This window comes from Telluria sp. ZB4P36 (assembly GCF_059685865.1).
Window position 1 is genome coordinate 282,922 of record NZ_JCASIE010000004.1, and the last position, 102,273, is coordinate 385,194.

83 protein-coding genes and 1 pseudogene (1 of these 84 only partly in view) are annotated in these 102,273 nt (G+C 66.6%); 47 read left to right on the forward strand and 37 right to left on the reverse strand.

The genetic code is table 11. The features are described 5' to 3' along the window. The 3 genes from AC56LK_RS08915 to AC56LK_RS08925 all read left to right on the forward strand — a co-directional run. Window positions 1-2,291 carry the 3' portion of a M16 family metallopeptidase gene (locus tag AC56LK_RS08915; RefSeq protein ID WP_497184192.1) on the forward strand. The gene continues 514 nt to the left of window position 1, outside the view, so the window shows 2,291 of its 2,805 coding nt (coding positions 515-2,805); its start codon lies off the left edge, out of view; it ends in the stop codon at window positions 2,289-2,291. A gap of 80 nt (window positions 2,292-2,371) precedes the next feature. Then, window positions 2,372-2,698 (forward strand): ArsR/SmtB family transcription factor, encoded by a 327-nt coding sequence (locus AC56LK_RS08920; protein WP_497184193.1) that lies wholly within the window; start codon window positions 2,372-2,374, stop codon window positions 2,696-2,698. Then, entirely contained in the window at window positions 2,695-3,687 is a 993-nt protein-coding gene (locus AC56LK_RS08925) for a cation diffusion facilitator family transporter (protein WP_497184194.1), read from the forward strand. Before AC56LK_RS08920 ends, AC56LK_RS08925 begins: the two co-directional genes overlap by 4 nt. Before the next feature lie 50 nt (window positions 3,688-3,737). On the opposite strand, the gene cysK is transcribed toward AC56LK_RS08925, so the two are convergent. From cysK to tcdA, 3 genes are read right to left on the reverse strand one after another with little or no spacing between them, the layout of a single operon-like run. After that, window positions 3,738-4,670, reverse strand: a complete 933-nt coding sequence (gene cysK / locus AC56LK_RS08930; protein WP_497184195.1) for a cysteine synthase A — start codon at window positions 4,668-4,670, stop codon at window positions 3,738-3,740. Window positions 4,671-4,695: 25 nt separating this feature from the next. After that, entirely contained in the window at window positions 4,696-5,247 is a 552-nt protein-coding gene (locus tag AC56LK_RS08935) for an FKBP-type peptidyl-prolyl cis-trans isomerase (RefSeq protein ID WP_497184196.1), read from the reverse strand. A gap of 35 nt (window positions 5,248-5,282) precedes the next feature. Continuing rightward, window positions 5,283-6,173, reverse strand: a complete 891-nt coding sequence (gene tcdA / locus AC56LK_RS08940; protein WP_497184197.1) for a tRNA cyclic N6-threonylcarbamoyladenosine(37) synthase TcdA — start codon at window positions 6,171-6,173, stop codon at window positions 5,283-5,285. A gap of 88 nt (window positions 6,174-6,261) precedes the next feature. On the opposite strand from tcdA, the gene pdxH reads away from it, so the two are divergent. Both pdxH and AC56LK_RS08950 read left to right on the forward strand, forming a co-directional pair. Then, complete coding sequence (gene pdxH, locus AC56LK_RS08945) at window positions 6,262-7,458, forward strand: pyridoxamine 5'-phosphate oxidase (protein ID WP_497184198.1); 1,197 nt, start codon at window positions 6,262-6,264, stop codon at window positions 7,456-7,458. Between the two features lie 65 nt (window positions 7,459-7,523). Beyond that, window positions 7,524-8,738: a class I SAM-dependent methyltransferase gene (locus AC56LK_RS08950; protein ID WP_497184199.1), complete on the forward strand. Its 1,215-nt coding sequence runs from the start codon at window positions 7,524-7,526 to the stop codon at window positions 8,736-8,738. Here the strand turns inward: AC56LK_RS08950 and msrA are convergent. After that, window positions 8,731-9,270 carry a peptide-methionine (S)-S-oxide reductase MsrA gene (gene msrA, locus AC56LK_RS08955; RefSeq protein WP_497184200.1) on the reverse strand — a complete coding sequence of 180 codons (540 nt, stop codon included), beginning with the start codon at window positions 9,268-9,270 and terminating at the stop codon, window positions 8,731-8,733. The genes AC56LK_RS08950 and msrA overlap by 8 nt on opposite strands. 118 nt (window positions 9,271-9,388) lie before the next feature. Between msrA and AC56LK_RS08960 the strand changes: the two genes are divergently transcribed. The 5 genes from AC56LK_RS08960 (at window position 9,389) to AC56LK_RS08980 (ending at window position 15,485) form a co-directional block, all read left to right on the forward strand. Next, window positions 9,389-9,895 carry a flavin reductase family protein gene (locus AC56LK_RS08960; protein ID WP_436104131.1) on the forward strand — a complete coding sequence of 169 codons (507 nt, stop codon included), beginning with the start codon at window positions 9,389-9,391 and terminating at the stop codon, window positions 9,893-9,895. A 122-nt stretch (window positions 9,896-10,017) separates the two neighbouring features. Beyond that, window positions 10,018-10,854 carry an SDR family NAD(P)-dependent oxidoreductase gene (locus tag AC56LK_RS08965; RefSeq protein ID WP_497184201.1) on the forward strand — a complete coding sequence of 279 codons (837 nt, stop codon included), beginning with the start codon at window positions 10,018-10,020 and terminating at the stop codon, window positions 10,852-10,854. Between the two features lie 38 nt (window positions 10,855-10,892). After that, entirely contained in the window at window positions 10,893-11,855 is a 963-nt protein-coding gene (locus AC56LK_RS08970; protein ID WP_497184202.1) for an AraC family transcriptional regulator, read from the forward strand. A 158-nt stretch (window positions 11,856-12,013) separates the two neighbouring features. Next, complete coding sequence (locus tag AC56LK_RS08975) at window positions 12,014-13,207, forward strand: acyl-CoA dehydrogenase (RefSeq protein WP_497184203.1); 1,194 nt, start codon at window positions 12,014-12,016, stop codon at window positions 13,205-13,207. Window positions 13,208-13,385: 178 nt separating this feature from the next. Next, window positions 13,386-15,485, forward strand: coding sequence for a putative bifunctional diguanylate cyclase/phosphodiesterase (locus AC56LK_RS08980; protein WP_497184204.1), 2,100 nt, complete (start codon window positions 13,386-13,388; stop codon window positions 15,483-15,485). Here AC56LK_RS08980 and AC56LK_RS08985 read toward each other — a convergent pair. The 6 genes from AC56LK_RS08985 to AC56LK_RS09010 form a co-directional block, all read right to left on the reverse strand. After that, window positions 15,482-16,396, reverse strand: coding sequence for a cupin-like domain-containing protein (locus AC56LK_RS08985; RefSeq protein ID WP_497184205.1), 915 nt, complete (start codon window positions 16,394-16,396; stop codon window positions 15,482-15,484). The two genes, AC56LK_RS08980 and AC56LK_RS08985, sit on opposite strands and share 4 nt — an antisense overlap. Window positions 16,397-16,441: 45 nt before the next feature. Next, complete coding sequence (locus tag AC56LK_RS08990; RefSeq protein WP_497184206.1) at window positions 16,442-17,389, reverse strand: SMP-30/gluconolactonase/LRE family protein; 948 nt, start codon at window positions 17,387-17,389, stop codon at window positions 16,442-16,444. Then, window positions 17,389-18,795, reverse strand: coding sequence for an MFS transporter (locus AC56LK_RS08995; RefSeq protein ID WP_497184207.1), 1,407 nt, complete (start codon window positions 18,793-18,795; stop codon window positions 17,389-17,391). The genes AC56LK_RS08990 and AC56LK_RS08995 overlap by 1 nt, the downstream gene beginning before the upstream one ends. Window positions 18,796-18,900: 105 nt before the next feature. After that, the gene (locus AC56LK_RS09000; protein WP_497184208.1) at window positions 18,901-20,481 is read right to left on the reverse strand and encodes an aldehyde dehydrogenase (NADP(+)); all 1,581 of its coding nucleotides are present in this window, start codon (window positions 20,479-20,481) and stop codon (window positions 18,901-18,903) included. Between the two features lie 3 nt (window positions 20,482-20,484). After that, complete coding sequence (gene kdgD, locus AC56LK_RS09005) at window positions 20,485-21,402, reverse strand: 5-dehydro-4-deoxyglucarate dehydratase (protein WP_497184209.1); 918 nt, start codon at window positions 21,400-21,402, stop codon at window positions 20,485-20,487. A 100-nt stretch (window positions 21,403-21,502) separates the two neighbouring features. Beyond that, window positions 21,503-22,234 (reverse strand): FadR/GntR family transcriptional regulator, encoded by a 732-nt coding sequence (locus tag AC56LK_RS09010; RefSeq protein WP_497184210.1) that lies wholly within the window; start codon window positions 22,232-22,234, stop codon window positions 21,503-21,505. Window positions 22,235-22,402: 168 nt separating this feature from the next. On the opposite strand from AC56LK_RS09010, the gene AC56LK_RS09015 reads away from it, so the two are divergent. From AC56LK_RS09015 to katG, 8 genes are all read left to right on the forward strand, one after another. Beyond that, entirely contained in the window at window positions 22,403-23,122 is a 720-nt protein-coding gene (locus AC56LK_RS09015; RefSeq protein ID WP_497184211.1) for a rhamnogalacturonan acetylesterase, read from the forward strand. Then, entirely contained in the window at window positions 23,119-26,271 is a 3,153-nt protein-coding gene (locus AC56LK_RS09020) for a pectinesterase family protein (RefSeq protein ID WP_497184212.1), read from the forward strand. Before AC56LK_RS09015 ends, AC56LK_RS09020 begins: the two co-directional genes overlap by 4 nt. A gap of 11 nt (window positions 26,272-26,282) precedes the next feature. Further along, the gene (locus AC56LK_RS09025) at window positions 26,283-26,570 is read left to right on the forward strand and encodes a BlaI/MecI/CopY family transcriptional regulator (protein ID WP_497184213.1); all 288 of its coding nucleotides are present in this window, start codon (window positions 26,283-26,285) and stop codon (window positions 26,568-26,570) included. 119 nt (window positions 26,571-26,689) lie between these two features. Continuing rightward, complete coding sequence (locus AC56LK_RS09030; protein WP_497184214.1) at window positions 26,690-27,388, forward strand: FadR/GntR family transcriptional regulator; 699 nt, start codon at window positions 26,690-26,692, stop codon at window positions 27,386-27,388. A gap of 330 nt (window positions 27,389-27,718) precedes the next feature. Continuing rightward, complete coding sequence (locus AC56LK_RS09035) at window positions 27,719-30,541, forward strand: TonB-dependent receptor plug domain-containing protein (protein WP_497184215.1); 2,823 nt, start codon at window positions 27,719-27,721, stop codon at window positions 30,539-30,541. A 69-nt stretch (window positions 30,542-30,610) separates the two neighbouring features. Continuing rightward, a complete protein-coding gene (locus AC56LK_RS09040; RefSeq protein WP_497184216.1) occupies window positions 30,611-32,455 on the forward strand; it encodes a glycoside hydrolase family 28 protein in 1,845 nt (614 codons plus the stop codon). A 106-nt stretch (window positions 32,456-32,561) separates the two neighbouring features. Next, window positions 32,562-33,356, forward strand: a complete 795-nt coding sequence (locus AC56LK_RS09045) for a YdcF family protein (RefSeq protein ID WP_497184217.1) — start codon at window positions 32,562-32,564, stop codon at window positions 33,354-33,356. Window positions 33,357-33,490: 134 nt separating this feature from the next. After that, window positions 33,491-35,716, forward strand: coding sequence for a catalase/peroxidase HPI (katG, locus tag AC56LK_RS09050; RefSeq protein ID WP_497184218.1), 2,226 nt, complete (start codon window positions 33,491-33,493; stop codon window positions 35,714-35,716). A 12-nt stretch (window positions 35,717-35,728) separates the two neighbouring features. Here katG and AC56LK_RS09055 read toward each other — a convergent pair whose 3' ends face one another. From AC56LK_RS09055 to garD, 4 genes are read right to left on the reverse strand one after another with little or no spacing between them, the layout of a single operon-like run. Continuing rightward, the gene (locus AC56LK_RS09055; protein WP_497184219.1) at window positions 35,729-36,640 is read right to left on the reverse strand and encodes an alpha/beta fold hydrolase; all 912 of its coding nucleotides are present in this window, start codon (window positions 36,638-36,640) and stop codon (window positions 35,729-35,731) included. Then, a complete protein-coding gene (locus AC56LK_RS09060) occupies window positions 36,637-37,512 on the reverse strand; it encodes an aldose 1-epimerase (protein ID WP_497184220.1) in 876 nt (291 codons plus the stop codon). The genes AC56LK_RS09055 and AC56LK_RS09060 overlap by 4 nt, the downstream gene beginning before the upstream one ends. Before the next feature lie 3 nt (window positions 37,513-37,515). Continuing rightward, a complete protein-coding gene (locus AC56LK_RS09065) occupies window positions 37,516-38,334 on the reverse strand; it encodes an NAD-dependent epimerase/dehydratase family protein (protein WP_497184221.1) in 819 nt (272 codons plus the stop codon). A 19-nt stretch (window positions 38,335-38,353) separates the two neighbouring features. Continuing rightward, window positions 38,354-39,895 (reverse strand): galactarate dehydratase, encoded by a 1,542-nt coding sequence (gene garD / locus AC56LK_RS09070; protein ID WP_497184222.1) that lies wholly within the window; start codon window positions 39,893-39,895, stop codon window positions 38,354-38,356. A 180-nt stretch (window positions 39,896-40,075) separates the two neighbouring features. On the opposite strand from garD, the gene AC56LK_RS09075 reads away from it, so the two are divergent. The 5 genes from AC56LK_RS09075 (at window position 40,076) to AC56LK_RS09095 (ending at window position 48,663) form a co-directional block, all read left to right on the forward strand. Beyond that, entirely contained in the window at window positions 40,076-41,488 is a 1,413-nt protein-coding gene (locus tag AC56LK_RS09075) for a glycoside hydrolase family 88/105 protein (RefSeq protein WP_497184223.1), read from the forward strand. Between the two features lie 8 nt (window positions 41,489-41,496). Next, a complete protein-coding gene (locus tag AC56LK_RS09080) occupies window positions 41,497-42,711 on the forward strand; it encodes a BT3233 family polysaccharide utilization protein (protein ID WP_497184224.1) in 1,215 nt (404 codons plus the stop codon). 1 nt (window position 42,712) lies between these two features. Beyond that, window positions 42,713-44,533: a glycoside hydrolase family 28 protein gene (locus AC56LK_RS09085; protein WP_497184225.1), complete on the forward strand. Its 1,821-nt coding sequence runs from the start codon at window positions 42,713-42,715 to the stop codon at window positions 44,531-44,533. 121 nt (window positions 44,534-44,654) lie between these two features. Beyond that, window positions 44,655-47,597, forward strand: coding sequence for a TonB-dependent receptor (locus AC56LK_RS09090; protein ID WP_497184226.1), 2,943 nt, complete (start codon window positions 44,655-44,657; stop codon window positions 47,595-47,597). A gap of 130 nt (window positions 47,598-47,727) precedes the next feature. Next, window positions 47,728-48,663 (forward strand): LysR family transcriptional regulator, encoded by a 936-nt coding sequence (locus AC56LK_RS09095; RefSeq protein ID WP_497184227.1) that lies wholly within the window; start codon window positions 47,728-47,730, stop codon window positions 48,661-48,663. Between the two features lie 10 nt (window positions 48,664-48,673). Here the strand turns inward: AC56LK_RS09095 and AC56LK_RS09100 are convergent, their stop codons facing one another. From AC56LK_RS09100 to AC56LK_RS09155, 12 genes are all read right to left on the reverse strand, one after another. After that, the gene (locus tag AC56LK_RS09100; RefSeq protein WP_497184228.1) at window positions 48,674-49,885 is read right to left on the reverse strand and encodes an MFS transporter; all 1,212 of its coding nucleotides are present in this window, start codon (window positions 49,883-49,885) and stop codon (window positions 48,674-48,676) included. Window positions 49,886-50,031: 146 nt separating this feature from the next. Continuing rightward, entirely contained in the window at window positions 50,032-50,715 is a 684-nt protein-coding gene (locus tag AC56LK_RS09105) for an OmpW/AlkL family protein (protein WP_497184229.1), read from the reverse strand. Between the two features lie 57 nt (window positions 50,716-50,772). Beyond that, the gene (locus AC56LK_RS09110; protein WP_497184230.1) at window positions 50,773-52,143 is read right to left on the reverse strand and encodes an SGNH/GDSL hydrolase family protein; all 1,371 of its coding nucleotides are present in this window, start codon (window positions 52,141-52,143) and stop codon (window positions 50,773-50,775) included. A 239-nt stretch (window positions 52,144-52,382) separates the two neighbouring features. Next, complete coding sequence (locus AC56LK_RS09115) at window positions 52,383-53,429, reverse strand: L-threonylcarbamoyladenylate synthase (protein WP_497184231.1); 1,047 nt, start codon at window positions 53,427-53,429, stop codon at window positions 52,383-52,385. A gap of 2 nt (window positions 53,430-53,431) precedes the next feature. Next, entirely contained in the window at window positions 53,432-54,616 is a 1,185-nt protein-coding gene (locus AC56LK_RS09120) for a 5-(carboxyamino)imidazole ribonucleotide synthase (RefSeq protein ID WP_497184232.1), read from the reverse strand. 3 nt (window positions 54,617-54,619) lie between these two features. After that, window positions 54,620-55,117 carry a 5-(carboxyamino)imidazole ribonucleotide mutase gene (purE, locus tag AC56LK_RS09125; RefSeq protein ID WP_497184233.1) on the reverse strand — a complete coding sequence of 166 codons (498 nt, stop codon included), beginning with the start codon at window positions 55,115-55,117 and terminating at the stop codon, window positions 54,620-54,622. Window positions 55,118-55,121: 4 nt separating this feature from the next. After that, window positions 55,122-56,018, reverse strand: coding sequence for a phosphoribosylaminoimidazolesuccinocarboxamide synthase (locus AC56LK_RS09130; RefSeq protein ID WP_497184234.1), 897 nt, complete (start codon window positions 56,016-56,018; stop codon window positions 55,122-55,124). A gap of 147 nt (window positions 56,019-56,165) precedes the next feature. Beyond that, on the reverse strand, window positions 56,166-57,230 hold the full coding sequence (fba, locus tag AC56LK_RS09135; protein WP_497184235.1) for a class II fructose-bisphosphate aldolase: 1,065 nt from the start codon (window positions 57,228-57,230) through the stop codon (window positions 56,166-56,168). Window positions 57,231-57,249: 19 nt separating this feature from the next. Beyond that, on the reverse strand, window positions 57,250-58,710 hold the full coding sequence (pyk, locus tag AC56LK_RS09140; protein ID WP_497184277.1) for a pyruvate kinase: 1,461 nt from the start codon (window positions 58,708-58,710) through the stop codon (window positions 57,250-57,252). 77 nt (window positions 58,711-58,787) lie between these two features. Further along, on the reverse strand, window positions 58,788-59,993 hold the full coding sequence (locus AC56LK_RS09145; RefSeq protein ID WP_497184236.1) for a phosphoglycerate kinase: 1,206 nt from the start codon (window positions 59,991-59,993) through the stop codon (window positions 58,788-58,790). A 49-nt stretch (window positions 59,994-60,042) separates the two neighbouring features. Further along, window positions 60,043-60,378 carry an AzlD domain-containing protein gene (locus tag AC56LK_RS09150; RefSeq protein WP_497184237.1) on the reverse strand — a complete coding sequence of 112 codons (336 nt, stop codon included), beginning with the start codon at window positions 60,376-60,378 and terminating at the stop codon, window positions 60,043-60,045. Next, window positions 60,371-61,114 carry an AzlC family ABC transporter permease gene (locus AC56LK_RS09155; RefSeq protein WP_497184238.1) on the reverse strand — a complete coding sequence of 248 codons (744 nt, stop codon included), beginning with the start codon at window positions 61,112-61,114 and terminating at the stop codon, window positions 60,371-60,373. Before AC56LK_RS09155 ends, AC56LK_RS09150 begins: the two co-directional genes overlap by 8 nt. A gap of 214 nt (window positions 61,115-61,328) precedes the next feature. On the opposite strand from AC56LK_RS09155, the gene AC56LK_RS09160 reads away from it, so the two are divergent. From AC56LK_RS09160 to AC56LK_RS09170, 3 genes are read left to right on the forward strand one after another with little or no spacing between them, the layout of a single operon-like run. Next, window positions 61,329-61,523, forward strand: a complete 195-nt coding sequence (locus AC56LK_RS09160; protein ID WP_436104093.1) for a zinc-finger domain-containing protein — start codon at window positions 61,329-61,331, stop codon at window positions 61,521-61,523. 23 nt (window positions 61,524-61,546) lie between these two features. Then, window positions 61,547-62,533: a YheT family hydrolase gene (locus tag AC56LK_RS09165; protein ID WP_497184239.1), complete on the forward strand. Its 987-nt coding sequence runs from the start codon at window positions 61,547-61,549 to the stop codon at window positions 62,531-62,533. 4 nt (window positions 62,534-62,537) lie between these two features. Continuing rightward, window positions 62,538-63,125 (forward strand): DUF2946 family protein, encoded by a 588-nt coding sequence (locus AC56LK_RS09170; RefSeq protein WP_497184240.1) that lies wholly within the window; start codon window positions 62,538-62,540, stop codon window positions 63,123-63,125. Window positions 63,126-63,129: 4 nt separating this feature from the next. Here AC56LK_RS09170 and AC56LK_RS09175 read toward each other — a convergent pair whose 3' ends face one another. After that, a complete protein-coding gene (locus AC56LK_RS09175) occupies window positions 63,130-64,671 on the reverse strand; it encodes a M48 family metalloprotease (RefSeq protein ID WP_497184241.1) in 1,542 nt (513 codons plus the stop codon). 124 nt (window positions 64,672-64,795) lie between these two features. On the opposite strand from AC56LK_RS09175, the gene moaC reads away from it, so the two are divergent. The 3 genes from moaC (at window position 64,796) to AC56LK_RS09190 (ending at window position 68,296) form a co-directional block, all read left to right on the forward strand. Continuing rightward, a complete protein-coding gene (gene moaC, locus AC56LK_RS09180; RefSeq protein ID WP_497184242.1) occupies window positions 64,796-65,296 on the forward strand; it encodes a cyclic pyranopterin monophosphate synthase MoaC in 501 nt (166 codons plus the stop codon). Between the two features lie 120 nt (window positions 65,297-65,416). After that, a complete protein-coding gene (locus AC56LK_RS09185) occupies window positions 65,417-66,130 on the forward strand; it encodes a flagellar brake protein (RefSeq protein WP_497184243.1) in 714 nt (237 codons plus the stop codon). A gap of 84 nt (window positions 66,131-66,214) precedes the next feature. Next, entirely contained in the window at window positions 66,215-68,296 is a 2,082-nt protein-coding gene (locus tag AC56LK_RS09190; protein WP_497184244.1) for a S9 family peptidase, read from the forward strand. A 106-nt stretch (window positions 68,297-68,402) separates the two neighbouring features. On the opposite strand, the gene AC56LK_RS09195 is transcribed toward AC56LK_RS09190, so the two are convergent. The 6 genes from AC56LK_RS09195 to recA all read right to left on the reverse strand — a co-directional run bounded on the left by AC56LK_RS09195 (window position 68,403) and on the right by recA (window position 73,867). After that, the gene (locus AC56LK_RS09195) at window positions 68,403-68,843 is read right to left on the reverse strand and encodes a pilin (RefSeq protein ID WP_497184245.1); all 441 of its coding nucleotides are present in this window, start codon (window positions 68,841-68,843) and stop codon (window positions 68,403-68,405) included. Window positions 68,844-69,138: 295 nt separating this feature from the next. Continuing rightward, complete coding sequence (gene sucD, locus AC56LK_RS09200) at window positions 69,139-70,020, reverse strand: succinate--CoA ligase subunit alpha (protein ID WP_436104085.1); 882 nt, start codon at window positions 70,018-70,020, stop codon at window positions 69,139-69,141. A gap of 18 nt (window positions 70,021-70,038) precedes the next feature. Further along, entirely contained in the window at window positions 70,039-71,208 is a 1,170-nt protein-coding gene (gene sucC, locus AC56LK_RS09205; RefSeq protein WP_497184246.1) for an ADP-forming succinate--CoA ligase subunit beta, read from the reverse strand. 70 nt (window positions 71,209-71,278) lie between these two features. Beyond that, window positions 71,279-71,842, reverse strand: a complete 564-nt coding sequence (locus AC56LK_RS09210) for a DUF2889 domain-containing protein (RefSeq protein ID WP_497184247.1) — start codon at window positions 71,840-71,842, stop codon at window positions 71,279-71,281. Window positions 71,843-72,304: 462 nt separating this feature from the next. After that, window positions 72,305-72,763 (reverse strand): recombination regulator RecX, encoded by a 459-nt coding sequence (gene recX / locus AC56LK_RS09215; RefSeq protein WP_497184248.1) that lies wholly within the window; start codon window positions 72,761-72,763, stop codon window positions 72,305-72,307. Between the two features lie 21 nt (window positions 72,764-72,784). After that, entirely contained in the window at window positions 72,785-73,867 is a 1,083-nt protein-coding gene (recA, locus tag AC56LK_RS09220) for a recombinase RecA (protein WP_436104081.1), read from the reverse strand. A gap of 237 nt (window positions 73,868-74,104) precedes the next feature. Here recA and AC56LK_RS09225 point away from each other — a divergent pair, with 237 nt between their 5' ends. The 6 genes from AC56LK_RS09225 (at window position 74,105) to AC56LK_RS09250 (ending at window position 82,933) form a co-directional block, all read left to right on the forward strand. Beyond that, window positions 74,105-74,806 (forward strand): response regulator, encoded by a 702-nt coding sequence (locus AC56LK_RS09225; protein ID WP_436104080.1) that lies wholly within the window; start codon window positions 74,105-74,107, stop codon window positions 74,804-74,806. Beyond that, on the forward strand, window positions 74,803-76,380 hold the full coding sequence (locus AC56LK_RS09230) for a sensor histidine kinase (protein ID WP_497184249.1): 1,578 nt from the start codon (window positions 74,803-74,805) through the stop codon (window positions 76,378-76,380). The genes AC56LK_RS09225 and AC56LK_RS09230 overlap by 4 nt, the downstream gene beginning before the upstream one ends. Next, window positions 76,358-76,690 carry a DUF4212 domain-containing protein gene (locus AC56LK_RS09235; RefSeq protein WP_497184250.1) on the forward strand — a complete coding sequence of 111 codons (333 nt, stop codon included), beginning with the start codon at window positions 76,358-76,360 and terminating at the stop codon, window positions 76,688-76,690. The genes AC56LK_RS09230 and AC56LK_RS09235 overlap by 23 nt, the downstream gene beginning before the upstream one ends. Further along, the gene (locus tag AC56LK_RS09240) at window positions 76,687-78,759 is read left to right on the forward strand and encodes a sodium:solute symporter family protein (RefSeq protein WP_497184251.1); all 2,073 of its coding nucleotides are present in this window, start codon (window positions 76,687-76,689) and stop codon (window positions 78,757-78,759) included. The genes AC56LK_RS09235 and AC56LK_RS09240 overlap by 4 nt, the downstream gene beginning before the upstream one ends. A gap of 128 nt (window positions 78,760-78,887) precedes the next feature. Further along, the gene (locus tag AC56LK_RS09245; protein ID WP_497184252.1) at window positions 78,888-80,927 is read left to right on the forward strand and encodes an alpha/beta hydrolase family protein; all 2,040 of its coding nucleotides are present in this window, start codon (window positions 78,888-78,890) and stop codon (window positions 80,925-80,927) included. Then, the gene (locus AC56LK_RS09250) at window positions 80,924-82,933 is read left to right on the forward strand and encodes an alpha/beta hydrolase family protein (RefSeq protein WP_497184253.1); all 2,010 of its coding nucleotides are present in this window, start codon (window positions 80,924-80,926) and stop codon (window positions 82,931-82,933) included. The genes AC56LK_RS09245 and AC56LK_RS09250 overlap by 4 nt, the downstream gene beginning before the upstream one ends. A 64-nt stretch (window positions 82,934-82,997) precedes the next feature. On the opposite strand, the gene purM is transcribed toward AC56LK_RS09250, so the two are convergent. Next, complete coding sequence (purM, locus tag AC56LK_RS09255; protein WP_497184254.1) at window positions 82,998-84,041, reverse strand: phosphoribosylformylglycinamidine cyclo-ligase; 1,044 nt, start codon at window positions 84,039-84,041, stop codon at window positions 82,998-83,000. Between the two features lie 139 nt (window positions 84,042-84,180). On the opposite strand from purM, the gene AC56LK_RS09260 reads away from it, so the two are divergent. The 7 genes from AC56LK_RS09260 to AC56LK_RS09290 all read left to right on the forward strand — a co-directional run bounded on the left by AC56LK_RS09260 (window position 84,181) and on the right by AC56LK_RS09290 (window position 92,014). After that, the gene (locus AC56LK_RS09260; RefSeq protein ID WP_497184255.1) at window positions 84,181-85,263 is read left to right on the forward strand and encodes an AI-2E family transporter; all 1,083 of its coding nucleotides are present in this window, start codon (window positions 84,181-84,183) and stop codon (window positions 85,261-85,263) included. Between the two features lie 33 nt (window positions 85,264-85,296). Next, window positions 85,297-85,980, forward strand: a complete 684-nt coding sequence (gene hda, locus AC56LK_RS09265; RefSeq protein ID WP_497184256.1) for a DnaA regulatory inactivator Hda — start codon at window positions 85,297-85,299, stop codon at window positions 85,978-85,980. After that, entirely contained in the window at window positions 85,977-86,651 is a 675-nt protein-coding gene (locus AC56LK_RS09270; protein ID WP_497184257.1) for a histidinol-phosphatase, read from the forward strand. Before hda ends, AC56LK_RS09270 begins: the two co-directional genes overlap by 4 nt. Further along, complete coding sequence (gene pcnB, locus AC56LK_RS09275) at window positions 86,644-88,047, forward strand: polynucleotide adenylyltransferase PcnB (protein ID WP_497184258.1); 1,404 nt, start codon at window positions 86,644-86,646, stop codon at window positions 88,045-88,047. Before AC56LK_RS09270 ends, pcnB begins: the two co-directional genes overlap by 8 nt. Next, a complete protein-coding gene (folK, locus tag AC56LK_RS09280; RefSeq protein ID WP_497184259.1) occupies window positions 88,044-88,517 on the forward strand; it encodes a 2-amino-4-hydroxy-6-hydroxymethyldihydropteridine diphosphokinase in 474 nt (157 codons plus the stop codon). Before pcnB ends, folK begins: the two co-directional genes overlap by 4 nt. 10 nt (window positions 88,518-88,527) lie before the next feature. Then, window positions 88,528-88,863, forward strand: coding sequence for a DMT family protein (locus tag AC56LK_RS09285; RefSeq protein WP_497184260.1), 336 nt, complete (start codon window positions 88,528-88,530; stop codon window positions 88,861-88,863). 160 nt (window positions 88,864-89,023) lie between these two features. Continuing rightward, a complete protein-coding gene (locus tag AC56LK_RS09290) occupies window positions 89,024-92,014 on the forward strand; it encodes a TonB-dependent receptor (RefSeq protein ID WP_497184261.1) in 2,991 nt (996 codons plus the stop codon). A gap of 40 nt (window positions 92,015-92,054) precedes the next feature. Here AC56LK_RS09290 and AC56LK_RS09295 read toward each other — a convergent pair whose 3' ends face one another. Continuing rightward, window positions 92,055-95,006 carry a glycoside hydrolase family 2 TIM barrel-domain containing protein gene (locus tag AC56LK_RS09295; protein ID WP_497184262.1) on the reverse strand — a complete coding sequence of 984 codons (2,952 nt, stop codon included), beginning with the start codon at window positions 95,004-95,006 and terminating at the stop codon, window positions 92,055-92,057. A 154-nt stretch (window positions 95,007-95,160) separates the two neighbouring features. Here AC56LK_RS09295 and AC56LK_RS09300 point away from each other — a divergent pair, with 154 nt between their 5' ends. Then, complete coding sequence (locus AC56LK_RS09300; protein ID WP_497184263.1) at window positions 95,161-96,858, forward strand: PQQ-dependent sugar dehydrogenase; 1,698 nt, start codon at window positions 95,161-95,163, stop codon at window positions 96,856-96,858. 5 nt (window positions 96,859-96,863) lie between these two features. Here the strand turns inward: AC56LK_RS09300 and AC56LK_RS09305 are convergent, their stop codons facing one another. Continuing rightward, a complete protein-coding gene (locus tag AC56LK_RS09305) occupies window positions 96,864-97,343 on the reverse strand; it encodes a hypothetical protein (protein WP_497184264.1) in 480 nt (159 codons plus the stop codon). Between the two features lie 187 nt (window positions 97,344-97,530). Here AC56LK_RS09305 and panB point away from each other — a divergent pair, with 187 nt between their 5' ends. Both panB and thpR read left to right on the forward strand, forming a co-directional pair. Next, the gene (panB, locus tag AC56LK_RS09310; RefSeq protein WP_497184265.1) at window positions 97,531-98,379 is read left to right on the forward strand and encodes a 3-methyl-2-oxobutanoate hydroxymethyltransferase; all 849 of its coding nucleotides are present in this window, start codon (window positions 97,531-97,533) and stop codon (window positions 98,377-98,379) included. A gap of 7 nt (window positions 98,380-98,386) precedes the next feature. Next, window positions 98,387-98,881, forward strand: a complete 495-nt coding sequence (gene thpR / locus AC56LK_RS09315) for an RNA 2',3'-cyclic phosphodiesterase (protein ID WP_497184266.1) — start codon at window positions 98,387-98,389, stop codon at window positions 98,879-98,881. Between the two features lie 23 nt (window positions 98,882-98,904). Here the strand turns inward: thpR and AC56LK_RS09320 are convergent, their stop codons facing one another. After that, entirely contained in the window at window positions 98,905-99,033 is a 129-nt protein-coding gene (locus tag AC56LK_RS09320; RefSeq protein ID WP_497184267.1) for a hypothetical protein, read from the reverse strand. Between the two features lie 236 nt (window positions 99,034-99,269). Here AC56LK_RS09320 and AC56LK_RS09325 point away from each other — a divergent pair, with 236 nt between their 5' ends. Both AC56LK_RS09325 and AC56LK_RS09330 read left to right on the forward strand, forming a co-directional pair. Continuing rightward, window positions 99,270-101,996: a DUF4214 domain-containing protein gene (locus AC56LK_RS09325; protein WP_497184268.1), complete on the forward strand. Its 2,727-nt coding sequence runs from the start codon at window positions 99,270-99,272 to the stop codon at window positions 101,994-101,996. Between the two features lie 139 nt (window positions 101,997-102,135). Then, a pseudogene (locus tag AC56LK_RS09330) lies at window positions 102,136-102,273 on the forward strand (IS1595 family transposase); the annotation flags it as partial.

The following is a 102,273-nucleotide window of genomic DNA, read 5'->3' on the forward strand; positions in this document are numbered from 1 at the left end:
GCCTGGTCGAGGAAGCGCTGGCGCATGCACTCTTCCCCAAGGGCCACCCCTATCACGCCTCGATCATCGGCTCGCATGCCGACATCCAGAACGCGAAGCTGGACGACGTGCGCCAGTTCTTCGCGCGCTACTACGGACCGAACAATGCCAGCATCGTGATCGCCGGCGACATCGATAAAGTGAAGACGCGGGCCCTGGTCGAGCGCTATTTCGGCAGTTTCAAGCGCAGCCCGCCGGTGGCCCGCCCCAGCGTGGCGACGCCGCCGATCACGGCTGAGCGCCGGGTGGTCGTGCACGACCGCGTCGAGCTGCCGCGCGTGTTCATGGGCTGGCTCACGCCGCCGGCCTTCCAGCCCGGCGACGCCGAGCTGGCGGTGGCCGCCGAAATCCTGGGAGGCGGCAAGGCGAGCCGGCTGTACAAGAAGCTGGTCTACGAGCAGCAGATCGCCCAGGAGGTCGACGCCAGCCAGAATTCCCAGGGCCTGAGCTCGACCTTCATCATCGACGTCACGGCGCGCCCCGGGGTCGAAGCGCGCGAACTCGAAGCGGCGGTCGATGCCGAGCTGGATCAGCTGCGCCAGCACGGCCCTTCGCAGCGCGAAGTCGAGCGCGCCCGCAACAGCATCGAGACCGCGCTCCTGAGTTCCATCGAAAAGCTCGGCGGCGACGGGCTGGCGGACCAGCTGAACCACTACAACCAGTACACGGGCGACCCCGGCTACCTGGCCAAGGACGTCGAGCGCCTGCGCCGCATCACCCCGGCCGACGTGCAGCGCGCCGTGCGCACTTACCTGCGCCAGCAGGCCCGCGCCGTGGTCACCGGCCTGCCCGGCAAACCGGTGATCGACGATCCGCGCATGCCGAAGGCGAGGGGTAGCGGCAAGACGGCGCCGAGCGGCGCGGGGAGCAATACTCCTGAACCCTGGCGCGCGAAGCAGCCGAAGGCCGGCCCGGCGCCGCGCTTTACCCTGCCCCAGGGCGAGTCCTTCAAGCTGGCCAACGGCCTGACCGTGATCCACCACTACAAGCCGGGCCTGCCCCTGGTATCGAGCCAGCTGGTGGTACGCAGCGGCAGCGCCGCCAATCCCGCCGCCCTGCCCGGCCTGGCCGGCTTCACGGCGCAGATGCTGGAAGAAGGCACGGCCACGCGCAGCGCGCCGCAGATCGCCGACGAGATCGCGCAGCTGGGCGCCTTCCTGGAGTCCGGCTGCAGCGCGGACGCCTCCACCGTGTCGCTGCTGGCGCTGCGCGCGACCTTCGCTCCCGCACTCGACGTGCTGGCCGACATCGTGCTGCGTCCGGCCTTCCCGACGGCGGAAGTCGAGCGCCAGCGCGCCGACCGGATCGGGGAGCTGATCCAGCAGCGCGACGATCCCGAAACGGTGGCGGCGGTGGCCGCGCTCGGCGCACTGTACGGCAGCCGGCACCCGAAGGGCTATGGCCAGCTCGGCACCGAGCCGGCGATCCGCGCGGTGACCCGCGACGACCTGGTGAACTTCTGGCGCCGCCACTACGTGCCGGAGAATGCCGCGCTGGTGGTGTCGGGGGACATCTCGCGCGGCGAACTGAAGGCGCTGGTGGAAGCGCGCTTCGCGGCCTGGCCGCGCGCCGAGGCGCCCGAGGGCGGGCCGGGCGAGCCGGCCGGCACGGGCGCACGCCTGGTGCTGGTCGACCAGCCGGGCGCGGTCCAGACCGCGCTGCGCGTGACCGCGATCGGCGTGGCCCGCGATACCGCCGACTTCCCGGCGCTGCAGGTGATGAACGGCGCGCTCGGCGGCATGTTCTCCAGCCGCCTCAACAACAACCTGCGCGAGACCAAGGGGTATACCTACGGCATCCATTCCTACTTCCGCTACGACCGTACGCCGGGGCCCTTCGTGATCGCCGGCAGCGTGCAGCGCGATGCCACCGGCGCTTCGGCGCGCGAGATCTTCCGTGAGCTCGAGGCAATCCGCAGCGCGCCGCTGCCGTCCGCCGAGCTGGCCGCCGCCCGCGACGCCCAGGTACTGTCGCTGCCGGGGGCGTTCGAGACCAATGCCGACATCGGCGCCAGCCTGGCCGAGATCTTCGTCTACGGCCTGCCGCCGGATTACTACGCCCGCCTGCCCGCCCAGCTGGCGAGCGTCACCGCGGCGCAGGCCCAGGCCGCGGCGCGCAAGTACCTGGTGCCGGAGCGGATGGTCGTGGTGGCCGTGGGCGACCGCAAACGCATCCTGCCGCAGCTGCAGCCGCTCGGATTGGGAGAGGCGGAAGTGCGCGACAACGACGGGCAGCTGCCGCGCTCGCGCTAGGGTCGCCATCATCAGTCACCCCACACTTGCCGGCCACGGCCATTTGGCATAACATGTGAACAAATCTTCACACGTTAAATATGCCAACGATCCCTGAATTCGAACACGCGGCCGGCGCGGTCGAGGAGCTGGCGGACCTGTTCCACCTGCTCGGCGACGCCACCCGCCTGCGCATCGTGCTGGCCTGCCTGGCGCAGCCGACCGCGGTGGGCGACATCGCCGCCTCCCTTGATTTGTCCAGTTCGCTGGTCAGCCACCACCTGCGCCTGCTGCGCGCCGCCCGCATCGTCAAGGCCGAGCGCCAGGGCAAGCAGGTCTTCTACTCGGCCGCCGATGCCCACATCAGCAGCCTGCTCGCCAATATGTTCGAGCACATCGCCGAACCAGCCAACGGAATCGACGCATGAGCCACGACCACCACCACGATCACGATCACCATCGCGACCACCATCACGGCTTCGGACACCACCATCACCCCATGCCCGACCCGGCCGGCAACGGCCGCGCCTTCGCGCTGGCGATCGGCGTCAACGCGCTGTTCGTGGCCATCGAATTCGTATACGGCTTCATCGCCCACTCCACCGCCCTGATGGCGGATGCCGGCCACAACCTGTCCGACGTGCTCGGCCTGGTGCTGGCCTGGGGCGCGGCGGTGCTGGCCAAGAGCGCGCCCAAGGGCCGCTACACCTACGGCCTGCGCGGCTCCTCGATCCTGGCGGCGCTGGCCAACGGCCTGCTGCTGATGGTGGCCTGCGGCGCCATCGCCTGGGAAGCGGTGCAGCGCTTCGCCGAGCCGGCGCCCGTGCAGGGCATGACGGTGTCGATCGTCGCGGCGATCGGGGTCGTGATCAACGGCTTCTCGGCCTGGCTGTTCATGGCCGGCAGCAAGGGCGACCTGAACGTGCGCGGCGCCTACCTGCACATGGCGGCCGATGCAGCGCTGTCGCTGGGCGTGGTGATCTCGGGGCTGGTCATCATGGGCACCGGCTGGACCTGGATCGATCCGGCGGTGAGCCTGCTGATCGTGCTCGTGATCGTGCTCGGCACCTGGTCGCTGCTGCGCGAATCGGTGCAGCTGTCGATGGCGGCGGTACCGCCCGGCATCGATGTGGGCGCGGTGCAGGGCTACCTGGCCGGCCAGCCGGGCGTGAAGGAAGTGCACGACCTGCACATCTGGGCGATGAGCACGACCGAGAACGCGCTGACGGCGCACGTGGTGATGCCGGGCGGGTATCCGGGGGACCGGGTGCTGGACGAGATGGTGGCGAAGCTGAGGAGCGATTTCGGGATCCACCACTGCACGCTGCAGGTCGAGGAAGGAACGACGCGCCATGATTGCGCGCTGGAGGGACATGAGCACGACCATGATCACGACCATCACGCGCATGCGCACTGAGGAAAAAAAATCCCGGCGCGGGCCGGGATCGTAGCGGACCGGCCGAGCGCTCAGCCGGCCAGGTTGGCGTACAAGGCCGTACTGAGATAACGCTCCCCGAACGAGGGAATGATCGTCACGATCATCTTCCCCGCATTCTCCGGCCGCTGCGCCACCTGCATCGCCGCCCACAGGGCGGCGCCCGACGAAATCCCCACCAGCAGCCCTTCCTCGCGCGCCGCGGCGCGGGCGGTCTCGAAGGCGTCCTCGTTCTTCACGGTGATCACTTCGTCGTAGGCGCCGGTATTCAGCACCGCCGGCACGAAGCCGGCGCCGATGCCCTGGATCGGATGCGGACCCTTGGTCCCCTTGGACAGCATGGGCGAGGCTTCCGGCTCCACGGCGATCGCCTGGAAGCCCGGCTTGCGCGCCTTGATCACTTCGCTCACGCCGGTGATGGTGCCGCCGGTGCCGACACCGGCCACCAGGATGTCGATGCGGCCGTCGGTGTCGCGCCAGATTTCCTCGGCCGTGGTGTTGCGGTGGACTTCCGGGTTGGCCGGGTTGTTGAACTGCTGCGGCATGAAGCAGCGCGGATCGGAGGCCACCAGCTCCTCGGCGCGGCGGATCGCGCCCAGCATGCCTTCGCTGCCCGGCGTGAGCACCAGTTCGGCGCCGTAGGCGCGCAGCAGCATGCGCCTTTCGTTGCTCATGGTCTCGGGCATCACCAGCTTGCAGCGGTAGCCGCGCGCGGCGCACACCATCGCCAGCGCGATGCCGGTGTTGCCGCTGGTGGGTTCGACGATGATGGTATCCGGCTTGATCATCCCGGCCCGCTCGGCGGCCTCGATCATGGCCAGGCCGATGCGGTCCTTGACGCTGTGCGCGGGATTGTGGAACTCCAGCTTGCCGAGGATCTCGGCGCCGGCCTTCGGCGCCAGCCTGCGGATCCGTACGAGAGGAGTGTTGCCGATCAGTTCAGTAACGTCGTTCGCGATGCGCATGCCGGTCTCCGGTTGGTCGTTAGACTTACTTCACGTTCATCAGTTCCACGTCGAAGATCAGGTCGGCATCGGGCGGGATCATGCCGCCGGCGCCGCGCTTGCCGTAGGCCAGCGCGCTCGGGATGATCAGGGTGCGCTTGCCGCCGGTCTTCATGCCCTGTACGCCCTGTTCCCAACCCTTGATGACCATGCCGGCACCGAGCTGGAACTCGAGCGGGTCGCCGCGGTCGAGCGAGGAATCGAATTTCTTGCCGCGCTGCTTGGGCGCCAGCGGCTTGTGCAGCCAGCCGGTGTAGTGGACCAGGACCTTGCTGCCGACGGTGGCTTCCTTGCCCTTGCCGACCACGCGGTCGATGATCTCGACCTGGGGCGGCGGCGGCACCGGGATGGCCGGCTCGGCTTGCGGCAAGGTCGGCTGAGAAGCGCTTGGCGGCTGGGTCGCCTGCGGCACGGTCTGCTGCTCTGGCGCAGGCTGGGTGGTGGGCTTGGAGGCGTCCTGCTGCTGGGCGGCGGTATCCTGGGCAGCGGCAGCGGTGGCCACCAGCATCAGGGCGGCGAATGCGGTACGACGGATCATGTGGGCTCTTCCATCAAAGTGATCAATAACTGATCCTATGATAGCAAGGCCTCTTCCGCTTGCACAGTTTGCACGTGAGCAACAGGTTTGGCCTCGGCCAAGGTTTCGGCGTTGGCGGCATCCGCCAGCTTGCGCAGCAGGTGGCCGGCCGCCACCATGCCGAAGGTGGCCGTGACCACCATGCTCGAGCCGAAGCCGGCGCAGTTCAGGCCGGTGATGCCGTTCGGGTCGACAGAACACACATCGCCGCTCTCGGGATAGCGCAGCGGCTCCATCGAGAACACGGCGTCGATGTGGTACTTGTTCTTTTCGCCCTTGGCGAAGCCGTACTGGGCGCGCAGGATCTTGCGCACCTTCTTCAGCAGGGGCTCCTGTTCGGTGCGGGCCAGGTCGCGCACCTCGATCCTGGTCGGGTCGGTCTGGCCGCCGGCGCCGCCGATGACGACCAGCGGCAGCTTGTTGGCGCTGCAGTAAGCGATCAGGGCCGCCTTCGACTTGACGCCGTCGATGGCGTCGACCACGTAGTCGAAGCCTTTACCGGCGATCATCGTCTCGATGTTCTCCGGGTCGATGAAGTCCTCGACCAGGGTCACCTGGCAGAACGGGTTGATCTGGGCGATGCGCTGCTTCAGCGCCTCGATCTTCGGCATGCCGATGGTCGACGTGAGCGCCTGCAGCTGGCGGTTGATGTTCGATTCGGCCACGTTGTCGAGGTCGATCAGGGTCAGGTGGCCGACGGCGCTGCGCGCCAGCGCCTCGACGATCCAGGAACCGACGCCGCCGACACCGATCACGCAAACGTGCGCCGCACGGAAGCGTTCGAGCGCACGCTCGCCGTAGAGGCGCGCAATCCCGCCGAAGCGGCGCGCAAAGTCGACTTCGTCGTCCAGGGTGGCTGCAAGAGTGGGGGTGTCTGTCAGGTTCATCCCGCCATTTTAACGGACGTCGCTTGCACGGCTGCACTAAAATAGCTCCTAGTCAATCAAATTCTTCTCGTGTGTCAACAAAACGCCAATGACCCTGAACCTCCACGACACTGCCCCCGATTTCGACCAGCCGATTGCCGTCCTCAAGCATTGCCACGGACGCATCCGCAAGCAGCTGGCGACCCTCGACAAGCTGCTCGCCCACCTGCCGGAATTCGGCGCCGACGAGCAGGCGCGCCAGGCGGCGGGCGCGGTGCTGAACTACTTCGAGAAAGCGGCCCACCTGCACCACGACGACGAGGAACAGGACCTGATCCCGATGCTGCGCGCGGTGGCGCAGGGCGAAGACGCCGCTACGCTGCAGGCGCTGGCGCCGGTGATCCTGCAGGACCACAAGGAGATGGACGCGCTGTGGCAGGATTTGCATGAGCAACTGAGCGCCATCGCGGAAGGCCAGACGGCGACCCTGTCGGCCAGCGCGGTGCAGCGCTTCAGCCAGCGCTATCTGGCCCACATGGAGCGCGAGGAAAGCACGATGGCGCCGATGGCGCTGCGGCTGTTCAGCCCCGAGCAGATGGCGCAACTCGGCAAGGCGATGCAGCGCCGCCGCGGCATCGGCGCCGAGGCCAGCCCGCCGCCTTCGGTCGGCCAGGCCGTGGCCGACCTGCGCCAGGATTACGGCCAGGCCAGCCTGAACGAAGACGAGGTGCTGGACGACCCGATACGCCAGTTCACCCAGTGGTTCGAGCAGGCCCTGAAGGCCGAGGTGAACGAGCCGAACGCCATGTCGGTGGCCACGGTGGCCGCCAACGGCCGCCCGAGTTCGCGCATCGTGCTGGTCAAGCAGTTCGACGAGCGCGGCTTCACCTGGTACACCAACTACGACAGCCGCAAAGGCCATGAGTTGGAGGATAATCAATACGCAGCTTTGTTATTCTTTTGGAGCGAACTCGAACGTCAGGTTCGCATCGAAGGACGAGTAGAGCGCACCTCGAGCGAGGAAAGCGACCGGTATTTCCGCAGCCGGCCGCTGAAAAGCCGCCTGTCGGCCATCGCCTCGCGGCAAAGCGCTCCGATCGGCAGCCGTGCCGAGCTGGAACAGAATTACGAAGCCGTGGCACGGCAGGCCGGTGAAGAACCGGCGCGTCCGGATAACTGGGGCGGTTTCCGCCTCGTGCCCGAGCGCCTGGAATTCTGGCAGGGACGCCGCTCCCGCTTCCACGACCGCATCGTCTACGAGCGGCAGGAAGACGGCAGCTGGACCCGTCTGCGCCTGCAACCCTGAGCCGGCGACAGCGCACGCTGTTCATCCAGCACGCTCCGCCGGCCGTGAATGCCGGAGGTATGCCCGTGTTCGAACAGATGATGCTGTCGGCCTGGAGCGCCGGCCTGCGTGACAAGCTGTCCCTGCCCTTGCGGGTGGAGCTCTGGGACGGCCGGCAAATCGAGTTCTCTCCGGAGCCGCGCGTGACCATCCGCGTCCCCGACCGCTCCGCCCTGCGCTACCTGCGTTCGCCCTCGCTGTACAACCTCGGGCGCGCCTACGTCGAGGGCGCGATCGACATCAAGGGCCGCGCCGCCGACATCATCAACGTCGGCAATGCCCTGGCCGCCAGCCTCGACAAGGGACGCAGCCGCCTGGGCGAGCTGCTGCGCCTCGGCACCCACCTTGCGCCGCACACGCGCGAAAGCGACGCCGAGGCGATCCGCTACCACTACGACGTGTCCAACGACTTCTACGCGGCCTGGCTCGACCCCGCCATGGTGTATTCCTGCGCCTACTTCGAGAACGGCACGGAAGACCTGGCCACGGCGCAGCAGCAGAAGATCGATCACATCCTGCGCAAGATCGACCTGCGGCCCGGCCAGCTGCTCCTTGACATCGGCTGCGGCTGGGGCGCGCTGGTGCTGCGCGCCGCGCAGGCTTTCGGGGCACGCTGCGTCGGCGTCACGCTGTCGGAAAACCAGGCCCGGCTTGCACGCGAGCGGGTCGAACGCGCGGGCCTGCAGGGACAGGTCGAGATCCGCCTGCAGGACTACCGCGACGTCGATGGCACGTACGACCGCATCACCAGCGTCGGCATGTTCGAGCACGTCGGCGTGCAGCAGCTGACCGGGTATTTTTCACGCCTCGACGGGCTGCTGGCGCCGGACGGCGTGGCGATGAACCACGGGATCACGACCACCAATGTCGACAACGGCGCCACCCCCTACGGCGGCGGCGAGTTCATCGACCAGTACGTGTTCCCGCACGGCGAGCTGGCCCATTTGTCCACCGTGGTGCGGGCGATGCAGGAAGGCGGGCTGGAAGTGCGCGACGTCGAGAACCTGCGGCGCCATTACGCCAGGACCTGTGCGCTCTGGACCGACAATTTCGAGAACAACGCCGAGCACATCCGGACGCTGACGGACGAGAAGCACTTCCGGATCTGGCACCTGTACCTGGCCGGCTGCGCCTATGCCTTCGCGCATGGCAGGATCAGCCTCTACCAGATCGTGTGCGGGAAGGCGGACGGGAGCGTGGAACAGTTGCCGTGGTCGCGGCGCTATATGTACCCTACTTGAGGCGCTCGCTGAAGGTCTTGCGGAACTTCGCTACCTTCGGCGCCACCACGAACGCGCAATATCCCTGCAGCGGATGCTGCGCGAAGTAATTCTGGTGGTAGTCCTCGGCCTTGTACCAGGTCTCCTGCGGCAGCAACTGGGTCACGATCGGCGCGTCCCACACCGCCGCCATCTCGGCCATCACCTTGCGCGCCGTGGCTTCCTGCTCCGGCGAGGTGGTGAAGATCACCGAGCGGTACTGGGGACCGACGTCATTGCCCTGGCGGTCAGGCGTGGTCGGATCGTGGATCGTGAAGAACACCTCGAGGATGTCACGGTAGCTGATCACGGACGGGTCGAACTCCACCCGCACCACCTCGGCGTGGCCCGTAGTTCCCGAGCACACTTGCTCGTAGGTCGGGTTGACGACCTGGCCGCCCATATAGCCCGATTCCACGCCTGTCACGCCGCGCGCCTCCAGGTAGACCGCCTCCAGGCACCAGAAGCATCCGCCGCCCAGGATGGCTATTTCCCTTCCTGCTTGATCGCTCATCGCACACCTTGATTCGTCAATTTTAATGGTTCTTAATGTAACGCAAAGCAGGCTTTCTTGCAGTGGACGCAGGATGCGGAACCGGTCCATGCCCCGACAGTGGCATAATGGCGGTCCAATGAATACACGTGCTCCCCGCGCCACGACGCGCGGTTTCGATTCGGCGCATTTTCGCCATGCGCTGTCGCAATTCGCCACCGGTGTCACCGTCATCACCACGCGCCTTGCCGATGGCTCCTTCCGCGGGCTGACCGCCAGCTCCTTCAACTCGGTCTCGCTCGAGCCTCCGCTCGTCCTGTGGAGCCTGGGGGCCGGCGCCAACAGCCTGCCCATCTTCAGCGGCAACTCGCACTACGTCATCAACGTGCTGGCCGCCGGCCAGCAGGAACTGGCGCTGCGCTTTTCGCGCCGCAGCATCGAGAATCCCTTCGACGGCGTCGACTATGAACTGTCGCGCACCGGCCAGCCGATCCTGAAGGGCGTCTCGGCCTGGTTCGAGTGCCACAACCGCAGCCGCTATCCAGAAGGCGACCACGTCATCTTTGTCGGCGAAGTCGAGGAATGCGCGGTCCACCCGCAGTCGGCGCTGCTGTTCCATGGCGGACGATTCGGCGCAACGGAGTAGGACTGCAGCCGGCGAGGATCGCGCCAGTTCTCCGTAGTTTTAGGCAAGTCCGCCCGCAAGCCGCGCCCTACCATTCTCTTTACCTCAACGCCGCACCCAGCGGCACAACATGGAGAAGAGAAATGCGTAAAGTCTGGTTCATCACGGGCGCCGGCCGCGGCATCGGCGCAGAAATCGCCCACGCAGCCATCGCCGCCGGCGACCACGTCGTGGCGGCGGCCCGCAGCCTGGAACAACTGAAGACCACCTTCGCCTCGGTCGACCCGGCCCAGGTCGCGCTGGTCGAGCTCGACGTCGCCAGGGAGGAGCAGGCGCCGGCCGCGATCCGGGCCGCCGTCGCGCGCTTCGGCCGCATCGACGTGCTCGTCAACAACGCCGCCTACGGCCTGCTGGGCAACTTCGAGGAGCTGTCGCCGGCCGAGATCGCGCAGCAATTCGGCGTCAACGTCTTCGGCGTCATGCACGTGCTGCGCGCCGCCCTGCCGGTACTGCGCAGCCAGCGTGCCGGCCATATCATCAACATCAGCTCGATCGCCGGCGTCACCGGCTTCGACGGGGCCTCGGTCTACTGCGCCACCAAGTACGCGATCGAGGGCCTGTCCGCCTCGCTGGCACTGGAACTGGCCAAGTTCGACATCAGGCTCACCACCGTCGAGCCGGGCTTCTTCCGCACCGACTTCCTCGACCAGTCCTCGGTCCGCTACGGCCAGAAAGTGATCGAAGACTATGCCATGTACGGCTCGGTCGAGCACGCTTATGGCGCCTACCATGGCAAGCAGCTGGGCGATCCTGCGAAACTCGCGACCGCCGTGCTGCGCCTGGCCGGTATGGAAAATCCGCCCAGGCAATTCCTGGCCGGCAGCGATGCGCTCGCCATGGCGACAGCGGCGATCGACGCCAGGTTGAGCGAGCTGAACGGCATGGCCGCGCTGTCGACCTCGACCGACCACGCCGCCTGAGCACCTGGAAGTGGACTGGTGTATCCTGCGATCGAGCCATGAACTCGTCCCAGTTTCCCATTCTCGCCGGCGCCCAGCCGGCCATGCAGCCAGCCACGCCGCTCGCGCGGCTGGCGCGGCTGCTTGCCGCCAACGCGCCCCAGGACGGTTCCTTCGAGACCTGCATTCCCGGGGTGCACGCCATCCGTGCCTCGACCAGCAGCGCCGAGTTGGTGCATGGCCTGCATCGCCCTGCCCTGTGCATCGTGGCCCAGGGCGCCAAGACCGTGATGCTGGGCGAGGAGTCGTATGAGTACGACCCTTCGCGCATGATGATCTTCTCGCTCGACCTGCCGATCGCCGCCATGATCCGGCAGGCCAGCGTGGCGGCTCCCTACCTGTCCTTTCGTCTCGATTTCGACCAGCAACGCCTGGCGGAATTGATCCTGAAAGCCTACCCGGACGGCGTGCCGGCCGTCGCCGACAAGCGTGCCATCTATGTGGCGCAGGCCGGCGAGGCCATCGTCGATGCCGCCGCACGCCTGATGGCCCTGGCCGGCCAGCCCGAGGAAGCCGCCCTGCTGGCGCCGCTCGCGGTCGACGAAATCGTGCTGCGCCTGCTGCGCGGCCCCTTCGGCGCCCGCCTGGCCCAGCTCGGACGGATTGAATCGCACCGGATCGGCAAGGTGGTCGACTGGATTCGCCGCCATTACGACCAGCCGATCCGCATCGAGGACATGGCCGCGCTGGCGCACATGAGTGCGTCGTCGCTGCACGAGCATTTCAAGTCGCTGACCTCGATGAGCCCGCTGCAATTCCAGAAGACCCTGCGCCTGCAGGAAGCGCGCCGCCTGATGCTGTCGAGCGGCATGGACGCCGGCCTGGCCTGCCAGCGCGTCGGCTATGCCAGCCCCTCGCAGTTCAGCCGCGAATACGCGCGCCATTTCGGCTCGGCCCCGAGCAGGGACATGCTGCGTCTGCGCAATGCCGGCCTGGCACAGGCGGTATCGTTTACACAATAAGGCAGGGCTTGCCGGCCGGGCAAAAATGAAAATGCCTGTCGCAGATTCAAAAGATGCGGCGCTGCGTCATTCCTATAATGGGCAGGCTATGGCGCGCCCCAGGGACGGGTGCGCGCCTTCGTTTTCGTTGAAAAAACCCCACCGAGACAGGAAGATCCATGAGCCATTCCGATTCGCCCCGCAAAGCCGCTTTCCACTGGGATGACCCGCTGCTGCTGAACAGCCAGCTGACCGACGAGGAGCGCATGGTGCGCGACGCCGCCGCGGCCTATAGCCAGGACAAGCTGAAGCCGCGCATCCTCGAGGCTTTCCGCCACGAGCGCATGGACAACTCGATCTTCCGCGAGATGGGCGAACTCGGCCTGCTCGGCCCGACCATCCCGGAACAGTACGGCGGTCCCGGCCTGAATTACGTGGCCTACGGCCTGATCGCGCGCGAAGTCGAGCGCGTCGACTCCGGCTACCGTTCGATGATGAGCGTGCAGTCCTCGCTCGTGATGGTGCCGATCTACGAGTTCGGCAATGAAGAAACCAAACAGAAATACCTGCCGAAACTGGCCACCGGCGAATGGATCGGCTGCTTCGGCCTGACCGAGCCGAACCACGGCTCCGACCCGGGCTCGATGGTCACCCGCGCGCGCAAGGTCGAGGGCGGCTACTCGCTGACCGGTTCCAAGATGTGGATCACCAATTCGCCGGTCGCCGACGTGTTCGTGGTCTGGGCCAAGGACGATGAAGGCGCGATCCGCGGCTTCGTGCTGGAAAAGGGCTGGAAGGGCTTGAGCGCGCCGGCCATCCACGGCAAGTTCGGCCTGCGTGCCTCGGTCACCGGCGAGATCGTCATGGACGAGGTGTTCTGCCCGGAAGAAAACGCCTTCCCGGAGGTGCGCGGCCTGAAGGGTCCGTTCACCTGCCTGAATTCGGCGCGCTACGGCATCGCCTGGGGCGCGCTGGGCGCGGCCGAAGACTGCTGGCACACCGCGCGCCAGTACGTGCTGGACCGCAAGCAGTTCGGCAAGCCCCTCGCCGCCAACCAGCTGGTGCAGAAGAAGCTGGCCGACATGCAGACCGAAATCACCCTCGGCCTGCAGGGCTGCCTGCGCCTGGGCCGCATGAAGGACGAAGGCACTGCCGCCGTCGAGATCACCTCGATCATGAAGCGCAATTCCTGCGGCAAGTCGCTGGATATTGCCCGCACCGCAAGGGACATGCTCGGCGGAAACGGTATCTCGGACGAGTTCGGCATCGTGCGCCACATGGTCAACCTCGAAGTGGTCAACACCTACGAAGGGACCCACGACATCCACGCGCTGATCCTCGGCCGTGCCCAGACCGGCATCGCCGCGTTCTGATCTTCTCGGGCGCGCCGCTGCCCGGCGGCGCGCTCTGTCTTGCGGGCGCTGGCCCAGCTACAACATTCTTTTCGATTTTCAATCGCGCGGCGTCAATACGGTGCAGTTTTGCGCTACCATGGTTACCGGCATTGCATAACTAAATCTATAAGTTTCCCAGACCACTTCGAGAGGCCGCATGAGCGCTCTTGACGGACCGCAATCGCACGCAGTCAGCGACGCCCATACGATGTCGCTCGAGCGCCTGCTGCAAAACCTGCCCGGCGCCGCCTACCGCTGCCGCGTCGACAGCGACTGGACGATGGAATTCGCCAGCGAGGGCATCGAGCGGCTGACCGGCTATTCCGCCGCCGCATTCCTGGCGCGCCCCGGCATCAGCTATGCCAGCATCATCCATCCCGACGACCGGCTTCCCGTGGAGCGCGGCGTCAGCTTGGCCGTGCAACAAGGGCGCTCCTACCAGCTGACCTACCGCATCCGCTGCGCCGACGGCGAGACCAAGTGGGTGTTCGAACAGGGCGCCGCCATGCCGGGAAGCGGCGGCCAGTTGCTCGAAGGCTTCCTGTTCGACTACACCCAGCTGCGCAACGCGAACATGCTGGTGCACGAGCAGGCCTCGTATCTGCAGCAGGCGCGCGACGCCATCATCGCAATGGACCTGAATTCGCGCATCACCTACTGGAACAATGGCGCCGAACGGCTCTACGGCTGGAGTGGGACCGAGGCACGCGGCAGGAAGTTTTCCGATCTGCTGTGCGAAAACCTGCCGGCCTACCAGGCCGCCTACGAGAACACGCTCGCCAACGGAGAGTGGACCGGCGAGCTGTCTCACCTGCGGCGCGACGGCGTCTGCATCGAGACCGACACCCGCTGGACACTGCTGGCGGCCGACCGCGAAGCGGGCGGGCCGCAAAAGATCCTGGTGATCAGCACCGACATCAGCGAGCGCAAGCACAATGAAGCGCGAATCTACCGTCTTGCCTTCTTCGACCCGCTGACCGACCTGCCGAACCGCGCCAGCCTGCTCGACCACCTGCGCCGCGCCCTGCTGGGCAGTGCGCGCACACGCAAGTGCGGCGCCCTGATGTTCTGCGACCTCGACAATTTCAAGTACCTGAACGATTCCCAGGGCCATGCAGCCGGCGACCTGCTGCTGCAGGCAGTGGCGCGGCGCCTCGAACACTGCGTGCGCGAAGCCGACATGGTGGCGCGCCTCGGCGGCGACGAGTTCGTGATCCTGATCCAGCCCGGCGACGACACGCGCGAAGGCGCTGCGGCCCAGGCCGAGACGGTGGCGGCCAAGGTGGTGGCCGCGATGGCGGCGCCCTTCCAGCTGGCCGAGATGGTGTATTCGGTGTCGGTCAGCGTCGGCGTGACCACCATGTGCGGCACCGTCGACACGGTCGAATCGACCTTGCGCCAGGCCGACGCCGCGATGTACCAGGCCAAGGCCTGCGGGCGCAACACCTACCGTTTCCACGACCCGGCGGTGCAGGCCGCGTGGTCGGCCCGCGCCGAGCTGGAGGGTGCGATGCGGCGCGCGCTGCGCGACGAGGAGTTCGTGCTGCATTACCAGCCGCAGCTGGACCGCAGCAGCCGGGTGATCGGCGCCGAGGCGCTGCTGCGCTGGCGCCTGCCGGACGGCAGGCTGCTGTATCCGGCGGAATTCATCCGGGCTGCCGAGGAGAGCGGCCTGATCATCGACATCGGACGCTGGGTGCTGCGCACCGCCTGCGCCGAGCTGGCGCGCTGGCAGCGCTATCAGGACATGGCCGGGCTGACGCTGTCGGTCAACATCAGCGCCGGCCAGTTCATCGAACCGGATTTCGTGCCGATGCTGCAGCAGGTCTTCGAAGAAACCGGGGTCCAGCCTTCCAGCCTCAAGCTCGAGCTGACCGAAAGCCTGGTGGTCAGCGACTTCACCCAGACCGCGCACACCATGGCCATGCTCAAGCGGCGCGGCATCAGCTTTTCGCTGGATGACTTCGGGACCGGCTACTCGTCGCTGGCCTACCTGCGCAAGCTGCCGCTCGACCAGCTCAAGATCGACCAGTCCTTCATGCGCGACGTGCTGACCGACCAGAACGACGCCTCGATCGTACGCTCGATCATCGCGCTGGGCGAGAGCCTGGGCCTGCAGGTGATCGCGGAAGGCGTCGAGACGCCGGGGCAGCGCCAGTTCCTGTCGGACGCGGGCTGCTTCATCTACCAGGGTTTCTTATACCAGCATGCGCTGAGCGCCGAGCATTTCACCCAGTACGCGCGCATGGTGCACTAGCGGCGCACCGAGGGATCGTCGTGCAGCGCCAGCGGCACGCCGCGCGCCCAGCGGTTCGCGGACAGCGAAAAACTCAGCGCACGCACCTGGTGGTACCAGCCGGCCGGCACGTACAGCAGCTCGCCCGGCTGGACGATGCACTCGATCATGTTGGCCCGGCGCGCCAGCGGGAAGCGCTCGAAGTCGGGCGCTTCCGGATCGACGGGCGATCCGAACAGCACCGGGTTGGCTTCGCGCACGTACAGGAATTCATCGTGGTGGGGCGGCACCAGGAAGATGCGCTTGGCCCCCCAGATCTGGGCGAAGATGTTGTCGTCGAAGTCGCAGTGCAGGGGCGTCACCGTGCCGGCGGGGCCGAGCCAGAACCGCGGCGGCCCCATTTTACGAAAATAGCCCGGCCAGTGGCACAGGGTGTTCAGTTCGCTCAGTTCGAGGTTGCCGACGTAGGGCGGCGGCAGGCTGCCGCTGCCGCAGGCCACCAGTTCCAGGTACTCGCGCATCGACATGTCCTGCATCGGACGGTCGGCGCGGAAGGCATTGGCGATGTAGTCGCCGGTGCGGGCCCGCACCCGCACTTCGCTGTAGCGGTCGCACAGGATCTGCGGCGACAGGCTGCACAGGGGCCAGCGCCCGACCAGGCCGCTCATCAGGAAAGGCAGGCCCTGCTCGGCGCGCTGCTGGAAGACCGCGGCGCTCAAGGGGCCCGTGCGGGGCACGTCGGAGATCAGGGGGAGTTCGCGTGCCGCGCGCTTGACGGCCTCGCGCATCGCCGGAATCGCGACGACGCCGCGCACCGCCGCATCGCGCTCTTCCTGCGCCAGGCGGCGGGCGGCTTCCTCTTCGGGGGTGGCGGCCAGGCTGGGCAAGGGCGGCAGCCGCGGCTTGATCAAATCACTACTGTTACCAGACATTCTTTCAGCGCTTCCAGGCAGACCGTTCACGAAATCGCGGACAGCTTACTGCCTGGAGGCTGAAAAGTCGACCTTAGGTGCGGCCGGCCAGGTGCGGGCGGTGCCGAACGGCGTTTCCGCCACACCCTGCACGCCCGGGCGCAGCAGCACGACCGAACCGGCGTCGCCACCGGTGCCCGGATCGATCGAGGTCACCAGCAGGGTGTCGAGCGCCGGGCCGCCGAAAGCGCACATCGAGGGCTTGGCCATCGGCAGCGCGATCTCGCGGTCCAGCTGTCCGCTTGGCGTGAAGCGCTGCAGCAGGCCGGCGTCGTTGGCGCAGGTCCAGTAGCAGCCGTCGGCATCGACCGCGGCGCCGTCCGGGCGGCCCTTCTGCCCGGTCAGGTCGAGGAAGACGCGCTTGTTGTACGGGATGCCCTGCTCGGTGTCGTAGTCGAAGGCCCACACCGTGCGGCACTGCGGATGCGAATCCGACAGGTACATGGTGCGTCCGTCGGGCGACCAGGCCAGGCCGTTCTGGGTCAGCATATGGCTGACCACCGGGCCGTGCAGTTCGCCGTCGGCGCTGTAGCGGTACAAGCCGCCCACCGCGCGCGCCGCGCCCATGTCCATGAACATGGTGCCGCTCCAGAAGCGGCCCTGGCGGTCGCAGCGCCCGTCGTTGAAGCGCATGCCTTGGCCCAGCTCGGTCACCGGCGGTGCCGCCAGGCGCGTGGCCTCGGCCTTGCCGTCCTCATTTCCCTTACCTTCCAGCTGCAGGCGGAAGATGCCGGTCTCCATGCCGGCCACCAGGCTGCCATCCAGGGAGGCGGCCACGCAGGCCACCATCTCCGGCGCTTCCCAGTGGCGCGTGGCGCCGCTGGCATGCTCCATGCGCCAGACGCGGCGCGCGGGAATGTCGACCCAGTACCACGCTCCCTCGAGCGCGTTCCAGGTCGGGCTCTCGCCGGTGGCGCAGTGCACGCCGTCGATACGGATGATCTCCATCGCCATTACAGGTCGGTGATCTCGCGGTGTGCCGGCACCAGGGCCTTCATCACCAGCCAGGCGACCATATAGGCCAGCGCGCAGATCGAGAACATGATCAGGTAGCCGGTCTCCAGGTGGCCCTGGGCGCCGTAGTAGTCGAACAGCCAGCCGCCCAGCTTGGTGAGCAGCACGCCGCCCAGGCCGCCGGCCATGCCGCCGATGCCGACCACCGAGCCGACACTGTGTTTCGGGAACATGTCCGAGACGGTGGTAAACAGGTTGGCCGACCAGGCCTGGTGGGCCGAGGCGCCGATGCCGATCAGGATCACCGGGAACCAGAAGCCCAGGTAGCCGAGCGGCTGTGCCAGCAGCACCACCAGCGGGAACAGGGCGATGGTGAACATGGCGCGCATGCGGCCCTGGTAGATGCTGTGGCCGCGGTCGATGAACCAGGTCGGCAACCAACCGCCGCCGATCGAACCCACCATCGTCATGCTGTACAGGACGGCCAGCGGCACGACCATTTCCGGGCCCGTGAGGCCGTACTGGGCCGACATGTACTTCGGCAGCCAGAACAGGAAGAACCACCACACGCCGTCGGTCATGAACTTGCCGAAGGCGAAGGCCCAGGTCTGGCGGTAGCCGAGCAGCTTGAACCACGAGGCTTTCGGCTTGGCCGCGGCCGGGCTGGCGTCCACGGGTGCGCTGTCGCTGTTGATGTAGGCCAGTTCGCCCGCACTGAGGCGCTTCTGGCGGTCCGGCGTGTCGTACAGCCAGATCCAGATGCCCATCCAGAGGAAGCCGATGGCGCCAACCGCGATGAAGGCGGACTGCCAGCCCCAGAACTCGGCGATCAGGGGCACGGTCAGCGGCGCCAGGATCGCGCCGACGTTGGCGCCGGAGTTGAAGATGCCGGTGGCGAACGAACGCTCGCGCTTGGGGAAGTATTCGGCGGTGGCCTTGATCGCAGCCGGGAAGTTGCCCGCCTCGCCGATCGCCAGCACCGCGCGGCCCACCATGAAGCCGATGATCGACACCGGCACCGCGGCCAGGCCGAGGGTGGTGAACACGCTGTTGACGGCGGTGCCGATGCCGATCGCGTAGGCGTGCGCGATGGCGCCGATCGACCACACCACGATCGCGAGGACGAAGGCGCGCTTGGTGCCGAGGCGGTCGATCACGCGGCCGGCGAACAGCATCGAGATCGCGTAGACGAACTGGAAGACCGCCGTGATGTTGGCGTAGTCGGTGTTCGACCAGCCGAATTCCTTGGTGAGCAGGGGCGCGAGCAGGCTCAGGACCTGGCGGTCGAGGTAATTGATGGTGGTGGCGAAGAACAGCAGGGCGCAGATGGTCCAGCGGTATTTGCCCACCGTCGAGGTGTGCCCGGAGGTCTGTTCCGGGCTCATGCTCATGACTTGCTGATTCATGGGATCAGTTCTCTTCAAATGAAACAGCCGGTGTCTCCCCCGGCTGGTGCTGCGATGGGATACAAAGGGGGTGCGCAGGTAAGTCGAACCTCGCGCCCCCTCACATTACTCTGCGACTTTCAAGTCTCCGTCCAGCACGCGTGCGAGGCGCAGTGGATTGTCGTCGCGAAGTGCTTCCGGCAGCAAGCCTTCCGGCAGGTTCTGGTAGCACACCGGACGCAGGAAGCGGTCGATCGCGCTCGCGCCCACGGAGGTGGTGCGGCTGTCGCTGGTGGCCGGGAACGGGCCGCCGTGGACCATCGCGTGCGACACTTCGACGCCGGTCGGGAAGCCGTTGAACAGCACACGGCCCGCCTTGCGCTCCAACACCGGCAGCAGGCGTGCGGCCAGCGGATGGTCGGCCGGTTTCACGTGCACGGTCGCGGTCAGCTGGCCGTGCAGCTTCTCGGCGGCCTGCAGCAACTGCTCGGCGCTGTCGAAACGCACCACCATGGCGGCCGGGCCGAACACCTCGTCCTGCAGGTCCGGATTCGCGAAGAAGTCGAGGGCGTCGACTTCGTACAACGCAGCCTGGGCGGCGCAGCCGATGCCTTCGGTACTGCCCTGGGCCACCAGGCGCACGCCCGAGGTGGCGCCGAAGCGCGCGATGCCGCTGTTGTAGGCGTCATGGATGCCGGCGGTCAGCATGGTGCCGGCGCCCTTGCCTGCCAGCGCGGTGGTCGCCGCCGCAGTGAAGGCGCCAAGGGCCGCGCCCTTGACCGCGAACACCAGGCCCGGGTTGGTGCAGAACTGGCCGACGCCCAGGGTCAGCGAGTCGACGAAGCCGGTCGCCAGCGCGGCGCCGCCTTCTTCCAGCGCGGCCGGCAGGAGGAACACCGGGTTCACGCTGCTCATCTCGGCGTAGACCGGGATCGGTTCCGGACGTGCGGCCGCGGTGCGCATCAGCGCGGTGCCGCCGCCACGCGAACCGGTGAAGCCGACCGCCTTGATGGCCGGATGGCTGACCAGTTGCTGGCCGACGGTACGGCCGTCGCCGAAGATCATCGAGAACACGCCTTCCGGCAGGCCGCATTCGGCGACCGCGCGCTGGACGGCGCGGCCGACCAGTTCGGAGGTGCCGAGGTGGGCGCCGTGCGCCTTCACGATGACCGGGCAGCCTGCTGCCAGTGCCGATGCAGTATCGCCGCCAGCGACCGAGAAGGCCAGCGGGAAGTTACTGGCGCCGAAGACCACGACCGGGCCGAGGCCGATCTTGGACAGGCGCAGGTCGGGACGCGGCGGGGTGCGTTCCGGCAGCGCGGTGTCGATGGTCGCGCCCAGGAAGCGGCCGTCGCGCACCACTTTCGCGAACAGGCGCAGCTGGTTCACGGTGCGCATGCGCTCGCCTTCCAGGCGGGCTTGCGGCAGGCCGGTTTCCTGCTGGGCGCGTTCGATCAGGGCCGAACCGATGGCCAGGATCTGCTCCGCCACCGCTTCCAGGAAGCGGGCGCGCTGCTCCAGCGGCAGGGCGCGGTAGGGATCGAAGGCGGCGGCTGCGAGTTCGCAGGCGCGCTCGACGTCGGCGCCGGTGGCCTGGCCAAAGCCAGGTGCGATCTCGGCGCGGGTGGACGGGTTGTAGGCTTGCACCTCGCCCGCGCTGCCGCGGACGAGTTGGCTGCCGATGATCATTTCACCAGTGATCTGCATGGCTTATACCGCGTTCTTCTGTTTCTGGATCAGGGCCAGCAGCATTTCGTCTTCGGCCGGGGTCAGGTCGGTCAGCGGCGGACGCACCGGACCTGCGCCATGGCCGACCACGCGGGCGCCGGCCTTGACGATGCTGACGGCGTAGCCGCCCTTGCGGTTGCGGATCTCCAGGTAAGGCAGGAAGAACTCGTCCAGCATGCGGTTGGTGGTGGCGGTGTCGCCGGCGACGGTGGCGTGGTAGAAGTCCATCGCCAGTTGCGGCACGAAGTTGAACACGGCCGACGAGTACACCGGGGTGCCCAGGGCCTTGTAGGCGCCGGCATACACTTCCGCGGTCGGCAGGCCGCCCAGGTAGCTGAAGCGGTCACCCATCTTGCGGTAGATCGACACCATCAGCTCGATGTCGCCGATGCCGTCCTTGAAGCCGATCAGGTTCGGGCAGCGGTCGGCCAGCTTGGCCAGCGAGTCCGCGCTCAGGCGGCAGGAGGCGCGGTTGTACACGACCACGCCGATCTTCACGGAGCGGCACACCGCTTCGACGTGGGCGATCAGGCCGTCCTGGTTGGATTCGGTCAGGTAGTGCGGCAGCAGCAGCAGGCCCTGCGCGCCCTGGCGCTCGGCTTCCTGTGCGTGGGCGATGGCGGTGCGGGTCGGGCCGCCGCAGCCTGCCAGGATCGCGACGCCGCTGCCGGCGCAGGTGTCGACCGCGGTCTTGACGATCTGGCCGTATTCCTCGCCGTGCAGCGAGAAGTATTCGCCGGTGCCGCCGGCGGCGAACAGCGCGGTCGCGCCGTAAGGTGCCAGCCACTCGAGGCGGGAGCGGTAGCCGGCCGGGTTGAAGTCACCTTGTGCATCGAAGTCGGTAACCGGGAAGGACAGCAGGCCGTGCGACAGGACTTTTTGTAGTTCGAGTGGTTGCATTACAGAGTCTCCAGGACAGTGATGGGTGAGATGTGCTGCTAAGTTGTATGTCATCGTACAACTGAACCGATGACCTCGCAAGCACAAAATGCGAATTTTTCTAGTTGATCATCGATTCGATGCGGTGCTGCGCCTGTACCAAGCGTTCGCGGCTGTTGGAAAGGTGGGTGCGCATGGCCGCGCGCGCGGCCTCCGGATCGCGCCGTTCGATGGCGCGGAAGATGTCGTCGTGCTCGCGGCTGACGCGCTCGTTGAAATTGGCGGGCTTGTCCTGTTCCAGCTCCACCGTGTTCAGGCGCGCGCGCGGGATGATGGCGTTGCCCAGCTGGGCCAGGATGTCGGCGAAATAGCGGTTGCCGGTGGCTTGCGCGATCAGCAGGTGGAAGCGCCGGTCGGCCTCGGCCGCCGAGCGGCCCACCGCCATCGCCTCGTGCATCTCGCCGAGGGCCGCGCCCAGCTCCCGCACCTGTTCGTCGCTGCGGCGCACGGCGGCCAGGCCGGCGGTTTCGGTCTCGACGCCGATGCGCAGTTCCAGGATCGCCAGCACGTCGCGCAGGGTCAGGATACTCTCCGCATCGATGCCCAGGCCCGACTGCGGCGCCGGTTCCAGCACGAAGGTGCCGATGCCGTGGCGCGTCTGCACCAGGCCCGAGGCCTGCAGGTGCGAAATCGCCTCGCGCACCACCGTGCGGCTGACCCCGTGCTGGGCCATCATCGACGATTCGGTCGGCAGCTTCTCGCCCGGCTTGAGCACGCCCTGGCGGATGCTGCTGCTGATCTGTTCGACGACGCCTTGCGCCAGGTTGCGGGGTTTGCGCTGCGAGGGGAGCATGGGATGAACAGGTTGAGAATGGATAAGACGATTATATAGCAAGACAAGATGTCTGACATCCTATGACAAGACGAGTGTCCTTCAGATGCAACAATCGCATCCCGGCCTGGCCGCTTGATAAATTGGCCAGACCAAAATAGAATCTGACGATTACCCAGGAGTCTGCCCATGCCACGTCTTGCCCGCTCTCTCGTCTCTGCCCTCCCCCTGCTCTTCGCCCTCCAGGCCGACGCCGCGCCGGCCCTGCCCGACCGCGTGATCCTGGTCGGCGATTCCACCATGGCCAGCACCACCGGCTACGGCGACGCCCTGTGCGCGCGCTTCACGCCGGAGACGGCCTGCCACAACCTGGCGCGCGGCGGCCGCAGCTCGGGGAGCTTCCGCGCCGAGAAGCGCTGGGACGAAGTCATGGGCCTGCTGCGCGACGGCGCGGGCTTCCGCAAGACCTATGTGCTGATCCAGTTCGGCCACAACGACCAGCCGGGCAAGCCGGGACGCTCCACCGACTACGTCACCGAATTCCCGGCCAACATGAAGCGCTACGTGGAAGAGGCGCGCTCGCTGGGCGGCGTGCCGGTGCTGGTGACGCCGCTGACCCGCCGCAGCTTCAAGGATGGCTACGTGCACAACGACCTCGCACCCTGGGCCGGCACCGTGCGCGAGATCGCGCGCGGCACCAGGACGCCGCTGGTCGACCTGAACGCGCTGTCGCTGGCCGCCGTGCAGGCCATGGGCCCGAAAGAAGCCGACAAGCTGGCGCGCACCGGCGCGAATTTCGATTACACCCACCTCGGCCCGCTGGGCGCGGAACGCTTTTCAGGCATCGTGGCGCAGGAACTCGTGCGCAAGCTTCCGGCCCTGTCGGCGTCGATGCGGGGCGCGCGGTGAGCGCGCGACTCGCCGCCATCGCGCTGGCACTGGCCGGCGCCGCGCCATTCGTGGCCGCCTCCACGGCACCCGCCCTGGCCGAGCGCCAGCACGCGCCCTCCGACGGCTGGGCCGCCCAGGAAGGCGGCACCCGCGGCGGCGCCCTGGCCAGTCCGGCCCATGTGTACACGGTGCGCAACCGCGCGCAACTGCTGGAGGCACTGGCGACGCCGGCCCCGGCGCGCATCGTGCGCGTGGCGGCCAGCATCGACATGAGCGAGGGCCGCGCCTTCGCCGGCAGCGGGGACCAGGCGCGGCGCGGCACCGTGCACGTCCCGTCGAACACGACGCTGATCGGCGTGGGGCCGGGCGCCGGCTTCGTCAACGCCTCGCTCGCGGTGGCCAAGGTCTCCCAGGTGATCATCCGCAACCTGGCGCTGCGCAATCCCTGCGACGCAGGCCCGCGCTGGGACCCGCAGGACGGCGCCAAGGGCAACTGGAACTCGCTGTTCGACGCCATCACCGTCTCGGGCTCGCACCACGTCTGGATCGACCACAACAGCTTTACCGACGCCCCGCACACCGACGACATGCAGCCGCTCGAAAACGGCATGCGCAAGCAGTGCCACGACGGTGCGCTCGACATCAACGCCGGCGCGGATTTCGTCAGCGTCACCTACAACCGCTTCACCCTGCACGAGAAGAACATGCTGATCGGCTCGAGCGACCGCGCCAGCGGCGACCAGGGCCACCTGCGCGTGACGCTCAAGGGCAACCTGTTCGAGCACGTCGCCGAGCGCGCGCCGCGCGTGCGCTACGGCCAGGTCCACCTGCTGAACAATTACTATGTGGGCGACCGCAAGCACCCGGTCTACGGCCATGGCTACAGCGTCGGCGTGGCCCACGCCTCGCGCATCGTCTCGAGCGCGAATGCCTTCGAGATCGCCGGTGCACGCAGCTGCAGGCAGGTGGTGCGCGATCCCGGCGCGAGCCCGGGCGTCTTCAGCGACGAGGGATCGCTGCTGAACGGCGATGCGCTGAAGGACTGCCCGTATGGCGGCGACGCCGGCTGGCGCGTGCCCTACGGCTTCACGGCCCTGCCCGCGGCCGAGGTGCCGCGCCATGTGCTCGAGCATGCCGGCCCGCACGCCTGGCGAGACACGGCGGACGGCGTTGCCGAGGCGCGCATCCTGCCGGCGGCCGGCGCTCCCTTCGTGCTGCGCGCACGCCAGGACGCGGCTGGCGACTGGCAAGGCGCGAGCCTGCAACTGGCGGACAACGGCAAGGTGTTGGTGGTGGAACTGCTGGAATCGCGCGGCGGCGACGTCAGGCGCATCAAGCAGGTGCGCCGCAATGCGCCGCTGCCCGGCCCGGTCGTGCTCCGCTTTGCGGCCGAACCGGGACCGCAGGGCAAGATGCTGCACGTCCTGGTCGACGGCGACCGTGCGACCTGGCTGGTGGCGCCAGCGCTGCCTGCCGTGCAGCCGGTGTCCTGGGATGCCGGCGCGAGCACCCTGCTCGACCTGCGCGGTGGCCCTGCCGGCCTGCCGGAACGCGTAACCGTGCACGTCGGCGCGGACCGTCTCGTCCTGCAGGCGGGCGATGCACCCGACCTCGTGCGGGTGGGCGGTGCGACCCGCATCGCTGCCGACACTGCCGATGGGCGCATCGCCGCCGCACAGGCGGAAGGCGGCGCCCTGCGCGTGACGCCGCTTGCGGCCGGCCGCAGCATCGTTACCGTACGCAGCCTGGACGATCCCTGGGCGCAGGCCATCTTCACGGTCGACGTGGGCAAGCCCTTCAGCGCGCCGGCAAGCGCCGCCGTCCCAGGCGCCATCACCGTCCATCCGGCCCACCGCGAACGCGGCGTGCCGACCGACACGCCGCTGCGCCTGGTCTTCCGGGAACAACCGGTCCTGAGCGGCCAGGGCAGCGTGCGCATCTACCGCAAACGCGACGGGGCCCTGGTGGCGGTGCTGCGTCCCGGCGAAGCCATCGCCGCGCTCGCCCCCCTGCCACGCCAGCGCCTGGTGCGCCAGCATGCGATCACGGTGCTGGGCAAGGAAGTGCGCGTGCGCCTGCCGCAGGCGCTGGAACATGGCCTCGACTACGAAGCCGTGGTCGATGCCCGGCTGGTAAGCGCCAGGGATTTCGCGGGAGCGCGCTGGTCCTTTCGCACCACGCCGCACAAGCCGGTGGGCGACAGCGTGACCGTGGACGACGACGGGCGCGCCGACTTCCGCACCGTGCAGGGTGCGCTCGACCATGCAATGTCCCTGCCGCGCGACATGGCGGTGACGGTCAACGTGCGCGACGGCGTCTATCCCGAACTGCTCTACCTGCGCGACCAGGACAAGGTCACCCTGCGCGGCCAGAGCCGCGAAGCGACCATCATCCGCGCCGCCAACAGCGAGACGCGCAACCCGGGTACGGGTACCGGGCAGCCCGAGGGCACGCCCGGCCTGCTCGGCGGCCGCGCGTTGTTCCTGGCCGAGGACAACGACCTGCTCGAGATCCGCGACATCGCCCTGCACAACAGCACCCGGCGCAGCGATGGCCACTCGGCACAGGCCGAGACGGTGTTCTTCCGGAGCGACCAGGGCCGGCTGGTGGCGCGCAACGCCCACTTCGTCAGCGAACAGGACACGCTGCAGCTGACCGGCTATGCCTGGTTCTACCAATCCCTCATCGAAGGCAACGTCGATTTCGTCTGGGGGAACAACCGTGCCGCCCTGTTCGAGGACAGCGAATTGCGCACCGTCGGCGACAGCGCCAATCCGGAGAGCGGCGGCTACATCGTGCAGGCGCGCACCGTGGGAAAGGAAGAACCGGGCTTCGTCTTCCTGCGTTCGCGCCTGACCCGCGGCCCCGGTCCGCTGGGGAACCTGCCCCCTGACGGCGCCACCTATTTCGCGCGCTCGCCCGGCACCGCCAACACCTGGGACAACGTGGCCTTCATCGGCTGCAGCGTCGGCCCGCACATCGCCCCGGATGCGTGGTACCGCAAGCCGCTGCCGAATCCCGTCGAGGGCGGCTTCCGCGAATACGGCAACAGGACGGAGGATGGGCGGCCGCGCAGCTACGGCGGCTTCCAGATGGAGCGCGCGCAGGCCGAACGCCTGTCCAGCCGCGCCGCGGTGTTCGCGGCGCGCGGCTGGAATCCGCAGTAAATGGTGCTGCCATGTCGAATGCTTCAGGAATCAACATCAGCGACGCCGAGTCGCATGTCATGGAAGTGCTGTGGCGCGCCCCCGGCCCGGTCGTGGCCGAGCAGGTCGTCGTCGCACTCTCCGAGAGCCAGCACTGGCAGACCGCCACCGTCAAGACCCTGCTCAACCACCTGTTCGGTGGGCGCATCACGCCGCTGGTCGCGCACGTCGGCAGCCAGCGCAAGCTCTCGCAGGCGGACATCCGGGAACTGCGCAAGCTGATCGACGAACTCGATGATGGCAAGCCTCCTCTGTCTTAACTCAACTGTAAACACGGTCGCCGTTGACGTATAATTGGTTGGTCCACTTGCAACTTCACCCGCGCCAAACTAAGATTCCTTGTTTGGCTTCGGCCACCAATTATCCAGATGGACCATCGATGAAGAAAACCGCTGCGCTGAACGACACCAGCGCCAACGAGCCGCGGCTGTACCGGGTGGTCTCGGCCAAGATCGTAGAACTGATCCGCGCCGAGAACATCCAGCCGGGCGAGCGCCTGCCGGCCGAACGCGAGCTGGCGACCAAGCTCGGTGTCAGCCGCACCTCGCTGCGCGAAGCCCTGATCGCCCTCGAACTGGGCGGCACGGTCGAAGTGCGCGGCGGCTCGGGGGTCTACGTCAGCGAACAGGCCAGGCCGCAGGCAGAAGTGCCGACCGCCGGCCCCGGCCCCTTCGAAGTGCTGGCCGCACGCCGCCTGATCGAGGTCGAGGTGGCGGCGCTGGCCGCGAAACATGCCAGCGATTCGGCCATCGACGCCATCCTGCGCGCGGTCGAAGAGATGGAGCAGCACCACGAAGAACGCAGTGGCAACGAATCGGCCGACCGCAACTTCCACCTGGCGATCGCACGCGCCACCGGCAACAGCGCGATGGTCGGCGTGATCGAATACCTGTGGAGCCAGCGCGGCTCGCTCTGGCACAAGCTGAAAGAGCACTTCCAGACCGAGGAACTGCGCCAGCAGACCCTGATCGACCACCGCAACATCTTCGCCGCCATCGCCTCGCACGACGTGGCCGGCGCCCGCACCGCCATGCGCGCCCACCTCGACCGCGTGACCCGCACCTTCTCGCGCGGCTGATCATCCGCCGGGACGCCGTTCCGGCCGTCCCCTCTCCCGCCTCATATCGCGCTGCCTCGTCCAGCGCGCCGCCGCATGCTGCGCAACATTAATTTTTCAATAATTGGCTCGACCAGTTAGCGCGTATTTACAGTCCAATAAAAATAAGTGGCACGTCCAGATTGCGAAAGCGGTCAGACCAAAGTAGAATCGGCAACTCCCATCATCCGCTGAATATCCTTCCTGGCGCCTCTGAATGACCAGGCTGCCCCCGAACCACAGCGCTGACCATGGACCACGCGATCCAGGACGACACCGGACGCACTCGACGATTTAAGCAGGAGACATGCAGTGAAACACCAGAGAATCACCGGGCCGCGCCTGGCCCAGCCGCGCTTCCTTCTGTCGGCAGTCGCTGCCGCAGTGCTCACCATGACGACTACCGCAGCGGCGCAGGAAGCGCCGATGCAGCGCGTCGAAGTCACCGGTTCCTCGATCAAGCGCCTCGCCACCGAGAACGCCCTGCCGCTGACCACCTACAAGGCGGAAGAGCTGACCAACCAGGGCCTGACCACGATGACGGAAGTCGCGGTGGCCCTGACCGTTGCCGCAACCAACGAGCCGGTTGGCGGCGGCGGTGGCGGCACCATGATCAACATGCGCGGCCTGAACACCAACCGTACCCTGGTCCTGCTGAACGGCCGCCGCCTGGCGAACGAGGCGCTGGGCGCCAGTTCGGTCAACGTCGACGTCATTCCGATGGCCGCCATCGAGCGCGTCGAAGTGCTGCGCGACGGCGCCTCGGCCCTGTACGGCACCGACGCGATCGCCGGCGTGGTCAACTTCATCACCAAGCAATCGGTCAAGGACGTGAGCATCCACGCCAGCACCGTGCAGCCGCAACAATCCGGCGGCGGCGACCAGAAGCGCGTGACCCTCATCGCCGGCAAGGGCGACATGGCGACCGACGGCTGGAACGTCTACACCGCCTTCAGCGCCCAGCGCCGCGAATCGCTGATGCAGAAAGACCGCCCGAACATCTGGGACCCGGTCAAGCTGGCTGCGCTCGGCGGCAACCCGTTCACCGCGAACACCTCGGGCGGCTCGGCATCGCCCGCGAACTACACGATCTACCGCAACGGCAAGTCGGCCAACATCACGGGCAATCCGTATTTCGCGGCCGGCTGCGTGGCGCCGGGCCTGCCCCAGACCACGGTGCCCTCGACCCGCACCAATGCCAACGGCGGCAAGACCTGCATCACCGACCCGACCATCTATCCGCAGCTGCTGCCGGAAAACCAGCAAGTCACCCTGTTCACCAAGGGCAGCCTGGCCCATGGCGACGGCGGCGTGCTGACGGTGGAACTGAACCTGTCGCGCTCCTACATCGATGCCATCAGCCCGCCGCAGCCGTTCGGCGCGAATACCAACTATGACGTCCTGACCGCGTCGCGCAAGCCGCTGATGATCACCAAGGCCAGCAAGTGGTACCCGGGCGGCAGCGGCGGCGTGCCGGCCGTGGCCGGCCTGAACGGCGAAGACCTGGCGCTGACCTGGAGCCTGGACGAGCTGGGCGCCGCCAAGCTGCACGACGTGCAGAAAAACGGCCGCCTGGTCGTCGCCGACGAAGGTCAATTCAAGGGCTGGGACTACCGCGTCGGCGGATCGTATGGATACAGCCACCGCGACACCGGCTTCAAGGAAAACTTCGTGCGCACTCCGGCCGTCTACGCCGGTGTCGCCAACGGCATCCTGAACCCGTTCGGCGCGCAGGATGCGGCCGGCCGCGCCTACCTCGACAGCATCTCGGCCGATGGCCAGGATTTCCGCGTGGCCGACGTGCGCCACTACGGTGTCGATTTCAACCTGAGCCGCACGCTGATGGACCTGCCGGGCGGCTCACTGGGCCTGGCCGTCGGCGGCGACTGGCATCGCGAGACCTACGAGGAAAACGCGACCATGATCGGCGACGAGGTGGTCTGGCGGGTCAATGGCACGCCGGGCAACAACCCGAGGGGTGCGCGCCGTGTCGCCGGCCTGTACGCCGAACTCGACGCGCCCGTCACGAAACAGCTGAACCTGAACTTCGCGGTGCGCGGCGACCATTTCAGCGACTTCGGCTCGACCTTCAACCCGAAGGCCAGCTTCCGCTATCAGCCGCTCAAGCAGCTGATGGTACGTGGTACGGTCAGCACCGGCTTCCGTGCGCCGACCCTGCCCGAGCTGTACGGCACTCCGCGTACCCTGACCCCGTCGACCTCGAGCTGGGACGATCCGCTGCTGTGCCCGAGCGCCACCCCGAACGTGGCCGGTTCCGGTACCCTGACCACCGATCCGCGTTACGCCGGCCTCGGGCTCGACGCCGAGCGCGTCTGCAACACGCGCCTGACCACGCTCACCGGCGCCAACCCGGACCTGGAGCCGGAAAAGTCGAAGACCTACACCGTCGGCTTCGTGGTCGAACCGGTCAAGAACTTCGTTGCCACCGTCGATTTCTGGAAGATCGACATGAAAGGCACGATCGCCCAGATCAACGAGGATTCCATCTTCGACAACCTGGCGCGCTACCAGGACCTGTTCGTGCGTAACCCGGACGGTACGCTGCAGTACATCACGAAGACGCGCCTGAACATGGGCGGCCTGAAGACCCAGGGCATCGACCTCAGCCTGAACTACGCGCTGCCGACCAGCAAGTGGGGCCGCTTCGGCTTCTCGATGGACGGCACCTACACCGACAAGTACGAAGGCCAGAACGACGTCGGCAGTCCCTGGGTCGACAGCGTCGGCAGGATTGGCGCCCTGGCCACCGGCTCCACCTCGGCCAACACCTACATCTTCAAGTGGAAGCACCAGGCGCGCGTGAACTGGAACTACGGTCCCTTCTTCGCCCAGCTGACGCAGCAGTACTCGTCGAGCTACGAAGACACCAACGCCCTGCCGACCCAGCAGCGGGGCCAGCCGTTCTACAACGTGATCGCACCCTACCGCGTGTACAACCTGTCGACCACCTACAAGTTCTCGAAGAACTTCAAGGTCGGCGCCGGCGTGAACAACCTGTTCGACACCGATCCGCCGCTGTCGAACCAGCGCCTGTCCTCGCGTGTCGTGTTTGCGCAGAACATCGCCAAGCCGATCGGGCGCGCCTTCACGGTGCGTGCGGACTACACGTTCTAAGCGTCATCCGTGACGAACCCAGGGTGGCTGCAAGGCTGCCCTGCACTTTCCAAGAACCCCGGAGACGACATGAGCACCAGACAGATCAACCCGCAGCGCCGTTCCCTGCTGCGCGCCGCATCGGCATCGGTGGCCGGCCTGACGGTCGCCGGCCCGGCACTCGCCGCCACGAAGTCCAGCACGTCCGCCAAGGACGATCCATGGGCCCGCGCCCTGGGCATCATCGACCAGTTCAAGAAGCCGCTGGTCTTCCCCAAGCGCGACTTCGTGATCACCGCCTACGGCGCCGAGCCCTGCGAGGCGATCATGGTCACCGGCTATGTCGCCGACCACGAAGAGGGCAAGCTCAGCACCCCGGCGCCGGGCGCCAGGGACTGCCATGCCGCTATCGCGGCGGCCATCGCCGCCTGCAGCGCGGCGGGCGGCGGCCGGGTCGTGATCCCGGCCGGTAACTGGCTGGTGAAGGGTCCGATCGTCCTGAAATCGAACGTCAACGTGCACCTGGCGAAGGGCGCCCACGTCTACTTCAGCAACGATCCGGAAGACTTCGCGAAATACGGCGACTACGACTGCGGTCCCAACGGCAAGCTGGTGATCTCGCGCTGGCAGAGCAACGACTGCCTGAACTATTCGCCGATGGTCTACGCCTATGGCCAGACCAACATCGCCCTCACCGGCGAAGACTGGACCAGCATCCTGGACGGCCAGGGCGGCGTGCCGCGCGCCGATGGCGAGACCTGGTGGGACTGGAAGGGCAAGCGCAAGGGCGTGGCGGGAAAGAGCCCCAACCAGCAGCGCACCCAGATCGCCGTGAACCCGGCCAACCCGGCCTCGATCCGGGCCCTCGCCCCGAACCTGAACGAGGCCCAGGTCGCGCTCATGGAAGGCAAGAACGACAAGTGGCGCACCGACGAAGCCTACCTGCCGACCCTGTCGGAAGCCGGCGTGCCGGTGGCGAAGCGCGTGTTCGGCCGCGGCCACTACCTGCGCCCCTGCATGGTCGAGTTCATCGGCTGCACCAACGTGCTGCTGCAGGGCTACCAGCTGAACCAGTCGCCGTTCTGGCAGCACCACCCGGTCAACTGCAGCAGGCTGGAGATCCGCGGCGTGCACATGGACAGCATGGGCCCGAACAGCGACGGCTTCGATCCGGAAGCCTGCAATACCGTGCTGGTGGACGGCTGCACCTTCAACAGCGGCGACGACTGCATCGCGATCAAGGCCGGCAAGAACCTCGACACCCAGTTCGGCCCGACCCAGAACGTGGTGATCCAGCGCTGCGTCATGAACAGCGGCCACGGCGGCGTGACCCTGGGCAGCGAGATGTCGGGCGGGATCCAGCACGTGTACGCGCAGGACATCGAGTTCCGCAACACGCACTGGGCCACGGATCCGCTGAATACCGCGATCCGCCTCAAGACCAACATGAACCGGGGCGGCTTCCTGCGTCACTTCTACGTGCGCAACGTGAGCATGCCGAACGGCGTCAACCTGAAGCCGCAGTTCTACACCCCGCTTCCGGGCTCGCCGATCCAGCCCAAGTCGGTGGGAGCCGGGGCCGGCGCCGTGATCACCTTCGACTGCGACTATGCGCCAAATGCGGACAACGTGCGCACCCGCCCGCCGGTCGTGGAGCACATCCACATCTCGGGCGTCAGGGTCGGCAACGTCGCCACCAAGGACGGGCCGCGCTCCTGCTACCAGGCGCTGCTGCTGCTCGGCCCCGTCGCCTTCGACTACAACGGCGACAAGCCGGCGGAGATCCTGCCGATCCGCGACGTGACCATCACCGACTGCGACTTCGGCACGCCGGTGAACGCGGACCAGCCCTGGTTCATCCACAACGTCCGCAACGTCAGGCTGAGCAAGGTGCGCATCGCGGGCAAGGTCTACAACACCACGCTGCAGGCCTGATCTGCAAGGAAAGGCAGGGCGCGCAGCGGACGTAGGATAATGGTCGGGTTTTCCACCCGACTCTACTCGCGGCGCCAGCGCGTCGCGCTATACGCTTCCTACGCCCATGTTCGATCTTGTCAATGCGATTCCGCGCGAGCTGATCCTTCCGCCGTCCAGCCTGTTCCTGCTGATCGCCATCGGCCTGCTGATGTGGCGCCGCTGGCCGCGCGCCGGACGCATCCTCGCCGGCACGGCCCTGGCGGCACTTGCCTTCGTCTCCACATCCATCGGCGCACACTTCTTCGCCGCACCGCTCGAACGGGAAACCACTCCGCTAAGGGCGCCGGAGCAGGCCGGCGCACAGGCGATCGTCGTCCTCGCTGCCGGCAAGGTATCCCGTGCCCCCGAATACGGCGGCCGTGACATCCCGGATTACATCGCGCTGGCGCGCCTGCGCTATGCGGCGCACCTGCATCGGCGCACCAGGCTGCCGATCCTGGTCAGCGGCGGCAATGGCGCCAGCGGCGAGGAGCTCGAAGCCAAGTACCGCGTGTACACGAAGGCCGATGCCATGGCCGCGGCACTGCGTGAAGACTTCGGTGTCCCGGTCGCGTGGACCGAGAGGCGCTCGCGCGACACCGGCGAGAATGCACGCTACAGCGCCGCGCTGCTGCGCGCACAAGGCGTCAAACGCATACTCCTGGTGACGGACGCCATGCACATGGTGCGTGCCCGCCGCGCATTCGCGCAGGCCGGCCTCGATGTCGTCGATGCGCCGACCATGTTCTTCACCACCCAGCCGCTGGGACCTGGCGCCTGGATACCCAGTGCCGAGGGACTGCGTCGTTCCTGGTATGCGATCTACGAGCTGATCGGCTCCGCGTGGTACCGGCTGCGCTTCGGAAACAAGGGGGGATGAGCTACGCCCCGCAGACGGCATCTTGCTATCGTGCCTATACAAAAGCCCAATTGGAAATGTCGAGATCGACGCTCTATCCTAGCGTGCACGAGTCAGGCCCCTGACCACCTATCCACGATGAGGGAGACCGCAACATGAACGACAAACCGGATTTGCAGAGTGCCGAATCGGAGTACAAGTGTCCTGTCGCGCACGGCAACAAGCCCCGGCAGACGCGCACCAATGCCCACTGGTGGCCCGACCAACTGAACCTGGGCGTGCTGCACCAGCATGCCAGGCTCGGCGACCCGATGCTGGAAGACTTCGACTACAAGAAAGAATTCCAAAAGCTCGACCTGGACGCCGTCATCGCCGACCTCCATGCCCTGATGACCGACTCCCAGGACTGGTGGCCGGCCGACTACGGCCACTACGGGCCCTTCTTCATCCGCATGGCCTGGCACTCGGCGGGCACCTACCGCATCTTCGACGGCCGCGGCGGCGCCCGCTCGGGCGAGCAGCGCTTCGCCCCGCTCAACAGCTGGCCCGACAACGGTAACCTCGACAAGGCGCGCAGGCTGCTGTGGCCGGTCAAGCAGAAGTACGGCAAGACGTTGTCGTGGGCCGACCTGATGATCCTGGCCGGCAACGTGGCGCTCGAATCCATGGGTTTCAAGACCTTCGGCTTCGGCGGCGGGCGCGACGATATCTGGGAGCCGCTGCCGATCGACTGGGGCCCCGAATCGACCTGGCTGGGCGACGAGCGCTACAGCGGCGAGCGCGAGCTGGCCAAGCCGCTGGCCGCGGTGCAGATGGGCCTGATCTACGTGAACCCCGAAGGTCCCAACGGCGAGCCGGACCCGGCACGCTCGGCCCGCGATATCCGCGACACCTTCGGCCGCATGGCCATGGACGACGTCGAGACCGTGGCCCTGGTCGCCGGCGGCCACACCTTCGGCAAGTGCCACGGCGCCGGACCCGCCCGGCACCTGACGGCCGATCCGGAAGGCGCCAACATCGAGGAGCTGGGCCTGGGCTGGAAGAGCAGCTACGAAAGCGGCATCGGGCCGCACGCCATCACCAGCGGCCTGGAAGGCGCCTGGACGGCGACGCCGACGCAGTGGGACATGAGCTACCTGGAGACCCTGTTCGGCTTCGAGTGGGAGCTGACCAAGAGCCCGGCCGGCGCCCACCAGTGGAAGCCCAAGGGCGATGCCGGCCGCAACGTACCCGACGCCCACCTCCCCGGCAAGGTCCACCAGCCGATGATGACCACGGCCGACCTGGCGCTGCGCGCCGATCCCGCCTACGAGAAGATCGCGCGCCACTTCCTGGCCAATCCCGGGGAATTCGCCGACGCCTTCGCGCGCGCCTGGTTCAAGCTGACGCACCGCGACATGGGGCCGAAATTGCGCTACCTTGGCCCGCTGGTGCCGCAGGAAGACCTGATCTGGCAGGATCCGCTCCCGAGCGTGGACCACCCGCTGGTCGAGGACGTCGACATCGCGGCGCTGAAGAGCAGGGTGCTGCAGTCCGGCCTGTCGATCAGGCAGCTGGTGAAGACGGCCTGGGCCTCGGCCTCCACCTTCCGCGGCAGCGACCTGCGCGGCGGCGCCAACGGCGCCCGCATCCGCCTGGCGCCCCAGAAGGACTGGGAGGCAAACGACCCGACCGAGCTGGCGCAGGTGTTGGAGCAGCTGGAAGCGATCCAGCAGGAATACAATGGCTCGCCTGCTGCCAACGGCAAGCGGGTATCGCTGGCCGACCTGATCGTACTGGGCGGCTGCGCCGCGGTGGAAGCGGCCGCACTGCAGGCCGGCCATGAGGTCAAGGTCAACTTCCGCCCAGGCCGCACCGACGCCTTGCCCGAACAGACCGACGTCAACTCCTTCGAGGTGCTGGAACCGGCGGTGGACGGCTTCCGCAACTACGTCAAGGCTGGGGCCGAAGGCAATGTGGCCAACGCCATGCTCGACAAGGCCAACCTGCTGATGCTGACGGCGCCGGAAATGACCGCCCTGGTCGGCGGCATGCGCGCCCTCGGCGCCACCAGCGGCGGCGTCCGGCACGGCGTCTTCACGGAACGGCCAGGCACGCTGACGCCCGACTTCTTCACCAACCTGCTCGACATGCGCACCGCCTGGAAGCGGGTGGAAGGCAGCCAGCACCTGTTCGAGGGAAGCGACCGCAAGACGGGCGAACGCCGCTGGACCGCCACCCTGGCCGACCTGATCTTCGGCAGCAACGCCCAATTGCGTGCGCTGTCGGAAGTCTATGCCGCCCGCGACGGCGAAGCCCACTTCGTGCAGGACTTCGTCAAGGCGTGGACCAAGGTGATGGAGCTCGACCGCTTCGACCTGCGGTATCCAAAAGCGGCCTGAGCGCGCGCGCCGCTACCGCCCGAGCACGCGCTCAAGAAAGCGCGCCATCGCATCGACGGTGGGCGCCAGCCACGGATCGAACAGCCAGAACGAATGCGGGGTGCCGGGCAGCGCGACGGTATCGGTATGGATGCCGTGCGCGGCCAGTTTGTCCGCCATTGCCTCGCGCCCCACCGAGAAGCGCGGCACGCCGCTGACGATGAACAGCACCGGCGGGCTGTCCTTGCCGGCATGAGTGATGGGCGAGGCTTCGCGCCACAGCGCGGCTTTCTCGGCATAGCGCCCGCCGAACCAGGCGCCTGCGGCCGAGGGCTTCTTGTTCGGGTCGTCCTCATGCTGGCGTGCGGCTTCCGTGGTGAAGTCGGACAGGCCGTCGATGTTCACCACGGCGCGGATCGCTTGCGGCTCCGTCATGCCGACCAGCGAGGCAATCTGCCCGCCGGCCGAGCCGCCGGCGATGGCGACGCGCGCGGGATCGAGGCCGAAGCTGCCGGCATGCTGGCGCAGCCAGCGCAGCGCTTCCTTCACGTCATTGACTGCCGCGGGATAGCGCGCCTGTCCGGACAGGCGGTAGCTGACGGTGGCGGCGGCATAGCCGCGTGCGGCGAGCCGGGCAGCGAGCGGCGCCAGGTTGCTGCGCTGGCCGCTGGCCCAGCCGCCGCCATGCACCAGGATCACCAGCGGCACGGGTTTGCCGACCGGTCCCGGCAGGTAAAGGTCGAGCGCGAGCGACAGGTCGTCGCGCTGCAGGTACACCAGGTCCTTGCGTACCTGGACCGGTGCGGCGACCTCGGCGCCGGCGATCCGGATATCGGGATAGTCGCGGACCAGCTTGCGGTAAGTCGTCTCGGCATTGTACGGCGCCTGGGCGGCGGCGGCCGTCATGGCCAGGCCAAGGAGCAGTCCCACGGTCAGCCGCTTCACAGCGCCTCTCCCCGGAACACGCAACGGCGCCGCAGCGTGGCGCCCGGCGCGAGTGCGGTCAGGCCCGGATAGCCCGGCAGGTTGTGCGCATTGATCGGGTGGTCCACCGGTTCGAAGCAGAAAAAGTCGCGCCCCGGCGGAACGTAAAGGATGAAGTAGTCCATGTCGGCCTGTACCTCCAGTGCCAGGCCGCGTTCGGGCCAGATGATACGGGCGGCACCATGCCAGCCCTCGAATACGTTGTCGACGCCTTCGCGCGGCAAGGGTGCCGGCTTGTCGAAGCGCCAGTGGGCGGGAATGTCCTGGCGCATGAGCGGCAGCTTGTCCGGCCCGGCCATCCACACGCTGTTGGCGCCGGCCTCCAGCCGCGCGCCCTGCGGATCGGGCATCCATGGATGCAGGCCGATCCCGAAGGGCAGCGTGGTCGGTCCCGCGTTGCATATGCTGAGCTCCACCACCAGCGCATCCTCGGCCAGGGTGTAGTGCAGTTCGGCCGTGTAGGCGAAGGGCGCGGCGTCCCGGCGGTCGAGCGTCAGGGTCAGGGAAGTGTCGACGTGCGCCGCCACGCGCCAGGGCTGCTGCCAGGCGTCGCCATGGATCGGACAAGGCTCGCCGGCACGGTTGGGTACGGGTATGTGGCGCGCCCCTTCGAAGGCGAAGCCCGAAGGCGCCATCCGGTTCGACCACGGCAACAGGGGGAAGCAGGCCAGCTGCCCGGGCAGCGGCATGTCGGTGACCTCGGGCGGCAGGCCGCGCAACAGCGGCCGGGCTTCACCGCCGCGCAGCCAGTCCAGCCGCGCGAGGCCGCCGCCTACCTGGGGCACGACCTCCGCCAGCAGGCTGGCGTTGCGCAGCGTGAGCCGGTCGAGCATGGGTCAGTATTGCGGCCCGTCGAGCAAGAACTTGCCGCCCTGGTACATCGTGGTGACGTCGTCCTTGGCCGGGAACTCGGAGGTATCCGGGAACAGGTGCGCGAATTTCGACGAGCTGTCCTTCGGCTTGTAGCCCAGGTGCGAGGCCAGGCGGTTGTCCCACCAGACACTGTCGTTGTCGGACATGCCGTAGACGATGGTGTGGCCGACGCGCGGCGCGAACAGCGAGCAGCGCAGCATCTCGACCAGGTCGTCGTAGGAGAACCAGGTGCTCATCATGCGCTTGTTGGCCGGCTCCGGGAAGCTCGAGCCGATACGGATGCAGACGGTCTCGATGCCGAAGCGGTCGTAGTAGTAGCGCGCGATCTGCTCGCCGAAGACCTTCGACAGGCCGTAGTAGCTGTCCGGGCGGGTCGGCGAATTCGCGTCCAGCACGGTGTTGACGTGGTGGTAGCCGATTGCGTGGTTCGAGCTGGCGAAGATCACGCGGCGGGTAGCAGCCTTGTGCAGGGCTTCATACAGGTTGGCCACGCCGAGGATGTTGGCCTGCATGATAGGCTCGAAGGGCTTTTCGGTGGAGATGCCGCCGAAGTGCAGCACCGCGTCCACGCCTTCCAACAGCTTGAGCACCGCTTCCTTGTCGGCCAGGTCGCACTGGACGATTTCCTCGCCCTCGCGCGCCTCTCCCATGTCGGCGACGTCGGACAGGCGCACCACTTCCGCCCAGGGCTTGATGCGGTCGCGCAGCACCTTGCCGAGGCCGCCGGCGGCGCCGGTCAGCAGGATACGTTTGAAGGGTTTGCCCTTTGCAGCTTCGGTCATGCTAAAACTCCTAATCGGTTCAGGTCACCGGCGCAGGATTGAACAGCGCCAGCGCATTATGCAGTTTCCAGTGTTCGGCCCAGGTCTTGCGCCCACTGGCCACGTCGAGGATCAGGCGGAACAGTTCCCAGCCCACATCTTCGATAGTACCCTCTCCGCTGGCGATGCGCCCGGCGTTCACGTCCATCAGGTCATGCCAGCGCTTGGCCAGCTCGGTGCGGGTGGCCACCTTGATGACCGGGACCGCCGCCAGGCCGTAGGGGGTACCGCGGCCGGTGGTGAAGATGTGCACGTTCATCCCGGCGGCCATCTGCAGGGTGCCGCAGATGAAATCGCTGGCCGGGGTGGCGGCGTAGATCAGGCCCTTCTGCTGCAGCTTCTCGCCCGGCGACAGCACGCCGGTGATGGCCGTGGTGCCCGACTTGACGATCGAGCCCATGGCTTTTTCCACGATGTTCGACAGGCCGCCCTTCTTGTTGCCGGGCGTGGTGTTGGCGCTGCGGTCGACGCCGCCGCGCACCAGGTAATCGTCGTACCACTGCATCTCGCGCACCATCGCCTGGGCGATCTCGGGCGTCGCGGCGCGCGCGGTCAATTGGTCGATGCCGTCGCGGACTTCGGTGACCTCGGAGAACATCACGGCGGCGCCGGCGCGCACCAGCAGGTCGGTGGCGAAGCCGACGGCCGGGTTGGCGGTGACGCCGGAGAAGGCGTCGCTGCCGCCGCACTGGACGCCGACCACCAGGTCGGACGCCGGGCAGGTCACGCGCTGGCGCGCGTTCAGTTCCTGCAGGTGCTTCTCGGCGGTCTGCATCAGGCTGTCGATCATCGACATGAAGCCGACGTGCTGCTGGTCCTGCAGGGTGACGACCGACGGGGCGGCATTGCCGATCGGGATGGAACCGGCCGGGAACAGGCGCGCCGGCGGCAGCTTTTCGCAGCCCAGGCTCACGACCATCACGCTGTCGCCGAAGTTCGGATTGCGCGACAGGTTGCGGATGGTCTTGATCGGGATCTCGGCTCCCGGCGCGTCGATCGCCACGCCGCAGCCGTACACGTGCTCGAGCGCGACCACGTCTTCGACGTTCGGGTAGCGCGGCAGCAGCTCTTCCTTGATGCGCTTGACCGCGTAGTCGATCACGCCCGAGACGCATTGCACGGTGCTGGTGATGGCCATGATGTTGCGGGTGCCGACCGAACCGTCCTTGTTGCGGTAACCTTCGAAGGTATGGCCTTCCAGGTCCTGGACCGCCGCCACCGCACGCGTACCGATGGGCAGGTCGTCGAGCGAGCGCGCCGCCGGCATGCGCAGCACGCGCTCCGACACCCAGCTGCCGCGCGGGATGGCGCCATTGGCGTAGCCGATCGTCACGCCGTAGCGGATGACGGCATCGCCGTCCGCCAGGTCCACGAGCGACACCTTGTGCCCTTGAGGCACGCCTTCGAGCAGGGTCAACCCGTCCGGAAAGACGGTACCCGCGGGCAGCCCGCCGTCATTGACGACGATGGCGACGTTGTCGCTGGCCTGCATGCGGATGGTGCGCGGAACTTGGGAGGTCATGATGGTCGTGCCTTGGTCGGTAGGTTCTTTTTCAGTATGCCATACAACTCCGCACAGTGGCTAGTCCACCTTGCGATTTTGGCCCGACCAAATTAGAATGGCCTGACCAAAACCTAGTCAAAACGCAGCTGTATACCTAGTAAGACGAACGAAGCGGACAAATCCGCACACCGGAGACATATGAAGACGACCCTGCTGGCAGCTTCGCTTGCCACTGTATTAGGATGCGCCCTCGCCTGCGGCCCCGCCCTGGCCCAGGGCGGCCACTACCGCAACACCGACAACAAGAACCTGCAGGACGCGGCAGAGGGCACCTACCCGGTGCCCTACAAGAAGCCGGTGGTGGCGGAAGTCACGGCCCAGCTCAAGTCGATCCGCGCCTACATGGACAGCGCCACGCCGACGCGCATCATCAGCAAGAAGACCGGCGACCAGATCACCGACCTGAAGACGCCGAACGCCGATGCCATCTTCGAGCCCAGCAAAGGCGACTACGGCATCCAGGTGTATGAAATGGGCGTGGTCCACTCCGGCCTCCTGAAGGCGGCCGAAGCCACCGGCGACCAGAGCTTCACGGCGATGACCCAGCGCCACTTCCAGTTCTTCTCCCAGACCCTTCCCTATTTCCGCGCCCAGGAACAGAAGTTCCGCCTCGAACGGGCCAACAGCTTCTCGCGCTTCCTCGACCCGCGCTCCCTGGACGATTCCGGCTCGATGTGCGCCGCCCTGATCCGCGCACGCCTGGCCAAGGTCGGACCTGACCTCAAGCCCATGATCGATGCCTGCAGCGACTGGGTGATCAACAAGCAGTTCCGCCTGGAAGACGGCACCATGGCGCGCAAGCGTCCGCAGGAAGTGTCGCTGTGGGCCGACGACATGTACATGAGCATCCCGGCGCTGGCCGAGATGGGCCGCCTGACCGGCGACCGCAAGCATTTCGACGACGCCGTCAACAACGTGATGGGCATGACCAAGCGCATGTTCAACCCGCAGCTCGGCCTGTATACCCACGGCTGGCACGCCAACCACCAGGATGCGCCGCGCTTCTACTGGGCGCGCGCCAACGGCTGGGCGGTGCTGGCCATGTCCGACCTGCTCGACGTGCTGCCGAAGGACCACCCGGGGTATCCGCAGGTGCTGAACCAGCTGCGCGCCTCGATCAAGGGCATCGCCGAACTGCAGTCGGGCACCGGCCTGTGGCACCAGATGCTGGACCGGAACGACTCCTACCTGGAGACCTCGGCCAGCGCCATCTTCACCTACGTGATCGCGCATGCGGTCAACCAGGGCTGGGTCAGCCCCACCACCTACGGCTCGATCGCGCAGGCCGGCTGGTTGGGCCTGTCGACCCGCATCAACGCCAGGGGCGAAGTGGAAGGCACCTGCGTCGGCACCACGCTCGCCGGCGACATGGTCTACTACTACAACCGTCCCACCAGCGTGCACGCGCTGCACGGCTACGGTCCGACCCTGCTGGCCGGCGCCGAAATCATCAAGCTGATGAACAATCCGGCTTTCGAGATCCAGCACAAGGTCCGCACCTATCATTACCTGCCCAAGGGCGGCAAGACCGACTACCGCGAACATCACTGAGGCGACACATGAAACGACTGATCCTTGCAGCGGCCGCATTTACCACGAGCGCCGCATCGCTGAACGCCTACGCGGCCGAGAAGCTGGCCGTCACCGTCCAGCACGACCTGTCCATCGCCCGTCCGTCCGAGACGATCTCGATTCCCTGGAGCGATGTCAACGCCGCGCTGCCGGGCGCGCTGATCCAGAAGATCGCGGTGAAGGATGCCAAGGGCCGCCTGCTGCCCTACCAGGTGACCAATGTGGCGCCGCTGTCCAAGGATCCCGAGGGTAACGGCATCGCCTACGGCGAACTGCTGTTCCAGCACAGCTTCGCCCCGGGCGAGAAGAGGGCCAGCTTCACCGTCGAGAAGATCGACACGGTGGCGCCGGTGTTCGCGCAGAAGGCCTATGCCCGCTACGTGCAGGAACGCCTCGACGACTTCGCCTGGGAGAACGACAAGGTGGCGCACCGCACCTACGGCCCGGCCCTGGCCGCACCCTCGCCAGCAGGCATGAGCAAGGAAGTGCTGGTCACGAGCGGCCTGGACCTGTGGTTCAAGCGTGTTCCCTATCCGATCGTCGACCGCTGGTACAACAAGGGCCATGACCACTACCACAAGGACGAGGGTGAAGGCATGGACATGTACCAGGTCGGCAAGTCGCGCGGCGCGGGCGGCACCGGCGTGTGGGACGGCAAGCAGCTCTACACCAGCGTGAACTACGCTTCGTGGAAGGTGCTGGCCAACGGTCCGGTGCGTGCGGTCTTCGAACTGCACTACGCAAACTGGGATGCCGCAGGCAAGCCGGTGAGTGAGGTCAAGCGCTTCACGGTCGACGCCGGCCGTCAGCTCGACCGCATCGAGAGCAGCTTCCAGTACGAGGGCAGCGAGCCGATCACGGTTGCGGTGGGCCTGAACAAGAACCCGAGCGACAAAGGGCAGGACCCGGTCATCACGGTCAAGCGCGAAGGCCCGGTGCTGCTGCAGTGGATCGAGCAGAAGAGCAATGGCGCCTTCGGCACCGCGGTGGTACTGCCCGGCGCGGAAGGCTTCACCCAGGACAATCTGAACGAGCTGATCCTGGCCAAGGCCAGTTCCGGCAAGCCGCTGCGCTACTACGCCGGCGGCGCCTGGAGCCGCGCCGGCGATATCACCACGCTCGCCCAGTGGCAGCGCCTGGCGCAGGATACCGCTGCACGCGACGGCAATCCGGTGCGCGTGACGCTCACTTCCGGGAAGTGAGATGATGATGCGATTCCAGCCACGCCGCCGCGCCCTGCTGCGCACCATCCCTGCCGCCGGCCTGCTGTTGGGCGGAGCCGGCTGCGCCATCCCGGGTGCCAATATGACTGCCGCCGATCCCTGGCAGCGCGCCAATGACATCATCGCGCGCTTCGCCACCCCGCTGCGCTTCCGCGACGAAGACTTCCCCATCACGGCCTACGGCGCGAAGCCCTGCACCATGGTCGAGGCCAAGGGACAGGTCGCCTCGCTGGTTAACGGCACCGTGCGCACGCCCGCTCCCGGTTCGCCCGACGCCTACCCGGCGATCGCGGCCGCCATCGCGGCCTGCCACGCCAAGGGCGGAGGCCGGGTCCTGATCCCCGCCGGCGACTGGTACTGCGCCGGTCCGATCGTGCTGCGCTCGAACGTGCACGTGCACCTGGCCGCGGGCGCCCGCGTGCATTTTTCAAGCAATCCCGAACACTATGCACGCCACGGCGAATTCGATTGCGGCCCGAACGGCAAGCTGACCCTGTCGCGCTGGCAGGGCAACGACTGCCTGAACTATTCGCCGATGGTCTACGCCCACAAGCAGACCAATATCGCCCTGACCGGCGCCGACTGGACCAGCATCCTGAACGGCCAGGGCGGCGTGCCTTTCGAGCACAAGCCGGACGAGTGCTGGTGGGACTGGAAAGGCCGCGGCACGCCCGTGCGCACCCGCACCGAGATCGCAGCGAATCCGGCCAACCTGCCGCTGGAGAAGGTGGCGCCGAAGCTGCCGGCGGCGCAGCGCGACCTGATCCAGGGCGAAGGCTGGCAAACCGATTCGCGCTACCTGCCGGCCCTGTCGGAAGCCGGCGTGCCGTTGGCGCGCCGCGTGTTCGGCCGCGGCCACTTCCTGCGTCCCTGCATGATCGAGTTCATCGGCTGCGACAAGGTGCTGCTGCAGGGCTACCAGGTGAACGCCGCGCCCTTCTGGCTGCACCACCCGGTGAACTGCCGCGACCTGGCGATGCGCGGCGTGAACATGGAAAGCCTGGGCCCGAACAGCGACGGCTTCGATCCGGAAGCCTGCGACGGCGTGCTGGTGGAGGACTGCACCTTTAACAACGGCGACGACTGCATCGCGATCAAGGCCGGCAAGAACCTCGATACCCAGCATGGGCCGACGCGCAACATCGTGATCCAGCGCTGCATCATGAACAGTGGGCACGGCGGCGTGACCCTCGGCAGCGAGATGGCCGGCGGCATCGAGCACGTCTATGCGCAGCAGCTCGAGTTCCGCAACACGCATTGGGCCAAGAAACCGTTGAACACCGCGATCCGCCTCAAGACCAACATGAACCGGGGCGGCTTCCTGCGCCACCTGTACGTGCGCGACGTCAGCATCCCGAACGGCGTCAAGATCGAACCGATGCTGTACAAGCCGCTCGACGGTGCGAAGGAAATCACCCAGCCGGTGGCCTCGACCGCCGGCGCGATCATCACGATCGACTGCGACTACGTGCCGGGCGACGATGCGGTGCGCATCCGTCCGCCGCAGGTCTCGGACATCGACATCCGCGGCATCCGCACCGGCAATGTCGACACGGGCAAGGGCAAGTTCTCGTGCTACCAGGCTTTCGTGCTGCTGGGGCCGGTAGCCTCCAGCTTCAACGGCCCGGCCAGCACCCCGATCCTGCCGATCACCCGCGTGCGCATCAGCGATTCGGACTTCGGCACCCCGAAGAACGGCGCCCAGCCGTGGTTCCTGCACAACGCCACCGGGATCACTCTCGACAAGGTCACCATCGGTGGCAAGCTCTATAACACGACCTTGTCTTCCAACAATCCCTAATCCGGGATAGGTCAGGCCAATTCATGTATTTATTTGAATTGGCCTGACCACATCTGTCAATATTGCCGTAAAATCTGGAAACTGGCCTGACCAGATCTAGCTAAAAACGCATGGAGACAGCATGAAACAAAACCCGCAACGTGCCGCCTTACGCCACCTTACTCTGTGCCTGCTCGGCACTGCCTCGGTGTCCACCCTGTCGATCGGCGCGGCCTTCGCCCAGGATACCCCCGCTGCGCCGGCGCAGATCCAGACGGTCCAGGTGACCGGCCTGCGCGCCTCGCTCGAGAGCGCGCTCAACGCCAAGCGCCAGGACAACGGCATCGTCGACGTCATCAAGTCTGAAGACATGGGCAAGTTCCCGGATACGAACCTGGCCGAGTCGCTGCAGCGCGTGCCGGGCGTCGTGATCGACCGCGACGCCGGCGAAGGCCGCAACATCACGGTGCGCGGCCTGGGCCAGGACTTCACCCGCGTGCGCATCAACGGCATCGAGGGCCTGGCTACCACCGGCGGTACCGACAGCTCGGGCGGCACCAACCGCGGCCGCGGCTTCGACTTCAATGTGTTCGCTTCTGAACTGTTCAGCTCCCTCACCGTGCGCAAGAGCTCCTCGGCCGACGTCGACGAAGGCTCGCTCGGCGCCACCGTCGACCTGCAGACCCTGCGCCCCTTCGACCTGAAAGGCTTCAACGCCACCATCGCAGCCAAGGGCAAGTACAACGACGGCTCGGAAAAGACCGATCCGCGCGTCGCCTTCATGCTGTCGAATACCTTCATGGACCGTACGCTCGGCGTGCTGGTCTCCGGCGCCTTCTCCAAGCGCCGCGTGCTGGAAGAAGGCTTCAGCACGGTGCGCTGGGACAACGGCGCCTCGTCGGGCGGCTGGTGCGCTCCGATGGGCGTCGCCAACAACCCGGCCAACTCGACCGCCACCACCTGCGGTCCGGCGGCCCAGGGCGTGCCGCGCCTGCCGGCCTCGCAAGCCGCCACGGACGCCTACAACGCGGCCAGCAACGTCAACAACTTCCACCCGCGCCTGCCCCGTTATGGCCGCCTCACCCACGACCAGGACCGCCTCGGCCTGACCGCCTCGGTGCAATGGCGTCCGCAGCGCGGCACCCTGCTCACGTTCGACATGCTGTACTCGAAGCTGGATGCGACGCGCCAGGAAGACTTCCTGCAGGCGATCTCGTTCAGCCGCAGCGCCACCCAGGGCGGCAAGCCGCAGATGAGCGTGGTCGAGGCACAGTACGCGCCGAACGGCGCCCTCCTGTACGGCCGGTACAACGGCGTGGACATCCGCTCGGAATCGCGCTTCGATGAACTGAACACCACCTTCACCCAGCCGACCCTGACGCTGGAGCACAAGTTCAATGACAGCTGGAGCATGAGCGCCAAGGTCGGCCGCGCGAACTCGAAGTTCCGCAACCCGGTACAGACCACCGTCACGCTGGACGCGCTGAACGTGAACGGCTATACGATCGACTTCCGCGGCAATGACCGCCTGCCGGCGATCAGCTATCCGTTCGACCCGATGGCGGCCAACGGCGCGCTCGGCATCATCGGCGTGCCGGCAGTCAGCAGCGGCACCCAGCCGAACACCATCGCGAACACCACCAGCAGCGAGATCCGTATCCGTCCGCAGGGCGCGACCAACGTCAATGACGTCGGCCAGTTCGACCTGGCCTGGGAAGCCAGCGATCACCTGACGTTCAAGGGTGGCCTCAACCGCAAGAAGTACGAGTCGGACACCTACGAATTCCGCCGCGTGAACCAGAACGACACGATCTTCGCCCCCGCGGCAGGATCGGCGGGCCTGACCACGACCGTCACAGGCTTCGGCAAGGGCCTCGATATGCCGGGCGGGAACGCGAGCGGCTGGGTGATTCCGAACCTGTCCGCCATCGCCGCCGCCTACGACATCTACTGCAACTGCATCAAGGCCGGCCCTGCAGGCGGTCCGGGCGACTTCACCCTGTCCTCGATCACCAACGGCAACGCACGCGGCAACAACCGCACCGTCACCGAGCGCGACGACGGCTTCTACCTGATGGGCGAATTCCGCTACGACCTGTGGAATATCCCGGTGCGCGGCAACCTCGGCGTGCGCCACGTGAAGACCGAACTGGAAGCGATCGGCTACCAGGCGGCGGGCGGCGGCACCGCGGTGAAGGTGAACCACGAGTACAAGGACACCCTGCCCTCGTTTAACCTCGCGGCCAACCTGACCCAGGACTTCATCGTCCGCTTCGGCGCGGCCAAGGTGATGACCCGTCCGCAGCTGGGCTTCCTGTCGCCGGGCGGCACCATCTCGACCACCGGCACGCTGACGATCAACACCGGCAACCCGCTGCTCAAGCCCTTCCGCGCCAAGACCTTCGATTCCAGCTTCGAGTACTACTTCGGCAAGAACGCCTTCGTCGGCCTGGGCCTGTTCCAGAAGAACATCGACACCTACATCCAGTCGCTGCGCACCAACGTGCCCTTCCGCGAAACCGGCCTGCCGCTGTCGCTGCTGCCGGCCAACTTCAACGGCGAAGAAGTGTTCCAGGTGACCGCGCCGATCAACACCGACGGCGGCAAGCTGAAGGGCTTCGAGCTGAACTACCAGCAGCCGTTCACCTTCCTGCCGGGCTGGGGCCGCAACTTCGGCACGCTGCTGAACTACACCAAGGTGAGCTCGAAGATCGAGTACGCGGTCTCGCCGACCAGCAACGAGCGCATCGTCGACGACCTGCTGAACCTGTCGCCGAAGTCCTGGAACGCCACGCTCTACTACGATGACGGCAAGTTCAGCGCGCGCGTCTCGGGCGCCAAGCGTTCCTCGTTCATCACCCGCGTGCCGGGCCAGAACAACAACGACGTCGAAGGCAAGAACGAAACCTTCAACGTGGACGTGTCGCTCTCGTACAAGTGGAACGAGCGCCTCGAGTTCACGCTGGAAGGCGTCAACCTGACCAACGAAGCCAACGACCAGTTCATCAGCCGCGCACGTAACAGCGTGGTGGTGAACAACGTCACCGGGCGCGAGTTCCTGGCGGGGCTGCGTTACAAGTTCTGATGGTACCTCCTGCAGTGCTTTTCCGGCCCGCGCTTGCGCGGGCCTTTTTTCATGGCGGAGGGCTTTCATCGTTCTTGTCATCGTGCCCCGCATATGGAAAGATGCGCTGGACCCCATCCACAGGAATGCCATGGACCGCTTCGCCGAACTCACTACCTTCTGCGCCGTCGCCGCCTGCGGCGGTTTCTCGGCGGCGGCGCGCCAGCTGGGCGTGGTGACCTCCTCCGTCACCCGCGTGGTCGACGCGCTCGAAGGACGGCTCGGCGCGGTGCTGCTGAACCGCTCGACCCGCAGCGTCACGCTGACCGAAGCGGGCCGTGCCTATTACGATGACGCGCAGCGCATCCTCGCCCAGCTCGATGCCGCCGACGATGCGGCCAGCGCCGGCGCACTCGGCGCCGCCGGCGTGCTGCGCGTGGCGGCCCCGGTCACCTTCGCGGCGCTGCACATCGCCCCGATCCTGCCGGCGCTGCGCGCGCGTCACCCGCGCCTTGCTCTCGACCTGCGCCTGAGCGACAGCGCGGTCAGCCTGGTCGACGAGTCGATCGACGTGGCGGTCCGCATCGGCAGCCTCGATCCGGAGGCGACGCTGGTGGCGCGCCGCCTGGCCGGACACGGCCGCGTGCTGTGCGCCAGTCCCGTTTACCTTCAGCGCCACGGCGTGCCGCAACAGCCGTCGGAACTGGCCCGCCACGACTGCCTGGAGTTCAGCTATAGCGAGCATCGCCGCGGCTGGCGCCTGGGCCGCAAGGACGGCAGCGAAGCCGGCATGCAGGTGCAAGAAGTGGCGGTCAAGGGCGTCATCCAGGCCGACAACGCCGAGATACTGCGCCAGGCCGCCGTCGCCGGCCTCGGTATCGCGATGCTGGCGCGCTGGCTGGTGCACGAGGACCTGCGGGCGGGACGGCTGCTGCAGGTGCTGGAAGACTACGAGGTCAACCCGGGACCGATGGACGTGGCCCTGTATGCGCTGTACCAGGCCAACCGCCGCGGTTCGGAGACGATCCGCAGCTTCGTCGACCTGCTGGCCGAGCACCTGGCGCGATCGGGCGTGCCGCTGGCGTGATGCGTTCCCGTCAGCCTGCCTTGCGCAGCGCCGCGGCGCGTCCTGGCAGTTCACCCAGCCAGTAGACCAGGGCCGCGGCCGGGAAAGCCATGCCGGCCAGCAGCGCGGCGTGCCAGCCGTGGTGCGCATACACCCAGGCCCCGGCCGCCGAACCGAGCGCGCCGCCGCCGAAGAACAGGGCGAAGTAGATGCCGTTCAGGCGGCTGCGCACCTCGGCGCCGAGCCCGAAGATGGCGCGCTGCCCCAGCACCAGGTTGGCGGCCACCGCCATGTCGAGCACGATCGAGGCGACGGCCAGCACGCCGATGGCGAGTCCGCGCGAGGCCGGCTGGAACAGCGGCAGCGCGAAGCCGGCGATGCCCAGCACCAGGGCCGCTGCCGTGGCAGGCAAGGTATGGCCACGGTCGGCCAGGCGTCCCGCCACCGGCGAGGCGATGGCGCCCGCCATCCCGACCAGGGCGAAGATGGCGATACCGGTCTGCGACAGGCCGAACTGCGGGCCTTCCAGCACCATCGGGGTAACGGTCCAGAACAGGCTGAAGGCCCCGAACAGCCCCGCGTGGTAGGCGGCGCGGCGGCGCAGCAGCGGGGTGCCGGCCAGCAGGGTCCACAGCGAAGCGATCAGCTGGCCGTAGCCCAGCCGCTGTGCAGGCCGGCGTTGCGGCAGCTTGCGGCGCAGCACGAAGGCCAGCACCAGCATGGCGGCAGCGGCGATGCCGAACACGGCATGCCAGCCGCCGTGGTCGGCCATCAGGCTGGCGGCCGGACGCGCCAGCATGATCCCCAGCAGCAGACCGCTGACCACCTTGCCGACGGCCTGGCCGCGGGTTTCCTCGCGCGACAGGTGGGCGGCGAAGGGCACCAGCACCTGCGCCGCCACCGAACCGAGTCCGATGCCGAGCGAGGCCGCCAGGAAGCTCCAGGCACTGGTGCTGCCGGCCGCGACACCCAGGGCCGCCGCCGTCGCAAGCAGGGCGCCGACCACCAGGCTGCGGTTTTCCAGCAAGTCGCCGAGCGGGACGATGAAGAGCAGGCCGAGCGCGTAGCCGACCTGGGTCAAGGTGACGATCAGGCCCGCGGCCTCGGCGGACAGGCCGGTGGCGCTGCTGATCGGCCCGACGAGGGTCTGGGCGTAATACAGGTTGGCGACGATGAGGCCGGCGGAAACGGCCAGCAGGCGCACCATGCCCGGCGCGATGTCGGGGGTGGTGGATTGGTTCATGTTGTTCTCCTTGCGCAGTGGATGTGTTGGAAGGATTGTAGGTGCCCCCCGCCCATCGATTGTTGGCGTGCCGCGCAAGACTGTTTTCGACAGCGGAAATGAAAAAAGCCCACACACGGCGGGCCTTCGAAGGAACAAAGCGCTGCTTAGAACTTGTAGCCGACAGCCAGCATCACCGCCACCGGATCCAGTTTCATGTGCTGCTTCTGGCCGGTCGAGAAGTTGACGTCGGTGCGCAGGCGGCTCTTGTTGATGGTGACGTCGGCGAACCAGCGCTCGTTCATGTTCATCGCCACGCCGATCTGGCCGGTGTAGGTGAACTTGTTGTCGATGCTGAAGGTCGTCGGCACGCCGCTGCCCGGATTGGTGATCGCGGTCATCTTGGCCGAACCGCGTTCCTTCATGAAGTAGGCATAGGTGGCGCCGATACCGACGAAGGGACGGAAGGTCGCGGTCGGTGCGCCGAAGCGGTACTGCGCGAACAGGGTCGGCGGCAGCGCTTCGACCGTCCCCAGCTCGCCGGTGCCGGCGATGGCGCCCGCACCGTAGATGGCGTGCTTGTAGGGCGTGCCCAGGCAGGTCTCGAGCGAGATGTTATCGGTCAGGCCGTAGGTAAAGCTCAGCACCGGCTTGAGGTCCCTGCCGACGTCCGCCTTGGTGCCCGGAAGGGCCGGCGCGCTGATGTCGCCGCTCTCGACCTTCGGGGTCAGCTGGTTGAGGCCGAACTTCACGGTGAGCTGGCCGGCCGACTGGGCCGATGCCGTCGAGGCGCAGGCCAGCGCGGCTGCCACGCCCAGCACTTTGACGAGGCTGTTGAAACGTACTTTCATCTTTTCTCCTGAAATCTGTTGTAAAGGCTCGTCCTTCCGGGACGGGCCTGCCTCGTCTTACAGCCAGCCCTTGACGGCCATGTCCTTCAGCACGTAACGCGCCACCAGGTTGTTCTCGAACGGCGTCGGGTGGATATCGTCGGCGAACATGTAGTGGCTGACGTCGCCGGCCACCGTGTTGGAGTTGGTGCAGATCAGGGAAGTGGTGCCCAGTGCGTTCGGACCGCAGGCCGGGGTCGAGGTGTTGGTCAGGCCGTACGGCGCCGGGTTCTTCACCTGGTCATTGCTGACGGTGTAGAGGTCGACGTACAGGATGCGCGGGTCTTCCGCGCCCAGACCCGCCTTCAGCTGGGCGTTGAAGGCGTTGACCATGGCGGCGGTCAGCTGCTGGACCTCGGCGGACTTCGACTTGGCGGCCGGGGTGCTGGCCACGTCCGGCAGGTTGGCGACCACGACATACTTGGCGCCCTTGCCGACGACTTCATTCTTCACCAGGGCAGCCATCTGCGCGCCGGCGGTGCCCAGGTCCTGGACCAGCTTCGGACCGTTGGCAGTCAGGTAGTCGGCGCCGGCCTTGTTGCCGGCAGCGGTCGCGTCGGCGGTTGCCTTGGTGACCATCGGGCCATACACCGAAGCCTGGGCCACGGCGGCGTTGCCCGGCTGGCGCGCGGCGGCGCCGACGGCGGCGGCGACGATGGTCTGGGTGCTGCTGCCCGCGCGTGCGCTCTCGGCCGCGATGGCCGCGCCGATGGCCTGGGCGGCGGTCTGCGGATTGGTGGCGCCGGCTGCCAGCTGCATGGTCAGCGAGGTGCCGAAGGCTTGCGCGCCGGCGGCGCTGCCGGCGGCGGTCGCGGATGCCTGCAGGGTGCTCAGCGACATCAGCACGTCGTTACCGCCCGACAGGAGGGTGACCAGCTCGGTGCCGCTGAACTTGTTGCCGTTGCGGGACAGGTGGTTGGCGACCTGGGTCACCAGCGGCACCGTCATTTCGCCGATCGGCGAGCCGGTGGCCTTGTTGCCCGGGCCAATCGGGTTGGTCACGCGCGAACCGCCCTGGGCGTAGTTGAAGCAATTCAGGTTGTTGCTGATCGGGACGGAGAAGCCGCGGGTGGCGTCGCCTTCCAGGCCGGTCTGGGCGGCGCAGGGCGCCGGCAGGCGCAGCTCGGCTGCCAGGAAGTCGACCCAGATCTTGCCGTTCAGCTCGGGGTTCTTGGCGGTGCCGTCACCGTTGATGGTGAACTTGCCGCCGCCTGCGGTCTTGACCGCGCCGACGGCATAGGTGCCCACGTCCGAGAGGCTGTCGCCGAAGGAGACCTGCTGGGTGAACTTGAGCTTTTGCGTTTGGTCGCCGCCGCCCGGGCTGGTACCGCCGCAGGCTGCCAGCACCGCTGCCGTCAGCAGGGCAAGCGCGAGTTTGGTTTGACGCATTGTGTCTCCTAATGAGGTTATTTTGAAACGAACGGGCGTGCTATTCGTAGCATAATAATATGCCAGTGTTCAACTTTCTTGTATAGAGAATGCTTGCCTGTACGTCAGTTTTTCGTGACAACAGACAACATCCGGGACGCGATTGTATCCCTGCCATGCGGCAAGAATAAAATGCTTGGGAAGACAGTTTGATATGGAAGAACGCCCGTGCGTACGGGCGTTCTGCTCCGTGAGCCTGCTCAGGCCTTCGGTGTGAACTGGTTCAGCAGGCCATGCACGATGCCGGTCGAGCCGTGGGCAGCCCGACGCAGGCGGTCATTGACGCCCAGCCATGCACCACCCTGCGGCGGCGCCTCGACCAGGATCAGGTCGGCGCCATGGCCGTCCATCGCGCGCAGCGCGGCGTACAAGGCGTGGGCGAAGCCATCCGGCGTGGCCGGCAGGCGCAGCGCGGCATGCGTCGGAGGCATGTCGGAGTAATGGATCAGCGCGACCTTGCGTCCCGCCGCAGCGAGCTCGGCCAGGGTCTGGCGCAGCTGGGCGTCCTCCTGCATCGCCACCGGCGTATGCGGCGCGTAATGCGATTCCAGCGTGCCCGAGGCGCGCGGCGCCGCGGCGTCGGGTGCGCCCGGCACCTGGTCGATCACGGCCGCGATGGCGTCGGCACTGATGTGGCCGGGACGCAGCAGCACCGGACCGTGGGTGGCCAGGCGCGACAGGTCGACGATGGTCGATTCGATCCCGACCTGCGAGGCGCCGCCGTCCAGCACCATGGCCACCGATCCGTCCTGGCCGAATTCGTCGCGCACGTGCTGGGCCAGGGTAGGGCTGACCGCACCGAACTTGTTGGCCGAGGGCGCCGCGATGCCGCCCTTCCCGCCCTTGAAGGCGCGCAGCAGCGCGATCGCCACCGGGTGCGAGGGGCAGCGCAGGCCGACCGTGTCCTGGCCGCCGCTGACGGCGTCCGGGATGTTCGCCGCGCGCTTGAGGATCATGGTCAGCGGTCCGGGCCAGAAGGCTTCGGCCAGCGCATGGGCTTCGCGCGGGATGTCGGCCGCCCAGTAGTCGAGCGGGGCATCGGGGGCCAGGTGCACGATCACCGGGTGGTCTTGCGGGCGGCCCTTGGCGGCGTAGATGGCCGCGACCGCAGCCGGGTTCTCGGCGTCCGCGCCGAGGCCGTACACGGTCTCGGTCGGGAAGGCGACCAGCGCGCCGGCTTCCAGCGCGCGTGCGGCCGCCGCGATGGCGGCCTGGTCGCGCTTCTCTTCCCAGTTCTGGTTCTGCATCGTTACTCCGGGATGCCGAGGATGGCGCAGGCCTGGCGCAGGCTGGCCTGTGCCTCGCACAGCGTCGGCGCAACGAAGGTGATGTGGCCCATCTTGCGTGCGCGGCGCGGGTCGTCCTTGCCGTACAGGTGCAGGTTCGCCCCCGGCAGCGCCAGCACGCGGTCCCAGGCCGGTTCGCGTGCTTCCTTGCTGTCGCCCTCGAACCAGACGTCGCCCAGGATGTTGAGCATGACGGCCGGCGAATGCTGGCGCACGTCGCCCAGCGGCAGGCGCGCCATCGCCCGCACCTGCTGCGCGAACTGGCTGGTGACGCAGGCGTCGATGGTGTAGTGGCCGCTGTTGTGCGGACGCGGCGCCATCTCGTTGACCACCAGCGTCCCGTCCTGCAGCACGAAGAACTCGATGCACAGCACGCCCACATAGCCCAGCTGGGCCACGATGGCGCGCGCCGCATCCTGGGCCTGCTTCGCGCAGGCCTCGGACACGTTCGGTCCAGGCACCGTGGTCGTGAACAGGATGCCGTCACGGTGCACGTTCTCGGCGATCGGATAGACTACCGAGGCGCCGTCATGGCCGCGCGCGGTCAGCACCGAGACCTCGTAGGCCAGCGGCAGCATCTTCTCCAGCAGGCAGGTCACGCCCTGCATGGCGTCGAAAGCGGCCCGCACGTCATCGCGGGTGCGCACCCGCACCTGGCCCTTGCCGTCATAGCCCATGCGCACGGTCTTCAGGATCCCGGGCAGCAGGTCGTCGCCGATGGCGTCGATGTCGGCGTGCGAGGCGATGGTCTTGTGTGGGGCCGGCATCACGCCGGATGTCGGTGCGCATTCGACGAAGAAGCGCTTTTCCGCGATGCGGTCCTGGGCGATCGACACGCAGGAGGCGGCGGGCGCCACGAAGCTGCGCTCGCCCAGCCAGGCCATGCTGTCGGCCGGGACGTTCTCGAATTCGGTGGTGACCGCCACGCATTGCTGCGCGAGTTCGGCCAGGCCGGCGGCATCGCTGTAGCCGGCCGTGATCAGGCGCTCGGCGACCTGTCCTGCCGGGCAATCCTTGCTTGGCTCGAGCACGGCGACCTTGTAGCCCATCGCCTGGGCGGCGTGGGCGAACATGCGGCCGAGCTGGCCGCCACCCATCACGCCGAGCCAGGCCGAAGGATTGGCGGTAGGGAGAAACGAGTTACTCATGCTTCAGACAGGAAGGGTCATGGCCTGTGCGGCCGCAGTTTGCTCGGCGCGGAAGGCCAGCAGCTTCTCGGCCAGCGCGTCATCCGTCGCGGCCAGGATTGCCACGGCGGTGAGGGCCGCGTTGGCGGCGCCGGCTTCGCCGATGGCGAAGGTCGACACCGGCACGCCTTTCGGCATCTGCACGATCGACAGCAGCGAATCCTCGCCGCGCAGGTACTTCGACGGCACCGGCACGCCCAGCACCGGCACGATGGTCTTGGCGGCCACCATGCCCGGCAGGTGGGCGGCGCCCCCTGCCCCGGCGATGATCGCGCGCAGTCCGCGCGCGCGCGCGGTCTCGGCATAGGTGAACATCTCGTCCGGCATGCGGTGCGCCGAGATCACCTGCGCCTCGAAGGGCACGCCGAACTGCTTGAGGACGTCCACCGCGTTCTTCATCACGTCCCAGTCGGACGAGGAACCCATGATCACGCCGACGACAGGTTTTGCTTGGTCAGTCATCTGCTTACACCTTCAGCTTTTCGCCGGTGAGGCGTTCGATGGCTTCGAAATACTTGGCCTGGGTCTTGGCGATCACGTCCGGCGGCAGGGCCGGAGCCGGAGCGGTCTTGCCCCAGTCGGTCAGGGTTTCGAGGTAGTCGCGCACGAACTGCTTGTCGAAGGACGGCGGCGACATGCCCGGCGCGTAGGAGTCGGCCGGCCAGAAACGCGAGGAGTCGGCGGTCAGCACTTCGTCCATCAGGTGCAGGGTGCCGTTGTCGTCCAGGCCGAACTCGAATTTGGTGTCGGCGATGATGATGCCGCGGGTCGCGGCGTATTCGGCGGCGGCGGTATACAGCTGGATGCTGATGTCGCGCATCTTGGCGGCGAGCTCCTTGCCGATGCGCTGCTCCATCTCGTCGAAGGAGATGTTCTCGTCGTGTTCACCGATGTCGGCCTTGGCCGCCGGCGTGAACAGCGGCTGCGGCAGCCTGTCGGCCTGGCGCAGGCCGGCGGGCAGCTGGATGCCGCAGATGGCGCCGTTTTCCTGATAGTCCTTCCAGCCCGAACCGATGATGTAGCCGCGCACGACGGCTTCGACCAGGATCGGCTTGAGGCGCTTGGCCACGACGGCGCGGCCGCGGACCTGCTCCACTTCTTCCGGTGCCACGACGGATTCCGGCGCGACGCCGGTCAGGTGGTTCGGCACGATGTGGCCGAGCTTCTCGAACCAGAAGTCGCTCATCTGGTTCAGCACCATGCCCTTGCCGGGAATCGGCTCGTTCATGACAACGTCGAAAGCCGACAGGCGGTCGGTCGTGACGATCAGGATCTTGTCGTCGCCGACAGCGTAGTTGTCGCGTACCTTGCCGCGGCCGAGCAGTGGCAGGGACTGGATGGTGGATTCGTAGAGGCTGTTCATAGATGGGATATCAGGGAAACGGGACCGGAGAAGGCCTCCGGTCGAGTGGGTCAGGCCGGGGATGGCCTGTGCCAATGCATGATTTTACGTCAATTCGCATCCCGCCGCCGGCGATGGGCACCGGCGGCGGCATGCGTGAGGCAATGCTTACTGGACGATCTGGGCCAGCTCGCCCGCCTTGTAGCGCTCGGCCATCTTGTCCAGCGGCACTGGCTTGATCTTCGCCGCCATGCCTTCGCAGCCGAAGGACAGGTAGCGCGCCTTGCAGACTTCCATCGCGGCTTCGCGGGCCGGCTTCAGGTAGTCGCGTGGGTCGAACTTCGACGGGTTCTGGAACATGTACTTGCGGATCGCAGCGGTCATGGCCAGGCGGATGTCGGTGTCGATGTTGATCTTGCGGACGCCGTGCTTGATGCCTTCCTGGATCTCTTCGACCGGCACGCCGTAGGTCTCTTTCATGTCGCCGCCAAATTCGCGGATGATCGCCAGCAGTTCCTGCGGCACCGACGAGGAGCCGTGCATCACCAGGTGGGTGTTCGGGATGCGCGCGTGGATTTCCTTGATGCGGTCGATCGCCAGGATGTCGCCGGTCGGCTTGCGGGTGAACTTGTAGGCGCCGTGCGAGGTGCCGATGGCGATGGCCAGGGCGTCGCATTGCGTCTTGGCGACGAAGTCGGCGGCCTGCGCCACGTCGGTCAGCAGTTGCTCGCGGGTCATGGTGCCGTCGGCGCCGTGGCCGTCTTCCTTGTCGCCCTTCATGGTCTCGAGCGAACCGAGCACGCCCAGTTCGGCTTCGACCGTCACGCCGATCGAGTGCGCGAATTTCACGACTTCTTTCGACACTTCGACGTTGTACTCATAGGAAGCGACCGACTTGCCGTCGGCTTCGAGCGAACCGTCCATCATCACCGAGGTGAAGCCGGAACGGATCGCGGCCATGCAGACCGCCGGCGACTGGCCGTGGTCCTGGTGCATGACGACCGGGATGTGCGGGTAGGCTTCGACGGCGGCGTCGATCAGGTGGCGCAGGAAGGCTTCGCCTGCGTATTTGCGGGCGCCGGCCGAGGCCTGCATGATCACCGGCGCGTTGACCGCGTCGGCGGCGGCCATGATGGCCTGCACCTGCTCCAGGTTGTTGACGTTAAACGCCGGCAGGCCGTAGCCGTGTTCGGCGGCATGGTCCAGCAGTTGACGCATCGATACGAGTGCCATGGTTGATTACTCCAAACAATTAAGAAACTATTTCGTCCAGCTCGCCCACGCGCACGATCTTGAGCGCGTTGGTGCCGCCGGCCTGGCCCATCGGCGAGCCCCAGGTCACGACGATCAGGTCGCCCTTGCGCACCATGCCTTCGTTGATCAGGACCTCTTCTGCGCGGCGCAGCACAGCGTGGCTGCCGCCTTCTTGCAGGAGGTGGAATGCTCGCACGTTCCGGTACAGCGACGCCTTGCGCTGCGTCGTCTGCAGCGGGGTCAGGGCGAAGATCGGGGTGTCGATCGAGTGGCGGCTCATCCACAGCGCGGTCGAGCCCGATTCGGTCAGGGCCACGATCGCCTTCACCTTCAGGTGATGGGCCGTAAACAGGGTGCCGTAGGCGATCGACTGGTCGATGCGGGTGAACTGGACATTCAGGAAATCTGCATCCTGCTTGTTGTATTCGGATTGTTCTGCCTCGAGGCAGATGGCGGCCATCATCTCGACGGTCTCCACCGGGTACTTGCCCGATGCGGTCTCGGCCGAGGTCATGACGGCGTCGGTGCCGTCCAGCACGGCGTTGGCCACGTCGGAGACTTCGGCGCGGGTCGGCACCGCGTTGACGATCATCGACTCCATCATCTGGGTCGCGGTGATCGCCAGCTTGTTCGAGGCGCGCGCCATCTTGATCATGCGCTTCTGCAGCGCCGGCACGGCCGCGTTACCCACTTCCACCGCCAGGTCGCCACGCGCGACCATGATGCCGTCCGAGGCGTCGAGGATTTCCTGCAGCACGGGAATGGCTTCCGCGCGTTCGATCTTCGCGATCATCATCGGCTTGTGGGCGTAGGGTTCGCCGGCGATATTGGCCAGCTGGCGCGCCATTTCCATGTCGGTGGCGTTCTTCGGGAAGGAAATCGCCAGGTAGTCGGCCTGGAAGCTCATCGCCGTCTTGATGTCTTCCATGTCCTTCGAGGTCAGGGCCGGCGCGGTCAGGCCGCCGCCCTGGCGGTTGATGCCCTTGTTGTTGGACAGTTCGCCGCCCACCTTGACGGTGGTGCAGATCTCATGACCCATGACCTTGTCGACGACCAGCACGATCAGGCCGTCGTTGAGCAGCAGCTTGTCGCCCGCGCGCACGTCGCGCGGCAGCGCCTTGTAGTCGAGGCCGACGCGTTCCTGGTTGCCCAGCTCGCCGTTGTCGCCCCACCGCGCATCAAGTATGAACCTGTCGCCGTTGTTCAGGAAGATCTTGCCTTCTTCAAACTTGCCAACGCGGATCTTCGGGCCCTGCATGTCGGCCATGATCGCCACCTCGACGCCGCATTCGGCGGCGGCACGGCGCACCAGCGTGGCGCGGTCGATATGGTCTTGCGCCTTGCCATGCGAGAAGTTCAGGCGCACGACGTCGACGCCGGCACGGATCATTTTGACGAGGATGTCGAAATCGGTCGACGCCGGGCCGATGGTGGCAACGATCTTGGTGGCGTTGTACAGAGGGCGCGCAGCTTGCATGGGTTGGCTTTCCTTGATTCTGAAAGAGAAGCGCAGCCTCGGGGCTGCGCTGGTGTCACTTATTTGGCGTTACGCTGGAGCAGGATCTCGACTGCCGGCAGGGTCTTCCCTTCCAGGAACTCGAGGAAGGCGCCGCCGCCGGTCGAAATGTAGCCGATCTGGTCGCCGATGTCGTACTTGGCGATCGCGGCCAGGGTGTCGCCGCCGCCGGCGATCGAGAAGCCCGTAGAGGCGGCGATGGCCATGGCCAGGGTCCTGGTGCCTTCGGCGAACTGGTCGAACTCGAACACGCCGACCGGGCCGTTCCAGACGATGGTGCCGGCCTTGGCCACCTGCTCGGCCAGCATGGCGGCGGTCTTCGGGCCGATGTCGAGGATCATGTCGTCATCCGACACGTCGGCCACGTCCTTCACCGTCGCGGCGGCGCCCGGGCTGAATTCCTTGGCGCAGACCACGTCGACCGGGATCGGCACCTGGGCGCCGCGGGCGGCCATCATGTCGATGATCTGTTTTGCTTCGCCGACCAGGTCGTTCTCGACCAGCGACTTGCCGATGTTCAGGCCGACGGCCTTCATGAAGGTGTTGGCGATGCCGCCGCCGACGATCAGGTTGTCCACCTTACCGGCCAGGCTCTGCAGGATGGTCAGCTTGCTCGACACTTTCGAACCGGCGACGATGGCCAGCAGCGGACGGTTCGGCTGGCCCAGGGCCTTGCCCAGCGCATCCAGTTCGGCGGCCAGCAGCGGTCCTGCCGCGACGATTGGGGCAAACTTTGCGATGCCGTGGGTGGTGGCTTCGGCGCGGTGCGCGGTGCCGAAGGCGTCGTTGACGTAGACGTCGCAGAGCTTGGCCATTTTCTCGGCCAGTTCGTCGTTGTTCTTCTTTTCGCCCTTGTTGACGCGGCAGTTTTCCAGTAGCACGACCTGGCCGGGCGCGACATCCACGCCGCCAACCCAGTCCTGCTTCAGTTCCACCGGCTGGCCGAGCAGCTCGGACAGGCGCGCGGCGACCGGCGCCAGGCTGTCTTCCGGCTTGAACTCGCCCTCGGTCGGGCGGCCCAGGTGCGAGGTGACCATCACGGCGGCGCCGGCCTTCAGGGCGGCCTGGATCGCCGGCACGGAGGCGCGGATACGGGTGTCTTCGGTGATATTGCCAGCGTCATCCTGCGGTACGTTCAGGTCGGCGCGGATAAATACGCGCTTGTTTTTCAGCGCGTCGCGGTCGATCAGGTCTTGCAAACGGGTGAAACTGAGAACGTCGTCCATTGGCTAGTCAACAGTGAAATAGTGAAACCGTCATTGTACATGAGGGCAGCTACTCAAAAACCTGCAGTACGCGCAAGAGTGTAAAGACTCCCATGCCGAAGATGATGGTCAGCAGCATGCTGCGCCGCCACAGATAAAAGGCAAGTGCCGCCAGTCCGGCAATCAGCCTGGGATTTGCCAGCGTGAACTGCGCATGGCCCTGTGTATCGACCAGCAGGTCAGGGCCGATGATCGCCGCCAGGGCACAGGCCGGCGCATAGCGCAGCATCTCCTGCACCCGCGGCGGGATGCTCACGCGGTGGCCGATCAGCCAGAACGAGCTGCGGGTGGCGGCGGTGGCCACGCACAGCACGCCGATGGTGATCCAGATTTCCCAGTCAGACATGCTTGGCCTTTCGCTTGGCCAGTGTTTCCTCGACCGCCATGGCGGTGACCATGCCGAGCACGACTGCCAGCAGCAAGCCCAGCTTGTACGGCAAGCCATAGGCCAGCACCGACACCGCCAGCGCCACCACCACCCCGCACAGCGCGGCGTTGTTGATAATCAGCGGAACCATGATGCACAGGATCGCCAGCGTGCCGGCAAAGCCCAGTCCCCATTCGCTCGGAATCGCGCTGCCGAGGAAGATGCCGGTCAGCGATCCGATCTGCCAGGCGAACCAGTTCGGGTACATCAGCCCCTTCAGGTAGGACAGTTTGCCCGCGACCCGCTCGGCGGTCGGATAGCGCTGCAGGAACATGGCGACCGTCAGGTCGCCGGAGACGTAGCCGAGCAGGAAGCGCTGCTTCCACGGCAGGTGGGCAAAGTGCGGGCCGAGCAAGGCGGAAAAAATGACGAAGCGCAGGTTGACGACCAGCGCGGTGGCGAAAATGACCCAGATCGGCGCGGCCGCCGCGATCAGCGGCAGTGAAGCGAGCTGGGCGGAGCCGGCGAAGACCAGCAGGGTCATGCCGACCGCCTGCACCGCTGTCAGGCCGGTCTTGACCATCGCAATGCCGACCACCAGGCCCCAGGCGGCAATGCCGAACAGGGTCGGCAGGCCGGCCTTGCAACCCTCGCGCCAGGCGCCGGGGTCATGGGCTTCAATGGGCTGCTCGCCTGGCGGCGCAGCCGGGCTCATGTGGTTTTCCTGCAACTGCCGTGACGGGCGGATGCAGGGACGGGCTTGAAACGGTCGGGCATGAAACGCATGTAAGGGGCTGGCAACGCGGTGCAAATACGGCGTCCCGGGCTCGATGATGATCAGTTTGATATTCTACCGATCATTTCGGTATGCAGGTTGTATCGGATAGAATCGTGTTTTTGCGCACATCCCATTTGACGGAGAAAACCAGATGACCCAAACGACGATGCCTGTGGTGGAACTCGAGGCCAAAGACCTGCCGGCGCACTGCCCGAATCCGGCAATGCCGCTGTGGTCCTCGCACCCGCGCGTCTTCCTCGATTTCGACCACCACGGCGATGCCAAGTGCCCGTACTGCGGCACCCAGTACCGCCTCGCCCCGGGCGTCGAGCTCAAGCACCACTGATCCTTCCGCCGCGGCGTCGCTGCATGCCTTATCGTGCGCCTGCGTGGCTGCCTGGCGGCCACCTCCAGACCATTTATCCGGCGGCCTGCGTCGCCAAGCCGCCCGTCGCCTACCGGCGCGAGCGCTGGACCAGCGCGGACGGCGATTTCATCGACGTCGATTTCGTCGACGGCCAGCCGGGCAAGCCGCTGGTCGTGCTGTTCCACGGCCTGGAAGGCTCCTCCAACAGCCATTACGCGCGCAGCCTGATGGCCGCGCTGCGCGAACGCGGCTGGTCCGGTGCGGTGCCGCACTTCCGCGGCTGCTCGGGCGAAGCCAACCTGATGCCGCGCTTTTACCACTCGGGCGACGCCGCGGAAGTCGACTGGATCGTGCGCAAGCTGCATGCGCGTGCGCCAGGGCCGGTGTTGGTCGCCGGCGTCTCCCTGGGCGGCAATGCGCTGCTGCGCTGGCTGGGCGAATCCGGCCACGGGGCGGAGATCGTCCAAGCCGCCTGCGCGGTCTCGGCGCCACTCGACCTGGCGCGCGGCGGCGCGGCGCTGTCGTCCGGCTTCAACATGCTGTACACCCGCATGTTCCTGCAGACGCTCAAGCCCAAGTGCCTGGCCAAGCTGGAACGCTATCCCGGCCTGTTCGACCGCGCCGCCCTGCTCGGCGCACGCGACCTGTATGCCTTCGACAACGTGGTGACGGCGCCGCTGCACGGCTACAAGGATACCGACGACTACTGGCACCGCGCCAGCGCCCGCCACGTGCTGCACGAGATCACGGTGCCGACGCTGGTGCTGAACGCCCGCAACGACCCCTTCCTGCCGGGCGAGCATTTGCCCGAGAGCGCATCGAAGGCGGTGACGCTGGAGTATCCCGAGGAAGGCGGCCACGTCGGCTTCGCCGTGGGGCCCTTCCCCGGACGGATCGACTGGCTGCCGCGGCGCATCCTGGATTTCTTCGACCAGGCCGCGCCGGCCGCGACGCGCGCGCCCGGCGCGGCCGAAGCATGCGAAGCTTGAGACCATGGACGACATCGTAAAACAGGCAATGGCCAAGTGGCCGAACGTACCGCACTGCTACGGCTGGCTGGCGCTGGATGCACGCGGCAACTGGCGCATGCGCGACGAAGCGGCGCAGCGCGCCAATGCCCCCGGCGACAAGCTGGCCAATGCGGCGCTGGTCGGTTTCATCAACCGCAATTACGCGCACGACGACAAGGGCTGCTGGTATTTCCAGAACGGACCGCAGCGGGTCTACGTCAACCTGGAAGCGACACCTTATATTGCGCGCACCGATCCGGCGCAGGGCTTCGTGCTGCAGACCGGGCAGGCCCTGGCGGCCCCGGAAGCGGCATTCATGACCGACGCCGGGGCGCTGATCCTGCAGGCGGGCGAGGTCGTCGCCCAGCTCGACGACCGCGACGTGGCCCAGGTGCTCGCGCATATGGAACTGGATGGCCGGCCGGCGTCGGTCGAAGCCATCATGGCCTGGCTGGAGGACGACTCGGGCGAACTGGCGCTGGTCTTGCCGAGCGGGCGCGTCGGTGTCGAACGGCTGTCGGCGGAAGCGCTGCAGCGCCGTTTCGGCTACGTGCAGGCGCCGGGCACCTGAGCTGCTAGCGCTCCTTCTCTTCTTCCTTCTCGGCCTTCTCGCGCGCCTTCAGCTCGCGTTCGCGCGCATCGATGACGGCCTGGTCGTAGAACGAGACGTCGCCCGCCTTGCGCGCCAGGTCGAGCTGCGCCACCGCCGCCGGCAGCGCGCCCGCGATCACATAGGATTCCGCCAGCGCCATGTGCTGCAGGGCGATCTTGCCCTGCTTGGCATAGGCCCGGGCCAGCATGTCGTGCAGCTTCGGTTCCTGGCGATAGAGCAGGGTCTGTTCGCGCAGGTAGCGGGTCGCTTCCTCGAGCTTGCCGGCCGCGATCAGCGCCTCGCCATACTGGCGTGCGATGGCGCGCGACAGCGGATAGCGCTGGCGCGCCGCATCCGCTTCTGCCACCGCTTGCTGCGCGATCTCGGGCGCCTGGTTGGGCGCCAGCCTGATCTCGATCGACAGGCCGGCGAACATCGCCGCGCCGTCGCCCGCACTCGATTCGGCCGACAGCACACCCTCCTTCGGCTTGACGGTCGCGCGTGCCTTGTCCAGCCAGCTTTGCGCCTCGGCCACGTTCCCCTGGCGTAGCGCCATCAGGGCCAGGCCGTACTGCGCGCCGGCCTGCAGCTGGCGGTGCGGATCCTTGAGCTGGGTGTCGAAGGCATTCCTGGTGTCGCGGCGGCCGTTGACGCTCTCGTCCTGCAACACGCGGGCACGCGCGCGCACCAGCTGGAAATCGAGGTTGTCCACGCGCGCCTTTTTCGGGATCTCGCGGATGCGCGCCTGCATGTCGATGATGCGCTCGGCCGTCAGCGGGTGGCTGCTCAGGTGGGCCAGGTGGGCGGGAATGTCGCCGGACAGCCGGGTGGCGCTCTGCAGGCGCTTGAAGAAGCCGACGATGCCGGTGACGTCATAGCCGCCCGCGCTCATGATCTGGAAACCGACGCGGTCGGCCTCGCGCTCGGCGTCGCGGCTGAAGTTCAGCTGGCGCTGCACGGCCAGGCCCTGCCCGCCCATCAGGACGCCCATCGCGGCATCCGGACTCGCCTTGGCGGCGAGCGCGGCGAGGATCATCGACGCCAGCGGCAGCAGCACATCCTGTTTCTGCTGCCCGATCATGCGGGCGATGTGGCGCTGCGACACGTGGCCGATCTCGTGGGCCATCACCCCGGCCAGTTCGGATTCCTTCTGTGCCGCGACGATCAGGCCCGTATGCGCCCCGATGAAGCCGCCCGGCAGGGCGAAGGCGTTCAGGTTGGGGTCGCGCATGGCGAAGAAGGTGAAGTCGGCGTTGGTCTCGCCGCGTGCGCCAGGTACGGCCGACAGCAGCGCATTGCCGAGGGAGTTCAGGTACTCGGTGATCGGGTCGTCGTCGAGATAGCCCGGGTCGCGCCGGACATCGTGCATGATTTCCTCGCCGAGCTTACGTTCGAGCACGGGCGACAGGTCCTGCCGCGCGCTGTCGCCAAGCGTCGGCAGCTTCATGTTGTCCGGTTTTTGCAGGGGCGCGGCGGGAGCGGCAATGGCGAAAGCGGCCGCCGTGCACAGGGCAATGGCGGTCAACGCAGGGCGCCGGCGGCGCGCCGATGCTGGGCGGGGAGCATGTTTCACAATGCTATGATAACCGCATCCGCGGCCGCCTTGCTGCCCTCGAAACACTTTGTTCCACATGCTTGTAGACCTTGCAATGAACACATCCATTCCAGACCCAGACCAATTGACCCACTTCGACGCCACCGGCCAGGCCCACATGGTCGACGTCGGCGCCAAGCAGGACACCCACCGCATCGCCGTCGCGGCCGGCACCATCCGCATGAAGCCGGCGACCCTGGCGCTGATCCAGTCGGGCAATGCCAAAAAGGGGGACGTGATCGGGATTGCACGGATTGCCGCCATCATGGCGTCGAAGCGCACCAGCGACCTGGTCCCGCTGTGCCATCCGCTGCCGATCACGCGCGTGGCGGTCGACTTCGAGGTGGACGCGGCGGCCAGCAGCGTGCATTGCCGGGCGCAGGTGGAGACCATCGGCAAGACCGGGGTGGAGATGGAGGCGCTGACGGCGGTGCAGGTCGGGCTGTTGACGGTTTACGACATGTGCAAGGCGGTGGATCGGGGCATGGTGATGACCAATGTGCGGGTGCTGGAAAAGCACGGAGGCAAGAGCGGGGATTGGACTGCCGCGATCTAAAGATCAGTACAATTCTCTCCAATATTCACCATTCAAATAAGGTTCAGCCGAGATACATGTAAACTGATATGATTCCGCCTTTCGCGTATCTTTTCGACAACGCGCCAGGCCCAGCATCATATGAACACTGAAGCAGCTCGCGAACTCAAGCCCCAGGAATTCGAGTTCGAGACGATGAACCTGCAGGTCGGCGTCCGCCTGCAGGTGATGACCCACCGGCACCTGAAGCCGGCCCAATATTTCTCGACCCTGATCGGCTACGTGAAGGACGAGTACCTCATCATCAAGATCCCCACCGAGAATGGCGCGCCGATCGCGATGACGGAAGGCGATCCGTTGACGATCAGGGTGTTCTCGGGGGTGAACGTGTGCTCCTTCGCCTGCTCGGTGGAGCGCGTGTTCGGGCGTCCGCTCAACTACGTGCACCTGTCCTTCCCGACCTCGATCCAGGGCACCAGCCTGCGTGGGGCGATGCGGGTCAAGGCGGAGATTCCGGCGAGCGTGTCCAGGATCGACGGCAAAGCCTCCTCGGCCGCCTGCATGCTGACGAACGTCTCGGTCACGGGTGCGAGGATCGAATCCGAGTACCCGCTGCCGCCCGGCAGCGAAGTCGTCACGCTGGCGTTCACGCTGGCGACGCCGCCCACCAACGAAGAAGTGCCGGTCGAAACCCTGGCCGCCGTCAGGAACATGACGGTAGCCAGGCCGGCGCCGGACAAGCCGGATGTCTACAGCTACGGCGTCCAGTTCGTCGACCTCGATCCCGTGCACTACACGCTGCTGCAGAACATGACCTACGAGGCGCTGCTGGCGGACCGGTTCAAGATCGTCTGAATCCATCTTCAATGTCACATGGTAAATTGCTGGCCTGCGTAAGCGGCGCCCTGCCGCCTACCGAGATGACAACAAGGATGGAGCATGAATCTTCGTTTGCCGAGCCTGCTGCGCTTACTCCCCATCGCAGTGGCAACCCTGGCTGCCACGAGCGCAATGGCCGCGCCGCGCGGCTTTACCGTGGAGGACCTGGTGAACATGGAACGGGTGGGCAGCCCGGCCGTGTCGCCTGACGCGAGCCGCGTCGTCTACACCGTGCGCAGCACGGACATGAGCAAGAATCGCGGTCATACGGAACTCTGGCTGGTCGACCTGCGCGCCGCCAGGCCGGTGCCGCAACGCCTCACCGATCACGCCTCGAGCAGCACCGAGCCGGAATGGTCGCCCTCGGGCGACGCGGTCTACTTCCTGTCGACCCGCTCGGGCTCGTCGCAGCTGTGGCGCCTGCCGCTGGCCGAAGGCAAGGCCGCCGAGCCGATAAAAGTGACCGACCTGCCGCTCGACGTCGAGAGTTTCCGTGTGTCGCCCACGGGCGACCGGGTGGCGATGAGCTTGTCGGTGTTCCGCGACTGCGCCGAACTCGCCTGCACCAAACAGCGCCTCGATGCGGAGGAAAAGGACAAGGCCAGCGGCAAGCTGTACAACCGCCTGTTCGTGCGCCACTGGGATAGCTGGAGCGACGGCCGCAACAACGTGCTGTTCTCGGCGCCGCTCGACGGCGCCGGCAAGCTGGGTGGCGCGCCGGTCAGCCTGTCCGGTGTGCTCGATGGCGACGTGCCCTCGAAGCCCTTCGGCGACCGCGAGGAGTTCCGCTTCAGCCCGGACGGCAAGACCATCGTGTTCGCGGCTCGTATTGCCGGCAAGACCGAGGCCTGGTCGACCAACTTCGACCTGTACACCGTGCCGGCCGCGGGCGGCGCCGCGCCGCGCAACCTGACCGCCGACAATCCGGCCTGGGACACCAAGGGCGTGTACTCGCCGGACGGCCGCACCCTGGCATATCTTGCGATGGCGCGTCCCGGCTTCGAGGCCGACCGCTACCAGGTGATGCTGATGGACGTGGCGAGCGGCCAGAAGCGCAAGCTGGCCGCCGACTGGGACCGCTCGGCCGGCAGCCTGCACTGGCGCGCCGACGGCAAGGCGCTGATCGTCGATGCCGAAGACCTGGGCCAGCACCGCCTGTTCTCGATCGACGTCGCCACCGGACGGGTGGAAGCGCTGACCGGCAAGGGCGCGGTCGGCGCCTTCGACGTACGCCGCGATACCGTCGCCTATACCCAGGCCAACCTGGCCTCGGGTGCACAGCTGTTCGCGATGAAGCTGGGCGGCCAGCCCTCGCAACTGACGACGCTGAATGCCGAGCGCCTGGCGGACGTGCGCTGGGGCCAGTACGAGCAGTTCAGCTTCCCTGGGGCCAAGGGCGAGACGGTGTATGGCCACGTGATGAAACCCTGGAATGCCGAACCGGGCAAGAAGTACCCGGTCGCCTTCCTGGTGCACGGCGGCCCGCAGGGCAGCTTCGGCAACGGCTGGAGCTACCGCTGGAATCCGCAGGTGTACGCCGGCGCCGGCTATGCCACCGTGTTCATCGACTTCCACGGTTCGACCGGCTACGGCCAGAAGTTCACCGATTCGATCAGCGGCGACTGGGGCGGCAAGCCGCTCGAGGACCTGCGCAAGGGCCTGGACGCGGCGGTGAAGAAGTTCCCCTGGCTCGACCGCGAACGCAGCTGTGCCCTGGGCGCGTCCTACGGCGGCTACATGATGAACTGGATCGCGGGGAACTGGAACGACGGCTTCCGCTGCCTGGTCAACCACGACGGCATCTTCGACAGCCGCGGCATGGCCTACTCGACCGAGGAGCAGTGGTTCACGGACTGGGAAAACGGCGGCGCCTACTTTGCGGTGCCGAACAATCACGAGCGCTTCAATCCGGTCCACCACGTGAACAAGTGGAAGACGCCGATGCTGGTGATCCAGGGCGACCTCGATTTCCGGATCCCGACGGCGCAGGCGCTGTCGACCTTCACCGCGCTGCAGCGCAAGGGCATCGACAGCCAGTTGCTGGTGTTCCCGGACGAGAACCATTGGGTGCTCAAGCCGGCCAACTCGGTGCAGTGGCACCATACGGTGATGAAGTGGCTGGACAAGCACATCAAGCCCTAAGGCCAAAGTCCGCCTTATAAAGTGAAACACCCGGCAAGCTTGCGGCTTGCCGGGTGTTGTTGGCGGTCTCAGGAACTAGCGTTCCTAGCCCATCTTGACATACTGATTACGGCTTGCAGACACCGGCTGCCAGGCAGCTGCCGCTCTGGGTCCAGGTGATCGCGGTATCGCCAGCGGTATAGGTCGGCGTGCGGATGTAGGTGTAGCCGCCAGCAGCAGTGTTCGCGGTTGCGGTCACGGCTGCAGTGGTAGCAGTCACGGCCAGTGCAGTTGCAGCTTCTTTCGAGTTCTTGATGGTGATGCCCAGCTTGGTTGCGGTATCGCACAGAGTGACGTCACCGCCGTTTTCGTTCAGGCAGGTCGAAATTGCCAGTTCAATTGCCGCTGCCGACGAAACGATGTCCTGGAACTTGGCCTTCTTGACATAGTTCTGGTAGGCCGGGATAGCGACGGCTGCCAGGATACCGATGATTGCAACGACGATCATCAGTTCGATCAGGGTGAAGCCGCCTTCGGCTTTTTTGGTTTGCATTTGTTTGAAGTTCATGTCATCTCTCCAGGTGGTGTGTCAGGTGATTGGGTTACTGCTTGTTGCCACGCTTTCTTATATGCAAGCCGTGTGCCAGCCCGAAAAATGCTGATTTTATTAGTGTGGAGATAACAAAACACCGTGCCAGGACAAGTTTTGGCTTGATCGGTGACAAAATTTGTCACTTGAGCTCAGCAATTTTTGTCAGGTGGATAGTTTACGTAACGCAATTTGTCATGCCTGGAGAGTAAAGGCACAAAAAAAACGGGGAGCCTGGCGGCTCCCCGTTTTCATCGGCCATTAAACATTCAGATTACAGCATCGCCTTCAGCAGGCGAGCCATTTCCGACGGGTTCTTGGTGACGGTAATGCCGCAGGCTTCCATGATTTCCAGCTTGGCTTGCGCGGTGTCGGCGCCGCCCGAGATCAGCGCGCCGGCGTGGCCCATGCGCTTGCCCGGAGGCGCGGTGACGCCGGCGATGAAGCCGACGACCGGCTTCTTCATGTTGTCCTTGATCCACTGAGCAGCATTCGCCTCGTCCGGGCCGCCGATCTCGCCGATCATGATGACTGCGTCGGTGTCAGGATCGTCGTTGAACATGCGCATCACGTCGATGTGCTTCAGACCGTTGATCGGGTCGCCGCCGATGCCGACTGCCGACGACTGGCCCAGACCCAGGGCGGTCAGCTGGCCGACTGCTTCATAGGTCAGGGTGCCCGAGCGCGAAACGACGCCGATACGGCCCTTGCGGTGGATGTGACCCGGCATGATGCCGATCTTGATCTCGTCCGGGGTGATCAGGCCTGGGCAGTTCGGGCCCAGCAGCAGGGTCTTCGAACCGGCCTTGGCCATGCGGTCCTTGACTTCCATCATGTCACGGACAGGGATGCCTTCGGTGATGCAGATTGCCAGGTCGAGCTCGGCTTCGACGGCTTCCCAGATCGCAGCGGCAGCACCTGCCGGCGGAACGTAGATCACCGACACGGTGGCGCCGGTTTCCGACTTGGCTTCCTTGACCGATGCGTAGATCGGGATGCCTTCGAAATCTTCGCCGGCTTTCTTCGGGTTCACGCCTGCCACGAAGGCTTCACGGCCGTTCGCGTAGTCGCGGCACATGCGGGTGTGGAACTGGCCGGTCTTGCCGGTGATACCTTGGGTGATGACTTTGGTGTCTTTGTTAATCAGAATCGACATTTTTATTTCCTTCGCGAATTAGGCTTGGCCAGCAGCAGCGGCGACGACCTGCTTCGCTGCGTCTTCCATGGTGTCTGCGGCGATGATCGGCAGGCCGGAGTCAGCCAGCATCTTCTTGCCCAGGTCTTCATTGGTGCCCTTCATGCGGACGACCAGCGGCACTTGCAGCGACACAGCTTTCGATGCGGTGATGACGCCTTCGGCGATCACGTCGCAGCGCATGATGCCGCCGAAGATGTTGACCAGGATTGCTTTCAGGCCTGGGTTCTTCAGCATGATCTTGAATGCTTCGGTGACCTTCTCTGCGGTCGCGCCGCCGCCGACGTCCAGGAAGTTGGCCGGCTCGCCGCCGAACAGCTTGATGGTGTCCATGGTGGCCATGGCCAGGCCGGCGCCGTTCACCAGGCAGCCGATGTTACCGTCGAGCGAGATGTAAGCCAGGTCGAACTTCGATGCTTCGACTTCGGCCGGATCTTCTTCGTCCAGGTCGCGGTAGGCGACGATTTCCGGATGACGGAACAGGGCGTTCGCGTCGAAGTTGAACTTGGCGTCCAGGGCGATGACCTTGCCCGAACCGGTCAGGATCAGCGGGTTGATTTCGGCCAGCGATGCGTCGGTTTCCCAGTAAGCCTTGTACAGGCCTTGCAGGTTGGCGCGTGCATCGGCGATCGAGCCTTCCGGCACGCCGATCTTGCGGGCGACGTCGTCAGCCTGCGCGTCGGTCAGGCCGACCGACGGTTCGATCACGACGTTATGGATCTTTTCCGGGTTGCTGTGCGCGACTTCTTCGATGTCCATGCCGCCTTCCGACGAGGCCATCAGCACGACTTTCTGGGTGACGCGGTCGGTGACCAGCGACACGTACAATTCCTTCTTGATATCGGCGCCTTCTTCGATCAGCAGGCGGCGGACTTTCTGGCCTTCCGGGCTGGTCTGGTGCGTGATCAGCTGCATGCCCATGATCTGGTCCGAGTATTCCTTGACCTGTTCCAGCGACTTGGCAACCTTGACGCCGCCGCCTTTACCACGGCCACCGGCATGGATCTGCGCCTTGACGACCCAGACCGGGCCGCCCAGCTCTTCAGCGGCCTTGACCGCCTCTTCCACGTTCATGCACGGAATGCCGCGCGGAACGGTCACTCCGAACTTTCGGAGGATCTCTTTGCCTTGATACTCATGGATTTTCATGCTGGCTTCCCTTCTTCTATTACTGAATTAGAAATACGGTTGAATTACAAAAAATGACAAACAGCGAATGCTAACCCGACACTGCTTTGATCGACCAGCGGGGATAGTAGGTGGCCACGGCCGGTCCGTCGCTGCGCAGCGCATGGCAACGGTCGAGCTCGAAAGGCCGTTCGGCCGAGTTGTCGTCGGCGCCGCCGCGGGTGTCGAACACGTCGTCGGCGTAGGCCTGCAGCGCTGCCGTGGGCAGCACCTGGGCCAATTCGGTCAGGTGGGTGCAACCGAGCACGCCCGTGAGGCGGTCTTTCAGGTGCAGCCGGAAGTGGTTCATCAGCGACAGACCGACCAGCTTTTTGTAAGCAGGGCCTATCGTCTCGCAAAAACCGGGATACGGAACGGAATCGGAGGCAGCTTCGGCGTCCACGATGGTCAAGTTGCGGTCGATGGTGACGCGCAGCTTGAGGTCGTGTACGGGCGTCCCGCCCGGACGGGTGCCGGAAGGGAGGGGGATGTCAAGGGTTTTGACGTCGCGGATACTGGCGTCCAGATCCCACAGGCCATCGTCGCGCGCATAGGCTTCGACGGTAATGGCGCGCGTATGCCGGAGCGAGCGCGATACGGGAGGAGACAGGGGCATAAAAACCAATGCCGCTTGCGCGGCGGTTAGTGGTGCAGCCAGTGTGCTTCATGCACGTTGCCGTAGCTTCTACGACAACAACCGCTCATGCGGCGCTGCTTAAACCGTGAAAGTTTAGCACAGGGCGTTGTCGGTTGCACTGCAACAGAGGCCTTTTTGCCGCGTTGCAGCGATATTGGCGGGCTTTCTTGCTGAGTGGTCAATATTGCAGGTGGTTGGACGGGTTGCGCCAGCGGCAGGACCAATCAGCTGGTAAACGCACAGCGCCAGCGTGCAGCGCCATCGTCCGTTGAGGAATATGCCGGAGCATATCGGAGATGACGCTCCACGCTGGCGCCGGAGCTTGAAGCTGTCATGTGATCGAAAGGTGATACAGCAGGCCAGCGGCCAAGCCTGGCATATCGTCAGAGCAGCCTGGGGCCAGGCCGGCTCCTCATCGTAGCAAGTGTGGACCCTACCCTGCTACAGCTCGTCGTCGTCGGGAGCGCCCTGCATTGCGGCCCGTGCAGCGCGTTGGGAGAAACCACGCTGCAGCAGGAAACGCATCTGCTTGGCTCGCTCGGCCGCATCGACGGCGACGGTGCCGAACTTGCGCTGCCACACTTCGGAGGCACGCGCCGTCTCGCTGTCGGCAAGCGAGGCTTTGATGTCATCCAAGGCTTCGCCTTTGACGCCGTGGCTTTGCAGCTCGGCCATCACCCGGCTGTTGCCGAAACGTGCCGCCCGCCGGTTGATGAGCGATTCGGCAAAACGTTCCTGCGACAGCCAGTTGTTTTTTTCAAGGAAATCCAGGAGGGCTTCCACGTCTTCGCCCTCCTCGGCATGACGGGCCAGCTTGCGCCCCAGCTCGAGCCGGCTGTGCTCGCGCTGCGAAAGATAACGCAGCGCCCGCCCTTTCAGGCTCAGCTGGGGTGCAGGCATAGGCGCTCTACAAGACAGCGATTACTCGCCGACTGCCTTCAGCTTGTCCTTGCCGCTGTCTTCGACAGCAGCGAGAACCGGCGGCAGCTCGCGCACGCCCAGCGCGGCACGGACCTTGTTCTCGATTTCGCGTGCCAGTGCCGGACGCTCTTTCAGGAACAGGCGGGCGTTGTCCTTGCCCTGGCCAATGCGTTCGCCGTTATAGCTGTACCATGAGCCCGACTTCTCGACGATCTTGTTGTCGGCGCCCAGATCCAGGATTTCGCCTTCGCGCGAGGTGCCTTCTCCGTACAGGATGTCGAAGTGGGCTTCGCGGAACGGCGGCGCGATCTTGTTCTTGACGACCTTGACCTTGGTTTCGTTACCGATCACTTCGTCACCCGACTTGATCGAGCCGGTACGGCGGATGTCCATACGCACGGAGGCGTAGAATTTCAGCGCGTTACCGCCGGTCGTGGTTTCCGGGCTGCCGAACATCACGCCGATCTTCATACGGATCTGGTTGATGAAGATGACCAGGGTGTTGGTGCGGTTGATCGAGGCGGTCAGCTTGCGCAGCGCCTGCGACATCAGTCGCGCCTGCAGGCCCGGGAGCGAGTCGCCCATGTCGCCTTCGATCTCGGCGCGCGGGGTCAGTGCCGCCACCGAGTCGATGACCACGAGGTCGACCGAACCCGAACGCACCAGGGCGTCGGTAATTTCAAGCGCCTGCTCGCCGGTGTCCGGCTGCGAGATCAGCAGCTCGTCCAGCTTGATGCCCAGCTTTTGCGCGTAGCCCACGTCGAGCGCGTGCTCGGCGTCGATGAAGGCGCAGGTGCCGCCCAGTTTCTGCATCTGGGCGATGGTCTGCAGGGTCAGGGTGGTTTTACCCGACGATTCCGGACCGTAGATCTCGACGATACGGCCGCGCGGCAGGCCACCGACGCCCAGCGCGATGTCCAGGCCCAGCGAGCCGGTGGAAACAGTCTGGACTTCCTCGACCGGCATGTTGGAATCCATGCGCATGACCGAGCCCTTGCCAAACTGCTTTTCAATCTGCGCCAGGGCGGCTGCCAGCGCTTTGCCTTTTTCGGCAACATTCAATGCGATTTTTTTGTCGTCCATGGTGTACTTTCAGCTGTGGAGTAGGCAAGGTAGGGGCGCTACCGCTAAAATCAAGAGAACCACTGTATATAAATCCAGTTGTTCAAGCAAACGAAATCAAGCCACTACTGTATATAAATCCAGTGGTTTAGGCAAGCGAAAAAAGTCGCGGTGTTGTTATCCGCGAGGCTCGCATTGTTGCGATAAATCAAACACAATAGGGCCTGTTGAAGGCTTAACGTTTTACAGGTGGTCCCCATGCGAATTCTGCTCGCCGAAGATGATAGCGTACTTGCCGATGGACTCACGCGTTCCCTGCGCCAGTCCGGCTATGCGATCGATTGCGTCAAGAATGGCCAGGATGCCGACACGGCGCTGTCCACCCAGGAGTTCGATCTCCTCATCCTCGACCTCGGCCTGCCCAAGCTGTCCGGCCTGGAAGTGCTGCGCCGCCTGCGCGCGCGCTCCTCGCTGCTGCCGGTGCTGATCCTCACCGCCGCCGATTCGGTCGAGCAGCGCGTCGAAGGCCTCGACCTCGGCGCCGACGACTACATGGCCAAGCCCTTCGCGCTGTCCGAGCTGGAGGCGCGGGTGCGCGCCCTCACCCGCCGCGGCGCCGGCGGCGGCCCCGCCGTGGTGCGCCACGGCCCGCTGGTGTACGACCAGGTCGGCCGCAGCGCCTACATCAACGACCAGATGCTCGACCTGTCGGCGCGCGAACTCGGCCTGCTCGAAGTGCTGCTGGCACGCACCGGGCGCCTGGTCTCCAAGGAACAGCTGGTCGACCACCTGTGCGAATGGGGCGAGGAAGTCTCGAACAACGCCATCGAGGTCTACGTGCACCGCCTGCGCAAGAAGATCGAGGTCGGCGGCGTGCGCATCGCCACCGTGCGCGGCCTCGGCTACTGCCTCGAGAAATTCTCCGACGCCCCGCGCGCGCCGGCTCCAGAGAGCAAGTGAACGAGCGCGACGCCGGGCTGGCGGATCCTCCCGCGCCGGAGACGGGACGGGACGGGCTGCAGCCCTACGTCCCGCCCAACCCCGAGCCCGACGAGAACATCCGGCACTCGCTGTTCGGCGAGATCCTCGACTGGATGCTGGCCCCGCTGCTGCTGCTGTGGCCGATGAGCATCGCGATCACCTACCTGGTGGCGAAGTCGATCGCCAACCAGCCCTTCGACGATGCGCTGGAAGACCGCGTCACCGTGCTGTCGCAGCAGGTCCGTACGGTGGCCGGGAGGCCCGTGGCGCAGCTGCCGGGCAGCGCGCGCGACGTGCTGCGCGCCGACGACGTGGACAGCGTCTACTTTCAGATCAGCGGCCCGGACGGCGCCCACATCGACGGCGACCGCGACCTGCCGCATCCCCGGCCCGGCAAGGGCGGCAACGACGGCGAACGTCCCCAGGGCGGCGCCGTGGTGTTCCGCAACGACAGCATCCACGGCACCCCGGTGCGCGTCGCCTACTCGTGGGTCAGCCTCGACCCGCTGCGCGCACCCGGCCACGCATCGAGTCACAGCGCTGCCAAGCCCGGCGACCTGGCCCTGGTGCAGGTCGCGGAAACCCTCGACAAGCGCGCCAACCTGGCCAACGAGATCATCAAGGGCGTGATCCTGCCCCAGTTCATCATCCTGCCGGTGATCCTGGCGCTGGTCTGGTTCGCGCTGTCGCGCGGCCTGTCTCCGCTGGCCGAGCTGCAGGAGCGCATCCGCGCCCGCCCGCAGGACGACCTGTCGCCGATCGACCCGCGCCAGGTGCCGGAAGAGATCTCGCCGCTGGTGGGCTCGTTCAACGACATGCTCGAGCGCCTGGCCCAGACCGTCGAGATGCAGAAGCGCTTCATCGCCGACGCCGCGCACCAGATGAAAACGCCGCTGGCCGGCATGCGCATGCAGTCCGAGCTGGCGCTGCGCCAGGTCGACCCGAGCGAGATCCACCGTTCGCTCGAGCAGCTGGCCCAGAGCTCGGAATCGGCCACGCGCCTGGTCAACCAGCTGCTGGCCCTGGCCCGCGCCGAGAACCAGCCCCATGCCGGCCTGGCCTTCGAGGAGATCGACCTGGCCCAGCTGGCCCGCGCCACCGTGCAGGACTGGGTGCAGGCCTCGTTCGCCCACCGCATCGACCTCGGCTTCGAGCCGCCGGAAGAGACCCTGCACATCGCCGGCAACGCGCTGATGCTGCGCGAACTGCTGTCGAACCTGATCGACAACGCGCTGCGCTACACCCCGCAGGGCGGCAGCGTGACGGTGCGCGTGCGGCGCGACGGCGAACACGCCCTGCTCGAAGTCGAGGACACCGGTCCCGGCATCGCACCGGGCGAGCGCGCCAAAGTGTTCGAGCGCTTCTACCGCATCCTCGGCAGCAACGTGCAGGGCAGCGGCCTGGGACTGGCGATCGTGCGCGAGATCGCGCAGCAGCACGGCGCCGAGATCGACATCTTCAACAATCCGCGCAGCCACTCGCCCAGGTACCCGGGCAGCCTGTTCCGCCTGACCTTCCCGCCCCCAGCCCATGAGCCCGACGACGCCGCTTGACCCCACGCCCACGCCTTCCGGCACACCCGGCGGCGCGGCCCTCGCCCGCCGGGAGGCGGCGCGCGCGGCCCACTGGCGGGCGACCCGGCGCCTGACCGCCGTCCTGATGATCCTGTGGCTGTGCACCGGCTTCGGCACCGTGTTCTTCGCGCGCGAGCTGGCGCGCTTCACCGTGTTCGGCTGGCCGCTGTCCTTCTACATGGCGGCCCAGGGTGCCTCGCTGGTGTCGCTGGCCGTCATCGCGCTCTACGCCTGGCGCCTGCGCCGGCTCGACCGCCGCTACGAGGCTGCGGTCCGGGGGGATGCATGAGCGCGACCAGGGGGCCCTACTTCCGCAAGCTGTCGCGCTACTACCTCTGGTACACCGCCTGCTTCGCCCTGTTCCTGGTGTCGCTTGCGCTGCTCGAGCAGGAAGGCATGCCGCGCCTGTGGATCGGCTACATCTTCATGTTCGCCACTATCGCGCTGTACGCCACCATCGGGGTGGTGGCGCGCACCTCGAACGTCACCGAATACTATGTGGCCGGGCGGCGCGTGCCGGCCCTGTTCAACGGCATGGCCACCGCCGCCGACTGGATATCGGCGGCCAGCTTCATCAGCCTGGCCGGCGGCCTCTACCTGTACGGCTTCGATGGCCTGGCCTACATCATGGGCTGGACCGGCGGCTTCGTGCTGGTGGCCCTGCTCATCGCGCCCTACCTGCGCAAGTTCGGGCAATACACCATTCCCGACTTCCTGGCGGCGCGCTACGGCGGCGGCGCGGGCGGACGCGGCGGACCGGTACGGGCGCTGGCGGTGGCGGCCACCATCCTGGTCTCGTTCACCTACGTGGTGGCGCAGATCTACGCGGTCGGCCTGATCGCCTCGCGCTTCACCGGCGTCGACTTCTCGGTCGGCATCTTCCTGGGGCTGGCGTCGATCCTGGTGTGCTCGTTCCTGGGCGGGATGCGCGGCATCACCTGGACCCAGGTGGCGCAATACATCATCCTGCTGGTGGCCTTCCTGATCCCGAGCATCTGGCTGGCGGCCAAGCATGCCGACAACCCGGTGCCGCAGGTGGCCTACGGCTCGCTGCTGCCCAAGCTCGCGGCGCGCGAACAACAGCTGAACAAGGACCCGCGCGAGGAACAGGTGCGCGCCGAGTTCCGGCGCCGCGCCGGCGAATACGCCGCCCGCCTTGCCGGCCTGCCGGCGTCGTGGGAAACCGGCAAGCTGGAAGCGCAGCGCCGCCTGGTGGCGGTCCGCTCCCAGAATGCCTCGCTGGCCGAAGTGCGCCAGGCCGAGCGCGCGCTCCATACCTATCCCGGCTCGGCCGACGAAGCACGGGCGCTGTGGCTCGAGCTGCGCGACGCCAACCTGGCGCGCGCCCGCCCGCCGGTGCCGCACGCGGTGCCCTTCCCCGGCGCAACCGAAGAAGAGTCGGACAAGCGCCGCAACAACTTCCTGGCCGTGGTGTTCTGCCTGATGTTCGGCACCGCCGCCCTGCCCCACATCCTGATGCGCGCCTACACCACGCCCTCGGTGAACGAGACCCGGGTGTCGGTGTTCTGGACCCTGTTCTTCATCCTGCTGATCTACCTGACCATCCCGGCGCTGGCGGTGCTGGCCAAGTACGACATCTATACCGCCCTGGTCGGCAGCGATTTTTCCTCGCTGCCGACCTGGGTGTCGTACTGGTCCAACGTGGACAAGGTCAATCCCCTGCTCAGCATCGCGGACATCAATGGCGACGGCATCGTGCAGCTGGCCGAGGTCGCGATCGATGCCGACGTGCTGGTGCTGGCCACGCCCGAGATCGGCGGCCTGCCCTACGTGATCTCGGGCCTGGTGGCGGCGGGCGGCCTGGCGGCGGCGCTGTCCACGGCCGACGGCCTGCTGCTGGCGATCTCCAACGCCCTGTCGCACGATGTCTACTACAAGATGGTCGACCCGGGCGCCTCGACCCAGAAGCGGGTTACGATCTCCAAGCTGCTGCTCCTGGCGGTGGCCTTCATCGCGGCCTACGCGGCCTCGCAAAAGCCGGCCGACATCCTCTCGCTGGTCGGCGCGGCCTTCTCGCTTGCCGGGTCCACGCTTTTTCCCGTGCTGGTGCTGGGCGTGTTCTGGAAGCGCGCCAACCACACGGGGGCGATCGCGGGCATGCTCACCGGCTTCCTGGTCTGCCTATGGTACATGCTGCGCGCCAGCCCGACCCTGGGCGGCAGCCTGGACGCCTCCTGGCTCGGCATCCAGCCGCTGGCGGCCGGCGTGTTCGGGGTCCCGGCCGGGCTGCTCGCGACCGTGGCCGGCAGCCTGCTGAGCGCGCCGCCGAGCCGCGCCAGCCTGGGCATGGTGGATTACATCCGGGCGCCGGAAGACGAAACGGCGGGCAAGCCCTGAGGCAGGCACGCCACGGCCGCCATCACGCATGCATGACATCTGCATGGCGGGATGTTTTTCACCGGCAAGGCTGGTATTGTTGGCCGGCTGGCGACACCCGCCGCCGACGACAACCTGAACAGATCTCCATGCACACCGTTTTTTTACGCGCGCTGCGCGGCGCGGCGACCGCCGCCGCACTCGCCTGCGTCGCGCCGGCACTGGCCGAACCCCAGGCCCCGGCGCCTGGCTCGGCCGCACGGCCGCCCATCGCCAGTTTCTTCGCCAATTCCGCATTCGGCGGCGCCAGCCTGTCGCCGGATGCCCGCTTCCTGGCAGTGCGCTCGGGCGCGCCGAACAAGCGTGACTTCCTGGCGGTGATCAATCTGGCGGACAACAGCGCCAAGGTGGTGGCCGCGTACGACGACGCCGACGTCGGCGACTTCCGCTGGATTAACAACGAACGCCTGGTCTTCAACACCCAGGAGAAGAACGTCGGCGTCGGCAACAAGCGCTACGCGCCCGGCCTGTATGCGGTCAACCGCGACGGCGAAAAATTCGTGGAACTGGCGGACCGCACCGGTTTCGCCAAGACAGCCCGGACACGCGCGCAGCGCAAGATCCTGCCCTGGCATACCTACCTGCTCGGTCCGGCCGGCGCGCGCGACACCGATGACGTGTACGTGACGAGCCTGAATCTCGATACCGCCGGCGAGGTGCGCAACGTCGACTTGCTGCGTCTGAATACGCTGACCGGCCTCGCCCAGACCGTGCCCCGCCCGGGCAAGGTCACCGGCTGGATGCTCGACCACAAGGGCGAACCGCGGCTGGCGACTGCCTTCGACAAGGACACGATCACGCTGCACTACCGCGATCCGGCGAACGGTACCTGGCGCGTGCTGGCCAGCTACCCGGCCTTCGGTGACGGCAGCAAGGCATTGCAGCCGCTCGGCTTCAGCGCGGAAGGCAAACTGTACGTGCTGGCGCGCAGCGGCGGACGCGATACGACCTCCGTCCACCTCTTCGATGCCGCCACCGGGAAGATCGACCCGCAGCCGCTGGTGGTGACCGCGGGCTTCGATTTCGACGGCAGCCTGGTGGCCAACCGCGACAAGGTGCTGGGCATCCGCTTCCGCACCGACGCGGTCTCGAACGAATGGTTCGACCCCGGCATGAAGGCGGTGCAGGCGGAGCTGGACAAGCTGCTGCCGGCCACCATCAACCTGGTCACGGTACCGGCCAACAGCGGTTCGCCCTGGGTTCTGGTGCGGTCCTACTCGGATGTCATCCCCGGCACCTGGTCGCTGTTCAACATCCAGACCAGGGCGCTGAACAGGATCGCCGACGTGCGGCCGCACATCAAGCCGTCGCAGATGGGACGCCAGCAGTTCGTGCGCTACAAGGCGCGCGACGGCCTCGAGATCCCCGCGCTGCTGACGCTGCCGGCGGGCGGCGCCAAGACCAGGCTGCCGATGGTGGTGCTGGTCCACGGCGGCCCCTACGTACGCGGCGCCTCGTGGGGCTGGAGTCCTGCATCGCAGTTCCTGGCCTCGCGCGGCTACGCCGTGCTGGAACCGGAATTCCGCGGCAGCCAGGGCTTTGGCACGCGGCATCTCAAGGCCGGCTTCAAGCAGTGGGGCTTGGCCATGCAGGACGACATTGCGGATGGCGTGCATTGGGCGGTCGGCAAGGGCATCGCCGACGGCGGACGCGTGTGCATCGCCGGCGCCAGCTACGGCGGCTACGCCACCCTGATGGGACTGGTGAAGGACCCCACCCTGTACAAGTGCGGCATCAACTGGGTGGGCGTCACGGACATCAAGCTGCTCTACAACGGCGGCTGGACCTTCAGCAACGACACCTCGGACGAATTCAAGGCCTACGGCATGCCGGAGATGGTCGGCGACCCGGTCAAGGACGCAGACCAGCTGAAGGCCACCTCGCCGCTCGAGCAGGCCGCCCGCATCACGCAGCCGGTCCTGCTGGCCTATGGCAGTGCCGACCAGCGCGTGCCGATCAACCACGGCACCCAGTTCCGCGATGCTCTCCTGAAGACCAACAAGAACGTCGAATGGGTCGAGTATCCGGAAGAAGGCCACGGCTGGTCGCTGGAGAAGAACAACATCGACTTCTGGGGCCGGGTCGAACGCTTCCTCGACCGCCACATCGGCGCCGGAGTCAAACAATGAAAGTTTCCATGACGGCTACGCTGTCGCTGTGTACGTGCCTACTGTTCGCGGCCGCCACCGCGGCCGCAGCCGAGCCGGCGCCGCCGCCGGTCGAGGCCTTCTTCTCCAACCCGCTGCTGGCCAACGCCGAACTGTCGCCCAGCGGGCGCTACCTGGCGGCGCTGTCGGGCGCACCCGGCCGGCGCGACATGCTGGTGGTGGTCGACCTGAACGAGAACAAGGCCACCCCGGTGGCCGGCTACCAGAATGTCGATGTCCTGCGTTTCCAGTGGGTGAACGACGAGCGCCTGCTGTTCAACGTCACCGACAAGCAGATCGGCCCGGGCGGTAACACCATGGCGAGCGGCCTGTACGCGGTCAACCGCGACGGCAGCGCGCTGCGCCAGCTGGCCAACCGGCGCGGCGACATCGTCGCCGGGGGCGGCACCCAGATCGGGCGTCACGTCCTGCCCTGGCACACCTTCATGCTGGGCCAACGCGGCGCCCAGGATTCGGACCATGTCTACGTCACCAGCTACAACATCGATCCGAATAACGAGGTCGAGAGCGTCAGCCTGCTGCGCCTCGATACCGTGACGGGACGCTCGCAAGCGGTGCAACGGCCGGGACCGATCGACAGCTGGCTGCTCGACAATGCCGGCGAACCGCGTCTGGGGATGTACTCCGCCGCTGGCAAGACGACCGTTTACTACCGCGAACCGGCCAGCGGCGACTGGCGCAGCATCGCGCAATTCCCGACCTACTCCGGCGGCAAGGAAGGGTTCACGCCGGTCGGTTTCGGTGCGGACGGTACGCTCTATGTGCGCGCCCACGCCGGCAAGGATGCGGCGGCGCTGCATACGCTCGACCTGGCGAAGGGAAAGATCAACCCGGAAGGCGTGGTCGTCATGCCGGGCTACGATTTCGACGGTGCGCTGATCAGCCGGCGCGGCAAGCTGCTGGGCGCCTCCATCGAGACCGACGCCCCGGGCATCGTCTGGTTCGACAAGGACATGCAGAAGATCCAGCAGGACGTGGACAAGCTGCTGCCGGGCGGCGTCAACCTGATCTCGGTGGCCTCGCGTGCCGACGCTCCCTGGGTGCTGGTGCGCTCCATGTCGGACGTCCGTCCGCTGTCCTACCACCTGTACCACCCCGCCAGCGGCAAGCTGAACCCGATCGGCAGCAGCCGCGATGGCATCGATCCGGCCAGGATGGGGCGCCAGGACCCGGTGCGCTACAAGGCACGCGACGGCCGCGAGATCCCGGCCCTGCTCACGGTGCCGGCCGGCGCGACGAAGAACCTGCCGCTGGTGGTGATGGTGCATGGCGGCCCCTACCTGCGTGGCAATCACTGGGGCTGGGATCCCGAATCCCAGTTCCTCGCCTCGCGCGGCTACGCGGTGCTGGAGCCGGACTTCCGCGGCAGCCGCGGCTACGGCACGGCACACTTCCGGGCCGGCTGGAAGCAATGGGGCCTGGCGATGCAGGACGACATCGCCGACGCCGCGCGCTGGGCGATCGCCCAGGGCCTGGCCGACCCCAAGCGCATTTGCATCGCCGGGGCCAGCTATGGCGGTTACGCGGCGCTGATGGGCCTGGTGAACGACCCCGACCTGTACAAGTGCGGCATCAATTTCGTGGGCGTCACCGACATCAAGCTGCTGTTCAACGGCCACTGGAGCTTCGATTCCGACCTGACGGACGACTGGAAGAATCATGGGATGCCGCTGATGATCGGCGACCCGGTCGAGGATGCCGCGCAGTTCAAGGCCACCTCACCGATCGAACAGGCGGCGAAGATCACCCAGCCGCTGCTGATGGCCTACGGCGCCGTCGACCGCCGCGTGCCGCTCTACCACGGCAACCTGTTCCGCGATGCGGTGCAGGTCCATAACAAGCAGGTCGAGTGGGTCGTGTACCAGGACGAGGGACATGGGTGGACGCGGCCGCAGAACCGCTTCGACTTCTGGACGCGGGTGGAGAAGTTCCTGGGCAAGCATATCGGAAGCAGCGCTGCGAAGTAATCGCAGCCGCTTCCAAACAAAACGGGCGCCTCGGCGCCCGTTTTGTTTGCATCAGACGACGTGCTTACTGCACGACGGTCTGCGCCTGCCCTTCTTCACGCGCACGGATCTCGCCGATGCGGTACACGGTCTCGCCCGCGGCCTGCAGCTGCGCCATCGCCGCATCCGCGTTTTCCTTGGCGACGATGACGGTCATGCCGATGCCGCAGTTGAACACGCGGTGCATCTCGGAGTCGGCCACGCCGCCGTGCTGCTGCAGCCACTGGAACAGTGGCGGCATGGTCCACGACTTGGCGTCCAGGACAGCGGTCAGATTGTCGGCCAGCACGCGCGGGATGTTTTCGACCAGGCCGCCGCCGGTGATGTGCACCAGGCCCTTCACTTCCATCGAGGCCATCAGCGCCAGCAGCGGCTTGACGTACAGGCGGGTCGGCGCCATCAGCACGTCGGAGAGCTTGCGGCCGTGGAAGTCGGCTTCCAGGTCCGGCTTGGCGACCTCGATGATCTTGCGCACCAGCGAATAGCCGTTCGAGTGGATGCCCGACGAGGCCAGGCCCAGCACCACGTCGCCCGGGGTGATCTTGCTGCCGTCGATGATCTGCGATTTTTCCACCGCGCCGACGGCGAAGCCGGCCAGGTCGTATTCGCCGTCCGGGTACATGCCCGGCATCTCGGCGGTCTCGCCGCCCAGCAGGGCGCAGCCGGACTGCTCGCAGCCTTCGGCGATGCCCTTGACGACCGCGGTCGCGGTTGCCACGTCCAGCTTGCCGCAGGCGAAGTAGTCGAGGAAGAACAGCGGCTCGGCGCCCTGCACCAGGATGTCGTTGACGCTCATGGCGACCAGGTCGATGCCGACCGTGTCATGGCGGTTCAGCTCGAACGCCAGCTTGAGCTTGGTGCCGACGCCATCCGTGCCGGAGACCAGGACCGGCTCCTTGAACTTCTTGCTGATCTCGAACAGGCCGCCAAAACCGCCGATGCCGCCCAGGACGCCTTCGCGCATGGTGCGCTTGGCAAAGGGCTTGATCGCTTCGACCAGGGCGTCGCCTGCGTCGATGTCGACACCGGCGTCGCGGTAGGAGAGGGAAACATTAGATGGTTGGCTCATGGTATTTGGCAGCGGAGGCGGTAAAATAGAAGGCGGAGACCGTGCAAACCTGGTCGATCCGCTATTTTAGCAAAACGGCCTCTTTACTACCCGTTTGCGCCCCATTTACAACCCGTTTTAGCAAAATAACAATAACGGCATGCCCTTTTTTCTGACCCCGGAGCAAAAACAATCCACGTTCTGGTTGGCGCTCTGGCTGGCGGTGGCGCTGCTGTTGTACACCCTGGGTCCGATCCTGTCGCCCTTCATCGCGGCGGCCATCCTCGCCTACATGCTGAACGGCGCCGTGGATCGACTGGCAAATGCGCGCCTGGGCAAGGGACGTATGCCGCGCGTGGCGGCCGTTTCCATCGTGCTCACCGCCTTCTTCGCCGCCGTGGTGGCCCTGGTCCTGATCGTGGTGCCGGTGCTGCGCGCCGAAATCCCCCTGCTGCAGGCCAAGATCCCCGCCTTCTTCACCTGGCTCGACACCTTCGTCTCGCCCTGGCTGGCCGGCTACGGCATCAACGTCAAACTCGACAGTGCCGGCCTGCGCCAGCTGATCGAGCAGCAGGTGGCGGCCAGCGGCGACGACCTCTGGACCACGGTGCTGGCCAAGGTGCGCGTGGGCGGCAGCGCCCTGCTGGGCTGGATCGCGACGCTGACCCTGGTGCCGGTGGTGCTGTTCTACCTGCTGGTCGACTGGCACCACCTGCTGGCCCGCATCGCAGGCGCCATCCCGCGCCGCTGGTCGGCACAGGTGGGCGGCATGGCGCTTGAGTCGGACGAACTGCTGGCCCAGTACCTGCGCGGCCAGCTGCTGGTGATGATCGTGCTGGCCGTGTATTACTCGGCCGCGCTGGCCCTGATGGGGCTGGACGTGGCCCTGCCGGTCGGCGTGCTCACCGGCCTGCTGGGCTTCGTGCCCTACCTCGGCTTCGGCCTGGGGATGCTGCTGGCCCTGATCGCGGCGCTGCTGCAGTTCGCCGACTGGACCGGCCTGGCCTGGGTGGTGGCGATCTACACCGCCGGCCAGCTGATCGAAAGCTTCTTCCTGACGCCGCGCCTGGTGGGCGAGCGCATCGGCCTGCACCCGCTGGCCGTGATCTTCGCCCTGATGGCCTTCGGCGAGCTGTTCGGCTTTGCCGGCGTGCTGCTGGCCCTGCCCGCCTCGGCGGTGCTGATGGTCGGCTTTCGCCACGTGCGCACCCACTACCTGCGCAGCAGCTTTTATAATGCCTGACGCATATGACTTTTTTACCGTGAGCCCGACGCCATGAAACAGCTGGTGCTCGATTTAGGCGCCGAACCGGCGCACAGCCTCGACACCTTCCAGGTGGGCGAGAATGCCGAACTGGCGCACCTGATGCACCAGTTCGCGCAGCGTGCTTCGCGCGAGCATTTCGCCTACCTGTGGGGCGATACCGGCGCCGGCAAGACCCATTTGCTGCAGGCGCTGGCGGCCAGCCCGGCCTCGCGCTACATCCCCTTCGATGCCCCGGCGGACCAGTTCGTCCACACCGACGACGTGACGCTGTATCTGCTGGACGACTGCGACCGCCTCTCGCCGCAGCGCCAGATCGACGCCTTCGCCCTGTTCAACCAGATCCGCGAGCACGGCGCCTACATGGTCAGCACCGGCCCGGTGCCGCCGGCCGTGCTGGGGGTGCGCGAGGACCTGCGCACGCGCATGGGCTGGGGCCTGATCTACCAGATCAAGGGCCTGTCGGACGACGAGAAGATCGCCGCGCTCACCCAGGCCGCCGAAGCACGCGGTTTGACGCTGTCGGCGAGCGTGTTACCCTATTTGTTGTCTCACTTCAAGCGCGACATGCGGTCGCTGGCGACGATGCTGGACGCTCTCGACCAGTATTCGCTCGAGACCCAGCGTCCCGTCACCCTGCCGCTGCTGCGTGATTTGTTGCTGCAAGAAAACCAGCAGTCGGAAACCAAAGAATGAAAAACCTTGCGCTGTTCGACCTCGACCACACCCTGCTGCCGATCGATTCGGATTATGAATGGGGCGAGTTCCTGGTCCGCATTGGCGCGGTAGACGAAACCGCCTTCCGCCGCCGCAATGACGAGTTCTTCGCCCAGTACCAGGCCGGCATCCTCGACCCGGTCGAATACCTCGAGTTCGCCCTCGGCACCCTGGCACGCTTCCCGCGCGCCGAGCTGGATGCCCTGCACGCCCGCTACATGGCGGAAGTGATCGAACCGGCGATCAAGCCGACAGCCCTGAAACTGGTGCGCGAGCACCAGGACGCCGGCGACCTGGTGGCGATCATCACCGCCACCAACCACTACATCACGGCGCCGATCGCGGCACGCTTCGGCGTCGCGCACCACATCGGCGCCATGCCGGAATACGACGCGGCGGGAAACCTGACCGGCAAGCTGGCTGGCACCCCGACTTCCGGGCCGGGCAAGATCACGCACATGCACGCCTGGCTGGAGCGCCTCGGCACCCGCTTCGACGCGTTCGAGCGCTGCCACTTCTACAGCGACTCGCACAACGACCTGCCGCTGCTGTCGATCGTCAGTCATCCGGTCGCCACCAACCCGAGCGCCAAGCTCGCCGCCCACGCGCAATCGCAGGGTTGGCCAACCATTCATCTCTTCAATGATTAAGAAATTCATCCGCAAGATCCTCGGCGTAAAAGACGACGGCCGCGACCCGACCCAACCCGTCATCCTCGGACCGGAAGAGCACAAGATCGACCCGCGCAACGTGTCGCGCAACGCGGTCACGGTGACCCAGACGCTGCAGGAGGCCGGCTTCCAGGCCTTCGTGGTGGGCGGCGCCGTGCGCGACCTGCTGCTGGGCGTGAAGCCCAAGGACTTCGACATCGCCACCGACGCCACGCCCGAGCAGGTCAAGCGCCTGTTCCGGCGCGCCTTCATCATCGGCCGCCGCTTCCAGATCGTGCACGTGATGTTCGGCCAGGACCTGCTGGAAGTGACCACCTTCCGCGGCAACGGCAGCGACAATGCGCCGAAGGACGAGCATGGCCGCGTCCTGCGCGACAACAACTTCGGTCCCCAGCACGAGGACGCGGCGCGGCGCGACTTCACCATCAACGCCATGTACTACGATCCGGCCACCCAGACGGTGCTGGACTACCACGGCGGCATCGAGGACATCCGCGCCAAGCTGCTGCGCATCATCGGCGTGCCGGAAGCGCGCTACCGCGAAGACCCGGTGCGCATGCTGCGCGTGGTGCGCTTCGCCGCGAAACTCGGCTTCACCATCGAGCCGACCACGCGCGCGCCCATCCCCGTGATGGCCCCGCTGATCGACAACGTGCCGGCCGCGCGCGTGTTCGACGAAATGCTCAAGCTCCTGCTGTCGGGCCACGCGCTGGCCTGCCTCAAGGAGCTGCGCTCGGCCGGCCTGCACCACGGCCTGCTGCCGCTGCTGGACGTCGTGCTGGAGCAGCCGATCGGCATGAAGTTCGTTACGCTGGCGCTGGAATCGACCGACGGCCGCGTCAAGGCCGGCAAGGGCGTCTCGCCCGGCTTCCTGTTCGCTTCGCTGCTGTGGCACCAGGTGCTGGAGAAGTGGAACGCCTACCGCGCTGCCGGCGAGGCGCCGATCCCGGCCCTGCACCTGGCCGCCGACGACGTGCTCGACACCCAGACCGAGAACCTGGCGCTGCAGCGCCGCATCGCCACCGACATGCGCGACATCTGGGCCATGCAGCCGCGTTTCGAGCGCCGCACCGGCAAGGCGCCCTTCAAGCTGCTCGAGCACCCGCGCTTCCGCGCCGGCTACGACTTCCTGCTGCTGCGCTGCGAGTCGGGCGAGCTGCCGGGCGACGTCGGCGAATGGTGGACCGCGTTCTATGCGGCCGAAGGCGGCGAGCGCGAAGCCCTGCTGGCGGCGGCGAACCAGCGCGACCGTGGCGAAGCGGGACAAGGCGCGGGACAAGGAGCGGGACAGAAGCGCAAGCGTCCGCCGCGCCGGGGTCCGCGCAAGACCGCTGGCGGCGAGGCCGCGCCGGCCCAGGGCGGCGGCGAGGAATGATCGCTTACGTCGGCATCGGCGCGAACCTGGGCGACGCCCGGGCCAACGTGCTCGATGCGCTGCGCCGCCTCGCCCTGCTGGACGGGACGATGGTGGTCGAAACCTCGGGCCTGTACCGCACCGCGCCGGTCGATTCCAGCGGCGACGACTACATCAACGCGGTCGCCTGCATCGACACGGCCTTCGACCCGCATGAACTCCTGGCCGCGCTGCAGGACATCGAACAGGCGCACGGCCGCGAGCGTCCCTACCGCAACGCGCCGCGCACGCTCGACCTCGACCTGCTGCTGTACGGCGACCAGCGTATTGCCACCACATCCCTCACGGTGCCCCACCCGCGCATGCACGAGCGCGGCTTCGTGCTGGCGCCGCTGGCCGAGATCGCGCCCGAACTCGTGATCCCCGGCGTCGGACCGGTGCGCGACTACCTGCCGCTGGTGGCGAGCCAGGCGGTCGAGAAGATCGGCTGACGCGCGGCCGATGACGACCTTCCTGCTGCTCGCGGCCTCGAACATCTTCATGACGATCGCCTGGTACTGGCATCTCAAGGGGGGCATGCACAAGCCGCTCCTGAGCGTCATCGTGATCAGCTGGGGCATTGCCTTCGTCGAGTACTGCCTCGCCGTCCCCGCGAACCGGATCGGCTTCGCGAGCGGCTGGAGCGCCGGGCAGCTGAAAGTCATGCAGGAAGCGATCGCCCTGGTCGTGTTCGGCATCTTCATGGTGACCGTGCTCGGCGAACCGGTGTCATGGCGCCACCTCGCCGCCTTCGCCTGCATCATGGCGGCCGTGGGCTTCCTGTTCGTCGGCCGATAATCAACAAGCTGATTATTTTTCGCGTATTTGTCGTCAATACGATGCACATCGAATAATCAAGATCAACAGCTTGAGCGTTTGGCGCGTACTGCTCATCAAGCTCTCCGATCTGCCCGAGAATAAATCGGGCAGAGCAAAAATCGATAACCCCGGAGACAATATGACAGACCCCAAACGCAGCCACGGCCAGCGTGTCCACCCATTCAAACTGACGGCCGGCGCGCTCGCCGTGGCCGCCCTCTTCGGCCAGGCACAGGCGCAGGAGACCGCGCAGGAACAGCCGGCGGCGGACAACACCAGCACCGTGGTCGTGACCGGCTTTCGCGCGAGCCTGAACAGCGCCCTGAACGTCAAGAAGAACACCGACGGCATCGTCGACGTCATCAAGGCCGAGGACATCGCCAAGTTCCCCGATGCGAACCTGGCCGAATCGCTGCAGCGCGTGCCGGGGGTCTCGCTGGCGCGCGGCGACGGTGGCGAGGGCAAGCAGATCAGCGTGCGCGGCCTGAACGCGGGTTTCACGCGGGTGCGCATCAACGGCATCGAAGCCATCTCGGCGACCGGCGCCTCGGACATCAACGGCAGCACCAACCGTTCGCGCGCCTTCGACTTCTCGGTGTTCGCGTCCGAGCTGTTCAACAGCCTGGAAGTGCGCAAGACCTCGGAAGCGGCGATCGAGGAAGGCTCGCTGGGCGCCACCGTCGACCTGCGCGCCGCGCGGCCCTTCGACTTCAAGGGCGAGACCATCACCGTGGCCGGCCAGCAGACCTACAACACCCTGGCGCACCGCCCCGCTCCCCGTGCCACCGCCCTGTATTCGAACCGCTGGGACACCGGCATCGGCAAGCTGGGCTTCCTGGTCTCGGGTGCCTACTCGAAGCGCCACGCCACCGAGGAAGGCTACGAGGCGGTCGAGCTGCTGTCGGCGAACGCGGACGGCGGCTTCTGCTCGCCGCTGGGCGCGACCCCGCAGAACCCGGCCAACTCCGCGGTGAAGGGCATCACCGCCGCCAACTGCGGCTTCAACCTGCCGCGCACCTCGACCGCAGCGGCCTACAACGACGTGTTCGGCCGCACCGACAACTTTGGCGGCACGGTCGCGAATCCAGCGCCGGGCTCGGGTGCCTTCCACCCGCGCATCCCGCGCTACCGCCGCTCGGTGGCCGAGTACGAGCGCGCCGGCCTCACCGCCGCCTTCCAATGGCGCCCTGCCGCCGGCACGGAGCTCAACCTGGACCTGCTGGGCGGCGACTTCAAGAACGACCGCTACGACAACTACATCTCGGCCATCTCCTTCGGCCGCAGCCTCGCCGCCGCCAACGGCAAGCCGCAGACCTCGATCGTCGAATCCTCGTTCAACGGCAACGGCAGCTGGGAATACGGCAAGTTCAACGGTGTGGACATCCGCTCGGAGGGCCTGCTGGACGTGAACAACACCAAGTTCCGCCAGCACGTGTTCTCGGGCAGCCACAAGCTGACCGACACGATCAAGCTCGATTTCATGAGCGGCGTCTCGCGCTCGGACCTCGATTCGCCGATGCGCGCCACCGTGCAGATCGACTCGCCGAACGTCAACGGCTACGCGTTCGACTTCCGCCAGAACCGCAACGTCCCGACCCTGAACTTCGGCATCGACGTGGCCAATCCGGCCAACTTCAGCTGGGGACCGGTCGATCCGGACGGCACCGTGCACGGCCAGTTCGTCGGCCGCAAGCTGGAAACCGGCAACCGCCTCAAGACCAATGCCTTGGGCGCCAGCTGGGAAGTCAACCAGAACCTGACCCTGCGCTCGGGGCTGTCGGCGCGCGAGAACACCTGGACCAACTTCGAAGTGGGCTCCGGCGCGCCGAACGGCCTGCCCAACCCGGCCGGCTTCCAGATGGCCAGCGTGACCCGCATGATCAGCAATTTCGGCCGCGGCCTGGACGGTTCGGGCTACCCGGGCCAGTGGGTGGCGGTCGACCTCGACAAGTTCCGCAAGGTGTGGGACATCGAGTGCCACTGCGCCGCCGTGCCGGGTTCGGAATACCAGCTCCTGACCCAGTCGAACCGCCGCGTGAAGGAAATGATCGATGCGCTCTACCTGTCGGCCGATTTCAACTATGACGTCGGCCCGGTGACCCTGCGCGGCAATGCCGGCGTGCGCGCCGCCGAAACCCGCGCCACCGCGGCGGCGCTGGTCAACGGCGGCGGCACCCTGACCGAGGTCAGCTTCGACAAGAAGTATCGCGACTACCTGCCGGCCCTGAACCTGACCGCGCAGCTGCCGAACGACGTCTACCTGCGCTTCTCGGCGGGCAAGACCCTGTCGCGTCCCGAGTATGTCGACCTGGCGCCTTCGGCGACGGTCAACGTGCAGGCGCAGACCGTCAGCATCGGCAGCCCGGGGCTCGACCCGATCCGCGCCAAGACCTTCGACCTGCAGGCCGAGTGGTACTACGACAAGAACGCGATGGTGTCGGTGGGCTTGTTCCGCAAGGAGATCGACACCTACATCCAGCGCATCAGCGAGCGCGTACCCTACAACACCCTGGGCCTGCCGGATTCGCTGCTGAGCGGCGGGGGCGGCTGCTCGCTGACCGGCGGCACCCCGGCCTGCCCGACCCTGCCGGGGTCGGTGGTGACGGTGAGCCGCGCGGCCAATACGCCGGGCGGTCCGCTCAACGGCGTCGAATTCAACCTGCAGGCGCCGTTCAACTTCCTGCCGGGCGTGTGGCGCAACTTCGGCCTGCTGGCCAACTACACCCGCGTGAAGTCGACCATCACCTACATCACGCGCACCGCCACCGCCACCCTGCCGGCGCTGACGATGGACGCCAACCTGGTCGGCATGTCGCCCAAGGCCGGCAACCTGACCCTGTACTACGAGGATCCGAAGTTCAGCGCACGCGTCTCGGCCGCGCACCGCTCGGCCTACCTGTTCAACGTGCTGGGCGACGTCAATGGCCACGACTACACCTTCGTGGACGGCGCAACCAACCTGGACTTCTCGATGTCGTACAACGTCACGCCGAACCTGCGCGTCAGCCTGGAAGGCTCGAACCTGAGCGACGAACCGCTGCGCTATGGCCGCGATTCGCAGCGCAACGATACGCTGCTGTACGCCCACTCGGGCCGCACCTTCGCGCTGGGACTGTCGTACAAGTTCTGAGTCCCGCCCTGGCCGGGCGCCGCAAGGCGCCCGGCCAGGATCATTGGTCGTAGCTGTGATGGAAGGGCGCCAGCAGCGGCGTCGGCGGCACCGATCCGAACCAGCGGGCGACCTGGGCCGGCCAGGCGGGCGCCAGCAGCATCAGGCGGAAGCTCCCGCTGATCCGCTGACCCGGCTGGAGCGTGACCATCGTTTCAGGCAGGGTGCCCTTGTTGCCCAGTCCTCCGATCAGCGCGTTATGGCTGATCACCGTATTCTCCCCCTGCCTCTCGACCGCGACATCGCCCGGCGCGAGCGCCAGCGCCAGTCCCTGGCCGGCGGCCGCCGTGAGCATGGCGAGTTCCGTGCCGCGCCGGTTCCCCTGGAAGCGCAGGTCCGCGCGGCCGAGATGATGCAGGCCGAATTCATTGAGCCGGTCCTTGCCCGGATAGCCGGCATAGGGCCCCTGCCCGATCCAGCGGAACTCCGTCAGCGCGGGCGGCGCCACCACCGACATGCCGGCTTCGGACAGTTGCGCGGCCTGGGCCACGGTGAAGTCGTAGCTGAGGTCCAGCGTGCCGTCCGCAGCGATGCGCAGCTTGTAGCCGCCGGTGAGCGTCTCCTGCTGCTCCCCAGCATGAAAACGGCCGGCCACGCTCAGCGCGATGGCGTCGCCGCTTTTTTCAACCGCGATCTGGGGTGCTGCCAGCAGCGGCAGATACACGCTGCGCCACAGCGGGCGCTTGGACAGGCTCAGCTCCTCCGCCATGCTCAACGTGCGGCCGGTATGCGGATGGATACCGGCCACGAGCAGCTCTCCGGCGGCGTCGCGCACCGACAGCTGTCCGGTGCGCCGTGCGAGGCTGAGCGTCCAGGCGGCGCTGCGCACCCGCACTTCGTCCGCGGTCTCGCTCAGCTCCGGCATCACGCCGGGCGCCGCCGCCTGGCCGGCCTGCGGGGCATCGTGGCGCAGGCGCACTGCGCGTTCATTGATCTGCCGTCCATTCTCGTCGACGCAGCGCAGAGCCAGCACCAGCACGTCGCCCGGCTCCACGGGCGGCGGCGTCAGCTCCAGCGCCACCGTTTCGCGCGAACGGGCGGCCGCGCGCAGGGACAGCTCGCCCTGCCGGAGCTTGCGGCCATTGTGCTCGAGTGCCCAGTGCAGGCGCATGCCGCGCAGGCTGCGAAAGTCGTGACGGTTCTCCAGTTCGACGGCAAGACGCTGGCGCCCCTGGCCGAGGCGCAGTTCGCTGGTACCGATCTGCACCGGGGCGTACACCTTGCGCATCTGCCAGAAATCGGTCTGGGGTGTGCGCTCGCCGTAGGTCAGTCCGTCCGCGCCGTCGAGGCCATGGGTGTCCAGGTAGCGGTGCGCGTCCAGCCACACCAGTTGGGTCGGTTTGGACCTATCGACCGGCGTGGGGCTGGTGCGCAGGATCGCCTGGTCCATGAAATGCCAGATCGAGCCGCCGGCAAACACCGGGTGGGCTTGCAGGATGTCCCACTGATCCTGGATGCGGTCGGTCGCCAGTCCGAGCGCATGGGCGTATTCCGTGAGGATGGTGGGACGGTCCAGTTTCGCCGCGTAGGCGGCCAGGGTGGCGTTGACCGGATAGTGGGGCGCATGGATGTCGACGAAGGCCGGCAGGCGTTCATGGTTGGCGGCGAAGTAGCTGCCCACTTTCGGGATCGTCACGGGACGGGTCGGATCGCGCTCCTTGGCCAGGCGGGCGGCGTCGAGTTCGGCCTGGGTGATCGGGTTCTCGTTACCGATGCTCCAGATCAGTACCGAGGCGTGGTTGCGGTCGCGGGCGATAGTCGCCTCGACCCGCGCCATGATGCCGGCCCGGTATTCGGGCTTTTCCAGGTTCGCTTCGCCATGGCCGATCGATACCTCGTCCATTACGTAGAAGCCCAGTTCGTCGCACAGTTCCAGCAGGCGGCGGGTCGGCGGATAGTGCGAGGTGCGCAGGTAGTTGACGTTCCCCTTCTTCATCAGCGCGAGGTCGCTGCGCAGGCGCGCCTCGGGGATCGCGCGGCCGCCTTCCGGGTCGAGGTCGTGGTGGTTCACGCCGCGCAGCTTGATGGGCCGCCCGTTCAGCATCAGCACGCCCTTGTCGATGCTGACCTGGCGCAGGCCGACGCGTGAGGCGACATTCTGTAGCACCTTCCCCTTGGCCAGCACCTGGAGTGTCAGCCGGTACAGCACCGGAGTCTCGGCGCTCCACAGCGCCGCGCGCGGCACGGCCAAGGTGGCGCGGTGGCGGCCCTGGGCGTCGGGGCGCATCAGGGCATGCGCTACCCTGCGTCCGTCCGGCCCGCGCAGTTCGGCGCGCACTGATCCATCGGTCCCGGCCAGGCTGGCCGACACCGACAGCATGGCCGTCCCGCCTGCGCGGAGTTCGGTCGCGGTGGCGAACTCGCGCAGGTGCGTGGCCGGGAGCGAGAACAGGCTGACGTCCCGATAGATGCCCGACAGCGACCAGTCGTCGTTCAGGTCGAATTCGACCCCATGCGGACGGGTCGTCACGCGCACCGCCAGCAGGTTGTCCGCGCCATACGCGACCGCCTCGGTGACGTCGAAGGCATGGGCATTGAAGGCGCTGGCGGACGAGCTCCCGGCCTTCCTGCCGTTCACCCAGAGCTCGTAGCCGAAGGCCACGCCTTCGAAGCGCAGGAACACCCGGCGCCCGCGCCAGCCCTCGGGCACAGCGAAGCTGCGCCGGTACAGGCCCAGGCCCTGCTCGAGCGTGTCCGCATAGCGCGGTTCGGCAAAGCCTTGCAGTTCCCAGTTGGACGGCACCGCGATGCTGCGCCAGCCGCCGGCGTCGAAACGGGGATCGGTAAAGCCTTCGTCGGCGCCTGCATCGGCACCCGCGACGTACTTGAAGCTCCATGCGCCGTTGAGCGAACGCGTGAACCCGGCCTCCTGTGCCGGATGGGGCGCCTGCGCCCAGGCGCAACCGAAGCAGAAGAAGAACACGATGACGGTGCGGAGCAGGACGACCAGCATGGCGGGATCCGGTGGAAAAGTGGAACCGCCATGGTAGGGGAAGCCCGGGGTGGGGCCACGCCAGGCGCGAAAAAATCAGCGACTTGAGCCGGATGCGCGGCGCCGGGCAGGAATTACCCGGCATAATCGGCTGCCCCTTCCACGAAACGCCAGCATGCGCCATCTGCCCCTACTCGCGCTGTCCCTTCTCATCGCCGCCGGCGCGCATGCGGCAGCGCCGCCGGGCGCCGCCGCCGGAAAAAAGCTGTTCGCGTCCAACTGCGCCATGTGCCATACCGTGTCGGCCGACGGTGCCACGCTGGCGGGTCCGGGCCTGTTCAATGTGCTGGGCCGGCCGGTGGCAGGCAGCGCCGGCTTCGGCTATTCGCCCGCACTGGCCGCCGCGGGCCGGAGCGGAAAGCGCTGGAACGCGGCTGAACTGGATGCCTTCCTGAAGGACCCCGGCAGCTATGCATCCGGCACCACCATGCCGGTCAACGTGCCGAGCCAGCTTGATCGCGCCGCCCTGGTCGCCTACCTGTCGACCGTACGCGGCAAGGCCGTGCAGCCCAAAGCCGCCGCCACCGCGAACTCCGCCGTCGGGGAGCACTGGAGCAAGGACAGCCCCGGACGCATCCATGAAGTCAGGGCCGCCGACCTCGACAAGCCGTTTGCCACCGCCAGCGCCGGCAATCCTCCCGCCACCGTGCCGCGCCCGCCCGGCACGCTGCCGGCGGTGCCGCAGGGCTTCAAGGTCGATCTCTGGTTCACCGACCCGGACCGCGGCCGCATCATGGCCAAGGCGCCCAACGGCGACATCTTCCTGGGCTCGATGTCGCGCCGGATCATCAAGGTGCTGCGTTCTTCCACCGGCGAACGCGCCGATACCGTCAGCACCTTCGCCGCCGGCATGAACCGCCCGTTCGGCTTCGCGTTCTGGCCCGTCGGTCCCAACCCGCAATACCTGTACGTCGCCTATGTGAACTCGATCGTGCGTTTCCCCTACAGGAACGGCGACCTGGTGGCCAGCGCCGAGCCGGAAGTGGTGGTTCCGCACCTGGTGGCGGCGCCGGGCGCCCATACCACCCGCACCCTGGTGTTCTCGAGCGACAGCAAGACCATGTACGTGTCGATCGGCTCGGCCTCGAACATCGGCGAGGCGATCGATGAGCGCCCGCCGGAGCCGCTGCCCGACTGGGAGCGCCGGCACGGCCTGGGCGCCGCCTGGGGCGAGGAACTGGACCGCGGCGTGGTCCTGCGCTTCAATCCGGACGGCAGCGGCAAGCGCACCTTCGCGACCGGCCTGCGCAACTGTGTCGGCATGGTTCGCCATCCGGGTACCGGCGACCTGTTCTGCAGTGTCAACGAGCGCGACCTGCTGGGCGACAACCTGCCGCCGGACTACCTCACCCGCGTCCGCGAAGGAGCCTTCTATGGCTGGCCGTGGTACTACATCGGCGACCACGAGGAGCCGCGCCTGAAGGGGCGGCGGCCCGACCTCAAGGGCAAGGTGACGACGCCCGACCTGCTGCTGACCGCGCACTCGGCCCCCTTGGGCATGGCCGTCTACGATGCGCCCGCGGGCGCCCGTGCCGCCTTTCCGTCCGCCTACCGGGGCGATATGTTCCTGGCCCTGCACGGCTCCTGGAACCGCGCGACGCGTACCGGATCGAAAGTGGTGCGGGTGTTCATGAAAGACGGCGTCCCGACCGGCAAATACCAGGATTTCATGACCGGCTTCGTGGCCAGCGACAAGGAAGTCTGGGGCAGGCCATCCTGGGTGGCGGTGCAGGACGACGGCGCGCTGCTGGCGGTCGACGATGTGAGCGGCGAGATCTGGCGCGTCAGCCCGGCCGGCGCATCCACCCCCTGAGGCCTTCAGACGGCGCGCCGGCGCTGTACCAGCGGCTTCACCACGACCCGGCCATCGTCGCCGGCCAGCGTGATCTGCGCCTGGTCGACCAGCGCTTCGTCGTAACGGATCGCCAGCAGGAAACGGCGCACCCTGCCGTCCGGACCGATGTCGCGCTGGTCGTAGCTGAATTCCCAGCCGCGGCGCCCCCAGGGGATCGCGATGCCGACGCTGCCCTCGACCTCGCCCGGGCGCCAGGGGATGCCCTGCTCGCCCGCATGCCGGGATGCGGCAGCGATCTTCAGGTAATCGACCAGCTGGGCAAGCTCGAACAACTCGAATACCCGCGCCAGGGTCCGGTTGCGAAAACCGCGCCACCCCGGTACCAGGAACCAGTGCGGGCATGGCAGCTCGTCGAGATAGCTGTTCAGCGCCGTCCCGCACAGGACGCAATGGTTGTGGCCGATGCCATCGCGGATGGCCGTATTCAGATATGCGAAGTCCATCCGGCGTAGTCCTCCTGTACGTACACACCGACAACATACAGCAAGGCCGCACCGGCGCCAGCGCGCGTACGGAAACGATCAGCTTCCTGATCGGCGCCGGAAATTCCATTTATGACGAAGACGCTGCGCGTTTGCTTCCGCCGCATTACACTACGCCCTTCCGAACGACCGTTTTAAAAGGATTTCCATGAGCGCTTACCTGCAAGGTCAGGATCCGGCCGCCAACGATGCCCCGAAACCCGTCCGCAAGGCCGTCACCGCCCCCGCGCTGCTGGCCATGCGCGCCGCCGGCGACAAGATCGCGATGCTGACCGCCTACGACGCCAGCTTCGCCTCGCTGATGGACCGCTGCGGCGTCGACGTGCTGCTGATCGGCGATTCGCTCGGCATGGTCTGCGCCGGCTACGACTCGACCTTGCCGGTGACGGTGCTTGACGTGGCCTACCACACGGCGTCTGTCGCACGCGGCAACAAGCTGGCCCTGGTGCTGGCCGACATGCCCTTCGGCAGCTACACGACCCCGGTCGAGGCCTACAACAACGCCGTCACCCTGATGCGCGCCGGCGCCCAGATGGTCAAGATCGAGGGCGGCGCCTGGCTCGCCGAGACCGTGCGCTTCCTGGTCGAGCGCGGCATTCCGGTGTGCGCCCACATCGGCCTGACGCCGCAGTTCGTGCATGCCTTCGGCGGTTTCAAGGTGCAGGGCAAGACCGATGCGGCAGCCGAGCAGCTGAAGGCCGACGGCCTGGCGCTGCAGGCGGCGGGCGCGTCGATGGTGGTGCTGGAAGCGATTCCCGCGGCGCTGGGCAAGGAAGTCACCGAACTGCTGGCCATCCCGACCATCGGCATCGGCGCCGGTCCGGATTGTTCCGGCCAGGTGCTGGTGATGCACGACCTGCTCGGCGTCTTCCCGGGCCGCAAGGCGCGCTTCGTGCGCAACTTCATGGAAGGCCAGACCAGCATCGACGCGGCCGTGACCAGCTATGTGGCGGCGGTGAAGGACGGCAGCTTCCCGGCGCCGGAACACTGCTTCTGAGACGCGCATGGACAGGCGGCTGTTCCTCGCCCTGTGGCCCGACCCGGGCCTGCGCCACCTGCTGAAGGAGCGGCGCGATGCCTGGGCCTGGCCGAAGAGCGCCGCGCCGGTCCATGCCGACAAGCTGCACGTCACCCTGCACTTCCTCGGCGGCGTGCCAGACGAACGCCTGCCGGAACTGCTGGAGGGTTGCGCGCTGCCCTTCGAACCCTTCCGCCTCGAACTGAATCGCGCCGCCTTGTGGCATAACGGGATCGCGGTGCTCGAACCCGAACGCGCGCCGCCCGAACTGCCGGCGCTGCATGCGCGCCTCTCCACCGCCCTGGTGGGGCTCGGCCTGCCGCCGGAAACACGCAGCTACCGTCCGCACGTGACGATGGCGCGCCGCGCCGGCGGCGCCACCCCGCCGCCCGATGGCCCGCCCATCGTATGGGATGCGCGCGGCTATTCCCTGGTCGAATCGAAGGACGGCGTGTACACGGTGCTGCGCGATTACGCCTGACAAGCACGACGTCCGCTAAGGTTCTAAGGACCGGGCTTGTTCCAGAACTCGTCGTCGAGCTCGTTTTCCAGAGCCTTGCGGTCGCGCGCGTTGACGTGGAGAACCCAGCCGATGCCGGCCAGGACAAGGATCGAAAAGAGTATCGCGCTCATCACGGTAAGCTTCCGGGAATGGATTGCTGACCCGGCCAGTATAGGGAATGTCGCGGACATGCCGGTTCCGGCAGCCGGCTCTTTCCTCGCATGCAAGACATGTGCATACGCCCCTGCCCTGCTTTCCCCCTTGGCGGGGGGCGGTAATCCAGAAAGGCCCATGCCAGAATGTTTCTCATCGGACGACTGCATGAGACAGTCGCCCTCGGATGAACCAAACAAATCTGGAGCACAGCATGGCCAATTACGAAAACGCGATCCAACAACTTTACGTTGCCTACTACAACCGCCCCGGCGACCCGGCCGGCCTGGCGTTCTGGAACGGCGTGGTCGACAGCCAGGGCGGCAAGTTGTCGGCCGTCGCGGCCGCCTTCGCATCTTCGGCGGAATACATCGCGGCCTACGGCGGCAAGGACAATCGCACCGTGGTCAACACCGTCTACAACAACCTGTTCGGCCGCGACGGCGAACCGGCCGGCCTCGACTACTGGGCAAAGGCGCTCGACAACCGGGTCCTGACGGTGGACGCGGTGGTGACCGCCATCGCCGGCGGCGCGCAAAACGCCGACCTGGTGGCCTACAACAACAAGGTCAAGTTCGCCAGCAAGTTCACCGGCGCGCTGAACGTGCACCCGGAGAAGGCCGCCTACAACGGCGACGAGGCCCTCGCCTTCGCCAAGCAGCTGACCGCCGCCGTGACCACCGACGCGTCGCTGGCGACCGAGACCGCGAAGCTGGATGCCTCGACCGCGGCCTTTGTCGCGGCGAGCAAGGCCCCCATCCTGTTCACCCTGAGCGCTGGTGCGGATACCGGTGTCGCCTTCCAGGGCGGCGGCGGTGACGACGTTTTCCATGCCAACGCCGCCACGTTCTCCAGCGGGGACAGCATCCACGGCGGCGGCGGCACCAACAGCCTGCTCGTCATGGACACTGGCAGCGCCATGGCGACCGCCGCTCCGGCCGGCGCATCGCTGACCAACATCCAGGAACTCGCCTTGATCACCAAGGGCGGCGTCGGCAATGCGGGCGCGTATGACATGTCGGGTTTCGCCGGCCTGCGGGAAGTGGGCATCGGCGCAGGGGGCGCCGTCAACGTGAAAGTCTCCGACGCAGTCGAACTGTCCATCGAGACGACTGCCGGCGCCATCACGACCAACGGCGGTCACGCGGTCTGGACGAGCGGCAACACGGCTGCGGCCACGCTTACCGGCAATGCGCTCACCACGGTCGGCCTGGCCAACACCAGCCAGGCCGCAACCATCAACAACGCCACCGCCGACCACACGCTGTCCCTGTACCTGAACGGCGTCGGCAACGGCGCGACTGTCACGGATGCCAACGCCAAGACCGTCAACCTGAAGGTCGATGCAGGGAACGGTGGGGCCGGTTCGAACATCAACCTGGCGGCTGCCAAGGCCACCGCGCTGAATATCGATAACGCCGCCAGCTTCCAGCTGACCACCACGGCGCTGGCCGCGGACGACAAGCTGGTCACCATGACCCTGAAGGGCGCCGGCAAGTTCGACGCGGACCTGAAGGACATCTCCTCGCTGAAGACCTTCGACGGCGCGCTGTCGGGCGGCGCGCAGACCCTGGCCGCGACCACCACCGCCAACCTGAACATCAAGACCGGCTCGGGCGCGGACACCCTCGTCATGACCGGCGGCCTGGCCGGCACTGCTGCGGTCGACCTCGGCGCCGGCAACGACCGCTATACCTTCTCGCAGTCGGCCTTCAGCGGCGCGACCGTGAACGGCGGCGCCGGCACCGACACCATGGTGGCCAGCGACGCGGCCTTCCTGGGCGTGACCAGCAACCTGGTGTATTCCAATTTCGAGATCCTGGACTTCTCGACCGGCAAAGGCGTCTATAACCTCGACCGCGCGGGCGACGTCACCACTCTGCACAGCCATGGCCGCCTGCGCGAAGTGGTCGAGTTTACCAACGGCCGTGCCAACTCGACCATCCAGTTCGCCAGCGAGGACGTCAACCTCGACCTGCAAGGGAAGCCGACGGAACACCACACGATCGGCCAGACCGTCAAGTTCAACCTGAAGGATGCCACCGGCACCAACGATAAGCTGACCATCAGCATGATTGCGAACGACGCGAGCGCCGACGGCCGGACCAGTGGCATAGTGCAGGGCAACGTCATGGAAACCAGCGGCGTCGAGACGGTCATCCTCCATTCGAGCGTCAACAAGATGGAGGCCGATAATCCCGCAACCGGCACCAACGAAGGCCGGGTCGCCGCGGACTACGTGAACGGCTTTTCCTACCTGTACGCCCAGGGCACCAAGACGATCCAGGTGACTGGCGATGCAAGCATGCGGCTCCTGACGGTCACTTCCGACGTGATGACCACCTTCGACGCGTCGGGATCGACCGGCAACGTGAATTTCGACGGCGTCACCCGCAGCGCCAACGCCCCGGCCGCGACCCTGAACTACATTGGCAGCAAGGGCATGGATTACCACACCGCGACCAAAACCGGCGTCGTATTCGACGGCAACGAAGGCAAGGACACCGTGCTGCTGTACCGCTACGAACAGGTGAAGGACGTCGTCAAGTTCGACAAGGCCAGCGACTCGCAGCTGATCTGGGCCAAGGGCAATGAGAAGCAGGTCAACGGCTACGACACCATCTACGACTTCCAGGTCGGCGTGGACAAGATCGACCTGTCGGGCCTGCATCTGGCGCAGGGCAGCAACCTGCAAGGCTTCGCCACCATCAAGCTGGCCTCGAATACCGACCACATCCTGCAGGGCACGCTCAAGGACGGCGTCGGCGTATTCAACGACAACGGCACCCAGCGCTCGATCGCCTTCGCGATGTACGGCGTGGACGACGGCTGGATGCTGGTCGACACCAACGGCGACGGCAACTACACGAGCGACGTCGACATGATCTTCAGCATGTACGGCAACACGGCGATCCCGGTGATGAGCGACTTCATCTTCTAAACTACCCAGGTCCCTTGCAGCCCTTCCAGTCGACCGGAAGGGCTTTTTTTATGGCGCTGTCATCGTTAGCTATGGATGAGGATTGAACTGCTGAGCTCTCGCATGGTCCAAGACCTGTCCGCATCGACAGGAACCGGCCATGAAAGCGCCCAGCTTCACAAAATGGTTTGCACAGCTGCCCGCCCTGAACCAGCCGCAACGACTGCAAACGCTTGCAGCCCTGCATCCGGCTGCTGGGCTCGACCAGGTAATCGCCCTGATCGGGCAGATTGGCGCG

Bases quoted from the DNA above. Each gene is read 5' to 3' on its own strand.
- AC56LK_RS08965 (WP_497184201.1), top strand. From the start codon at position 10,018: ATGCGTAAAGTCTGGTTCATCACGGGCGCCGGCCGCGGCATCGGCGCA.
- AC56LK_RS09170 (WP_497184240.1), top strand. From the start codon at position 62,538: ATGGACGACATCGTAAAACAGGCAATGGCCAAGTGGCCGAACGTACCG.
- AC56LK_RS09085 (WP_497184225.1), top strand. From the start codon at position 42,713: ATGATGATGCGATTCCAGCCACGCCGCCGCGCCCTGCTGCGCACCATC.
- sucC (WP_497184246.1), bottom strand. From the start codon at position 71,208: ATGAAAATCCATGAGTATCAAGGCAAAGAGATCCTCCGAAAGTTCGGA.
- AC56LK_RS09075 (WP_497184223.1), top strand. From the start codon at position 40,076: ATGAAGACGACCCTGCTGGCAGCTTCGCTTGCCACTGTATTAGGATGC.
- AC56LK_RS09045 (WP_497184217.1), top strand. From the start codon at position 32,562: ATGTTCGATCTTGTCAATGCGATTCCGCGCGAGCTGATCCTTCCGCCG.
- AC56LK_RS09195 (WP_497184245.1), bottom strand. From the start codon at position 68,843: ATGAACTTCAAACAAATGCAAACCAAAAAAGCCGAAGGCGGCTTCACC.
- AC56LK_RS09250 (WP_497184253.1), top strand. From the start codon at position 80,924: ATGAAAGTTTCCATGACGGCTACGCTGTCGCTGTGTACGTGCCTACTG.
- AC56LK_RS09080 (WP_497184224.1), top strand. From the start codon at position 41,497: ATGAAACGACTGATCCTTGCAGCGGCCGCATTTACCACGAGCGCCGCA.
- AC56LK_RS09000 (WP_497184208.1), bottom strand. From the start codon at position 20,481: ATGCAGATCACTGGTGAAATGATCATCGGCAGCCAACTCGTCCGCGGC.
- AC56LK_RS08935 (WP_497184196.1), bottom strand. From the start codon at position 5,247: ATGATCCGTCGTACCGCATTCGCCGCCCTGATGCTGGTGGCCACCGCT.
- AC56LK_RS09010 (WP_497184210.1), bottom strand. From the start codon at position 22,234: ATGCTCCCCTCGCAGCGCAAACCCCGCAACCTGGCGCAAGGCGTCGTC.
- AC56LK_RS09305 (WP_497184264.1), bottom strand. From the start codon at position 97,343: ATGGACTTCGCATATCTGAATACGGCCATCCGCGATGGCATCGGCCAC.
- AC56LK_RS09110 (WP_497184230.1), bottom strand. From the start codon at position 52,143: ATGCGTCAAACCAAACTCGCGCTTGCCCTGCTGACGGCAGCGGTGCTG.
- AC56LK_RS09100 (WP_497184228.1), bottom strand. From the start codon at position 49,885: ATGAACCAATCCACCACCCCCGACATCGCGCCGGGCATGGTGCGCCTG.
- AC56LK_RS09240 (WP_497184251.1), top strand. From the start codon at position 76,687: ATGAGCGCGACCAGGGGGCCCTACTTCCGCAAGCTGTCGCGCTACTAC.
- AC56LK_RS09160 (WP_436104093.1), top strand. From the start codon at position 61,329: ATGACCCAAACGACGATGCCTGTGGTGGAACTCGAGGCCAAAGACCTG.
- AC56LK_RS08990 (WP_497184206.1), bottom strand. From the start codon at position 17,389: ATGGCGATGGAGATCATCCGTATCGACGGCGTGCACTGCGCCACCGGC.
- AC56LK_RS09105 (WP_497184229.1), bottom strand. From the start codon at position 50,715: ATGAAAGTACGTTTCAACAGCCTCGTCAAAGTGCTGGGCGTGGCAGCC.
- fba (WP_497184235.1), bottom strand. From the start codon at position 57,230: ATGGCACTCGTATCGATGCGTCAACTGCTGGACCATGCCGCCGAACAC.
- cysK (WP_497184195.1), bottom strand. From the start codon at position 4,670: ATGCGCATCGCGAACGACGTTACTGAACTGATCGGCAACACTCCTCTC.
- AC56LK_RS08920 (WP_497184193.1), top strand. From the start codon at position 2,372: ATGCCAACGATCCCTGAATTCGAACACGCGGCCGGCGCGGTCGAGGAG.
- AC56LK_RS09155 (WP_497184238.1), bottom strand. From the start codon at position 61,114: ATGAGCCCGGCTGCGCCGCCAGGCGAGCAGCCCATTGAAGCCCATGAC.
- AC56LK_RS08960 (WP_436104131.1), top strand. From the start codon at position 9,389: ATGAATACACGTGCTCCCCGCGCCACGACGCGCGGTTTCGATTCGGCG.
- AC56LK_RS09145 (WP_497184236.1), bottom strand. From the start codon at position 59,993: ATGGACGACGTTCTCAGTTTCACCCGTTTGCAAGACCTGATCGACCGC.
- AC56LK_RS09190 (WP_497184244.1), top strand. From the start codon at position 66,215: ATGAATCTTCGTTTGCCGAGCCTGCTGCGCTTACTCCCCATCGCAGTG.
- AC56LK_RS09245 (WP_497184252.1), top strand. From the start codon at position 78,888: ATGCACACCGTTTTTTTACGCGCGCTGCGCGGCGCGGCGACCGCCGCC.
- AC56LK_RS08925 (WP_497184194.1), top strand. From the start codon at position 2,695: ATGAGCCACGACCACCACCACGATCACGATCACCATCGCGACCACCAT.
- AC56LK_RS08995 (WP_497184207.1), bottom strand. From the start codon at position 18,795: ATGAATCAGCAAGTCATGAGCATGAGCCCGGAACAGACCTCCGGGCAC.
- AC56LK_RS08980 (WP_497184204.1), top strand. From the start codon at position 13,386: ATGAGCGCTCTTGACGGACCGCAATCGCACGCAGTCAGCGACGCCCAT.
- AC56LK_RS08975 (WP_497184203.1), top strand. From the start codon at position 12,014: ATGAGCCATTCCGATTCGCCCCGCAAAGCCGCTTTCCACTGGGATGAC.
- AC56LK_RS09130 (WP_497184234.1), bottom strand. From the start codon at position 56,018: ATGAACAGCCTCTACGAATCCACCATCCAGTCCCTGCCACTGCTCGGC.
- katG (WP_497184218.1), top strand. From the start codon at position 33,491: ATGAACGACAAACCGGATTTGCAGAGTGCCGAATCGGAGTACAAGTGT.
- AC56LK_RS09210 (WP_497184247.1), bottom strand. From the start codon at position 71,842: ATGCCCCTGTCTCCTCCCGTATCGCGCTCGCTCCGGCATACGCGCGCC.
- sucD (WP_436104085.1), bottom strand. From the start codon at position 70,020: ATGTCGATTCTGATTAACAAAGACACCAAAGTCATCACCCAAGGTATC.
- AC56LK_RS09185 (WP_497184243.1), top strand. From the start codon at position 65,417: ATGAACACTGAAGCAGCTCGCGAACTCAAGCCCCAGGAATTCGAGTTC.
- AC56LK_RS09165 (WP_497184239.1), top strand. From the start codon at position 61,547: ATGCCTTATCGTGCGCCTGCGTGGCTGCCTGGCGGCCACCTCCAGACC.
- AC56LK_RS09225 (WP_436104080.1), top strand. From the start codon at position 74,105: ATGCGAATTCTGCTCGCCGAAGATGATAGCGTACTTGCCGATGGACTC.
- AC56LK_RS09150 (WP_497184237.1), bottom strand. From the start codon at position 60,378: ATGTCTGACTGGGAAATCTGGATCACCATCGGCGTGCTGTGCGTGGCC.
- AC56LK_RS09300 (WP_497184263.1), top strand. From the start codon at position 95,161: ATGCGCCATCTGCCCCTACTCGCGCTGTCCCTTCTCATCGCCGCCGGC.
- msrA (WP_497184200.1), bottom strand. From the start codon at position 9,270: ATGAGCGATCAAGCAGGAAGGGAAATAGCCATCCTGGGCGGCGGATGC.
- AC56LK_RS09235 (WP_497184250.1), top strand. From the start codon at position 76,358: ATGAGCCCGACGACGCCGCTTGACCCCACGCCCACGCCTTCCGGCACA.
- AC56LK_RS09295 (WP_497184262.1), bottom strand. From the start codon at position 95,006: ATGCTGGTCGTCCTGCTCCGCACCGTCATCGTGTTCTTCTTCTGCTTC.
- AC56LK_RS09285 (WP_497184260.1), top strand. From the start codon at position 88,528: ATGACGACCTTCCTGCTGCTCGCGGCCTCGAACATCTTCATGACGATC.
- AC56LK_RS09095 (WP_497184227.1), top strand. From the start codon at position 47,728: ATGGACCGCTTCGCCGAACTCACTACCTTCTGCGCCGTCGCCGCCTGC.
- moaC (WP_497184242.1), top strand. From the start codon at position 64,796: ATGAACACATCCATTCCAGACCCAGACCAATTGACCCACTTCGACGCC.
- kdgD (WP_497184209.1), bottom strand. From the start codon at position 21,402: ATGCAACCACTCGAACTACAAAAAGTCCTGTCGCACGGCCTGCTGTCC.
- pdxH (WP_497184198.1), top strand. From the start codon at position 6,262: ATGACCCTGAACCTCCACGACACTGCCCCCGATTTCGACCAGCCGATT.
- AC56LK_RS09115 (WP_497184231.1), bottom strand. From the start codon at position 53,429: ATGCAGAACCAGAACTGGGAAGAGAAGCGCGACCAGGCCGCCATCGCG.
- recX (WP_497184248.1), bottom strand. From the start codon at position 72,763: ATGCCTGCACCCCAGCTGAGCCTGAAAGGGCGGGCGCTGCGTTATCTT.
- AC56LK_RS08970 (WP_497184202.1), top strand. From the start codon at position 10,893: ATGAACTCGTCCCAGTTTCCCATTCTCGCCGGCGCCCAGCCGGCCATG.
- AC56LK_RS09090 (WP_497184226.1), top strand. From the start codon at position 44,655: ATGAAACAAAACCCGCAACGTGCCGCCTTACGCCACCTTACTCTGTGC.
- purE (WP_497184233.1), bottom strand. From the start codon at position 55,117: ATGACTGACCAAGCAAAACCTGTCGTCGGCGTGATCATGGGTTCCTCG.
- AC56LK_RS09290 (WP_497184261.1), top strand. From the start codon at position 89,024: ATGACAGACCCCAAACGCAGCCACGGCCAGCGTGTCCACCCATTCAAA.
- AC56LK_RS09060 (WP_497184220.1), bottom strand. From the start codon at position 37,512: ATGCTCGACCGGCTCACGCTGCGCAACGCCAGCCTGCTGGCGGAGGTC.
- AC56LK_RS09030 (WP_497184214.1), top strand. From the start codon at position 26,690: ATGAAGAAAACCGCTGCGCTGAACGACACCAGCGCCAACGAGCCGCGG.
- AC56LK_RS09025 (WP_497184213.1), top strand. From the start codon at position 26,283: ATGTCGAATGCTTCAGGAATCAACATCAGCGACGCCGAGTCGCATGTC.
- thpR (WP_497184266.1), top strand. From the start codon at position 98,387: ATGGACAGGCGGCTGTTCCTCGCCCTGTGGCCCGACCCGGGCCTGCGC.
- panB (WP_497184265.1), top strand. From the start codon at position 97,531: ATGAGCGCTTACCTGCAAGGTCAGGATCCGGCCGCCAACGATGCCCCG.
- garD (WP_497184222.1), bottom strand. From the start codon at position 39,895: ATGACCTCCCAAGTTCCGCGCACCATCCGCATGCAGGCCAGCGACAAC.
- folK (WP_497184259.1), top strand. From the start codon at position 88,044: ATGATCGCTTACGTCGGCATCGGCGCGAACCTGGGCGACGCCCGGGCC.
- AC56LK_RS09040 (WP_497184216.1), top strand. From the start codon at position 30,611: ATGAGCACCAGACAGATCAACCCGCAGCGCCGTTCCCTGCTGCGCGCC.
- AC56LK_RS09120 (WP_497184232.1), bottom strand. From the start codon at position 54,616: ATGAGTAACTCGTTTCTCCCTACCGCCAATCCTTCGGCCTGGCTCGGC.
- tcdA (WP_497184197.1), bottom strand. From the start codon at position 6,173: ATGAACCTGACAGACACCCCCACTCTTGCAGCCACCCTGGACGACGAA.
- hda (WP_497184256.1), top strand. From the start codon at position 85,297: ATGAAACAGCTGGTGCTCGATTTAGGCGCCGAACCGGCGCACAGCCTC.
- purM (WP_497184254.1), bottom strand. From the start codon at position 84,041: ATGAGCCAACCATCTAATGTTTCCCTCTCCTACCGCGACGCCGGTGTC.
- AC56LK_RS09270 (WP_497184257.1), top strand. From the start codon at position 85,977: ATGAAAAACCTTGCGCTGTTCGACCTCGACCACACCCTGCTGCCGATC.
- AC56LK_RS09015 (WP_497184211.1), top strand. From the start codon at position 22,403: ATGCCACGTCTTGCCCGCTCTCTCGTCTCTGCCCTCCCCCTGCTCTTC.
- AC56LK_RS08985 (WP_497184205.1), bottom strand. From the start codon at position 16,396: ATGTCTGGTAACAGTAGTGATTTGATCAAGCCGCGGCTGCCGCCCTTG.
- AC56LK_RS09320 (WP_497184267.1), bottom strand. From the start codon at position 99,033: ATGAGCGCGATACTCTTTTCGATCCTTGTCCTGGCCGGCATCGGCTGG.
- pcnB (WP_497184258.1), top strand. From the start codon at position 86,644: ATGATTAAGAAATTCATCCGCAAGATCCTCGGCGTAAAAGACGACGGC.
- AC56LK_RS09260 (WP_497184255.1), top strand. From the start codon at position 84,181: ATGCCCTTTTTTCTGACCCCGGAGCAAAAACAATCCACGTTCTGGTTG.
- AC56LK_RS09065 (WP_497184221.1), bottom strand. From the start codon at position 38,334: ATGACCGAAGCTGCAAAGGGCAAACCCTTCAAACGTATCCTGCTGACC.
- recA (WP_436104081.1), bottom strand. From the start codon at position 73,867: ATGGACGACAAAAAAATCGCATTGAATGTTGCCGAAAAAGGCAAAGCG.
- AC56LK_RS09325 (WP_497184268.1), top strand. From the start codon at position 99,270: ATGGCCAATTACGAAAACGCGATCCAACAACTTTACGTTGCCTACTAC.